Annotated in this window: 111 protein-coding genes, 1 tRNA gene and 3 pseudogenes (2 of these 115 running past the window's edge); 70 read left to right on the top strand and 45 right to left on the bottom strand. The window is 61.8% G+C overall.

Features of this window, described 5'->3' with window-relative positions:
- The 3 genes from gltB to pyk all read left to right on the top strand — a co-directional run.
- On the top strand, positions 1-3,510 hold the 3' portion of the coding sequence (gene gltB / locus ABIE00_RS14955; protein ID WP_354261541.1) for a glutamate synthase large subunit. Its footprint begins 1,107 nt before the window's first position; the window shows 3,510 of its 4,617 coding nt (coding positions 1,108-4,617); its start codon lies off the left edge, out of view; its stop codon occupies positions 3,508-3,510.
- On the top strand, positions 3,503-4,960 hold the full coding sequence (locus ABIE00_RS14950) for a glutamate synthase subunit beta (RefSeq protein WP_331574733.1): 1,458 nt from the start codon (positions 3,503-3,505) through the stop codon (positions 4,958-4,960). The genes gltB and ABIE00_RS14950 overlap by 8 nt, the downstream gene beginning before the upstream one ends.
- An 83-nt stretch (positions 4,961-5,043) precedes the next feature.
- The gene (pyk, locus tag ABIE00_RS14945; protein WP_354261539.1) at positions 5,044-6,558 is read left to right on the top strand and encodes a pyruvate kinase; all 1,515 of its coding nucleotides are present in this window, start codon (positions 5,044-5,046) and stop codon (positions 6,556-6,558) included.
- 167 nt (positions 6,559-6,725) lie between these two features.
- Here the strand turns inward: pyk and ABIE00_RS14940 are convergent, their stop codons facing one another.
- A complete protein-coding gene (locus ABIE00_RS14940; protein ID WP_003800911.1) occupies positions 6,726-7,331 on the bottom strand; it encodes an ANTAR domain-containing response regulator in 606 nt (201 codons plus the stop codon).
- A 205-nt stretch (positions 7,332-7,536) separates the two neighbouring features.
- On the opposite strand from ABIE00_RS14940, the gene ABIE00_RS14935 reads away from it, so the two are divergent.
- A tRNA-Leu gene (locus ABIE00_RS14935) sits at positions 7,537-7,618 on the top strand.
- Positions 7,619-7,620: 2 nt separating this feature from the next.
- A complete protein-coding gene (locus ABIE00_RS14930) occupies positions 7,621-8,835 on the top strand; it encodes a tyrosine-type recombinase/integrase (RefSeq protein WP_354261537.1) in 1,215 nt (404 codons plus the stop codon).
- Between the two features lie 357 nt (positions 8,836-9,192).
- On the opposite strand, the pseudogene ABIE00_RS14925 reads toward ABIE00_RS14930, so the two are convergent.
- Together ABIE00_RS14925 and ABIE00_RS14920 are read right to left on the bottom strand one after the other, a co-directional pair.
- Positions 9,193-9,342: pseudogene (locus ABIE00_RS14925) on the bottom strand (helix-turn-helix domain-containing protein); the annotation flags it as partial.
- Between the two features lie 110 nt (positions 9,343-9,452).
- Positions 9,453-9,713, bottom strand: coding sequence for an ArsR family transcriptional regulator (locus ABIE00_RS14920; protein WP_354261535.1), 261 nt, complete (start codon positions 9,711-9,713; stop codon positions 9,453-9,455).
- 180 nt (positions 9,714-9,893) lie between these two features.
- Here ABIE00_RS14920 and ABIE00_RS14915 point away from each other — a divergent pair, with 180 nt between their 5' ends.
- Complete coding sequence (locus ABIE00_RS14915; RefSeq protein WP_354261533.1) at positions 9,894-10,235, top strand: hypothetical protein; 342 nt, start codon at positions 9,894-9,896, stop codon at positions 10,233-10,235.
- 500 nt (positions 10,236-10,735) lie between these two features.
- Here ABIE00_RS14915 and ABIE00_RS14910 read toward each other — a convergent pair whose 3' ends face one another.
- A complete protein-coding gene (locus ABIE00_RS14910) occupies positions 10,736-11,059 on the bottom strand; it encodes an ArsR/SmtB family transcription factor (protein WP_354261531.1) in 324 nt (107 codons plus the stop codon).
- Positions 11,060-11,175: 116 nt separating this feature from the next.
- Here ABIE00_RS14910 and ABIE00_RS14905 point away from each other — a divergent pair, with 116 nt between their 5' ends.
- The 4 genes from ABIE00_RS14905 (at position 11,176) to ABIE00_RS14890 (ending at position 15,246) form a co-directional block, all read left to right on the top strand.
- On the top strand, positions 11,176-12,159 hold the full coding sequence (locus ABIE00_RS14905; RefSeq protein ID WP_354261529.1) for an RNA polymerase sigma factor: 984 nt from the start codon (positions 11,176-11,178) through the stop codon (positions 12,157-12,159).
- 291 nt (positions 12,160-12,450) lie between these two features.
- On the top strand, positions 12,451-12,933 hold the full coding sequence (locus tag ABIE00_RS14900) for a hypothetical protein (protein WP_354261527.1): 483 nt from the start codon (positions 12,451-12,453) through the stop codon (positions 12,931-12,933).
- Positions 12,933-14,027 (top strand): C40 family peptidase, encoded by a 1,095-nt coding sequence (locus tag ABIE00_RS14895; RefSeq protein WP_354261525.1) that lies wholly within the window; start codon positions 12,933-12,935, stop codon positions 14,025-14,027. The genes ABIE00_RS14900 and ABIE00_RS14895 overlap by 1 nt, the downstream gene beginning before the upstream one ends.
- 193 nt (positions 14,028-14,220) lie before the next feature.
- Positions 14,221-15,246: an AlbA family DNA-binding domain-containing protein gene (locus tag ABIE00_RS14890; protein ID WP_354261523.1), complete on the top strand. Its 1,026-nt coding sequence runs from the start codon at positions 14,221-14,223 to the stop codon at positions 15,244-15,246.
- A gap of 146 nt (positions 15,247-15,392) precedes the next feature.
- Here ABIE00_RS14890 and ABIE00_RS14885 read toward each other — a convergent pair whose 3' ends face one another.
- Positions 15,393-15,677, bottom strand: coding sequence for a hypothetical protein (locus tag ABIE00_RS14885; protein WP_354261521.1), 285 nt, complete (start codon positions 15,675-15,677; stop codon positions 15,393-15,395).
- Between the two features lie 195 nt (positions 15,678-15,872).
- Here ABIE00_RS14885 and ABIE00_RS14880 point away from each other — a divergent pair, with 195 nt between their 5' ends.
- The 10 genes from ABIE00_RS14880 to ABIE00_RS14835 all read left to right on the top strand — a co-directional run bounded on the left by ABIE00_RS14880 (position 15,873) and on the right by ABIE00_RS14835 (position 25,816).
- Positions 15,873-16,160, top strand: a complete 288-nt coding sequence (locus ABIE00_RS14880; protein ID WP_307027158.1) for a hypothetical protein — start codon at positions 15,873-15,875, stop codon at positions 16,158-16,160.
- A gap of 12 nt (positions 16,161-16,172) precedes the next feature.
- The gene (locus tag ABIE00_RS14875; RefSeq protein ID WP_354261519.1) at positions 16,173-17,576 is read left to right on the top strand and encodes a type IV secretion system protein; all 1,404 of its coding nucleotides are present in this window, start codon (positions 16,173-16,175) and stop codon (positions 17,574-17,576) included.
- The gene (locus ABIE00_RS14870) at positions 17,569-19,074 is read left to right on the top strand and encodes an SCO6880 family protein (RefSeq protein ID WP_354261517.1); all 1,506 of its coding nucleotides are present in this window, start codon (positions 17,569-17,571) and stop codon (positions 19,072-19,074) included. Before ABIE00_RS14875 ends, ABIE00_RS14870 begins: the two co-directional genes overlap by 8 nt.
- Positions 19,071-20,525 carry a putative type IV secretion/conjugal transfer ATPase gene (locus ABIE00_RS14865; protein ID WP_354261515.1) on the top strand — a complete coding sequence of 485 codons (1,455 nt, stop codon included), beginning with the start codon at positions 19,071-19,073 and terminating at the stop codon, positions 20,523-20,525. The genes ABIE00_RS14870 and ABIE00_RS14865 overlap by 4 nt, the downstream gene beginning before the upstream one ends.
- 8 nt (positions 20,526-20,533) lie before the next feature.
- Complete coding sequence (locus ABIE00_RS14860; protein ID WP_354261513.1) at positions 20,534-22,348, top strand: type IV secretory system conjugative DNA transfer family protein; 1,815 nt, start codon at positions 20,534-20,536, stop codon at positions 22,346-22,348.
- Positions 22,335-22,844, top strand: a complete 510-nt coding sequence (locus ABIE00_RS14855) for a hypothetical protein (protein WP_354261511.1) — start codon at positions 22,335-22,337, stop codon at positions 22,842-22,844. Before ABIE00_RS14860 ends, ABIE00_RS14855 begins: the two co-directional genes overlap by 14 nt.
- A gap of 120 nt (positions 22,845-22,964) precedes the next feature.
- Positions 22,965-24,089: an ArdC-like ssDNA-binding domain-containing protein gene (locus ABIE00_RS14850; RefSeq protein WP_354261509.1), complete on the top strand. Its 1,125-nt coding sequence runs from the start codon at positions 22,965-22,967 to the stop codon at positions 24,087-24,089.
- A gap of 60 nt (positions 24,090-24,149) precedes the next feature.
- Positions 24,150-24,659, top strand: a complete 510-nt coding sequence (locus ABIE00_RS14845) for a single-stranded DNA-binding protein (protein WP_354261508.1) — start codon at positions 24,150-24,152, stop codon at positions 24,657-24,659.
- Positions 24,660-25,001: 342 nt separating this feature from the next.
- Complete coding sequence (locus tag ABIE00_RS14840) at positions 25,002-25,415, top strand: hypothetical protein (protein WP_354261506.1); 414 nt, start codon at positions 25,002-25,004, stop codon at positions 25,413-25,415.
- On the top strand, positions 25,397-25,816 hold the full coding sequence (locus tag ABIE00_RS14835; RefSeq protein ID WP_354261504.1) for a hypothetical protein: 420 nt from the start codon (positions 25,397-25,399) through the stop codon (positions 25,814-25,816). Before ABIE00_RS14840 ends, ABIE00_RS14835 begins: the two co-directional genes overlap by 19 nt.
- Positions 25,817-25,980: 164 nt before the next feature.
- On the opposite strand, the gene ABIE00_RS14830 is transcribed toward ABIE00_RS14835, so the two are convergent.
- Positions 25,981-26,562: a hypothetical protein gene (locus ABIE00_RS14830; protein WP_354261502.1), complete on the bottom strand. Its 582-nt coding sequence runs from the start codon at positions 26,560-26,562 to the stop codon at positions 25,981-25,983.
- A gap of 19 nt (positions 26,563-26,581) precedes the next feature.
- Positions 26,582-30,151 (bottom strand): MobF family relaxase, encoded by a 3,570-nt coding sequence (gene mobF / locus ABIE00_RS14825; protein ID WP_354261500.1) that lies wholly within the window; start codon positions 30,149-30,151, stop codon positions 26,582-26,584.
- A 968-nt stretch (positions 30,152-31,119) separates the two neighbouring features.
- Between mobF and ABIE00_RS14820 the strand changes: the two genes are divergently transcribed.
- From ABIE00_RS14820 to ABIE00_RS14795, 6 genes and pseudogenes are all read left to right on the top strand, one after another.
- On the top strand, positions 31,120-31,650 hold the full coding sequence (locus ABIE00_RS14820) for a recombinase family protein (protein WP_354261498.1): 531 nt from the start codon (positions 31,120-31,122) through the stop codon (positions 31,648-31,650).
- Positions 31,622-31,945, top strand: a pseudogene (locus tag ABIE00_RS14815) (recombinase family protein); the annotation flags it as partial. The gene ABIE00_RS14820 and the pseudogene ABIE00_RS14815, both read left to right, overlap by 29 nt.
- Positions 31,946-32,208: 263 nt before the next feature.
- Entirely contained in the window at positions 32,209-32,391 is a 183-nt protein-coding gene (locus ABIE00_RS14810; RefSeq protein WP_354261496.1) for a hypothetical protein, read from the top strand.
- A 463-nt stretch (positions 32,392-32,854) separates the two neighbouring features.
- Positions 32,855-33,364: a hypothetical protein gene (locus ABIE00_RS14805; protein ID WP_354261494.1), complete on the top strand. Its 510-nt coding sequence runs from the start codon at positions 32,855-32,857 to the stop codon at positions 33,362-33,364.
- 145 nt (positions 33,365-33,509) lie between these two features.
- Complete coding sequence (locus ABIE00_RS14800) at positions 33,510-33,845, top strand: histone-like nucleoid-structuring protein Lsr2 (RefSeq protein WP_354261492.1); 336 nt, start codon at positions 33,510-33,512, stop codon at positions 33,843-33,845.
- Positions 33,846-33,999: 154 nt separating this feature from the next.
- A complete protein-coding gene (locus ABIE00_RS14795; RefSeq protein ID WP_354261490.1) occupies positions 34,000-34,995 on the top strand; it encodes a tyrosine-type recombinase/integrase in 996 nt (331 codons plus the stop codon).
- 140 nt (positions 34,996-35,135) lie between these two features.
- On the opposite strand, the gene ABIE00_RS14790 is transcribed toward ABIE00_RS14795, so the two are convergent.
- From ABIE00_RS14790 to ABIE00_RS14770, 5 genes are all read right to left on the bottom strand, one after another.
- Complete coding sequence (locus ABIE00_RS14790; protein WP_354263368.1) at positions 35,136-36,314, bottom strand: M20 metallopeptidase family protein; 1,179 nt, start codon at positions 36,312-36,314, stop codon at positions 35,136-35,138.
- A gap of 241 nt (positions 36,315-36,555) precedes the next feature.
- Positions 36,556-38,049 (bottom strand): aldehyde dehydrogenase family protein, encoded by a 1,494-nt coding sequence (locus ABIE00_RS14785; protein WP_354261488.1) that lies wholly within the window; start codon positions 38,047-38,049, stop codon positions 36,556-36,558.
- A gap of 176 nt (positions 38,050-38,225) precedes the next feature.
- Positions 38,226-39,332 (bottom strand): Zn-dependent alcohol dehydrogenase, encoded by a 1,107-nt coding sequence (locus ABIE00_RS14780; RefSeq protein WP_354261486.1) that lies wholly within the window; start codon positions 39,330-39,332, stop codon positions 38,226-38,228.
- Between the two features lie 154 nt (positions 39,333-39,486).
- A complete protein-coding gene (locus tag ABIE00_RS14775; RefSeq protein ID WP_354261484.1) occupies positions 39,487-40,821 on the bottom strand; it encodes an aminotransferase family protein in 1,335 nt (444 codons plus the stop codon).
- A gap of 330 nt (positions 40,822-41,151) precedes the next feature.
- Positions 41,152-42,567, bottom strand: a complete 1,416-nt coding sequence (locus ABIE00_RS14770; protein ID WP_354263367.1) for an APC family permease — start codon at positions 42,565-42,567, stop codon at positions 41,152-41,154.
- 486 nt (positions 42,568-43,053) lie between these two features.
- Here ABIE00_RS14770 and ABIE00_RS14765 point away from each other — a divergent pair, with 486 nt between their 5' ends.
- From ABIE00_RS14765 to ABIE00_RS14720, 10 genes are all read left to right on the top strand, one after another.
- The gene (locus tag ABIE00_RS14765; RefSeq protein WP_354261482.1) at positions 43,054-44,427 is read left to right on the top strand and encodes an aldehyde dehydrogenase family protein; all 1,374 of its coding nucleotides are present in this window, start codon (positions 43,054-43,056) and stop codon (positions 44,425-44,427) included.
- Positions 44,417-46,123: a diflavin oxidoreductase gene (locus ABIE00_RS14760; RefSeq protein ID WP_354261480.1), complete on the top strand. Its 1,707-nt coding sequence runs from the start codon at positions 44,417-44,419 to the stop codon at positions 46,121-46,123. The genes ABIE00_RS14765 and ABIE00_RS14760 overlap by 11 nt, the downstream gene beginning before the upstream one ends.
- Before the next feature lie 219 nt (positions 46,124-46,342).
- Positions 46,343-47,788 carry a glutamine synthetase family protein gene (locus ABIE00_RS14755; protein WP_354261478.1) on the top strand — a complete coding sequence of 482 codons (1,446 nt, stop codon included), beginning with the start codon at positions 46,343-46,345 and terminating at the stop codon, positions 47,786-47,788.
- Between the two features lie 66 nt (positions 47,789-47,854).
- Positions 47,855-48,628 (top strand): SDR family NAD(P)-dependent oxidoreductase, encoded by a 774-nt coding sequence (locus ABIE00_RS14750; protein ID WP_354261476.1) that lies wholly within the window; start codon positions 47,855-47,857, stop codon positions 48,626-48,628.
- Between the two features lies 1 nt (position 48,629).
- Complete coding sequence (locus ABIE00_RS14745; RefSeq protein WP_354261474.1) at positions 48,630-49,370, top strand: gamma-glutamyl-gamma-aminobutyrate hydrolase family protein; 741 nt, start codon at positions 48,630-48,632, stop codon at positions 49,368-49,370.
- On the top strand, positions 49,367-50,560 hold the full coding sequence (locus tag ABIE00_RS14740; protein ID WP_354261472.1) for a cytochrome P450: 1,194 nt from the start codon (positions 49,367-49,369) through the stop codon (positions 50,558-50,560). Before ABIE00_RS14745 ends, ABIE00_RS14740 begins: the two co-directional genes overlap by 4 nt.
- Positions 50,561-50,565: 5 nt before the next feature.
- Complete coding sequence (locus ABIE00_RS14735) at positions 50,566-50,802, top strand: ferredoxin (protein WP_354263366.1); 237 nt, start codon at positions 50,566-50,568, stop codon at positions 50,800-50,802.
- Positions 50,799-51,959 carry an NAD(P)/FAD-dependent oxidoreductase gene (locus ABIE00_RS14730; RefSeq protein WP_354261470.1) on the top strand — a complete coding sequence of 387 codons (1,161 nt, stop codon included), beginning with the start codon at positions 50,799-50,801 and terminating at the stop codon, positions 51,957-51,959. Before ABIE00_RS14735 ends, ABIE00_RS14730 begins: the two co-directional genes overlap by 4 nt.
- 4 nt (positions 51,960-51,963) lie before the next feature.
- The gene (locus ABIE00_RS14725) at positions 51,964-53,748 is read left to right on the top strand and encodes a helix-turn-helix domain-containing protein (RefSeq protein WP_354261468.1); all 1,785 of its coding nucleotides are present in this window, start codon (positions 51,964-51,966) and stop codon (positions 53,746-53,748) included.
- A gap of 252 nt (positions 53,749-54,000) precedes the next feature.
- Positions 54,001-54,765: a type 1 glutamine amidotransferase gene (locus ABIE00_RS14720; protein WP_354261466.1), complete on the top strand. Its 765-nt coding sequence runs from the start codon at positions 54,001-54,003 to the stop codon at positions 54,763-54,765.
- 227 nt (positions 54,766-54,992) lie between these two features.
- Here the strand turns inward: ABIE00_RS14720 and ABIE00_RS14715 are convergent, their stop codons facing one another.
- From ABIE00_RS14715 to ald, 3 genes are all read right to left on the bottom strand, one after another.
- Complete coding sequence (locus tag ABIE00_RS14715; protein ID WP_354261464.1) at positions 54,993-55,490, bottom strand: HtaA domain-containing protein; 498 nt, start codon at positions 55,488-55,490, stop codon at positions 54,993-54,995.
- A gap of 539 nt (positions 55,491-56,029) precedes the next feature.
- Positions 56,030-56,287, bottom strand: a complete 258-nt coding sequence (locus ABIE00_RS14710; RefSeq protein WP_354261462.1) for a hypothetical protein — start codon at positions 56,285-56,287, stop codon at positions 56,030-56,032.
- Positions 56,288-56,355: 68 nt separating this feature from the next.
- Positions 56,356-57,471: an alanine dehydrogenase gene (gene ald, locus ABIE00_RS14705; RefSeq protein WP_354261460.1), complete on the bottom strand. Its 1,116-nt coding sequence runs from the start codon at positions 57,469-57,471 to the stop codon at positions 56,356-56,358.
- A 136-nt stretch (positions 57,472-57,607) separates the two neighbouring features.
- Here ald and ABIE00_RS14700 point away from each other — a divergent pair, with 136 nt between their 5' ends.
- The 5 genes from ABIE00_RS14700 to ABIE00_RS14680 all read left to right on the top strand — a co-directional run bounded on the left by ABIE00_RS14700 (position 57,608) and on the right by ABIE00_RS14680 (position 62,791).
- Positions 57,608-58,090, top strand: coding sequence for an Lrp/AsnC family transcriptional regulator (locus ABIE00_RS14700; RefSeq protein ID WP_354261458.1), 483 nt, complete (start codon positions 57,608-57,610; stop codon positions 58,088-58,090).
- 148 nt (positions 58,091-58,238) lie between these two features.
- The gene (locus ABIE00_RS14695) at positions 58,239-58,661 is read left to right on the top strand and encodes a PAS domain S-box protein (RefSeq protein WP_354261456.1); all 423 of its coding nucleotides are present in this window, start codon (positions 58,239-58,241) and stop codon (positions 58,659-58,661) included.
- A gap of 47 nt (positions 58,662-58,708) precedes the next feature.
- A complete protein-coding gene (locus ABIE00_RS14690) occupies positions 58,709-59,488 on the top strand; it encodes an MBL fold metallo-hydrolase (RefSeq protein ID WP_354261454.1) in 780 nt (259 codons plus the stop codon).
- A 193-nt stretch (positions 59,489-59,681) separates the two neighbouring features.
- Positions 59,682-60,407 carry a winged helix-turn-helix transcriptional regulator gene (locus ABIE00_RS14685; RefSeq protein WP_354261452.1) on the top strand — a complete coding sequence of 242 codons (726 nt, stop codon included), beginning with the start codon at positions 59,682-59,684 and terminating at the stop codon, positions 60,405-60,407.
- Between the two features lie 227 nt (positions 60,408-60,634).
- On the top strand, positions 60,635-62,791 hold the full coding sequence (locus tag ABIE00_RS14680; RefSeq protein ID WP_354261450.1) for an amylo-alpha-1,6-glucosidase: 2,157 nt from the start codon (positions 60,635-60,637) through the stop codon (positions 62,789-62,791).
- A gap of 198 nt (positions 62,792-62,989) precedes the next feature.
- Here ABIE00_RS14680 and ABIE00_RS14675 read toward each other — a convergent pair whose 3' ends face one another.
- From ABIE00_RS14675 to ABIE00_RS14650, 6 genes are all read right to left on the bottom strand, one after another.
- On the bottom strand, positions 62,990-63,385 hold the full coding sequence (locus ABIE00_RS14675; RefSeq protein WP_056387777.1) for a cupin domain-containing protein: 396 nt from the start codon (positions 63,383-63,385) through the stop codon (positions 62,990-62,992).
- A 170-nt stretch (positions 63,386-63,555) separates the two neighbouring features.
- A complete protein-coding gene (locus ABIE00_RS14670; RefSeq protein ID WP_354261447.1) occupies positions 63,556-63,894 on the bottom strand; it encodes a DUF202 domain-containing protein in 339 nt (112 codons plus the stop codon).
- On the bottom strand, positions 63,891-64,256 hold the full coding sequence (locus tag ABIE00_RS14665) for a YidH family protein (RefSeq protein WP_354261445.1): 366 nt from the start codon (positions 64,254-64,256) through the stop codon (positions 63,891-63,893). Before ABIE00_RS14665 ends, ABIE00_RS14670 begins: the two co-directional genes overlap by 4 nt.
- Positions 64,249-64,692: a pyridoxamine 5'-phosphate oxidase family protein gene (locus ABIE00_RS14660; protein ID WP_354261443.1), complete on the bottom strand. Its 444-nt coding sequence runs from the start codon at positions 64,690-64,692 to the stop codon at positions 64,249-64,251. Before ABIE00_RS14660 ends, ABIE00_RS14665 begins: the two co-directional genes overlap by 8 nt.
- A 98-nt stretch (positions 64,693-64,790) precedes the next feature.
- On the bottom strand, positions 64,791-65,432 hold the full coding sequence (locus tag ABIE00_RS14655; protein WP_354261441.1) for a TetR/AcrR family transcriptional regulator: 642 nt from the start codon (positions 65,430-65,432) through the stop codon (positions 64,791-64,793).
- 3 nt (positions 65,433-65,435) lie between these two features.
- Positions 65,436-67,892 (bottom strand): glycoside hydrolase family 3 C-terminal domain-containing protein, encoded by a 2,457-nt coding sequence (locus ABIE00_RS14650; protein ID WP_354261439.1) that lies wholly within the window; start codon positions 67,890-67,892, stop codon positions 65,436-65,438.
- Positions 67,893-68,131: 239 nt separating this feature from the next.
- Between ABIE00_RS14650 and ABIE00_RS14645 the strand changes: the two genes are divergently transcribed.
- The 3 genes from ABIE00_RS14645 to ABIE00_RS14635 all read left to right on the top strand — a co-directional run bounded on the left by ABIE00_RS14645 (position 68,132) and on the right by ABIE00_RS14635 (position 71,882).
- On the top strand, positions 68,132-69,418 hold the full coding sequence (locus ABIE00_RS14645; RefSeq protein ID WP_354261437.1) for an MFS transporter: 1,287 nt from the start codon (positions 68,132-68,134) through the stop codon (positions 69,416-69,418).
- 458 nt (positions 69,419-69,876) lie between these two features.
- On the top strand, positions 69,877-70,188 hold the full coding sequence (locus ABIE00_RS14640; RefSeq protein WP_354261435.1) for a heavy-metal-associated domain-containing protein: 312 nt from the start codon (positions 69,877-69,879) through the stop codon (positions 70,186-70,188).
- 260 nt (positions 70,189-70,448) lie between these two features.
- Positions 70,449-71,882, top strand: coding sequence for an MFS transporter (locus tag ABIE00_RS14635; RefSeq protein WP_354261433.1), 1,434 nt, complete (start codon positions 70,449-70,451; stop codon positions 71,880-71,882).
- Positions 71,883-72,106: 224 nt separating this feature from the next.
- On the opposite strand, the gene ABIE00_RS14630 is transcribed toward ABIE00_RS14635, so the two are convergent.
- From ABIE00_RS14630 to ABIE00_RS14615, 4 genes are all read right to left on the bottom strand, one after another.
- On the bottom strand, positions 72,107-72,532 hold the full coding sequence (locus tag ABIE00_RS14630) for a GNAT family acetyltransferase (protein WP_354261431.1): 426 nt from the start codon (positions 72,530-72,532) through the stop codon (positions 72,107-72,109).
- A 403-nt stretch (positions 72,533-72,935) separates the two neighbouring features.
- A complete protein-coding gene (locus ABIE00_RS14625) occupies positions 72,936-73,364 on the bottom strand; it encodes a hypothetical protein (RefSeq protein ID WP_354261429.1) in 429 nt (142 codons plus the stop codon).
- On the bottom strand, positions 73,364-74,158 hold the full coding sequence (locus ABIE00_RS14620; RefSeq protein ID WP_354261427.1) for an HIRAN domain-containing protein: 795 nt from the start codon (positions 74,156-74,158) through the stop codon (positions 73,364-73,366). The genes ABIE00_RS14625 and ABIE00_RS14620 overlap by 1 nt, the downstream gene beginning before the upstream one ends.
- Before the next feature lie 166 nt (positions 74,159-74,324).
- A complete protein-coding gene (locus tag ABIE00_RS14615; RefSeq protein WP_354261425.1) occupies positions 74,325-75,335 on the bottom strand; it encodes a competence protein CoiA family protein in 1,011 nt (336 codons plus the stop codon).
- Between the two features lie 157 nt (positions 75,336-75,492).
- Here ABIE00_RS14615 and ABIE00_RS14610 point away from each other — a divergent pair, with 157 nt between their 5' ends.
- Both ABIE00_RS14610 and ABIE00_RS14605 read left to right on the top strand, forming a co-directional pair.
- A complete protein-coding gene (locus ABIE00_RS14610; RefSeq protein ID WP_354261389.1) occupies positions 75,493-75,792 on the top strand; it encodes a DUF4193 domain-containing protein in 300 nt (99 codons plus the stop codon).
- Positions 75,764-76,180: a hypothetical protein gene (locus ABIE00_RS14605; RefSeq protein WP_354261423.1), complete on the top strand. Its 417-nt coding sequence runs from the start codon at positions 75,764-75,766 to the stop codon at positions 76,178-76,180. The genes ABIE00_RS14610 and ABIE00_RS14605 overlap by 29 nt, the downstream gene beginning before the upstream one ends.
- 22 nt (positions 76,181-76,202) lie before the next feature.
- Here the strand turns inward: ABIE00_RS14605 and ABIE00_RS14600 are convergent, their stop codons facing one another.
- Positions 76,203-77,069 (bottom strand): DUF6994 family protein, encoded by an 867-nt coding sequence (locus ABIE00_RS14600; RefSeq protein ID WP_354261421.1) that lies wholly within the window; start codon positions 77,067-77,069, stop codon positions 76,203-76,205.
- 287 nt (positions 77,070-77,356) lie between these two features.
- Here ABIE00_RS14600 and ABIE00_RS14595 point away from each other — a divergent pair, with 287 nt between their 5' ends.
- Positions 77,357-77,947: a hypothetical protein gene (locus tag ABIE00_RS14595; RefSeq protein WP_354261419.1), complete on the top strand. Its 591-nt coding sequence runs from the start codon at positions 77,357-77,359 to the stop codon at positions 77,945-77,947.
- Positions 77,944-78,342 carry a hypothetical protein gene (locus ABIE00_RS14590; RefSeq protein ID WP_354261417.1) on the top strand — a complete coding sequence of 133 codons (399 nt, stop codon included), beginning with the start codon at positions 77,944-77,946 and terminating at the stop codon, positions 78,340-78,342. Before ABIE00_RS14595 ends, ABIE00_RS14590 begins: the two co-directional genes overlap by 4 nt.
- 43 nt (positions 78,343-78,385) lie before the next feature.
- Here ABIE00_RS14590 and ABIE00_RS14585 read toward each other — a convergent pair whose 3' ends face one another.
- On the bottom strand, positions 78,386-78,886 hold the full coding sequence (locus tag ABIE00_RS14585) for a hypothetical protein (protein ID WP_354261415.1): 501 nt from the start codon (positions 78,884-78,886) through the stop codon (positions 78,386-78,388).
- Between the two features lie 51 nt (positions 78,887-78,937).
- Here ABIE00_RS14585 and ABIE00_RS14580 point away from each other — a divergent pair, with 51 nt between their 5' ends.
- Positions 78,938-79,198: a helix-turn-helix domain-containing protein gene (locus tag ABIE00_RS14580; protein WP_354261413.1), complete on the top strand. Its 261-nt coding sequence runs from the start codon at positions 78,938-78,940 to the stop codon at positions 79,196-79,198.
- A gap of 58 nt (positions 79,199-79,256) precedes the next feature.
- Complete coding sequence (locus ABIE00_RS14575) at positions 79,257-79,547, top strand: hypothetical protein (RefSeq protein WP_354261411.1); 291 nt, start codon at positions 79,257-79,259, stop codon at positions 79,545-79,547.
- On the opposite strand, the gene ABIE00_RS14570 is transcribed toward ABIE00_RS14575, so the two are convergent.
- The 6 genes from ABIE00_RS14570 to ABIE00_RS14545 form a co-directional block, all read right to left on the bottom strand.
- Positions 79,525-79,941 carry a hypothetical protein gene (locus tag ABIE00_RS14570; RefSeq protein WP_354261409.1) on the bottom strand — a complete coding sequence of 139 codons (417 nt, stop codon included), beginning with the start codon at positions 79,939-79,941 and terminating at the stop codon, positions 79,525-79,527. The two genes, ABIE00_RS14575 and ABIE00_RS14570, sit on opposite strands and share 23 nt — an antisense overlap.
- Before the next feature lie 151 nt (positions 79,942-80,092).
- Entirely contained in the window at positions 80,093-83,317 is a 3,225-nt protein-coding gene (locus ABIE00_RS14565; RefSeq protein WP_354261407.1) for a type I restriction endonuclease subunit R, read from the bottom strand.
- Positions 83,314-84,420 (bottom strand): PDDEXK nuclease domain-containing protein, encoded by a 1,107-nt coding sequence (locus tag ABIE00_RS14560; protein ID WP_354261405.1) that lies wholly within the window; start codon positions 84,418-84,420, stop codon positions 83,314-83,316. The genes ABIE00_RS14565 and ABIE00_RS14560 overlap by 4 nt, the downstream gene beginning before the upstream one ends.
- On the bottom strand, positions 84,417-85,511 hold the full coding sequence (locus ABIE00_RS14555; RefSeq protein ID WP_354261403.1) for a restriction endonuclease subunit S: 1,095 nt from the start codon (positions 85,509-85,511) through the stop codon (positions 84,417-84,419). Before ABIE00_RS14555 ends, ABIE00_RS14560 begins: the two co-directional genes overlap by 4 nt.
- Positions 85,508-87,136, bottom strand: a complete 1,629-nt coding sequence (locus tag ABIE00_RS14550; protein WP_354261401.1) for a class I SAM-dependent DNA methyltransferase — start codon at positions 87,134-87,136, stop codon at positions 85,508-85,510. The genes ABIE00_RS14555 and ABIE00_RS14550 overlap by 4 nt, the downstream gene beginning before the upstream one ends.
- Positions 87,137-89,176: a hypothetical protein gene (locus tag ABIE00_RS14545; protein ID WP_354261399.1), complete on the bottom strand. Its 2,040-nt coding sequence runs from the start codon at positions 89,174-89,176 to the stop codon at positions 87,137-87,139. It abuts the gene before it with no gap.
- Positions 89,177-89,448: 272 nt separating this feature from the next.
- Here ABIE00_RS14545 and ABIE00_RS14540 point away from each other — a divergent pair, with 272 nt between their 5' ends.
- The 3 genes from ABIE00_RS14540 (at position 89,449) to ABIE00_RS14530 (ending at position 91,808) form a co-directional block, all read left to right on the top strand.
- The gene (locus ABIE00_RS14540) at positions 89,449-90,126 is read left to right on the top strand and encodes an Rv1352/Rv1906c domain-containing protein (protein WP_354261397.1); all 678 of its coding nucleotides are present in this window, start codon (positions 89,449-89,451) and stop codon (positions 90,124-90,126) included.
- A gap of 56 nt (positions 90,127-90,182) precedes the next feature.
- Positions 90,183-90,869, top strand: a complete 687-nt coding sequence (locus tag ABIE00_RS14535; RefSeq protein ID WP_354261395.1) for a DUF4352 domain-containing protein — start codon at positions 90,183-90,185, stop codon at positions 90,867-90,869.
- 216 nt (positions 90,870-91,085) lie between these two features.
- Positions 91,086-91,808, top strand: coding sequence for a hypothetical protein (locus ABIE00_RS14530; RefSeq protein ID WP_354261393.1), 723 nt, complete (start codon positions 91,086-91,088; stop codon positions 91,806-91,808).
- A gap of 508 nt (positions 91,809-92,316) precedes the next feature.
- On the opposite strand, the gene ABIE00_RS14525 is transcribed toward ABIE00_RS14530, so the two are convergent.
- Positions 92,317-92,814, bottom strand: coding sequence for a DUF2199 domain-containing protein (locus ABIE00_RS14525; RefSeq protein WP_354261391.1), 498 nt, complete (start codon positions 92,812-92,814; stop codon positions 92,317-92,319).
- Positions 92,815-93,057: 243 nt separating this feature from the next.
- Here ABIE00_RS14525 and ABIE00_RS14520 point away from each other — a divergent pair, with 243 nt between their 5' ends.
- From ABIE00_RS14520 to ABIE00_RS14500, 5 genes and pseudogenes are all read left to right on the top strand, one after another.
- Complete coding sequence (locus ABIE00_RS14520; protein ID WP_354261389.1) at positions 93,058-93,357, top strand: DUF4193 domain-containing protein; 300 nt, start codon at positions 93,058-93,060, stop codon at positions 93,355-93,357.
- 67 nt (positions 93,358-93,424) lie between these two features.
- Positions 93,425-93,757, top strand: a complete 333-nt coding sequence (locus tag ABIE00_RS14515; protein WP_354261387.1) for a hypothetical protein — start codon at positions 93,425-93,427, stop codon at positions 93,755-93,757.
- A 116-nt stretch (positions 93,758-93,873) separates the two neighbouring features.
- Positions 93,874-95,549, top strand: a pseudogene (gene istA / locus ABIE00_RS14510) (IS21 family transposase).
- Positions 95,546-96,364: an IS21-like element helper ATPase IstB gene (istB, locus tag ABIE00_RS14505; RefSeq protein ID WP_354261385.1), complete on the top strand. Its 819-nt coding sequence runs from the start codon at positions 95,546-95,548 to the stop codon at positions 96,362-96,364. The pseudogene istA and the gene istB overlap by 4 nt, the downstream one beginning before the upstream one ends.
- A 96-nt stretch (positions 96,365-96,460) precedes the next feature.
- Positions 96,461-96,790 (top strand): nuclear transport factor 2 family protein, encoded by a 330-nt coding sequence (locus tag ABIE00_RS14500; RefSeq protein WP_305940766.1) that lies wholly within the window; start codon positions 96,461-96,463, stop codon positions 96,788-96,790.
- A 132-nt stretch (positions 96,791-96,922) separates the two neighbouring features.
- Here the strand turns inward: ABIE00_RS14500 and ABIE00_RS14495 are convergent, their stop codons facing one another.
- Positions 96,923-97,579 (bottom strand): hypothetical protein, encoded by a 657-nt coding sequence (locus tag ABIE00_RS14495; protein WP_354261383.1) that lies wholly within the window; start codon positions 97,577-97,579, stop codon positions 96,923-96,925.
- 871 nt (positions 97,580-98,450) lie between these two features.
- On the opposite strand from ABIE00_RS14495, the gene ABIE00_RS14490 reads away from it, so the two are divergent.
- Positions 98,451-99,107: a hypothetical protein gene (locus ABIE00_RS14490; RefSeq protein WP_354261381.1), complete on the top strand. Its 657-nt coding sequence runs from the start codon at positions 98,451-98,453 to the stop codon at positions 99,105-99,107.
- Positions 99,108-99,110: 3 nt separating this feature from the next.
- Here the strand turns inward: ABIE00_RS14490 and ABIE00_RS14485 are convergent, their stop codons facing one another.
- The gene (locus ABIE00_RS14485; RefSeq protein ID WP_354261379.1) at positions 99,111-99,701 is read right to left on the bottom strand and encodes a DUF6804 family protein; all 591 of its coding nucleotides are present in this window, start codon (positions 99,699-99,701) and stop codon (positions 99,111-99,113) included.
- A 412-nt stretch (positions 99,702-100,113) separates the two neighbouring features.
- Between ABIE00_RS14485 and ABIE00_RS14480 the strand changes: the two genes are divergently transcribed.
- A complete protein-coding gene (locus tag ABIE00_RS14480) occupies positions 100,114-100,359 on the top strand; it encodes a hypothetical protein (RefSeq protein ID WP_354261377.1) in 246 nt (81 codons plus the stop codon).
- A gap of 268 nt (positions 100,360-100,627) precedes the next feature.
- Here ABIE00_RS14480 and ABIE00_RS14475 read toward each other — a convergent pair whose 3' ends face one another.
- Entirely contained in the window at positions 100,628-101,263 is a 636-nt protein-coding gene (locus tag ABIE00_RS14475) for an SHOCT domain-containing protein (RefSeq protein WP_354261375.1), read from the bottom strand.
- A gap of 150 nt (positions 101,264-101,413) precedes the next feature.
- Here ABIE00_RS14475 and ABIE00_RS14470 point away from each other — a divergent pair, with 150 nt between their 5' ends.
- The 4 genes from ABIE00_RS14470 to ABIE00_RS14455 all read left to right on the top strand — a co-directional run bounded on the left by ABIE00_RS14470 (position 101,414) and on the right by ABIE00_RS14455 (position 103,737).
- Positions 101,414-101,893, top strand: a complete 480-nt coding sequence (locus ABIE00_RS14470; protein WP_354261373.1) for a hypothetical protein — start codon at positions 101,414-101,416, stop codon at positions 101,891-101,893.
- Between the two features lie 17 nt (positions 101,894-101,910).
- Positions 101,911-102,129, top strand: coding sequence for a hypothetical protein (locus ABIE00_RS14465; protein ID WP_354261371.1), 219 nt, complete (start codon positions 101,911-101,913; stop codon positions 102,127-102,129).
- A 42-nt stretch (positions 102,130-102,171) separates the two neighbouring features.
- Positions 102,172-102,351, top strand: coding sequence for a hypothetical protein (locus ABIE00_RS14460; RefSeq protein WP_354261369.1), 180 nt, complete (start codon positions 102,172-102,174; stop codon positions 102,349-102,351).
- 450 nt (positions 102,352-102,801) lie between these two features.
- Entirely contained in the window at positions 102,802-103,737 is a 936-nt protein-coding gene (locus tag ABIE00_RS14455) for a YPYG domain-containing protein (RefSeq protein WP_354261367.1), read from the top strand.
- A 659-nt stretch (positions 103,738-104,396) separates the two neighbouring features.
- Here ABIE00_RS14455 and ABIE00_RS14450 read toward each other — a convergent pair.
- Positions 104,397-105,191: a hypothetical protein gene (locus ABIE00_RS14450; protein ID WP_354261365.1), complete on the bottom strand. Its 795-nt coding sequence runs from the start codon at positions 105,189-105,191 to the stop codon at positions 104,397-104,399.
- A 550-nt stretch (positions 105,192-105,741) separates the two neighbouring features.
- Positions 105,742-106,545 (bottom strand): SDR family NAD(P)-dependent oxidoreductase, encoded by an 804-nt coding sequence (locus tag ABIE00_RS14445; RefSeq protein ID WP_354261363.1) that lies wholly within the window; start codon positions 106,543-106,545, stop codon positions 105,742-105,744.
- Between the two features lie 79 nt (positions 106,546-106,624).
- Here ABIE00_RS14445 and ABIE00_RS14440 point away from each other — a divergent pair, with 79 nt between their 5' ends.
- The 3 genes from ABIE00_RS14440 (at position 106,625) to ABIE00_RS14430 (ending at position 108,242) form a co-directional block, all read left to right on the top strand.
- Positions 106,625-107,134, top strand: a complete 510-nt coding sequence (locus ABIE00_RS14440; protein ID WP_354261361.1) for a MarR family winged helix-turn-helix transcriptional regulator — start codon at positions 106,625-106,627, stop codon at positions 107,132-107,134.
- 377 nt (positions 107,135-107,511) lie between these two features.
- Entirely contained in the window at positions 107,512-107,724 is a 213-nt protein-coding gene (locus tag ABIE00_RS14435) for a DUF4177 domain-containing protein (RefSeq protein ID WP_306923111.1), read from the top strand.
- Between the two features lie 68 nt (positions 107,725-107,792).
- Positions 107,793-108,242 (top strand): nucleoside deaminase, encoded by a 450-nt coding sequence (locus ABIE00_RS14430; protein ID WP_354261359.1) that lies wholly within the window; start codon positions 107,793-107,795, stop codon positions 108,240-108,242.
- A gap of 140 nt (positions 108,243-108,382) precedes the next feature.
- On the opposite strand, the gene ABIE00_RS14425 is transcribed toward ABIE00_RS14430, so the two are convergent.
- The 3 genes from ABIE00_RS14425 to ABIE00_RS14415 all read right to left on the bottom strand — a co-directional run bounded on the left by ABIE00_RS14425 (position 108,383) and on the right by ABIE00_RS14415 (position 110,214).
- Positions 108,383-108,592, bottom strand: coding sequence for a hypothetical protein (locus ABIE00_RS14425; RefSeq protein WP_354261357.1), 210 nt, complete (start codon positions 108,590-108,592; stop codon positions 108,383-108,385).
- Positions 108,593-108,751: 159 nt separating this feature from the next.
- A complete protein-coding gene (locus ABIE00_RS14420) occupies positions 108,752-109,642 on the bottom strand; it encodes a DNA/RNA non-specific endonuclease (RefSeq protein WP_354261355.1) in 891 nt (296 codons plus the stop codon).
- 134 nt (positions 109,643-109,776) lie between these two features.
- Complete coding sequence (locus ABIE00_RS14415) at positions 109,777-110,214, bottom strand: DUF5956 family protein (RefSeq protein WP_502914218.1); 438 nt, start codon at positions 110,212-110,214, stop codon at positions 109,777-109,779.
- A gap of 515 nt (positions 110,215-110,729) precedes the next feature.
- On the opposite strand from ABIE00_RS14415, the gene ABIE00_RS14410 reads away from it, so the two are divergent.
- Positions 110,730-110,948: a hypothetical protein gene (locus ABIE00_RS14410; RefSeq protein WP_354261351.1), complete on the top strand. Its 219-nt coding sequence runs from the start codon at positions 110,730-110,732 to the stop codon at positions 110,946-110,948.
- 42 nt (positions 110,949-110,990) lie between these two features.
- Complete coding sequence (locus ABIE00_RS14405; RefSeq protein WP_354261349.1) at positions 110,991-111,266, top strand: hypothetical protein; 276 nt, start codon at positions 110,991-110,993, stop codon at positions 111,264-111,266.
- Between the two features lie 119 nt (positions 111,267-111,385).
- On the opposite strand, the gene ABIE00_RS14400 is transcribed toward ABIE00_RS14405, so the two are convergent.
- Positions 111,386-111,571: a hypothetical protein gene (locus ABIE00_RS14400; RefSeq protein WP_354261347.1), complete on the bottom strand. Its 186-nt coding sequence runs from the start codon at positions 111,569-111,571 to the stop codon at positions 111,386-111,388.
- 56 nt (positions 111,572-111,627) lie between these two features.
- Here ABIE00_RS14400 and ABIE00_RS14395 point away from each other — a divergent pair, with 56 nt between their 5' ends.
- Complete coding sequence (locus ABIE00_RS14395; RefSeq protein WP_354263365.1) at positions 111,628-112,314, top strand: helicase associated domain-containing protein; 687 nt, start codon at positions 111,628-111,630, stop codon at positions 112,312-112,314.
- Positions 112,315-112,632: 318 nt separating this feature from the next.
- On the opposite strand, the gene ABIE00_RS14390 is transcribed toward ABIE00_RS14395, so the two are convergent.
- Together ABIE00_RS14390 and ABIE00_RS14385 are read right to left on the bottom strand one after the other, a co-directional pair.
- On the bottom strand, positions 112,633-113,052 hold the full coding sequence (locus tag ABIE00_RS14390) for a hypothetical protein (protein WP_354261345.1): 420 nt from the start codon (positions 113,050-113,052) through the stop codon (positions 112,633-112,635).
- 335 nt (positions 113,053-113,387) lie between these two features.
- Positions 113,388-113,822, bottom strand: partial view of a hypothetical protein gene (locus tag ABIE00_RS14385; protein WP_354261343.1) — the 3' portion only. Its footprint extends 171 nt past the window's final position; only the last 435 of its 606 coding nucleotides appear in the window; its start codon lies beyond the right edge, outside the window; the stop codon is at positions 113,388-113,390.

Here is a 113,822-nt window from a genome sequence, read left to right as displayed (position 1 = left end):
GTATCGTTCACCGACGGCGCCCTCGTGGGCGCAACCCTGGACCGCAACGGCCTGCGCCCCGGCCGGTACTGGATCACCGAAGACGGCCTGGTCGTCTTCGCCTCCGAGGTGGGCGTCATCGACGTCGAACCATCCAAGGTGGTCAAGAAGGGCCGCGTCTCGCCCGGCAAGATGTTCCTGGTGGACACCGAGGCCGGCCGCATCATCGGCGACGACGAGGTTAAGGCCGAGGTCGCTGCCGCGAATCCGTGGGCCGACTGGGTCAAGGACAACCTGATCGACCTCAACGAGCTGCCGGAACGCGAGCACGTGGTGCACACGGCTGCGTCCGTGAACATCCGCCAGCGCACCTTCGGCTACACCACCGAAGAGCTGAAGATCCTGCTGGGTCCGATGGCCCGAACCGGCGCCGAGCCGCTGGGCGCCATGGGCTCCGACACCCCGGTGGCCGTGCTGTCCAAGCGGCCCCGGCTGCTGTTTGACTACTTTGTGCAGTCCTTCGCGCAGGTCACCAACCCGCCGCTGGACGCCATCCGTGAAGAGCTGGTCACGTCCCTGACCTGCGCCATCGGCCCCAACGGCAACCTCCTGGACACCAAGCAGGTGCGCCAGCCGCAGGTTTCGCTGCCGTTCCCGGTGATCAACAACGACCAGCTCGCCAAGATCGCCAACATCGAAGACGCCGAGGGCAACCGCGTGGCCATGAAGGTCCGCGGCCTCTACCGCCCCGAGGGCGGCGAGAACGCGCTGCGCGCCCGGCTCACCGAAATCTGCGAGCAGGTGTCCGGTGCCATCAACCGCGGCGTGCAGTACGTGGTCCTCTCGGACCGCGACTCCAACGCCCAGTGGGCGCCGATCCCGTCCCTGCTGCTGGTCAGTGCCGTTCACCACCATCTGCTGCGCAGCGCCAACCGCACCAAGACCGCCCTGGTGGTCGAGGCCGGCGACGTCCGCGAGACGCACCACGTGGCAGTCCTCGTGGGCTACGGCGCATCCGCCGTGAACCCGTACCTGGCCATGGAGTCCGTCGAGCAGCTCATCGCGGCCGGCGACGTGGTGGGCGTGACCCCGCAGGATGGCGTCTACAACCTGATCAAGGGCCTCGGCAAGGGCGTCCTGAAGATCATGTCCAAGATGGGCATCTCCACCGTGGCGTCCTACACCGGCGCCCAGACGTTCGAAGCGCTGGGCCTTGGCCAGGAGCTGGTGGACGAATTCTTCGCCGGCACGCATTCCCAGCTGGGCGGCGTTGGCCTGGACGTCATCGCGGCCGAGGTTTCCGCGCGGCACCAGATGGCTTACCCGGAGGGCGGCATCGAGCAGCCGCACCGTCCCCTGCTGGGCGGCGGCGAGTACCAGTGGCGCCGTGACGGCGAGCCGCACCTCTTCAACCCGGAGACCGTATTCCGGCTGCAGCACGCCACGCGTGAGCGCCGCTACGACATCTTCAAGGCCTACACCAAGGGCGTGGACGACCAGTCCGAGAACCTGATGACCCTGCGTGGCCTGCTCAAGTTCAAGGACGGCGTGCGCCCGGCCGTGCCGCTCGAGGAAGTCGAGCCGGTCTCCAGCATCGTCAAACGCTTCTCCACGGGTGCCATGAGCTACGGCTCCATCTCGAAGGAAGCTCACGAGACCCTCGCAATCGCCATGAACCGGCTGGGCGGCAAGTCCAACACCGGTGAGGGCGGCGAGGACGTGGACCGCCTGCTGGATCCGGAGCGCAGGTCCGCCGTCAAGCAGATTGCCTCGGGCCGTTTCGGCGTCACGAGCCTCTACCTGAGCAACGCGGACGACATCCAGATCAAGATGGCCCAGGGTGCCAAGCCCGGCGAAGGCGGCCAGCTGATGGCCCAGAAGGTCTACCCCTGGGTAGCCCGTACGCGCCACTCGACCCCCGGCGTCGGACTCATCTCCCCGCCCCCGCACCACGACATCTACTCGATCGAGGACCTCGCGCAGCTCATCTACGATGCCAAGCGCGCGAACCCGTCCGCCCGGGTGCACGTCAAGCTCGTCTCCGAGGTGGGCATCGGCACAGTTGCCGCCGGTGTGACCAAGGCCAAGGCCGACGTCGTGCTTGTGTCCGGTCACGACGGCGGTACCGGCGCCTCGCCGCTGAACTCGCTCAAGCATGCCGGCGTGCCGTGGGAGCTGGGTCTCGCAGAGACCCAGCAGACCCTCATGCTCAACGGCCTGCGCGACCGCGTGGTGGTACAGGTCGACGGCCAGCTCAAGACGGGACGCGACGTCGTTATTGCCGCGCTCCTCGGTGGTGAGGAATTCGGCTTCGCCACGGCACCGCTGGTGGTTGAGGGCTGCATCATGATGCGCGTCTGCCACCTGGACACCTGCCCGGTGGGCGTCGCCACCCAGAACCCCGAGCTGCGCGCCCGCTTTAGCGGCAAGCCGGAGTTCGTGGTGAACTTCTTCGAGTTCCTGGCCGAGGAAGTCCGCGAGATCCTCGCGGAGCTCGGCTTCCGGAGTATCGAGGAAGCGATCGGCCACGCCGAAATGCTGGACACCCAGGAGGCCATCAGCCACTGGAAGGCAGAGGGCCTGGACCTGGATCCGATTCTGCACGGCCTCGAGTTCGACGACGACGCACCGCTGCGGAACCTTACCGGCCAGAACCACGAGCTGGACAAGCACTTCGACCAGCGGCTCATCACCATGGCCGCCGAGGCGCTGACCGACCGTGCCCCGGTGAAGATCACGGTTGACGTCATCAATACCGACCGCTCGGTGGGCACCATGCTGGGCCACGTCGTGACCAAGACGTTCAGCACCGACGTGCTGGCCACGGACACCATCGACATCACCCTGAACGGCACCGCCGGTCAGTCGCTGGGCGCCTTCCTGCCTGCCGGCATCACGCTGCGCTTGTACGGCGACTCCAACGACTACGTCGGCAAGGGTCTGTCCGGTGGCCGGATCATCGTCCGCCCGGACCGCTCCAACGTGTTCCAGGCCGAACGCAACGTTGTTGCCGGCAACGTGATCGGTTACGGCGCGACGAGCGGCGAGCTGTTCCTGCGTGGCCAGGTGGGCGAGCGCTTCCTGGTCCGCAACTCGGGCGCCACCGCTGTTGTCGAAGGCATCGGCGACCATGGCTGCGAGTACATGACCGGCGGTCAGACGCTGATCATCGGGCGCACCGGCCGCAACTTCGGCGCCGGCATGTCCGGCGGCACGGCCTACGTGCTGGACCTGGACACCGCCCGGGTCAACAAGGAAGCGTTGCAGTCCGGCGAACTCCAGCTCCTTGAGCTGGACGCCGAGGACCGCGACATCGTCCACGGCCTGCTGGTCAAGCACGTGGAGGAAACCGAATCCCAGCTGGCGGCGCGTCTGCTCGACAACTTCGACGACACCGCTGCCCGCATTACCAAGGTGCTGCCGCGCGACTACGCTGCAGTGCTGCAAACCCGTCTTGACGCCATTGAAGAGGGCCTTGACCCCGACGGCGAAGAAGTTTGGTCTCGAATCCTGGAGGTGACCGGTGGCTGATCCACGCGGATTTCTGAAAGTACGTCAGCGTGAAACCCAGCCGCGCCGTCCCGTTCCCGTCCGCATCATGGACTGGAAGGAAGTGTACGAGGCCCAGGAAAAGGGTGTCCTGAAGAGCCAGGCCGGCCGCTGCATGGACTGCGGCGTGCCGTTCTGCCACCAGGGCTGCCCGCTGGGGAACCTGATTCCCGAGTGGAACGACCTCGTGTGGCGGGACAAGGGCGAGGAAGCGATTGAGCGGCTGCACGCCACCAACAACTTCCCCGAATGGACCGGCCGGCTTTGCCCCGCCCCGTGCGAGGCGTCGTGTGTGCTGGGCATCAACCAACCTGCCGTGACCATCAAACAGGTCGAGGTGTCCATCATCGATGAGGCCTTCGACAACGGCTGGGTCAACCCGCTGCCGCCGCACCGCCTCACCGGCAAGACGGTCGCCGTCGTCGGTTCCGGCCCTGCAGGGCTGGCGGCTGCCCAGCAGCTGACCCGCGTCGGCCACACCGTGGCCGTGTATGAACGGGACGACAAGATCGGCGGCCTGCTGCGGTACGGCATCCCCGACTTCAAGATGGAAAAAGAGCAGGTGGACCGCCGGCTCGAGCAGATGAAGGCCGAAGGCACCCGCTTCCGCACCGGCGTCGCCGTCGGTACGGACGTCACCTGGGAGCAGCTGCGCCGCCGCTACGACGCCGTGGTCATCGCCACCGGCGCCACCGTGCCGCGCGACCTGCCCATCCCGGGCCGCGACCTCGACGGCGTGCACTTCGCCATGGATTACCTGGTGCCGTCCAACCGCGTGGTGGCGGGGGAGTCTCCGGAGAACCACATCGACGCCCGCGGCAAGCACGTTGTCATCCTCGGCGGCGGCGACACCGGTGCGGACTGCATCGGCACGGCGCACCGCCACCAGGCAGCATCGGTTACCACCCTTGCGATCGGCAAGCAGCCGCCGCTGGAGCGTGCCGGCCACCAGCCGTGGCCGACGTTCCCCACCCTCTTCGAGGTGGCCAGCGCCCACGAGGAAGGCGGTGAGCGCACGTACCTCGCCTCCACCGTTGAGTTCGTTGGCGAGGACGGCAAGCTGACCGGCGTCAAGGTTGCGGAGACCGAATTCGTTGACGGCAAGCGTCTCCCCAAGGCTGGCACCGAGCGGATCATCCCGGCCGACCTGGTGTTCCTGTCCCTGGGCTTCACCGGCGCGGAACCGGCCGGCATCACCGAGCAGGTCAACGCCGAGTTCGACGGCCGCGGCAACGTGGCGCGTGACGGCTACTACATGACCAGCACCGAGGGTGTTTTCGTGGCGGGCGACGCCGGCCGCGGACAGTCCCTGATCGTGTGGGCCATCGCCGAAGGCCGTGCCGCAGCTGCGGCCGTGGACAAGTACCTGATGGGCAGCACCATCCTTCCTGCACCCGTGGCTCCGACGGACCGCGCCATCGCCGTCCTGTAAAGCGCCACCGTTCGTGGCGGCCGACCCGGGGAATTCATCTCCGCGACAACTTAACCAATGCAAGTGACAAATAGGGTAGGTATATGAGACGCGCAAAGATTGTGGCCACCTTCGGACCGGCCATTGCCAGCTACGAAAACACCCTCGCGGTGCTGGAAGCCGGCGTTGATGTAGCCCGCATGAACATGAGCCACGGCGACTACGCCGTGCATGACAACACCTATGAGAACGTCCGAAAGGCCGCTTCCGACCTGGGTAAGGCTGTGGCGATCATGGCCGACCTGCAGGGCCCCAAGATCCGCCTGGGCCGCTTCGTGGATGGTCCGCACCTGTTGGCTGTGGGGGACATCTTCACGATCACCACTGAGGACGTCCCCGGCACCAAGGACATCTGCTCCACTACCCTGAAAAGCCTCACCGAGGACGTAAACCCGGGTGACGCCCTGCTGATCGACGACGGCAAGGTGGCGCTGCGCGCCATCGAGGTGGACGACGTCAAGGTTGTCGCCAAGGTGACCGTGGGCGGGTTCGTGTCCAACAACAAGGGCATCAACCTCCCCGGCGTCGCCGTGAACGTCCCCGCCTTGAGCGAAAAGGACGAGGACGACCTGCGTTGGGCCATTCGCCGCGGCGTGGACCTGGTTGCCCTGTCCTTCGTCCGTGACGCTTCCGACATCAAGCGCGTCCACGAGATCATGGACGAAGAAGGCCGCAGGGTTCCGGTGATCGCCAAGATTGAGAAGCCGCAGGCCGTGGACCAGCTCCACGAGATCATCGACGCATTCGACGCGATCATGGTGGCCCGTGGAGACCTGGGCGTGGAGCTTCCGCTGGAGGAAGTGCCGATCGTGCAGAAGCGCGCCATCGAACTGGCACGCCGCTGGGCGAAGCCGGTCATCGTGGCAACCCAGGTGCTGGAGTCGATGATCGACAACCCGCGCCCGACCCGTGCAGAGGCTTCCGACTGCGCCAACGCAGTGCTTGATGGTGCCGACGCGGTCATGCTGTCCGGTGAAACCAGCGTGGGCAAGTACCCGATCGAGACCGTCAAGACCATGGCCCGGATCATCGAGTCCACCGAGGAGCACGGGCTGGAGCGCGTCCCCCCGCTGGGGACCAAGCCCAAGACCCGTGGTGGCGCGATCACGCGGGCCGCCGTCGAAATCGCCGACCAGCTGGACGCCAAGTACATCTGTACGTTCACGCAGTCCGGTGACTCGGCACGCCGCCTGTCCCGCCTCCGCCCGATCAAGCCGGTCTTCGCGTTCACCCCCGTGGAGCACGTGTGGAACCAGCTGGCGCTGACCTGGGGCATTCAGCCGCAGCTGGTCGCCATGGTGGGGCACACGGATGAAATGACCGCACAGGTGGACCAGAGCCTGCTGGACATGGGACTCGTGGAAGACGGCGACCTCGTGGTCATCGCTGCCGGTTCCCCTCCCGGAAAAGCAGGTTCGACCAACTCGCTGAAGGTCCACAAGGTGGGCGACCTCGCCGACACCCCGCGCGCTGGCGAAGCCGCCGAGAAGAAGGAAAAGCTCGGCCCCTGGCCGGAAAAGAAGAAGAAGAACAAGGCTCCGGCCGCTCCCGTTGAGTAGGTTGGCCTGAAGCGAGACCCCCGTCACCGTTGGTGGCGGGGGTCCTTCTTTTTCTCTTGGCGTTCTCCTGGCACGGATTCTCCTGGAACGGATTCTCTTGGGACGGAAAAGCGGAAGGACCCCGGCACGGTGTGCCGCGGTCCTTCCGCTTTGGTGTGGCTTCTTGGCTAGTTGACCTGGTTGATGATGGTCTCGGCCACTTCGCGCATGCTGAGGCGGCGGTCCATCGAGGTCTTCTGGATCCAGCGGAAGGCCTCCGGCTCCGTCAGGCCCATCTTGGTGGTCAGCAGGCTCTTGGCGCGTTCCACGAGCTTGCGGGTGGCGAACTGCTCCTGCAGGTCGGTGACCTCACTCTCGAGGGCCTTGATCTCCTCGTGGCGGGACAGCGCGATCTCCAGGGCGGGGATCAAGTCGGCCGGGGTGAAGGGCTTCACCACGTAGGCCATGGCGCCGGCGTCGCGGGCGCGCTCCACGAGTTCCTTCTGGCTGAAGGCCGTCAGCAGCACCACGGGGGCGATGCGTGCCTTGACGATCTTCTCGGCTGCGGAAATGCCGTCCATGACGGGCATCTTGACGTCCATGAGGACCAGGTCCGGCTTGAGCTCCTCGGCCAGCTGCACGGCCTTCTCGCCGTTGTCGGCCTCGCCGATGACGTCGTAGCCTTCGCCCCGCAGGATTTCGATGATGTCCAGGCGGATAAGGGTTTCGTCTTCGGCCACAACTACGCGGCGCGCCGGCTGGGACGTTTTGTTTGACTCCGTCGGTTCTGACACGGGATCTCCTTGAAAAGGTACGGCGGGACTATGACTATCTTAGTTGGACCCCGCGCTGGTACTTGGATCGGCATGGCTTGTTGCGACGGCGGTGGCGCGATTCTCGTTTTAGCCTATCTGCATGTAGAGTAAATCCGCGCACTGGTAGTGGCTGCGTTGATCACACTTCGCTGTGAGCCTACGATTGTTACTCCGTGTACTCCGCGCCCGAGTGGCGGAATTGGCAGACGCGCCGCACTCAAAATGCGGTATCGAAAGGTGTGTGGGTTCGAGTCCCACCTCGGGCACAGTGTTTTCGCAGGTCAGCGGCTTTGTCGCCGCTGACTGTGGACAAATCTACGAAAAGTGTGGACAGCGGCGTACCCTTTTGCCCATGGCCAGCATTAAAAGGCGCACCAAAAAGGACGGCTCCACCTCGTTCATGGTCTGCTGGCGTGACCCTGCAACGCGCAAGGAGCACGGCATCACTTTCGCTACTGAAGCAGAAGCGACCACCCTGAAGCGTCTCCTCGACGCCAATAACCAGTCGTTCGAAATCGCGCAGCATGCGATGGTTCAGAACCAGACCAAGGCGCCGACGGTCGCCGCCGTCATCCAGGAGCACATCGATCTGCTGGTGCGCCCGTCTGTGGGAACTGTCCAGACGTACCAAACGATGTTGAAGCTGCACATTGCCGACGTCATAGGGCACATTCCGGTCGACAAGCTGGATTACCGGCACATGACCTACTGGATCAAATCGATGCAGGCGAAGGGCCGGTCGCCCAAAACCATCAAAAACAATCACGGTTTGATCTACGCCGCCATGGAAACCGCCGTGATGCTGCGCTACCGGAAAGACAATCCGTGCCGCGGGGTCCAGCTTCCGTCCGGCGAGAAGGCAGAGGACGAAGCCCGGTTCCTGACGCATGCGGAGTTCGGGCTCATCCTCGAGGGTATGGGGGAGAGGTACAAGGCTTTCACTGAGTTCCTGGTCATGACCGGAACGAGATTCGGCGAGGCAACTGCTGTAACCGTGGCCGACGTCGACCTCATGTCCAAGCCGCCGACGATCCGGATCAACAAAGCGTGGAAGCGGGGGAAAGATTCGGAGTACTACATCGGCGCGACAAAGACGGGTGCCGGGAAGAGGACAGTCTCACTCAACCCACATCTGGTGGACGTTCTTGTTCCCCTGGTAGCCAGCCGTCCTGGTAAGGACCTTCTGTTTACCACGCCCAAGGGTGAACGGATTATTCACAAGCTCTACTGGCATCACTACTGGGTTCCTGCTGTGAAGGCGGCCCGGGCCAGGGGGCTCACCAAGGAACCCCGCATCCACGATCTGCGCCACACGCATGCGTCCTGGCTGATTCAAGATGGCGTTTCATTGTTCACAGTGTCCCGGCGGCTCGGGCATGCATCCACTCGAACAACGGAACAGGTGTACGGGCACCTGATGCCGCAGGCCCTCCAGGACGCCGCCGATGCAGTGGAACGCTCCGCCGCCATCTGGCGCAGCTAAGTGGACCCCGGCAGCTAGGAGGTTTTCTGCCGTGCCTGCGCCCGGGTTCCAATTACCCTGACGGACGTTGGCGATTGCGCGGTCCTCCGGACTTCACGCAACAGCGCAATCTCTTTCAAGTGCACTGACGTAAACACGATCTTCCCCTTGCCCCAAACAGAGTGGGGGAACTCGCCCTTTGCAGCCCCGTCCCGGAGCCAGGCCTCTGAACACTTTAGAACCGAAGCAGCCTCGGCTGGTTCGAAGAATTCGAGTTTCATGCCGTCTTCGATCCCCTCGTCATCGTGGAGCGGCGCCCGTTGTGGGTCCTGCTCTAGCTCATGGACGGGGTGGCCGCCGACTGCATGACCGGGCACGTTATTCCTCGGCGTGCAGGGCGAGCCAGGCGGCAAAGTCGCTGCGGCTGATTCGAAGATGGCGGCCAATGCGATACGCCCGCGGTCCCACATGCTTGGTGCGCCACTGGTAGAAGGTCTGCTCAGGGATCTGCAGCAGCGCACAGATTTCTTTTGGCGTTAGTCATGTTTCGTCTGCGGTGTCGATGCTTCGACTGCGTTTTGGAAGTGAGGACATCTGGGTCTCCGTCGTGCTTGCCAGCACGATGGCCAGCTCGGTTCTTAGTTCATCGGCGACGAGCCGACGGTCGGCATGATCTGGGCGCTGAAGCTATCCGCGAGGGCCTCCACCTGTCGCTGGACTTCCTCGGCCGAGGCGTCGAATTGATTGGACGACCGCTGTACGAGGCCGGCATGTCCCAGGAGCGTGAGCTGCCGGCGAATCGTGGACGGGGAAGCGCGGAGTCCCGTTCCGATTTGGCCACAGGTCGACGGGCCGTTCCTCAGAAGGAAGCGGATGATTTGGCTTCGCGTTCGGTTCATCAGGATGTTCGACATGGAGAGACCACAACCCAAGAAGTATGTGAGACCTGCTGCCGTAGACGGGTCTACAGCAGCAGGTTACTCTCGCCCTGATCATGTTGGAAGAGGCTCGCCGGGGAAATGATGCATCGGAACCGCCAGCTGATGGGCTGATGGTGCCTTCCGAGCAAGGAGGATGTCATGGATGACCATCCACAGATAAAGGCCTTCCTGGAGGCGGCAGCAATAGTCCGTGCCGAGCGCTACTGGGGCTGCGACTCAAAGGAAGAACAAACGGAGCTTCTGCGTGCGCTGAAAGACGTGCTGACGGAGGTCTGCTTCCATCTGGATGCCCATGGGGTGTTGCCGCAGGCTGTTCTCAGGATGTGGCAGGATCTGGCTTCTCCAGAGATTCGGGGCTTACCCTTGCGGCCATCGTCTGGTCTCGTGTTGATCTCTTACCTCGACGGGCGGATCGAGCAGTTGATTGCCGAGTCAAACGACTCAGGGAATACTGGGGCGGAGGGGAGTCTCAGGCCTTGACCAAGCCAACTGGCCCCCGTCCGCTGAACGAGGAGTGTGGGCAATGCGGGGTGCCGAGTCTGGGCGCGGCGATGCGTTGTCCCCTCAAGCTCAGCTGGCGCGGCGGCTAAACCTTTTGCTGGACGCGGCGGTCGCCGAGCGGGGGAAGCCGGTGACGTTTAGGGAAGTTCAGGCCGAGCTTGCGGCTAGGGGGATCAAGCTCTCCCGAGCGCGGTGGTTCTATATGAAAGAGGGGACTGGCCGTCTGGTTAGCGACCCGGTTCTGCTCTCCGGGCTATGCAGCATTTTCAAGGTCAATCCCTCGTATCTGATCGACGACGATACTGAACTGCCCGAGCGCATCGACTCGCAGCTTGAATTTGTTAAATCGCTCCGGGCGGCCCGCGTAAAGTCCTTCGCCGCCCGAACCTTGGGGGACGTATCACCCGAGACTTTGAGGGCCATCTCTGAGTACTTGAATAGAGACATTGGGCGGCATCCCGAAGGTGAGCAGGCGGCCGCTAGTCCTCCAGAAGATACTCAAGATGGGCAGCCAACAGTTCCCTGATTCGTGCGGGATTTGTTGAATACCGTGGTGAGCGGCCATGCCGCCGGCCTGGTTCCACATCAACGACGACGGCACCGGACTCCTCCAGCGCAAGCAAATGCTTCGCAACGCTGGGTTCGCCAGCACTGACTGACGCCACAATGTCACCTCGGGTGGCGGGGCCGTGGGCGGAAAGGTAGCGGAGTATTTCGTTGCGAGCCCTGTTGCCGAACGTTGCCACAGCAGCCTCGACGTCGGCAGACCATGCTTCGTCGTGCGGCTGGGTAATCCTAGGCATACGACCATTCTTATCGAAGGCCGCACAAAAAGTAAGTCTCGGAGTCTTGACGTTACTTTAAGTATCTTTGACAATAGTTTCCATAGTCTTTTCGTAGTTGTGGTTGGCCTTGGTTCTTGACCGCCGCACCCGAGGCGCCTGACTTGATAATTGCGCCGGACTCATTGGATTGTCTACTCGAAGCGGTGAAGACCATGAGAGTCGAAACCAGGGCAGATCAAGCCCAGAACGAACAAGCAACCAAGATTTACGTTGATGTCTCCCTGCGCAGGGCTCCGGAGCCCGACGCGCTCGCAGTTCCAGTGGATCAGATCATGGTCGCAGTCGACAGCGTACGCGGATACGTGATGTCGCACCTCTCTCGCATTGGCAGGGCGTCCGACGCTGACGACGTATTGCAAGACATTCGAGTCGCCGTGTGGGACGGAGTAACGCGGGGCCGATACCGCCAGCTTCCCGGCGTTCCATTCGCCGCCTGGGTGCAGGGCGTTTGTTGCAATGTGTGCGCCGCGTACGTCCGCCGCGAACTGACCCATCAAACGCTTCCTCTCCTCATGGAACCTGACGGCGCTGATGGGTCGGCGTCGGTGGCTGCTGCGGCCTTTCTCGGTTTTGACCGGGGCAGGGACCGAAGTGCAGAGAAATATGTTGATCAGGACTGGGCTCGGACGATCATCGAGCTGACGCGTTCGAGCGTTCCTCCGGGAGTGTGGGAACTTGCCGTGGGTAGTCTCGCTGGACCTCGTCAGTATGGTCTACCGTCGAACCAGGACCGCCGCCGGTGGCGTGCAGTGACGGTGGTCCGTCAGACGGCGAGGACCGTCGAGCACGCACTGGAGGTTGAACAAACGGCCGTCTTCACCATCAGCGACGTGTGCGAGCAGGCCGCAGCATGCCTGCCAACCCCTGTGCTTCGACGAACTGCCGCCACCATTGTTCGTCCAGGACTCCGAGGGCCAGAACGGGCCCGGGCATTGGCAGCATTGGCCACAGAGCTTGACGTGACCGAACGGTATGTGGCCGTTCAAATCGGATTCGCCCGACGGCTGTATCAAGCCTCGTGGCGGATTATTCGTGCTGGCATGCAACGCGTGCGCTGATCATGTCGGTGGCCAGTCATCTTGCGATGAGCAGGTGAGGAGGCTGATATGTGGTTGCCGCGACTTTACTCGTTCTCTGGTTCTAGCAGCAGGCGTCGGTGGTGGTTCATCGTCATCGTCCTGGCGGCCTTAGCCACGGTCGTCTTCGTCCTATCGGGTCCTACACAAATGCCTGTCGCGGAACCGGATCCGCAACGGCCGACGGAGTTGGCTCCAGACGTCGCGACGAGCACCTCGAGCGCGACGACGGCGGTAGCTCCGTCGTCGACTCCCACCATCAAAGGCAGCGATATGTCAGCCTCACCCCGGACCACCGACTATCGCAAGCTCGCCTCCGCGGCAGCCAAGACGATCTACACGTGGGACACCCGCACCTCCTCGTACTCAGACGTCTACTCACAGCTTCGCAACTGGTGGAATGTGCTGCCGGACGGATCCAATCCTCTTACGGTGTTGGTGCAAGAGTTCGAAGCCACGGGGATAAACGCCGGCACTTATGCTTCCCTTGTCGGACAGCAGGCCCACCGAACCGCGGCGGTCCAATCGCTGCGGTGCGACTTCGAGTTGGCGAAGGTGCGGGAGCGGCCGGCGCCCTGGGCGGGACTACACGTGTGCACTGTCTCCCTTCGCGTTCTGGACCAAACGAGCTCTTCCCGGAACATTTACACAGCGCCCGTGAGCGTCATGATGAACTGTCCGCCGGCCGACACAGCCCCTCAGGATCATTGCGTTATGGTCGGGTTCTACGCTGCGGCAAATAGGATCGTCTACTGATGGCGGCACCTGCCATTGTTGCGGCCCTGGCCAAGCGCCGTCTGATTTTTCGGGCGTCGGCGGCAGCTGCCACAGGGCTGGTTGTGGCTGGTGCTCTGGCATTTTCCGCCTGCGTGGCAGCGCTCGGGATCATTCCTGGGGGCGACTCGCCTATATGTCCTTCCGACGGGCCGGGGACCGATCCACTGAGCGTTGATTCTGACAGCCAAGGTCCAGCGAGTCTGTCTGCCCGGCAATCTGTCGTTGCAGGGCAGTACATCTCAGTCGGAAAACAATTGAGCGTACCTCGCGATGGCCAGATCATCGCGATCATGATGGCTTTGCAGGAATCCAGTCTCAGAGTGCTGGCGAACTCGAACGTTCCTGCCTCGCTACGATTCCCACATGACGGCGTCGGCAGCGACCATGATTCTCTTGGCACCGCCCAACAACGTCCGGCGGCCGGCTGGGGAACTATCGAGCAGCTGATGGATCCCGCGTATAACGTCCGAGCGTTCTATGGCGGTCCAAGCGGACCAAATCACGGCAGCCCTCGCGGGTTGCTGGACATCCCGGGCTGGCATTCCATGAGCAAAGGGCAGGCTGCACAGGCCGTCCAAGTGTCGGCGTTTCCAGAACTATATGCCCGATGGGAGCCCGAGGCATCCGCCATAGTAGATGCACTCGACGGCGGTGCTGCCGTAACTACCTGCATCGAAACGGCGAGCGCGCCACAGCCAAAACTCCAGCACACGAATCTCAGCCAGATCCGAAAGGATATTCTGCGGTTCACACGAGAAGGTGTGGGCGGCAAATACGTGTGGGGCGGCACAGCGTTCAAGGCGTGGGACTGCTCAGGCTATGTCCAGTGGATATATCGCCAGGCAGGAATCAATCTGCCACGCGTGGAGCAGTGGAGGGTGGGCGTAAGGACTCGCGCGCCGCAGCCGGGAGACCTAGTGGTCCAGAATGCGCAGGGGCCGACCAACTGGGGACACGTAGGTATTTACGCCGGCGACGGCAAGATGTACAGCGCGCTCAATCCTGCGGTCGGCACGTTGCTGCACCCGATCACCTGGAATTCGGATACGGCGTACTTTGATCTGCTGACGTGACTGTCCTGCGGAAATCAACTCCACGCGAGGACGCGGTCCGCTGCTATCGGCCCTGTCTCGCATCGGGCCTGCGTCGCCCCTGGGCGCACCCCGGCATTCTGTTTCTGGATGAGTCGTCAAAATACCAAGGAATCACTAGTGCACGGTCAGCGCTAGGACCGAAATCGTCGGCGCTGTTCGGTAGCGTTGGTACATGCGCGCAATTGACCTTGAAGCCAGAGTAATCTCCGCCGTAGATCGAATCCGGGCTGGCCAACAGGTTGAAAACGATCACATCGAGTGCAAGCGCACCTGGCCGCAGGATAGTAAGGCGCGGCAGTTAGCCGGAAGCCTCAACCGTGCTGGAGGAGATCCGGTAGTCTACATCATCGGCATCGATGAAAACACTGCACAAATTCACGACGTTTCGGGGACCGACATTCACGACTGGTGGTCGCAGATCACGCCCAAGTTCGACCAGATTCCTCCGGAAATGGTCCGTCATATCTCGGTCCCCGTCGGTGAAGATGGTGAGCACGTTGTTGCCGTCGCATTTGCATCAGATCGTGCCCCGTACGTAGTGAAGACCGGCAGCCCAAACCCAAGCTTGGAAGTTCCGATGCGGGAAGGCACGGGTACAAGGACTGCGCGACGTGACGAGCTACTACGCCTGCTGATCCCGGCGGTTCGTCTACCGCAAATCGTTGTTTTGGAAGCACGACTTCATGGCGAGTACTTCCCTCCAGCACAGCTTGGTAAGAGCACTGAAGAGTTGACGTGCTCAGGCCAGATCAAGATCTACGTGGAGCACAACGGCCATGACATCGTCACGCTCCCCGCACACGGAATGCGGGGAAAGGTCACAATTGAGGGCGAGAAGTACGACTTGGACATCAAACCGCCGAGCGAGCATGCGACTGTCCCCACAGGTACACAAACCTTTGGCTATCAGCGACCCAGCGATGGCGTCACCCTGACCGGGCCTCGGGCTGTCCCGCTTCAGTTGAACGTCCGCGGCCTCACGCCCCAGCAGACCCAGTCACTCGTGCAGGCGGACGCACTGGAACTAGATATTGCGCTTGAAGTGTTGCATTCGATATCGCCGCTCAAGATACACGCCGTCTTGGATCGGGACGGTGCGAGCAACGTCGGTGTATCAGAACTGGATGGCATCTACAGCCAGAGCTGGACACCGGGGAGTTGGTGTGTTGCGCACCCGGGACTGCCATTCGATGACTGATCTTTCCGGACTCCGATAAGGGCGGAGTGACCAGTATTGGCAAGGGCGTTTGACTGCCAGAGGAGAAAATGACGCCTGGAAGTCCCGAGCCCGATTGGGACACTCCTTTTGCTCTCGTGCACTTGCGTGATCTGAAGGGGTAGCCGCTACAGGCCGCTCTTACCTTTCCACTCCTCAGGAGTGACCCTCTTGATGCTCGACGAGTGCGCCCAGCCCATGTGGTACTTGCCGGACGGATCCAGCCACTCGATCAGGCCATAGGTGTGCGTCCACGCCACAGCCTTACCGTAGATGCCGCTCACATAGACCAGCGGGCGGCCATACTTGGGGAAGTCTCTGACCGGAGCAGGGTCATCAATCGGCCGGCTCTTGTTGGCGTCCAAGCGGGCCATCATCCGCTCGATGTCGTCAGGGGAACCACTCTTGATCACAAGACCAATCTTAGAACATATATTCGAACACGGTCAGCTTGCGGCCCGTCCGAGGTTGCAGGGTCAGTGCTGGGAGAGACCGTTAGGTCTAGATCTGCAGAAATTACGACTAGTCATGTAGCCCACTGTCACCGCCTCCATGAACTCGTGAGCCAATCTGCTCATTCCCATGGAAAACGACAGACGGAGTGCCCGATGTTTCTCGCAGCGGTGGATCCTGGCATCACCCCAAACGCAGATTTCCCATTTCTTGATTCGCTCAAACAGATCGGTGGCGGCATCCTGGTCGGCGCCTTCATAGTGATCGCCATCGTGGCGATAATCGGAGCCGCGATGCTCCTGGCGGGCAAGCTGAGCCAGTCCTCGCGATTGGCGTCAGGCGGCGGCATGATCTTGCTCTGGACCGGACCTGTGGCTGCCATTCTGGGCGGCATCAACGGCTACATCCTGTGGTCCCAGACGGCGTTCCCGCTCGGGTTCTAGGTCGCATCGATAATGCCGGTTCAGTGTGATCTGAATGGATGGTGGCCGCCCGGCTGTGGTCTCGTCTCCCAAGCGAACGACGGTGTCCAGAGCTCCATCACCTCGTTCTTTGCGAGCGTTCTCGAGAACGTCGCTTCGTGGATCTGGTCCTTCATCACTGGTGCATTTGGTGTCTCGGACGTCGATGATTCCCAGTGGGATTCCGTGGTGGGACTGACGAACTGTTGGGTCGTCGTCATGATGACACCGCTCGTCATTGCCATGATCCTCCAGCTATTGTCGGGCCTGATCAGCCAGCAGCCGCGCCGTTTGGTGCGGGCTTTGGTTGGTGGTGCCGTCGCCGTTCCCATGGTCGCCGGTGCTGTTTACCTGGTTCGCCAGCTCACCAAGGTCGGTGATGACGCCGCCACCGCGCTCTTGGACACCCTGGATACGGATCCCTATGTCCTGTTTATGCGGCTGTTCGGCTTCGAGAAAGCACCCAAAGACTCTGGGAGGGACTGGAACGTCGTCTCGTTGGCCCCCGGATCGAGTGGCGGCGCTGGGGGAGCAGCCGTCGTCACGGCTATGGCCGTCATCGTCGTCTGGATTCTCGCGTTCATCCTGATGTGCTCGATGATCTTTCGGTCCTTCGCGCTCATCCTGCTCGCGGCCGTAGCCCCTGTCGCTCTCATGCTCATGCCCTGGGAGAAGACGCATTCATGGGCACGAAGGTGGGGCGAGATCGTCGTCGCCCTGCTCATAGCCAAGCCTCTCGCCGCAACCGTGTTGGCCGTGGCCATCAAGCTCTTCGCCGAGTCGAAGTCATTCGCCGGACTTAGCGCTGGTGTCGTAGGCATGGCCTTGGCCTGCGGCGCACCGCTGATGGCCTTGCGCCTAGTTAGTTTCGCCGGCGGTGAGCTGGCCGCCGCCGCACAAACAGCTGGCGGCGGCCACGTACTTTCCCGGAGTTCCGGTTTTGCCGCCCGGCAGATCAGCCGACAGACCGGCGGCCGCTTCACCCTCGCGGCATTGGCCAGCCGCTCTGCCATGAGTCGCCCGATCCAGTCGAGCAAGACACAGTTCCCCACGCGCGCTCTGCCGCCAAGAGTGCCGTTGCCGGGTCAAATAACGGGCTCTTCGCCGACGGGGGCTTCCGGCGGGAACGCGACTGCCTTAATGCTCGACGGCGGTACGCCGCCTCAGGGGGCGCCGCTTCCGCGAGCCCGAAGTGACGTGAGGGAGTCTTCTGAGGTAACCCCAGGACCGTTGCTGGGCAGCTCGCCAACTGCTCGAAAAGGCGAGCGCAGCGAGTCACATCCGACGCCGACGCCGTCGGCCGCCAGCGCTGTTTCCCCAACGGTGACTGCACCGTCCGCTCCTCTTCGTCCCCAAACCACCGCCAAGCCTCCGATTGACAGGGATGACCATGCCTGAAAACTCACGGGCCCTCGAGGCCGTCAAATTCCCCCGGTACGAGCGACGCGGGCTATTCATGGGTCTGAAGTGGTACCAACTGCTCCTGCTCGCGGCCGGTGTTCTCGTGGCCAGCGTGGCTTCGGCAGTCCACGGACCCGTAGGCATATTCAGCTCGGGACCGTTGTGGCTGGCCCTCATACTTCTTGGACTCCTGCAGTACTCAAGGATTCCCTACCCGGTGTGGGTCAGCCATGGCGTGCTGTTCTTTTACAGGGTTGCCCTCAAGCAGACACGCTTCCTACTTCGGCCGGAGCGACCTGTCCTGGCTGGGCGGCTGGCGCTTCCCGGTGGATTGGGGAACCTGGAGCTGCGCCGCACTTCCAGAGGGGAATCGTTTATCTGGGACTCCCGTGGCGGGGAGGCAATAGCTGTGCTGCGCTGTAGCACCAAGTCATTCGCGCTGATGGACGGCGAAGATAAAGCCTGGGCGGTGCAGGCGTGGTCCAGAGTGCAGGCAGGGCTCGCCCAGCGGAGCAGCGTGGCCAGAATTGCCGTCCAGGACTGCACGGTCCCATATCCCGCCACCGCCCTGCGCGACTTTTATGAGCACGCCGTCGGGCGGCAACCCGACAATACCGAAGAACTCACATGGGGTGAACGCTCGTACGAGGATCTGATCGCTGCGGCCGGCTCTGCGATGAGTCACGAACTATTGCTCGCCATCGTTCTGGACACTTCCAAGGCCCGACGCCGGATCAGGGAGGCGGGAGGAGGGCTCGTCGGTCTCGAACGGGTGCTGCGTCTAGAGGTCGAGGCGATCACCACGGCCCTGGGAACGCATAGCGTCAGCGTCGAAGAGTGGCTGCCCGAGGGCAGCATTCTCGACGTCGTTCGTGCTGCCTTCGATCCTGCAGCTGTAGCGAAGGCTGACAAGCACCCGGTCGTCGCCGCAACACTGACAGGGCACGACAGTGAGCCAGATTCCCTGGCTCCCACCGTCCTCGCGGCGCCCATGGCGGTTGAGGAGCACTGGACCTACGTGCGGACCGATACCGGCTTCCATCAAACGTTCTGGATCGCCGAATGGCCGCGGCAGAAGGTTTTTCCGGGCTTTCTTCACCCGCTTATTTACGTCGGTGAGTTCCGCCATACGGTGACTGAGGTAATTCGCGCCGTGCCGACTACTGAAGCACTCCGAGACATCCGCTCTGCCCAGGAAGCCCATGAGACCCGGCGACGGATCAACACGCGCTTCGACAGGCCTCTTACCCGCGAGCAAAAGGCTGAGGAAGAAGAAGTCGCACAGCGGGAGGAAGAGATCATCGCCGGCCACGGCGATGTTCGGCCTGCTGCGTACGTGACGATCACTGGGACAACCCTTGAAGATCTTGCCCGCCACCGTCAAGAGCTGGAGTCGGCCGCGGCGGGCGCCTTTGTCGAATTGCGCCTACTGGCCGGCCAACAATGGGCGGCGTTCGTGGCAGGGGCTCTCCCGTTCGGAAGGGGGCTGCGATGAGGCGCTCCATGCATGCCGTTCAGTACCTGCCTTCAGGCACCAAGCGAAGAGGACCGAAGGAACGACCCCGGCTCGAGGCGCACGCCGAAAACCGCTCCGCCCTGTTTAGGACCTTGGGGGAGAAGTTCGGCGCCCGGCTGGATGACAGCGAGCGCGGCGGCGACTGGGGGAGCCGGGAACGGAACTCCCTGCGGGGTCCGCACCGCCTGCGCCCGGCACCACACCGCGCATCCACCATGACTTTTGCGGCAGCCTACCCGTTCATCACGGAGTCCGGACTGGGCCACGAAGGAACCTACATCGGCACAGACGTCTTCGGTTCGGGGGCTTTCTCCTACGACCCATGGATCCTTTACGACAAAGGCGTCATCAGTGGCCCGTCCATCGTTGTCATCGGCACGGTGGGGACCGGGAAGTCCATGTGCGGAAAATCCCTGGTGGCCAGGTCGATAACGCTTGGGCGGAAGGCCGCCGTTGCTTCCGATCCCAAAGGTGAATGGGTCGCCGTCGCCAACGCGGTTGGCGGCAAGGTCATTTCTGTCGGCCCCGGTCGCCCAGCGCGTGTTAACCCACTCGACGCCGGACCGCGGTCCAGTGCCCTGACCGAGGCACAGTGGCAGGCAGTGGTTCGTCAACGCCGTCGTTACCTTCTGGTGGCGTTGGTCTCCCTAATGCGGCAGGGTACGCCCCTGCGCCCCGTGGAGCATACCGCCTTGGACATGGCGCTGACCGAGACGGTCGCAGAGAACTCGAATCCCACATTGCCGATGGTCCTGGATCACCTGCTTAATCCCTCCAAGGAAACGATTGGGCTGGTTGGCAAGGATGGCGGCCTGGCAGTCAGCCACTCGCTGCGGCGCACAGTCTCTGGCGATTTGGAAGGCATGTTCGATGCTCCCTCCACCGTTGCCTTCGACGCCGACGCACCCATGATGGTCATGGACACTTCAGCACTAATCGGTGCCTCCGAACAAGCGCTGGCGCTCGCAGCCGCGTGCGGAGCTACCTGGCTGGAGGCGGCCGTCACCAATCCCGACGGCGGCAAACGGCTTGTCGTATACGACGAAGGCTGGCGCATGCTGGCCGACCCATACATGCTCGCCAAAATGAGTGAACAGTGGCGGCTGGCGCGTACATACGGGATCGCGAACCTGCTCATCATGCACAAGGTGGCTGACCTGAACGAAATCGGCGACAGCACCAGCGGCCATCGGCAAAAAGCCCTTGGCCTGCTCACCGAAGCTGATACCAGGATCATCTACCGGCAGAAGCACGACGCCATGCGCCTGACTAAGGAAGCACTCGGTCTGTCGGAGGCCGAGTGCGAGCACGTCGAGAACCTCCCGAAGGGCGTTGGACTCTGGAAAGTTGGCAACCGGTCCTTCATCGTGGCGAACCGCGTGACGACCGATGAGTTGGAAGTCTTCGGCACCGATGCCCGAATGATCTGAGGCAACCCATGACTTCCCGTCGAGGTACCGAAAACCCCTTGGTCACTGCTGGCCTTGTAGCGACCGCCGGTTATATTTGCCTCTGCTTTCTGGTTCAGGCGGCTGCAAATCTTCTCGTGACTTGGCACTGTGGCAGCAGTACACCGTCGCCATTCAACCCTGCAGCCGCCGTCGGGCTCTTCGCTGGCCGAATCGATTGGATCGTTCGGGAACCACAGAAGTGCGACGTCGGAACAAACGACGTCTGGTGGGTCGTTGGTCCCGTGCTGCTGATACTGGCTGCGCTCGCAGCCGGGTCTGTCTTGCTCTGGCGGAGATGGAAGCAATCCGGCGCATGGTTGCGGCAGGACATCCTGAACCGCGAGGGCATCGCCCGGCGGGCTGAGATTCAGCAGGATTTTGGAAGCAGGGCTGTCCGAAGACGAGGGAAGGTGACTAGGCCCGGACTGACCAAGCCCCGGATCCAGGATGTGGCTTGGACGCTGGGCCGTTCCCGTGGCGTCACGATCCATGTCTCCACGGAAGAGTCGATGGTCATCCAGGGTGCTCCTCGCTCAGGCAAGGGCCTTTACGTAGTCATCAACGCCATCCTCGATGCGCCGGGCGCTGTGGTGACGACCTCCACACGGGCTGACAACCTGGCCGTCACCATGAAAGCCCGTGCTACTGGCGGCGGCCGGCCGGTCACTGTGTTCGATCCACAAGGAATGTCCGGATTGCCGTCCACCCTCCGCTGGTCACCGGTGCGCGGATGTGAAAACCCCGACATCGCGACCCGCCGCGCGCTGGTTATCACCGCGGACACCGAGATGAAGGGTGAAAACGCCGCGTGGCAAAAGCGCTCTTTGATCATCCTGCAGTGCCTTCTCCACGCCGCTGCCTTGTCTGGTGAAGGAGTCCGCGCGTTTCGCCGCTGGTCGTCCAGCCCTGTCTTGGCGCGAGAGGCGCTCGAAATCCTTAGCCGAAAGGAAGCAGCTTTGGGATGGCAGGCGGATTTGATGGGCATCCTGGAGGACGATCCAAGAAATACCTCCAACTCGTGGATTGGTGTCTCGGCTGCCGTGGCCCCGCTGTCCTCGCCGAAGGTGCTTTCCGCCTTAGATCCCCAGGATGAATCCGAGGAATTTGATCCCAAGAGGTTCATCCGGGACTGCGGCACACTTTATCTGATCGGCACCCGGGCAGGCGCCGCTGCGGCTGGGCCTTATCTGTCGGCTTTGATTGACGACATCGACAACGCCGCCCGTGAGATGGCGTTTGTTGCTCCAGGCGGCAGGTTGGACCCGCCCTTGTCCCTGATCCTGGACGAGATCGCCAACCTGGCCCCATGGCCGGGGCTTCCCATTGTTCTCTCCGACGGCGGTGGTATCGGCATCTCCACTCTTGTTGTCCTGCAGTCCCTCTCGCAGGCGCGCACCGGCTGGTCCGTCGACGAGGCAGCTACGATCTGGGACTCAGCAATCATCAAGGTGATTTTCGGCGGCGGCTCCGACGAACGTGATTTGCGCTCGCTGGCCGGGCTCCTGGGGGAGCGGAGCATCACGCTCAACACTCGGTCCTGGTCCGCGCAGGGGCGTCAGACCGGCGAACAAATACGAGAAAGCCCGGTCCTGCCGCTCCACGAGATCCGGCGTCTGCCAGCAGGCACCGCCCTGATGCTAGGGCGGCGCAGCCGCCCAATCCTCCTCGACCTGCGCGAATGGCACAAGCGAAAAGACGCGGCCGAGCTTGGGCGGTCTAAACGGGAGGTCGAACAGGCCCTGGCGGACGGCCATGTTATGCGACAACAAGCAACAGGTGAGGTGAGCGATGACCAGCCGTGACGACGTCGAACGCTTTGAGATCCCATCAGCCGGAGCGGAAGACGATGAACTGACGGCGGAGCTCTTCCGCTCCGCGTTCCGGCCGCCCAGCCGGCCAGCCGGCGTAACGCATCGCTGGCGGGAGCTGACCGCAGAGCATTCCCCGAACGCGTGGGCTGCTCTGGCGGCCTGGGTCCGGTGGCTCGTGGGCACCTATCAGCTGACAACATCCGTGGTTCCGGATTGCTGGTGGCGTCACTCCGAGATCGTTGCCGAGCTCTACGCACTACAACGGGCGGAACTGGCCTCTTACGGCGGCGACGATTCTGGGTTCGGACCCCTGGCCTTCCACGAACGGCTGCCTCACGCTGTCGAACGTCTACGGTCACATACAAGGACAGCTGGCTGTGTCGGCTTGCAGGCCCACAAGGACCCAACGCCGAGAACTTTGCCCACGGACGCACCAGAATTCATCGAGTGGCAGACCGCTCCCCATCAGCTCGGGGTCGAGTTCTAAAGTCAGGCCGTTGCCGGCACTGAGGACATGAATAGATATCCGCCGGATCGCCCCGGCGGAACCCAAGAAGCACGGAAGGCGGCTGTCATGGCCCCTGAACCAGATAACGCATGGAGTGACATGGCGGCAGATGTGCAGCCAGTCACCAGCGAATCCGGTGCGCGGATGACGCCGGAAGAGCGCATCTTCACTTTGACCGAAGGGCTCCACAGAATCCTGGAGAAGGCTGTGGAGTCCCCCTCGCACTGGCAGGTCCTGCTCGACGCCTCAGCAACGCTCTGGCGGTACTCGGGCGGCAATGTTGCCCTGCTCATGATGCAGATGGCCCAACGCGGCACCGAGGAACCGACCCTGGTCGCCGGGTACAAGGAATGGGCCCGCCACGGACGGACCGTGTCCAGGGGGGAACACGCGCTCTGGGTGATCGCGCCTCGCACCGCCCGAGTCCAGCAGGTGACCCTGCCCGACGGGACCCTGCAGCGCATCCCTGCGGGCGGGCAGCTGCCCCAGGGCGCCGTCGACCAGGGCAAGAAGACTCTCATCACCGGCTGGCGGGGCCAGGCTGTCTTCGATGTCTCCCAGACAGAGGGAGACCCGCTGCTGGTGCCACGCGGCGGTGCTGATTCGGTGGTAGACGCTGCTGAGCTGTGGAGCTCGCTCCAGACTGTGGCGAGCAGCCACGGTTTCAAGGTTGATGTCACCGCGGCGCAGTACGGGCTAACGAGTGGCTTTACGGATTTCGCCGAGCACCGGGTCCAGGTTGGTGCCTGGCTCAGCCCTGAAGAGCGAACAGCAGTCCTCGCACACGAGATCGGACATGTGCTCCTCCACGGACCAGATGACGGGCTGGGGCGACTCTACGGCAGCAGCGCCGACCACCGCGGGCTGGCTGAGGTAGAGGCTGAATCCGTGGCCTATACAGTGCTGAAGGCACACGGGATCGACCGCGGCCCCCAATCTGCAACATATCTGGCCGGTTGGGCTGACGCCGTCCTCGATGCGGAACGGGATGTGATGTCCCAAGAAGGGGCCGGCAAGCGTCCGGTTTCACGCGTGGACATCGCAAAATCGGTGCTGGGCCGTGTCACTGCCGCCAGCAAAGGAATTCTCGAAATCGCCCACCCGCCGGGGTTCGGCGGGAAGATCACGGCCATCGACGCGGATCCTCGGTTGAGTCCAACGGCGGCATACGTCGGGTTGGGAGGACCCGCGACCCCGGACGGGCCGGTGATGGCAGGCCCTTAAGTTCGACGGCATCTATCTGTCCGGCGGGAAAGTCCCACCGGCTCGTGGAAGGACAAGGAAATGAGTACCAAGATCCCGATCAATATTGCGGGCAACCTCGTTGCCGACCCTGAATTGAGCGTAGGCGAAAGCGGTGTGGCTCACGCCAAGCTGCGCGTCGCCGTCAACCAGCGAGTCCAGGGCGCGGACGGCACCTGGCAGGACGGTGAACCCGTCTTCCACAATGTGTCGGCGTTCCGGGCGCTGGCGGAGAACGCTGCGACCTCGCTGAAGAAGGGTGACCCGGTCACAGTGGCAGGTGAGCTGGAGTTCCGCTCCTACGAGAAGGACGGCGAACGCCGCGAAGCCCGCCGTATCGTGGCCGACACCATCGGTCCGGATCTGCGTTTCGGCACCGCGGCGTACCAGCGGTCGTCGCATGCTGCAGTGACGGCGCCCGCCCCTCAGGTTCAGGCCGGACGCGAGGCGGCCCCGGTAGAACCTGAGGTACCGGCCTACAACGTCTCACTGAAGGGTCCGGTGTTCTTGCCGCACAGAGGCCAAGCGGCGGGGAATCAGATCAGCTTCTAGGCGCTGAATTGGGCCGTGATATTTCGTGGCCTGACTGGAGGGAAGAGTCGGAAGGCAAGCTTGGCTGCCTTCCGACTCTCCTTTTAACACCACCCACGCGTTAACACCACCCACGCGGCAGCGGAACCTTGGATCTGCGGACTCTCACCCACCCATGAGGCGGTCCGCCGCCTATAAGCGGGCCCCAGAGGACGTCGACTTCAAGCATGTTCTAGAAGGCTGGCTTTCGGGGCCGTGCTCAGATGCCTTCTATATCATGCGGGAAGGATTTGGTGCGTTGGTCTAGAGTTTAGTAATTGTGCAGTTGCACTTGGGGTGCAGGGGATCGCGGGGGAAGTTGGTTTGGCAAAGCATGACAAGGTGACGCGTGGGCAGTTTCGCGTCCATGACGACGGCGTCAAGGAATGCGCTGACTGTTACAAGCCGCCGGCTGTGAAGATGTTCGTCGATGACGCAGACCGCGTTCGGGGTATTACTCGTACGTCCTTCTGCGCAGATAAACCGGTCGGCTTCAGCATCGGCCTAATGACCTACTCATCGGTCCGAAAGCAGGACGTCGATGTCATACGGGCCTGCTCGTCGCATGCCAACTACCACGTCCACCACTGGCACCACCTCCGAGTGTCGGAGACAAAAGTCGTCGAAAAGTACCCCTTGGACTCGCCTGATGATGTAATGAGAGCCTACGGAAGTGCTACAGCGAACATCTACCCGCGCTACGAGGAGTGGATCACTGAATGGAGCAGGAAGGTATGAATTCATCCCGCGCTGATGCGGCACGCCGTGTCTCTATGCTTATGCTGAACCCCCAATTCCATAGAGATATGGAAGCGCAGAATGTTCTTGACCAGGACGGGGAAATTCCGATGGTCGTTACAGGCTCCGATGAGTCTGCCATTATTGCTATTCACCGGATGGAGCGTGTCAAAGCCTCTCGAATAGTGCTGGCAACAGCATTCGACGGTCGCGTTCATGTGGTTTATGTAACCCACGAAGATTCGTCCTCCGATGCCTCTCATGACGTCGCTGACGTTGTGGGTGGAATGACCGTTCGCGATTGGTTCGAAATGATGCGGATAAACCCGGGTCGCACATATCATTGTTCTGGATCTGACATCATGTCTGCTGCCGCTGCCTCTGAATATGCCGTGGCTTAGAATGGCGCTGTTGTCTCTTTAGATCAAAAAGAAATAGCCCCGTCACTTCAATCGTGACGGGGCTATTTCTTTTTAGATATGGTGCGCATAGATCGGGAATGTCCCAAAGGGCCCCGAAGGCTACGATAGCCGATAGCTTACAGACGGTCAGGAAATCAGAAGCCTTAGAGCCTGGGAAGCCGGAGTCGATCAGAAGCGTGATATCGGGTATCTGCCAACGATTCTCTGGCCGCCTCCGGAGCCCATGCAAGACAATCTGAAGCAACTACATAGTACGTCGCGGGCCACGGTGCACCCGGCATGATTTGGGCAGCATCCGGCGATATTAGTAGCACGGAGCCTGGCCAAATGGGTTCACTTAGTGCCTCGAGCCAGGCTGCCTGGATGTGGTCAAAGCGATTCCACTTGATGGTGATCCACGATCCTGTGGGCTCAAGAGCGTCAACGCTTAAAACGGAGATCTCTGCCGTCGTGCCGTGAATGCGCTTTGCCTCATCAAAGTTCTTCCACTGTTCCTTTGCCTTCTCCATCCAAGTATGGAGATGGCGTACCCGGGTCAACCAGATTTGACTCACAGTGGTGGCAGTGAGAAGGAACGCAGCTCCCAGCACCAGTAATACCCACGACGGTTGCATGTTCGCTGCAACGGCCGCTGCAAGACAAGCTAGGCCGACGAGTATGGCCACACTGGGCAGGACCAGTGCGGGTGTCGCAAGCTTCGGCTTCAGGACTGGGTTCGCAATCATGGGTTCCTTCGCGCCCAGTCTAGAGTTGCCATCCGACATTGATAAGGCGGTCCTCCAAATTAACCGGTGCATAGGCGCATGCCGGGGCCTCACCACGTCTGGCTGGTGGGTTAAAGTCTTCACTGATGATCCGGCCAATGCGTGCATATTGTTCCGATTGCTCCCACTCGAAGCTTGCCGGTCCGGGTCCCAGCGGCAGCGGCGAATCGTTAAGGCCCCAGCGGTCCCGATAAATCGCTGTCTGGCGTATCGCGTTGTGTGCGGCCTCGTGATCGATGTCCGGCCCCATGCGCTCTAGAAGGTTCCGCTTCCATTCGGTGTCGCACATGACTGCCTCTCTGACGACGTCGTCCATCCTGCTCCTCATCCGGGCCTGCACCTGCTGGAGCAAGTCAGTCAGCTCGCGCCTTGAGGAGTTCACCGGTGCCAATGGATCGTTTTCAACGGCCGGCATCCCGGCCAAGAATTCCTGGAACCTGGCGTGTATGACGGCAGCCACGTCTTTGGCGGAGTCGGTGGTGGTGAGGGCGCTCGTCACGACGCGCTCGGCACTTGGCCGACTAACATCAACGGAGCGACGCCATGCTGTAACCGTTGTGCCCCAAGCAGCTGAGCGCTGCAGGTGTGACGCTAGCCCGGGGGAGTGTCGCTCGAGGAGTGCCGCCAGGTCCTCAGCGGCTGCAATTTGTGCGAGGTAATCGTACTCTGCACTTAGGCGCTCTAAGCTATCTGCTTTCAACTTCTCCGAGTCGCGGACTTCGTGCGCCGTCCTTTCTGCGCCTTCGGCAGCAAGGACCTCGCCTAGGATCTGTTGCCAGGACGGCTGCAGAGCCGGATCCAGGGGCTCGTCATCCGCGGGGTCGGTCTCGCTGACGTAGGCGTGATTCCCGGTGCGTCCGCGGGTCATGCTCACATACAGCAGCTCTCGTGTGAGACGCCCCTGCGTGACGACGGTGTGTCCGGTATCCACGGTGAGCCCCTGCGAACGGTGGGCAGTTGTCGCATATCCCAGCTCGACTGAGGTACCAACGTAATCGCGGTTCAAGTAGAGTGTCGCACCCGTGTCCCGGCGAACGGCGGTGAGAGAGCCGTCGCGCTTGTCCGCACGTACGACGTCGAGCATGGTTCCGTTCCGGATGAAGTCTCCGCTGCTGTCCACGACGGCGCGGTCATTCCGGCGGGCGATGACAGTATCACCCCGGCCGGCTCGTGATCCGCCGCTGACCGCGACCGAGTCTTCCGCGTCTACGTCACCCTGGATCACCCGGTCGGCCTGGGCCCGCTGGTTGAGCATGGACACCGTGTCATTGTCGGCCGCGATGAGGATGGAGGCCTTGCCGGCTTTAGTATCCGCCTGCCAGCTGAGATAGGCCTGATCGACCGTGGCCAGGTACGTGCCGTGGTTCAGGCGCCCGTGCGAGTTGTACTCGGCGACGGCGGAGAAGTCACCCGAACGGAGCATCATTGATGCGTCTTGCTCCCAGGCCTGCTCGAACCGCCAGATCGTGCTCAGGCGCGCCGTCTTGCCTTGGCGGTCCAACCAGCCAAGGACGCCGCCGGCATCGATGGCATCCAATTGTCCCGGGTCGCCCACGAGCAGCACCTTCGCCCCGGCGTCCCGCGCCTGGTGTACGAGGGCTGCCAGCTGGAGCGTGGACACCATCGAGGCTTCGTCGACGACGACCAGCTGGTTTTCATGAAAGCGCCACCTGTCCTGCTCGGCAGTGAGCCATGAGGCCTGCTGTGCCAGCCGGACGGCCTGAGAGACATGACTCCCCACGTTCCTGGCGAGGCGTTGCTCCACATCGAAGTACTTTGCAGCCCTGTGGCCGGCTCCTTGGCCGACGGACTCATAAAGCCACTTGGCGACGTTCTCGGTGGCCAGCGCGAGGTCGCGTCCCAATACCTCCGCACTAGCAGCGGACGGGGCCAGCCCAACCACTGTGCCGGGCCCAAACGCCGTTTCCCAGGCTGCCCTGACCGCCCCGAGGGTTGTGGTCTTGCCAGTTCCGGCAGGACCCACGATCGCGTCGAGTCGGTTGCCGCTGAGCAGAACGTTGGCCGCAGCCGCACGCTGATCAGCGTGCAATTCAAGCTGTCCGCGGTGTTTATAGCTGGAGAGTGAATCCATGGTGACCGTCGCGCTTACGGCCGGGCCGCCGTCGTCGTTCCTTGCTTCCATGACGACGTCTTCATTCGCGAGAGTTCCCACGTCCGTGTAGACGAGGGTGCCGTGGAAATCGAAGACGCACTGATTGTTGAAGCGGATATCGGCTTGCGCCTCGACCGGCGCCGTGTAGCGGCGCTCGTTGAGCGGAACAGACTGGCTTTCCGCTGCGGTGGCCACGGCGTCGATCATGATGCTGCGGTCCTCGGCAGTCTGGCAGCGGATCTCGGCGCAGACGCGTTCGGCCTCAGCGAGGAGGTTCCACCGGTTCCAGGTGGAGCGTTTCATTGCCACACGCTCTCGTGCCAGCGACCCTACGGCGTCGATCCAGGACGGCGCGAAGTCAGCGGCGCGGAAGGGGGCTCTGCGCGAGCGTCGTACCGTGGCAGCGAGCACGTGCTCTGGCTCGAAGCCCTTGGCCATTGCACGAGTGCGCCACTGAGCTGAGAGCTGGTGCAGTGGTGTGACTGACTCGGCCTTAGCCGTGCGAGTTGAAAGGGTGGCCTGCTGCCGAAGCTTGATGACGGTTGTCGCGGACGGGGGAGCGCCATGCCCAGCGGTCCATTCAGCCACGAGCCGGTCGGTTTCGAGATCGATGAGGCGGGAACGGTTGGAGAACTCACGAATCAGCGCATCGTCGACGCCCGTGAGTTGTTGGCTGGGGTTGTGCGTGTTCGCCGTACGTGTGCGGAAGTCTGCTTCTGTACCGAGGTGCCGGTGAAGGGCGTCGAAGAGGAGACCGTTGTAGTGCTCGCTGGCGGCGACTGCAGCTTTGTAAAGCGTCCGTGAGTCCAGGGTGACCCATGCATCGTCAGTGATGCGCTGAACTCGGTTGGCGATGACGAGGTGAGTGTGTAGCTGCGGATCCCCGGCGCGAGATTCCCAGTGGTCGAAGGCAGCCGCTATTGCTCCGCGAGTTCCGATGTGGGCGACGCCGTTGCGGCCTGCCCTCGTGTGGATGACCGATGCTTCGAGCCATTGCAGGGTGGCAGTAACGGCGCTGTGGTGGCATTGGAGGATTTCGTTTTGGAGCGCGCGAGGACTCAGGGCCCAGAGGACGGAGACGGACTTGGGGACGCTGAAGGTGAGGTCAAATCCGACGACAGCGTGCCGTGTTTCGGTTTGTCCATGCTTGGTCTGGACGACCGTTGGTTGGCCATGTGGACGGCCCAGGGGAGTTCCGTGATCGGGGTGGGTGGCATGATCGAAGACGGCTTTGGCATCCGATTCAGTGACCATTTCTCCTGCTGAGCGGTTGATGCCCTGCAGGCCGGAGCCGATCCACCGTCCCTGAGGTGTTCCGGACTTCATGTAATACGAGGTGGCGTCGGCGGGTGTGATCAGTCGATCGTCCATCATGGTGGTCTTGAACAGGTACTTCAGCCCGGACTGCGCCGAGAGCCGGGCGATGGACATGGTCATGACTGCTGTTGTCCTCGGCGTGCGGAGCTGCTCCATCCCCTGCGCCGGAATAGCTCCTTCGTGCTGGGATCAAGCTCGGCGCCGGCGGCCCGACTGAGTGCCAGTAACCTGCCGGCCAGGTGGACTAAGTCCTGCGCATCACGATTCTGGGTTGTCTGGAACCCTGCCAGGTCGGCGCGAAGCTTCTTCAGGGTGACGTGCTGCTCGGCGTTCTCGGCTTTGAGGTCGTCGACGTTCGCAGATTGCAGTCGGAGTTGGGCACGGAGTGAATCCAGCAGCCGACTGTTGGGGATCTCGATTGCTGCCTGTGTGGCATCCCTTCCGGTATGGCGCGCTCGCGGTGCCTTCGCCGCGATGACGCATTCGTTACTTGGCTCCCCGGATGGAGGCGATGCTGACCCCGCGATGCGTTGCCGCCGTCGACGATCTCGCTGCCTGTCGGCACAGCGAGCGGAACAGAAGCGTTGTGTACTACGCCTCGCCTCGAAGGGCGCCTTACACTCGGCGCATGCTCTCCGGATCACGATGGTTCATCGGCGCGGATTCACCGTGCGACATGATCCCGCCGTGAGGTGACCTCACGGCGACCGCCTTGGATGCCAGAGGTGTGAGGCAGTTGATTGGCTAGCAAATAGCGCCCGTCTGGTGGCCCAGGCAGAATTCGACCGGGTTCGGATCTCTGGGAACCGATGCGGGGAAGACATTGGCTTCGGTAGATCGGCCGCGGAACGGCGTGCAGACGCCGTGCTGGCAGCAGCGCAGAACTGACCCACAGGCGCCCGCCGCCTTAGGCCGCGGTTGCCGCGCCTTCCGCCTGGCTTGCCCCTGATGCCCGCGGTCTGCTTCCCGGCATGGTCACGGGCGACATAGGAGGGCTCAGCGAGGAACTGGAAGCGGTCATGAAGACGGTGGGTCCGCCGCACCTAACGGCCGTGTCCGGGGACAAAGTTATCAAGTAGGGCGGGTCCATGGATCCGAAGAATCTCCTCATCCGAGAGTATCTGCGCGTATCGAAGGACCGTTCGGGCAGGGGCAAGAGTCCGGATCAGCAGCACGACGAGAACGCTGCCGCCCTTGCGCAACGCGGATGGGATATTCACCCTCGGCCATACCGGGACAATTACCGAAGCGCCAGCCGGTATTCCAAGCAGGCGCGTGAGGGCTTTGCACAACTGATGAGTGATCTGGAAGAAGACGCCTTTGGTGCCGGTGCGCTGGGGTTGTGGGAGTCCGGCCGTGGATCACGCCGGACGGGGGAATGGGTTGACCTCATCGAACCGTGCGAGGAGCGCGGGATCCGCATCTGGGTGACGACGCCGGGCGGCTCTATGACCCGGCCAACGCCCGCGGTCGCCGAACTCTGTTGGAAGACGCCGTCGACTCTGAATACGAGAGCGCCAAGACGAGCAAACGCCTGCAACGTGACATGCGCTCCAACGCCGAGAAGGGCCGGCCGCACGGCAAGAAAATATACGCTACCGACGCATCAAGGATTCTGAAACGGGCGCCCTGCTCCGGGTTGAACCCCATGAGGATGAGGCTCCAGTTGTGCAAGAGGCAGCACGGCGCATCCTTGCCGGCGAGACCTTTTATGCCATCGCCAAGGACTTCAACGAACGTGGAATTCCGCCACGGCGTGAAACTTTCAAAGCCCATCGTCAGGGTCTTGGCTGGACGCCTCCGGCGATCAAACAGATGCTGATGATGCCCGCATACGCATCCAAACGTCAGCACCAAGGGGAGATCATCGGTCACGCTATGTGGCCGACCCTCATTGAGCTGGACACCTGGCAGAAACTTCAGATCGTGATAAGCCCTCCGGAACACAGGCGAACGAACGACTGGCCCGCCCGACACCTGCTCACCGCTATCGCTACGTGCGGGGCGTGCGGAGCTCCGATGCGAATCGGCAAGCAGAACGCTGGACGGCGCAAGGACAAGGTCACCGGGGAACCATTGCCGAGGCCGGTTGACGAGCATGGCAGTGAGTTGCCTACCCGTTCTACAACACGTACATCTGCACCGGAGTGCCCGGGAAGACGGGTTTCCACGTCGCAATGCGTGATTCGCACTTGGACGCCGTCGTTACCGAACTATTGTTGGCCCGACTCGAGCGGCCCGACTTCCTTGCAATGCTCGGAGAGCGTGGCAAGGGCACTGACGACGAGCGCCAGGCACTTTTGGCCGAGATTGGGAAGTACCAGGAGTACCTGGAGAAGGTGCGCAATGAGGCAGCCTAGAATCTCAGGTTTGATTTGCTGATTGATCAGTAGGCCAGAATCGAGCCGAAAATCAAAACGGCACGAAGCGGCTCGAGAAGCTCTCCGAGATAGACCCGTTCGTCCTGCAACTAATGGCTACAGGATCTGTTCGCGAGACATGGGAGGGACTGGGCCTGCCGGACAAGCGGCGCGTCGTCCGTGCCGTTATGACGCCGAGGGTCAATCGCGTTGAACCGGGCGCAAAGGGACAGAGAGACATCAACCACGAGCGTGGCGACGTTGTGTGGCGCTGAGAATCAGGTTGACTTTGAGTACCGCTGAGAGCAGGAACCAGCTGTAGCGTAGCGGCACAAAAGGAAGACGTTCCGGCCGCACTGCACCCGCCCATGCCACTGGCCTGGCCAAGGCGGTGGAATTAGTGCCGGCGGAGGGGCTCCATCTGGAGGTCGGCCGCGTTCACCTAGCCACCGAAAAGGAACACATGAAAAGCGGCCTGATTGCAGTCCTCTGTGCAGTGGTCTTGGTACCAACTCTGATCTCCTGCGCGCCAGGACAGCGTACCGACCAGAGCGAAACCCTGAGGGAGGTCAAACCCATGATCCGCTCCGCGGTGGATGACATCGGGGCAATGTTTCCAGAAGCCTCGGTCCGTACCTCGGCTAACCTTGACGAGCTATCAAGCTGTGCGCGGCCCAAGGACGACAGTCACGACGGGGAGTGGCGGTTGAGCGAGATGAGATGGATCGACCTCAGCGGCAGGCAGGACCAGGCTCGACTTCTTGATGACATCAAGAACCACATGGCAGCCGAGGGATGGGCACCTGGTGATAACCATTTCACCAATGGTGTTGATCGGCTTGAGCTTGCCCATGCGGACGGTGCGTATATTTTCCTGTCCTTTGATGAGAGCTCACCAAACACGCTTGAAATGCACTCGATGTCTGACTGCTATTACCTTCCCGACTATGAATATGCTTCGGATTTCCAGTAATGGGTGAGGAATCCTAATTCCTCCGGCCGGATGGTGAGTTCGGGTTTGAGTTCACATTTCCGGTGAACCCGCGCTTCGGTGTATCAGATTTTCCTGTTAGTTATCCGGTGGCAGGCAATAGCCTCATAACTGATAGCCTTTCTTCATGGCTAAAAAGACAGTTGTGCTGCTTGAAGATGATATTGATGGTTCGGAAGCGAGCCAGACAGTATTTTTCGCTCTTGACGGCACCGAATATGAGATTGATCTGAACGATGGTCACGCCAATGAACTGCGCGAGGCCCTGGAGAGATTCACCAACGCCGGCCGCAAGGTGACAGGTGGCCGCCGCGGCCGGCAGGCCTCGTCGGCTCGCAGGGCCGGGCAGAGCGGCGTCGACGCCAAGGCCGTGCGGCAGTGGGCCATTGAGAATGGCATCCAGGTCAACGCCCGGGGCCGCATCCAGGCAGAGGTCGTCGAGCGGTACCTGGCATCTCACTAGGCCGAAGTCCACAGACGTCGGGCAAGGCCGCCGCGTTATTAAACGAAGAAGCCGGAAAGCACCAGACTTTCCGGCTTCTTTTTTCTTGCTCTGCGAGGGCCTAAACGAAGTGTGCAACCCACGTCAAGCGAAAACGGGCCGACTCCGATGTTTTTTGAAGAAATCCCAACACGCCAAAAAAGCACACCATAATACCGGTTATGGTGTGGCTCTTGTGAAAGACTCAGGTGTGGACCTCGCTTATAACACCGTGATTGCCGGAAACTCGGAAAGACACGCCCGCATTATTGCTGCGTGGCAGTTGGCGTTGGTTTCCCGTCACACACTGGCTGCTTATACCCGAAATCTCACTGACTACTGTTTGTGGCTGGACAGCCACAACCTGGATCTGTTCGAGGTGCGCCGGGTGCATGTGGACGGCTACCGGCACACGCTGGCCGGGGCGCCTTCGACGGTGGCCAGGACCCTGGCCGCGCTGTCGAGCTTCTATAGGTACGCGATGGCCGAGGATGTCACCCATCTCAATCCTGTGCAGACAGTCACACGCCCGAGGGTGGATGCAGACCACAGTTCGACGCAGGGACTCACCCGCGATCAGGCAAAAGAACTGCTGCGGGTGGCGAAAGCAGACAACCTTCGCTCCAATGCTCTGGTCAACGTGCTGTTGTTTACCGGCGTCCGGATCAGCGAAGCCCTGGGTGCGACCACAGCCAATTACAGTCACGACGCCGGCCACCGGACGCTGAGCATCCAGCGCAAGGGCGGCAAGGTTGCAAAAGTCGCAGTTCCTGCTCCAGCTGTCGAGGCGCTGAACCTTTACCTGGGCACGTCGGGTGCTGATGTTGTTCCCATCCTGGGGCACGCACAGAGCCGGCCGTTGTTCACCACCAAAACGGGCAGAGCGTGGAACCGCTCAGAGGCATTCAGGACAATCCAGCGGCTGGCCCGCAAAGCCGGCGTGGAGGGACAGATCAGTCCGCACAGCCTGCGGCACACGTTCGCCACGATCGCCCTGGACAACGGGGTGGCACTGCACGATTTGCAGGACAGCCTCGGGCAAGCCGATCCGCGGACCACCAGACGCTACGACCGCTCACGGCACAAGCTGGCAAAGTCAGCTGGCTACGACGTCGCTCGGGCACTGGCGTAGAGCGGTTTTTACTCCTTATATATAGGGATACATAAGGAGTAAATCCACAGACAAGGACATGGTGCTCGCTCCTGCGGTCGTGGCACTGCATTCAGGGGCACGACCGGGCTCCCGTACAAGGGTCCAAGCTGCGCCCGGCGCTACCCCATGACCTCGAGCCCCTGGAGCTTTCCAAGCGCCACCCCGGCAAGGAACTGTGCCTGGTCGACGAGGACACCGTCGTCAAACACTGCCCGGGGCGAGTGCATGGGTGCCCACTCCGTGGGGTCGATATCCGGAGACCCTGCTCCGAGGTGCCCGTATGCGCCGGGAACCTCCACGAGGACTCGGGAGAAATCGTCAGAGCCGGTCCTCGGGGACGGGCTCTGTACAAACCGATGCTCTCCGAAAAACCTGCGTGCAATATTGCCCCAGAGTTCGGCGTCACTGTCGTGATTGACGGTCGCCGGCATTATCGGAGTGAACGTTGCCTCGGCTGTCAATTGATGAGCGGTCGCAAGTTGCCGGATAAGATCCGGCAACTCCTGTGCGAGCCGCGCTTCCACGCTGGGGCTGAAAGACCTGACACTGGCCCTGAATTCCGCCGAATCAGGTATGACATTAGAGGCTGAACCGCCGTGGAATTGACCCACGGACAGTACGACGGGATCAAAAACGTTGAATCGCCGCGTGATGTATGTCTGTAGCGCGCCCAGCATTTCGGCAGCAACCTGTATGGGATCCAGAGCTTGGAAGGGCCGGGAACCGTGCCCGCCACGCCCGATAACCTTGACGGACAGATCCCCGAAGGCAGCCATGTAGGAGCCGGAACGGGTTGTGAACAAGCCTGACGGCACGTCCGAAACGACATGCAGGGCGTAGGCAGCATCCGGTCGCCTGCCTGCTGCGCTAAGAACGCCTTCCTCCAGCATGATGCGCGCCCCGTCATGCCCTTCTTCCCCCGGTTGGAACATGAAGATGACGTCACCCGTCAGGCTCTCACGTACGGACGAGAGCAAGCGGGCAGCACCGATCAAGCCTGCTGTATGCAGGTCATGGCCGCAGGCATGCATCGCTCCATTGGTCGAGGCAAAGGGCAATCCCGTCTTTTCTGCGACGGGAAGTGCGTCCATGTCACCTCTGAGCAGTACAGTTGGGCGGGCCCCGAGGGGGGCCTCGGTGGCACCTCCCCGTAGTACCGCAACCACGGACGAGGCTGCTTCTCCGAGGGTTACTTCGAGGTCGAGAGCCCTGAGTGCTTCAAGGACCCGGGCCTGGGTGCGGGGCAGGTGCAGGCTAACTTCAGGGTCTGCATGCATTTCCCTGCGGAAATCAACCAGGTCGCTTCCGAAGGACGGGATCGCCGCTGAAGCGCCCTCAAGGAAACTCAGCGATGAAAAGCGCCCCGCATCTGTCGTTGAAGTATCTGTCATTGAAGGACTCTCTCGTGTTGACCGTCCCCGACTCGCTCACATTCCTGGAGTCTGGGGGGAACCCGCTTCTTGGCTGCGGGTCGCGGTTCCGGATTCTTTATTAGAAGCCCCGCCGTGGCTGGCTTTTGCTTGCTGGAGTCGGAAGCCTTTAGAGCGGGAGATCCGACCTGTCCATGCCAATCACGCGGTCGCCGGTGAAGAAGCGCACACCGTACTGGGGACCGTGGCCTCCAATACCGCTGGTACCCCAGAAGCTCTGGCGCGAATTGCCTGCCAGGTCGCTCATGAATGTGCCGTTGATGCGGACCTCACCAGCACGAATACGGGAGGCCACTTCGATGGTCCTTGCTTCGTTGCCACCGAATACGTAGGCATCCAGGCCGGTTGCCGGACCGTTTGCTTGGCTAAGGGCCTCCTCCACCGAGTGCACGGGATGTACCGTGACCAGGGGCCCGAATAGCTCCTCCGTTGCGGCCTCGGCGGCGCACCCGACGATCATCCCCGGTGCCATGAACCATCCGTCAAGATCAGGCAGGTCCCCGCAAGTGATTAGCTTCCCTCCAAGCTCGAGGAGCCGACTCACTGAGGCCTTCAGGCCATCGCGCTGCCGCTCAAACGCCAGTGGACCCACTTGCGTCGACTCATCCAGGGCATTTCCGACCCGGAGCTTGCCCAGCTCAAACTTCATCGCTTCAATGAACCGGTCGTGAATTGACGCGTCAATCAGTACCTTGCCGGGCGCCTCACACCACTGCCCATTCAGGCGCGTCATGCCCTGCACAATGGACCGCGCCGCCGAGCTGACGTCGGCGTCATCCAGAATGATCACGGGATTGTTGGATCCGAGCTCCATCTGCATGACCGCCAGATTGTACGCCGCAGCTTGCGCGACCGTCCGGCCTGCGGAATCGCCACCGGTGAACGAAAGGGCTTCGATCCTGGGGTCCGATGTCAGCAGTGCTCCTGTCTCCGAATTCCCATGAACGAGCTGAAACGCGGCGCTCGGGTAGTCCAGTTCGGTCATGGCAGACACGATAGCCTCGGCGAAGAGCTGGCAACCGCTGGGGGCGTTCTCGGAGGGTTTGAGGATGACGGGGCAACCGGCGGCCATGCCTGCCGCCACCTTGCCGACCACGGTGAACGTTGGGGCATTCCAGGGGCCAACAATGAGGGCCGGGCCGAGGGGCTTGCGCAGGATGACCACAGACCTGTCATGATCAAGGGTCTCCAATTCACCAAGCTGCTCCGCTTCACTGATAGTTCCGCGGATTCTGTCACCAAGCGCGCCGGCAATCAGGCGTGTGGTCCGGATAGGAACCCCGGTGTTGATGCTGTCCTGGACTGCGATTTCTTCGCTCTGGGCATCAAGAGCTGCGGCTACCTTCATCAGGAGCTCAAGGCGGTCCCGGAGTTTGATGTCTTCGAGTTTCCCGGACCTGTGCAGTGTCGCCGCTGCGGCGAGGGTGCGCTCGACATCATCTTTGGCGGTCTTGCGCATCGGCTGCCGGGGTTCGCCGGTATTCGGGTTGGTGAGGTAGCGGCCGTTTTCCTCGAGCTGCAGCCAAGTGCCATCGACAAAGGAGCGTTGCTCGACAAGGTCGGGGGCAATATCGGTCAGTTGTGCTAGTCCTTCAGCAGTCATTTTTGTAGGCTCCTCTGGTTTTCGTTTGTTGTGACCTTCGGCGGTTGATGGCGGGAGGATCTACAGCGCCACATTGCGCAGCTTTCGTTCCGGTCCTCGCGGGACGGCAAAGTCATGTCGTGATTGCCGGACCGGGCTGCCACCGCGAGGATCCACGAGTTGTCCGGGTCAAGGTTTTAGTCGGTCATGGTCAGCACAATGCGGATGGTTGACGCTTCCGCCATCGCTTCGAATCCCTCGTTGATGCGTTCGAAGGGGAGTTGCTTTGTAACCATTGCATCAAGGTCCAGCCGGTTGTTCAGGTAGTGGTCTGTGAACATGTCGACATCGCTGAGGAACCGGTTCGCCCCCATGTAGGCACCTTGAAGGTGCCGGTCACCGTAGACGAGAGCATCCGCGGGGATTCGCAGTTCGGACCCTGTGGGCATGAGACCGAGGATGGTGGCGGTTCCGGTCGGGCTCAGAAGCGAAAAGGCGAGTTCCGCTGTCTGGCTGCGGCCGACCGCCTCGATTGCATGGCTAACACCCTGGGGAAGAAGTGACCGGACCTGGATGAGTGTCTCTGTCGGGTCGAGTGATGAGACAACAGTGTCCGTGGCACCGAAGTTGCGGGCGAGCTCCAGCTTCGCCGGCACTGCGTCAATGGCGATAATTCGTCGTGCCCCAGCCAACCTCGCACCCTGAATGGCCGCTATTCCGACACCGCCGCAACCGATTACGGCGACAGTATCCTCTGGCCCTACCTTTGCGCCGTGAATAACCGCGCCGACCCCTGTACTGATGCAGCAACCGAGAAGACATGCCACCTGGGGCGGCAGGTCCGAGCCGACCACCGCAGCGGATGCCTCTTTCACCAGGAAGGCCTCTGCAAATGCGCCGATACCGCCGAGCGACTCAACGCTTGATCCATCAGATGAGAGGAGCCTTGGCCGATGCCGCTCACGCATCGAGTCGACCCGTTCACACTGGGTCGGGCGCCCACTGATGCAGTTCCGGCATGCGCCACAGGACGGGGTGACGGTTGCGACTACGCGGTCACCGGTCTTAATTCTTGTGACCGCCGAGCCAACACGTTCGACAATGCCTGCGACTTCATGTCCGAGGACAGCCGGCAGCGAGATGTCCAGGGAGCCTTTCAGGTAGTGCAGATCGCTATGGCAAAGGCCCACGCGCTCGGTCCGGATGAGGACCTCATGGTCCTCCGGATCATCCAGCAGCAGTTCGCGGATCTGGAGAGGGGCTCCAGGTTTTTCCAGTACGGCGGCAAGAATCGGTGTAGTCACTTGGCTTCCTTGATGGTTGAGGCGCTTGCAGATGGTCGCTTCGACCATCTTCAGCCCTGGCGGAGTTTCAAAAGTGTGTGGAGGGAACAGCCTTCACGGCCACTATGTGCAAGGTGACCAGCGTCGGCACATGGTGGACTGGCCGGGATTAAAGTCAGCTTCCGCTTCCAACTCGGGATCCGCTCCGGCTGTCATCCACAGCGGCCCACCGCTCAACATGGTGTTCCATAGCGCGAAGGGCTTCCTCCAGCTTCGCCAGCAATGCCCGGGTCTCCTCTTCGCTGATCACCAAGGGCGGGGACAGGATCACCGCGTTGTTCAGCGGAGCAATGCCGGCCGGATAGACAATGAGCCCCTGGGCGAGGCAATCCTGCACGAAGGTGTTGGCCGCTCCGAGCGCAGGATCGGGCGCCTGCTTGCTTTCCTGGTCCGTAACGAACTCGAAGCCCCACAGCAGGCCCCGGCCACGGACATCGGCCATGCAGCGGTACCTGGCTGCCAGGGAGAGCAGTCCTTCTTCGAGCTGCTTACCCCGCTGCCGGACGTTTGCAAGGACGTTCCGGCGTTCCATGAAGTCCAGGACCGCCAGGCAGGTGGCCGCCCCCAGGGGGTTCCCCGAAAAGGTGTGCCCGAACGGAGCGATACCGCTGCCTTCCCTGAGCGCCTCGACAACATGGCTTCGCAGCAGGACGCCGGCAACAGGGGAATAACCGGCACTTAATCCTTTACCGATAAGAAGAAGGTCCGGCACGACGTTCTCGTAGGAACTCGCAAACCAATCTCCCGTCCGCCCGACGCCCGTGATGACCTCATCAATGATCAGCAGCACATCCAACCGGTCACAGATTTCGCGCAACCGGGAGAGGTAGCCGGCCGGAGGCGTCAGGACCCCGCCGGCGGCTCCAACGATCGGTTCCACGATCACTGCTGCGACCGTGCCAGGGTCCTCGTTCCGAATGGCAAGTTCGAAGGCTTTCGCAGCCCGCAGCGCGTATGCTTCTTCGTTCTCGCCCGGCTGCGCGAAGCGATATGCGTAGGCCGGCGGGGCGAAGGAGAACGCATGCAACAACGGCCCGTAGTCGGGGCGGCGTGCTGCGTGTCCGGACATCGACAGGGCTCCCATGGTCATGCCGTGATAGCTGATGTTCCGGCCGAGAACTTTGACTTTGCCCGGGACGCCCCTTTCGCGCCAGTAACTAACTGCGGTACGGATGGCGAACTCGGACGCCTCTGATCCGCTGTTTACAAAGAATGCCCAGTCAAGGTCTCCCGGTGCCAGATCGGTGAGCCGCCGTGCCAAGGCCTCGGCGGGCACATTCGTGAATTGGGTGCGGTAAGTAAAAGCCACGCGGCATGACTGCTCCTTCATCGCCTCTGCAACTTCTTCAACGCCATGGCCGATGTTTGCAGTCATGGCGCCGCTGCACCCGTCCAGGTACTGCCGACCGGCTGAGTCATAAAGGTAGACCCCCCGGCCATGGGTGACCACCGGGTATGTCTTATCAATAGTCTGCTTCAACAGAGCGCTCTCAGAAATGGAATACTCCTTTACTGTCCTGGCGAGCCTTCTGAGGCGTTTGTACCAGGGCCGATAGATGGCCGCTTGCCTCAGTGGAGGTCCGGCGGTGTGCACAGGCCTCAGAAGATGCAGGCTGGGCCATCGAGTTGACCCCGTCAGGCATGACCAGAAGTGGGGTGATTAGAGATCAACGGGTTCGGCACTGCTGTGGTGACGTCGTTCTGGAGGTCACCACAGCAGTGCCGGCCTGCCTAGTTGTGTCATCATCGGGCCCGGCACGAATCCGGGGATCCGGGTGGGTTAGCTCTTGTTTTCCGCCGTCGCGCAGTTCTCGCTTTTGGCCGGTTCGTGCTCCGGGCTGGATACCGGGGGCAGCAGCGCGGCGTACGCTTCGGGCCGTTTTGAGCGCATCACCAGGGCGGTCACCAAACCGCAGACAAACAGGGCTCCCATGACCGTCAGCAGGATGCCTGCAGCCAGGTCACCGCCGACAAGGAGTCCAAAGTTCTGCACGACCAGGAAGACAATCGCGCCGAGACCGATCACCGCAAGAGCGGGAGCCAAGAGCGTGGCCCACAGCTTTCCTGTTGCCTTTCTCCGGAAGAACACGAGCACAGAGAACGAGGTGAGGGCCATCAGAACTACCACGCCGAGTGTTGCTGATCCCGAAAACCATGTGTACGCCTGCGTCACGGGGTCAAGCCCGAGGAGCGCCTCGACCCCAAGCAGGGCAATTGCCACAACCGACACAGTCAACGAGGCCCTGGAAGGAGCCCGGTGCCGGGGATGGACCGTGCCGAGCCCGGAGGGGAGCACGCCCTGCGTTCCGAGGGTGAACAGGTAGCGCGTCAGCACGTTCTGGAACGTAAGAATGCAGGCGAAGAGGCTGCTGATCAGGAAGACCTGAAGGAGAGTCGCCAGGACAGGGGAGACGTACTTCGCGGCCAAACCAACCACGATGCTGGTGGGATCATTCGTAGCCACTTCAACGATGTTGCTGTCGCCGATACCGGCCTGCATGGCCCAAGCGGTGAACGTGTAAAAGATGCCGACAGCGAGAACGGCGATGTACGTTGCACGCGGTATTGTGCGGTCGGGGTCGCGCGCTTCGTTGCGGAAAACAGCGGTGGCCTCAAAACCAATGAATGAGAAGAAGGCAAACATGACGCCCAGCGGGGGGACACCCTCACCCAGACGGGCGGGGGACAGTGAGTCACCGCTCAAACCTTCCGCACCGCCGTGGACAACCACCCCGATATTTACGGCCAGCAGAACAACCGTTTCAATGACCAGGACCACACCCAGCACCTTGGCGGAAAGCTCGACGTCCCGGTACGCAAGAGCACCGCAGATCGCCATCAGCACCAGACTGCACAGCCACCAAGGCAGATCCGGGCCGCCCAGATCGTGAACAGTGGTCTGGGCCGCTGACCCCAGGTATGAACACAGCGCAAGAAACAGGAGCAGGTAAGTACCAAGTGCAAAGGTTGAAGCCCCTAGCCCCATGCCCCGGCCGAGGCCAGTCTGTATGTAGGAGTAAAAGGCCCCCGCATTTTTCACGAACGGCGTCATACGCGTGAAGCCAATCGCGAACAGAAACAGGATCGCCGTGGCGATGAGGAAGAACAGTGGACCGCCCGTGCTTTCCGAGGCAGATACCACCACGGGCCAGCCGGCCACGACAGCTGTCATCGGTGCGGCACCAGCCACAACCATGAACACGATTGATCCGACACCTAGCCCGCGGCCGAGTAACTTGTCGGGGGTCAGGAGTCCGTTGGGTCCGGCATCCACCGGCTCAAATTGAACATTATTAGTTGCCATTCGTCCCTCCCGGACGTTTGAAGCCTAGTCACTTCACGATGCTTTCGACAGGGCGAAAATGAGTAGCACCGCTGAAATCCAACTGCAGTCGTGGCCCCCTTGCCACGCCTTCTGTGAACTGGGTTACAGCCTAAAGTCGCTCGTTACACGCCGGGGTGTCAGCTCTGCACACTATCCCCACCACTCATGGTCGCAATGCACAGTTTTGACGCAGATCACCCCGGTGTGCAGGTTGCACATGCCTGCGATCGATGTGGTGCCCGTCGCACTCGCTCCCTGGCCGGAGCCCGGGCATGCTCGATACAACGGAGCTTCCCAGACTCCACATGGGACTAGGAATCTTTGACGAAGACCACTCTCCTGAAGGAGCACCCGAGTATGAGCAGCATTATTTCCGTCTACAACCCCGCTACAGAGGAACTGATCGGTGAAGTCCCTTCGTACGACCTGGCTGAGGTTGACGCGGCCGTCGAGCGTGCCCGGAAGGCGCAGAACATCTGGGCGCGGAAGCCTATCGCAGAACGCCGTGACGCCCTCTGGGCCATTGCGGACGCTGTCATCGCGCACAGCGACGAGTTGGCTTTGCTCGAATCAACCGACGTCGGCAAACCGCTGGCCGCCGCCCGGCAGGAAGTGCTCGGAGTAGCAGAATGCTTCAAGTACTACGCGGGCATTATCGACAAGATCCTCGGCGACACCATTCCCGTCGACGGTGGCATCAGCATGACCTTCCGCGAGCCGATGGGGGTCGTAGCCGTGATCTCTCCGTGGAACTTCCCTCTGCCGATCGCGTCATGGGGTATCGCGCCTGCCCTCGCCTGCGGCAACGCCGTGATCGTTAAGCCAGCGGCCCTCACCCCGCTGTCCACTGTCCGTCTCGGCCAAATCGTGAACGAACTGGGTGTTGTCGGCGACGCGCTGCAGGTCCTCACCGGTTCCGGGGCACGCGTGGGTAACGCCCTTGCCGAACACCCCGGCGTTAATAAAGTCAGTTTCACGGGTTCCACCGAAACCGGCCGGTCGATTATCCAGGCCGCGTCGAAGACGATGAAGCGAGTCACGCTTGAACTCGGGGGCAAGTCTGCCAGCATCGTCTACAACGACGTTGACCTTGCCAAGTGCGTCCAGGCGGCGCCTATGTCCGTCTTCGACAACACCGGGCAGGACTGCTGCGCCCGCAGCCGTTTTCTCGTGCAGCGGGGGGTCTTCGACGAGTTCGTTGAAGGGTTTATCGAAACGACCCGCGCCCTGAAGATCGGTAACCCGCTCGATGCCACAACCAATCTCGGCCCCCTGGTGTCGGCCGGCCACCGCGAATCCGTGTCCAGCTTCCTGGGTGAAGGACTGAACGTTGTCACCGCGGGCGAGGTTCCGGAGGGTCCCGGCTTCTGGATGGCACCGCGGATCGTCATTGCGCCGGACCCCAAGAGCCGGGTGGCAACTGATGAGATCTTCGGCCCCATTGCCTCGGTCATTCCCTTTGACACCGAAGAAGAAGCCATCGCCCTGGCAAACAGCTCCATCTACGGACTCAGCGGTTCTATCTGGACCAACGATGTGGGCCAGGCGCTGAGGACCGCACGGGGAGTGGAGTCCGGGGCCCTGTCAGTCAACTCCAACTCTTCGATCCGGATGCAAACGCCCTTCGGCGGCTTCAAGCAGTCCGGCATTGGCCGTGGACTGGGCCAGGCAGCCATCGAGGCCTACACCGAACTCAAAACCGTTTTTGTAAGGACTGATCGTGACAGCTGAGACAGGGGAACTGGTCCGCACCGACCAGGGCATCTCTTCCGAAGTTTCCGGTGCAACAGACACCGCCGTCCAGACCCTCAGCGTGCTTTACGGGAGCCAGACCGGGAACGCAGAATTCCTGGCGTCCAAGATCGTGGACAAGGCAAACACCCAGGGCTATGCAGCCGAGCTGATGAGCCTGGACATGCTGACCCCGGAAGATGCGGCGCGCAAGGATCGTCTGTTGATCGTTACCGCCACCCACGACAACGGCCATATGCCGGACAACGCGCAACCGTTTTGGGACCAGCTTCAAAGCGCCGGTGCAGACCTCTTCGAGGAGGTTCCCTTCGCGGTCCTCGCCATTGGTGACTCGATGTACGAAGACTTCTGCAAGGCCGGCATCGACCTTGACGAACGTCTTGGCGAACTCGGCGGCAAGCGGATCCTTGACCGCCTTGACTGCGATGTCGACTATGACCTGACGTCGGGCAAGTGGATCAAGGGCATGCTTGAGACCTTCAAGACAGTTGTTCCCAAGAAGCGAGGCAAAAACCCGGAAGGCTCCTCAGCCCCGGGAACAAGGCCCGCTGACCAGCCCAAAGCCACCCGCCGGGAACCTGACACGGCCACCGTCGTTGAAGCCCGCCTCCTGAGCGCTCCAGAGTCCGAAAAAGAGGTCTGGCACTATGAGCTGCAGGTCAGCGGCGACAGCCGCAACTATCGGCCGGGTGACTCACTCGCCGTAATCCCCGCCAACTCCAGCGAGCTCGTCGATGACCTCCTCGCATTCCTGGGTCTCGCGGGAAGCGAGGTGTTCGGTGACGACGGCAAGACGGTACGCGAGTCCCTTCAAAACGACTATGAGCTGCGGCTGCCCCATCTGGGCATCGTAGCCTGGCTTGTTGAAGACCTCGCGCCCGAGCATCCCGTACGGAACCTGGTCGAGTCCGGTGACCGGAACGCGCTAGAGGACTGGCTGTGGGGACGGGACATGCTGGACGTGCTGCAGGAAACCCGTTCAAGGGACGTCGACCCCCAAGAATTCCTGTCGATGCTGAGGCCCCTGCAGCACCGGTCGTACTCCATCGCATCCAGTCCTCTCGCTGACGACAACCGCGTCCACCTGACGGTCTCCTCTGTTCGATACGAGACTGCCGGCAGACGGCATACGGGTGCCTGCAGTGGTTTCCTCCAGTCCGCCGCACAGACCCGGACAGCCATGAAAGTGTTCCCGCTGCCGGCCCACGAATTCCATCTGCCCCATGACAGCGAAACTGACGTGATCATGATCGGTCCAGGTGTCGGAATTGCCCCATTCCGCGGCTTTCTCCGCGACCGGGAAGTCTCACAAGCCCGGGGACGAAACTGGCTGCTCTTCGGGGACCGCCATGAGAAGCCGTCCTGGCTCTATCAGGCAGAAATGGAAGAACTCCAGAGCAACGGCGTGCTGGACCGCCTCAGCCTGGCTTTCTCCCGGGATCAACAGGGCAAGGTCTACGTCCAGGACCGGATCCGCGAAGAAGGTAAAGACGTTTTTGCCTGGCTGTCGGGCGGGGCTTCGGTCTACGTGTGCGGCGGCAAACAGATAGCACCTGACATCGACGAAGCCCTGCTGGCGGTGCTCATCAGCCACGGTGCAATGACGCCCGAAAGGGCTCACGACTACCTGCAATCCATGAAAAGCGAAGGACGTTACGTCAAGGACGTCTACTAGCCCGCCCGCCCTGGCCTGTTTCGGGGATTTTCCCGCCCCTGGAACCGGGCAGGAAACAAAAAAGCATTGGCCTGAGTGCAGGGACGCGGCCCGGAATGTGACGTGGCTTACCGGATGCATGTAGCCAGCAATCATGATGTGCACCCTGCACATACGCCCGCCAAGCTCCGCTTTTAGTGTCTTCAGTAACCAATATCAATGAGGATAAAGAGGTACACAGTGAATCCGATCACACAGGTCCCGGAGGACCTCCAAGAACTCGAGGCTATCGACATGCAGGATAAGATCGCGACGGCGTCAGCCCACGACGAACTGAAAAAGTTCGTCTCCGAAAACGACATCAAAACCTTCAAAGTGGGCGTCGTGGACCTGGACGGTGTGTGGCGCGGTAAGCGCATCCCCGCCCGGTACTTCCTGGAAAGTGTCGCAGAGCGCGGCACAAACATCTGCAACATCATCTTCGGCTGGGACATTCAGGATGAGATCATTTCTGATCTCAGCTACACGGGGTGGGATTCGGGCTACCCCGACGTGACGCTCCTTCCGGATCTAAGTACCCTCAAGGTCGTTTCCGGGGAACCTGGCGTCGCTTCCGTCATTTGCGATGCCTACGAGATGTCGGGCGAGCCTGCGGCAATCTGCCCCCGGAGCATTCTCAAGCGGGTCGTGAAGAAGGCCGAAGACCTCGGTTACTCGCCCGTCTGCGCCTACGAGTTCGAGTTCTACCTGTTCAAGGGGACTCCGACCGAGCTTGCCGCCAATGGCTGGCGCGACCTGACCCCCATCACGGCGGGCAGCCACACCTACAGCCTTGTCAGGGACACAGGCACCGAGTTCCTCATCGGCGAAATCCGCCGCCGCCTGTCCGAGCAGGACATCTTCATCGAGGCCAGCAACAGCGAAAACGGCCCGGGCCAGTTCGAGATGAACATCCACTATTCCGATGCTCTCGCGGCAGCGGACAACGCCCTCCGGCTCAAGGCCACCGTCAAGGAGGTTGCAGCTGAGGCCGGCTACACGGCATCGTTCATGGCCAAGATCAACCCGGAGTGGGCCGGCTCCTCCGGGCACATGCACCAGAGTCTCTGGGATCCGGAATCCGGCAAGTCGGCTTTCGCCAATGCCGAGGAGCCCGGCGAGCTGAGCGCCATCGGATACAACTACCTGGCGGGGGTCGTCGAGACGGCGCCGGAGCTGACGGCCCTCTACCTGCCCACCATCAACTCCTACAAGCGGACCGAAGGCGGGCAGTGGGCCGGATCCAGCGCCACCTGGGGCCTGGACAACCGTACGGTCGCCATCAGGTCCATCCCGTCGAAGAGCAGCGCTGCGCGCATCGAAAACCGGGTACCGGGCGCTGACGCCAATCCTTACCTGGTCATCGCCGCAAGCATCGCCGCCGGCCTGCACGGCGTGGAGACAAAAATGGCCGCACCCAAGCGGGTAGTCGGCAACGCTTACGCCCTGGAGGAGGGACACCTGGTAAAGCAGCTGCCCGGGACACTGGACCAGGCCGTCGAACAGTTCGAGAAGAGCGAGGTCGCCAAGGCGTACTTCGGTGAAACCTTCGTTACCCATTACGTCCAGACGAGGCGCTGGGAGCTCCGCAAGCTTCAAACCAGTGTCACCGACTTCGAAATCGCACGTTACCTGGAACGAATCTAGCGCCCAGTGCAGCGCTGAGAAGCGTCGAATCCGCCATTTTCCTTACCAAGAAAGAAGAAACACCCAATGACTACTCACCCTGGAAAGATCGCTGCAGTTACCGGAGCCGCGTCCGGAAACGGCCTTGCCATCGCAGAAAAGCTGCTCAAGGAGGGCGCCACGGTCGTAGCCCTCGACCGTGACGAGGCCGCGCTCGAGCGCCTGGTTGGCCAGCACCCGGAAATGGTTCCTGTTGTTATGGACGTCGCCAACGAAGCCTCGGTCCGCAGCGGCATGGCCGAGATCGACGCCAAGTTCGGCCGGCTCGACACCCTCGTCAACAACGCAGGCATCGTCAAGGGCAGCAACTTCGATGACCTCGGCGTTGCCGAATGGGACCAGGTCTTCGCAGTGAACTCCACAGGCCCGTTCCTGGTCAGCCAGGCTGCACGGCCGCTGCTGGAGAAGGGCGCCGCCGCCCGGGGCGACGATTCAACCAGCGCCATCGTCAACATCACCTCTGTTGAGGCCCACATCGTCATCGCCAGCAGCGGGCACCCCCAGGTGCACTACAACGCTTCCAAGGGTGCGCTCCTGATGTTCACGAAGGCTTTGGCCATCGAAACCGCGGCTTCCAAGATCCGCGTCAACGCTGTTGCCCCGGGCTTCATCGAGACCCCATTCACCAAGTCCGTGCTGGAAAACCAGGAGGCCGTGAAGTTCCTCCTCGACCGTACGCCGCTGGGACGAATCGGCCGGCCATCCGACGTTGCCAACGCCGTCGCGTTCCTGGCCAGTGACGAGGCCAGCTGGGTCACCGGTACCACCATCCACGTCGACGGTGGTTGGCTGGTTTACTGACATGAGGTCGCCCCTTATTGCCATTTCAGCGGCCCGGCAAACCGTCGATACCGCCTTTGGCCCGATGCCTTCAACGGTCCAGAACATGGCCTACGCCAACGGCGTGCTTGCCGCGGGCGGCCGTCCTGCCATTCTTCCGTCCACGGCAACAATCCCCGATACGGCGCTCGAAGGGTTCGACGGGTTGATCCTCACCGGGGGCGGCGACATCAGTCCCCGCCTTTACGGCGAGGACCCGATCGACACGGTCTACGACGTGTGTGACATCAGGGACGATTTCGAGATCGAGCTTTACAACGAGGCCATGATGCGTGGCATACCCGTCCTGGCGACCTGCCGGGGGATGCAGCTTGTCAACGTCATTCGCGGCGGAAACCTGGTCCAGGAAGTAAGCCCGGACAGAGGGCATTGGCAGGACAACCCTTCACACGAACCATGGCACAGGGTGCAACTGGAGCCGGATTCCGAACTTGCCCGGATCGCCAAAGGCCTGAGCATCCCGGTGAACAGCTACCACCACCAAGGCCTGGGAAGGCTCGGTAAAGGCCTTCGTGTCGTGGGACGGGAAGGCGACGTCATCGAGGCCATCGAAGCCGATGATGCCAGCCTGATCGGGGTCCAGTGGCATCCCGAACACATGGTCGATTATGACGAAGCCCAGAAGGCTCTCTTCGTGGATCTCGTGGAGAAGGCCGCGGCGCACGCACAGTCAGAGCAACTACTTCAGGAGCAATTCTCATGAGCACAGAAACCGAGCGCGGGCTCAGCCACAACAAGTCAGACTTTGACTTCCACGGACGGGCCCTCGATAACATTTTCGACGATTACCAGGACATGCTCGCCAATGGTCCTGTCGGTCACAGCGACAAGTACGGCGGCTTTTGGTACATCACCAAGAGCGAAGACATCTTCAATGCCGAGCAGGACCCGGACACTTTCGCTGTCGGACCTTCAATGCTCCTTCCCGCCTTCGGCACCGATGTCCCCCTCATTCCGATCGATATCGATCCGCCGACCCACGCTGACTTCCGCAAGATCCTGCTCCCGATGTTCACTCCCATGAATGTTTCGAAGCTGGGACCCGGCATGCGGGAGACCGCCAGGCAGCTGTGCCAGGAAGTCCTCGCGGCCGGAGACGTCGTTGATGTTTCGGCGAAGCTTGCCCGCCCGATGCCGACGATTATCTTTAGCCGGCTCGCCGGATATCCGGAGCAGGACTGGCCCATTTTCGACCGGTGGATCGACGAGATCATCTATGAGCGAACCGCGCATCCGGAAACGGCCTACGCGGCCGGACGTGAGCTGAACGACTACTTCGACCGCCTTCTCGACGAACGGGAAAAGGCCGGACCGGAGGCAGATGCCAGCAATGATCTGATCACCCAGCTTCTGAAGGCGGAAGTGAAGGGCCGGAAGCTCACTCGCGAAGAGCTGCTGTCGTACTGCTACCTGCTCTTCCTGGCCGGGCTGGACACTACCGCCTGGGCGATCCGTTCCGCCCTTTGGTACCTGGCCGGCAACCCGCAGGCCCAGCAGCAGTTGCGTGAAGACCCGGACCTGATCCCCACCGCTGCCGAGGAGTTCCTGCGGACGCTTTCTCCGGTCCAGGCCATGGCCCGCACTGCAAAAGCAGACACAGTTGTCCGTGGCCAGGAGATCAAGGCCGGGGAACGCGTCGTGCTCGTCTTTGGCGCGGGCAACCGCGACCCAGAGGTCTACGAAGAACCGAATGAAATCAAGATTGACCGTGAAGACAACCGCCACCTGGCCTTCGGCGGAGGTATCCACCGGTGCCTTGGCTCAAACCTTGGACGCGCCGAGATGGTCATTGCCATGGAGGAATTCCTGAAAGCCGTGCCTCACTTCGAACGGGCGAATAACGACGAGCCGTGGCACGGCGTCGGCCCGCTTACCCTCAAGATTGGAGCTTGATCACTATGGGAGAACTTTGGGTTGACGGAGGGCGTTGCCAAGGCCACGCCCGGTGCTGGGCTCTGGCACCTGAAACTTTCGAGATTGACGAGGAAGGCTACGCCCACGTCATTCCTGGCCGTGAAAACAGCGGCGACGAACCCAACGTCCGAAAGGCCATCCGGAACTGCCCTGAACGGGCAATCCTGGAACGGGAAACGGACGACGCCGGCGAGAAGGCCGAAGAGGTTTCGACGTCGTGACACATCTGCCAGACCGGGTGGTGATCATTGGCGCTTCGGTTGCATCGGCGATGCTGATTGAACGCAGTCGTGAGCTGGGCTTTGCGGGCGAATTCATCGTCATGGATTCAGACCCGAATGCGCCCTACGACCGGCCCCCGCTGTCGAAGCAGTTTCTTCTTGCTACCGGTCCCGTCGAACCGGCTGAGTGGTGGCCGGAGGCTACTCCGATCCTCAATGCAAAAGCGATCGGGCTGCTCACCGACAAGCGGACCGTCCTGACGGACAAGCTCGGAGAAGTGGTGGCTGATGCGGTCGTCATCGCAACAGGGGCCGGTTCAATCAGGCTGCCAAATGAGCCAGCGGGCGTTCTCAGCCTGAGAACCGCCGAGGACGCCCTGGCCCTGCGCAATGCCGTGGATGCAGGAGCTGCCAGTGCGATCATCATCGGCGCCGGAACCATCGGTGCGGAGCTCGCATCCACACTGGCCCAGCGTGGGCTTGCCGTCACGGTAGTGGATTTTGCTCCACAACCTATGCAGCGCTTTTTTTCGGGACATCTGGGGGAGGAAGCGAAGGCATGGATGCACCAGGCCGGTGTTGTAACTCACTTTGGGGTTGCTGTGAAATCCATTCAGAAAACGGATGCCCAATGGACAGTCCAGGTCAGTGGCCTGGACCTGCACGCCGACCTTGTTATCAGCGCTGTCGGCGCCCGGCCCAACACGGGATGGCTGACCTACAGCGATCTGGACATTTCCAACGGCGTCTGCTGCACTGCCGACGGGAAGGCGCTGCTGACGACCGGTGAAATCGCGAACGGGATCTTCGCTATCGGAGACGTTTCGGCGCGGCAGGCAGAGGACGGAACGTTTCGGCGGTTCGAGAGTTGGACCCAGGCCCAACGGCACGGTGCAGCCCTGGCTGAATACTTCGCCGGCTTCGAATCCATGGAACTGGAACAGGCTCCGTACGGATGGACGGAGCAGTTCGGTCGAAAGGTCCAGGTACACGGCATGCTTCCGCCGGCAGGCGAACTTGTGCAGGTCTACGCTGCCGAGGAACGCAACGCCGCCTTGTACCGGGTCGGATCCGCGGAGGAGGACGCGGCCTGGATCGGTGTCAATGCGCCAAGGCAGTTCAGCCGGGCCTCCATGGGCATGAGCCTTCTAAGCTGAAAAGATGAAACCCCCTGCTGAGCCTGCGGCCCCGCAACCGAATGAGGTCCTGCCCGCTGGCTATCGCCACAAACTCCAAATAGCAGAGCTTCGCGCAGACACCCTGTCCGAGCTCACGCAACTCATGATGGAAGGACCCGATCCACTCGCGCTTGCTCAAAGAGCAGTGGACTTGGTAGCCAGGGCAACAAACTCAGCAGGGGTTTTCGTCTACCTGTGGGATGAACAGGAACAAGTCCTTGTCATGCGCGCAGGCACCCCTGGAGTGCAAAGCCAGCAAGTGGGACGAATCACCCTTCGCCTCGGCGAAGGTATAACTGGCTGGGCAGGGCTCACCAGACAGTCGGTTGTCCTAAACAAGAACATTCAGCAGGACCCAAGGTTCGCCAGCATCAGCGAACTGCAGGAAGAAGATTTCAATTCGATGCTGGTTGTCCCGATCGTGGCACCGACCGGGACCCTCCTTGGCGTGTTCAGCCTCTGGTCATATGAGGAGGAAACCTTCACCTGGGAGTCAAAGCTGATTGCTGACGAGGTGGGAGTGCTGCTTGCCAGCGGCCTGTTGCAGGCTGAGACAGTTGATGACTTGCGGCGCCAATCCGCAGCAGCGCACTTCCTTGTCGATTTCCCGATCAACTCCGCCACGTCCGTCCTGCAATGCGCCCAAGTGGCCACCCAGGCGATTCTTAAGCACATGAGCTCCGACGGGTGCGTCATTGAATATTTCGGGCGAGGTCCAGCCACATCGCCGCCCACCGCTATCGCAATGGACAAGGGCGAGCGAAGCGGAATTGTAGTTCGAACCACTCACTCACGAACAGCAACGTCCGAATTCATTGAATCCAACTTCGCCGGACACGAGCGGATATCTGTCTCCTTTGGCCTGACGAGCACCCGGGGCATCGTCACGTGCTATCGTCCACGCCGTTATTCCACCAGAGAGCTCGATCGGCTCAGCGCCATTTGCTCTCAGCTGGCCGCCCTCTTCGAAGCAGTAGAACTGGAGTCCGTCGGCTCATCCCATGCTTCACGCCTGCTCCGAAGCGTCGGCACGAGCACATTCGCCCGCATTCTCGAGGAGTCAGGCTGGTCCAAGGGCCGCACTCTGCCGGTCCTGGTGCGAGTGAAACGGCTGAAATTCGACTCTGACGCGGTGTCCAGGCGCATCGCCCCCTACCTTCAGGAGCTGGCCGGCCCCCGATCCCTGGTCTTCACGGAAGGCCCCCTCAGCCTGCTCTTTATCGATACCCCTTCCGGCTCCGGAGAAGAGATCAAGGCGAAGCTGGAAACGACTCTTTCTGACCTTGACGAACACCGTGGCGTCTCAGCTTTCGCCGGCGTAGGTCCGCTGGCGCGGGACGTCGCCTCTCTGCAGCCAGCGCTCTCAGACGCCGAAACCGCACTGGCATGGACAGAACTGGTCGGCAAGACATCCGGGAGACGGGTCACCTCTTTTAGCGACATAGAACACCTGCAGGAACTGCCCCTTGTTGGGGAGGGGATGTCTGCGGAGATCAGGGACGTGCTCGCGGAACTCAGGTCCCTCATGCACTACGACGCGGAAAATGGAACCCAGCTGGCCGAAACGGTCGCCATGCTCCTTTCCAATAAAGGATCCATTGCCGACACGGTCTCCAAACTGCACATCCACCGCAACACACTCCGGCAACGGCTCCAGCGCGTGGAGCAGCTCATCGGTCATTCATTCGAAGAAGCCGGCGACTGGCTGCCCACGGGCATTGCTGCGCGACTGGCGATGCGCGAAGGCCACCGCACGGTTCTTCAATGACGGCAACAGCGGCCGGGATCCGCTGAGGAATATTCGGGTGATCCCAAGATCACCAGGCTGTCTATGGCACACACATTCGGATCTTAATGTGCAACCGGCACTGCGACCGCGGCCGTGCCGTTCGCTACGTTGAAGTTGTCCGCCTGGGTCCGGGGACCAAAGGCCATGGGGCTTCGGTGTCCGGGTTAACCGCACAGGATGCCACCGTCCCTTCACAACCCGGGGCCCGACCGCCCGATAAGGAATTCGAAAATGACCAATCAGCCAAACCTGCCCCGAGGTACCGGTACCCTGCAGGCACTCGTCATACAGCCAGATTTCCACTGCCCGCTGGACCGTCTCGGTGTTTGGCTGCACGATGAGGGAATAGCCACCAGAATTATCCAGCCTTTCAGTGGCGACGTGATCCCGGACGTGATCCAGGAGGACGCCCTGGTGGTTCTTGGCGGAGACATGAGCTCCTTGGACGACCATGCCTATCACTGGCTTACCGACATCCGGCGCCTCATGGCGGCCGCCGCCAGCCAGAGGAAACCCACGCTAGGGATCTGCCTTGGAGCTCAGCTGATGGCACAGACGTTCGGCGGGACCGTGGCCAGGGGAGACCAAGGCCTCGAGGCGGGGGTCGTAGAGGTGGCATTACGGCCCGATGCTGCAGAGGATCCCTTGATGGCCGGATTGCCGGGTCCCTTCTTCGCAGGCGCCATGCATGGGGACATGATCGACCAACTCCCGCCGTCAGCGGTATGGCTCGGGATGACGGCCCAGTATTCGCATCAGGCTTTTCGAGTAGGCGAGATGTCATGGGGAGTTCAGTTTCACCCGGAGATCTCGCCGGTGGTCTACCGCCAGTGGTTGTCCCTGGTCAAGGAGAATGACACGGTTGCCGTAGAGCGTGCCGGCCGCGGAATGAAAGCATTCGAGAATCAAGACCAGATCGTGAGGGAGCATACCGAGGCGATGGCGCGACGCTTCGCCCACCTGGTCCGAACGACCGCAACCGTGGCTACTCAGTAACCAACAGCGCGTGGTGGCGCTGCGGCCGCGGGGCGGACGTTGGACACTAGCCGATGCAGCGATTCCTGCCCCTGGACCCATTGAGTCTGCGGGCAGGAACAGGTCCTTGCCAGTTCCTCGTGCCCGGATCCACCGAGTACGTCCGGAGCGGGGCAAAGCACGGCACCTTCATGCCTGGCCCAGCACCGTGTCCCAAGTGGTACCGCCAGTTCCTCCGCAGAACGCGGTCAGGATACTTCCACAAAGGATGGTGCTCTCACGGTCAGCGGAGCCAGTGTTTCTCCGGCTGAGTAGCTATCTGCGAAAACAGCCGCTCCTGCGCTGGTCAGAGCTACCGGGACATTTGCCCACATATTGACGCCGTCTTCCACCGACACCGCCGGCAAGTCGAGATGGGCGAGGTGCACGATCTCGTTTCCTTGTTCGATGGACAGGCATGCCCCGTCGGGCCCGACTATTATTTTTGGGTTGCAAATCGAGACCGACATTAGCCCGTGATGGGCGAGGAAGCGGGCCTCTCCACCGAACTGGAGCACAAAGTTGTCCCCGTCGGCCCGGTCCAGGCTTCTGAACGGGAAATAGAACTGTCGGGTATTTGTCACGGCAGCGCCTTCGCGCAGGAGTATGCGTCCATCGCGCATAGACTGCACGTACTGTACAAAGCTCTCCTTCACCGCCCAGGCCATGCCGAGATCTGCTCTTTCCACAGTAAGTTCGGACATCATGGGTTCCTTCTCGTTGCCAGGTTGCACACGGCCGGTGGTGCTCCCGCTCCCGACACACCAGAAATGGGAGTGGCTTACCGGCTCTTCATATTCGACCATTTTCGTGCCGGCTCAAGCGATCGACATGTACTGCGGGCACAGCGTTCGCATCCGCCGTGTGCCTGGTGCCCATCCGTTAGGGGCGGTGGACCCCGCGGCCGGCTCGTCATTGAGGTCGACAGCCTGCTGGAGGGGCGCCGCCGGCGCGCCACCGTTGGGGGAGGGGCGCTGATGGGCTCGACCAGTCAGAACTGTGGTCCTGAATCAGTGTGAGAAGTTCACTTGTTCAGGGGCGACGCACTCGTAGACGAGTCCAGGAGGAATCTGGTGGCTGAGCTCAAGGGTGTAGGACCAAGGGCCGTGCCAGGTGACAAGAACGCCTGACGCTTCATCCTGGACTGTTTCGGTGCGCAGCCGAGTAATGGCTCTTGCTAACTCACTATCATCAAGCAGCTGTTCTAGAAGCTGTACGTGTCCAGGCGCAGCGGAGTGTTCGTACCTCATCGTGCAGCAGCATGCTGGAAGCCTGGGCAGAGGCTGGACCTGTCGGTTTCCCATCTATAGTCGACCCACACCTTGAAACCGTCTGCCCGGTGAAAGAGACGGCGGGGCTCGGCGCCGTCACTGTCGAGCCATAGGATTTGATCATCATCGGTTACTGCATCGACAACTCCGCGGCGGATCTCCTTATCCAGAAGTTTCACGATGACCAGTTGGCCAACCAGCGGCTGCCATTTGGGTTGCAGGTGAAATGCCATTTGATGCCGTGCCCCTTCCTTTGGAGCGGGCTGTGCCTGCCTTCTATCGGGCAGGCACAGCCGATGTCCTAAACCGTTACGAGGTCCTGCCAGTCGGCGAGGTCATGTCCATGGGCATCGCTGACAGACTTGTGGGTGACCTTTCCCGCCGCCACGTTCAGACCGCCGGCCAGAGCGGGGAGCCGGTCGAAAGCACCCTTGACGCCGTAGTTGGCCAAAGCCATCGCGTAGCGGAGCGTGACGTTGGTCAGCGCGTAGGTGGAGGTGTTGGGGACAGCGCCGGGCATGTTGGCCACGCAGTAGAAGATCGTATCGTGAACCTTGTACGTGGGTTCCTGATGCGTGGTGGGGTGCGTGTCTTCGAAGCAGCCGCCCTGGTCCACCGCGATGTCCACCAGGACCGAGCCGGGCTTCATCCGGGCCACGAGGTCGTTGGTGACGAGCTTGGGGGCCTTCGCTCCCGGAATCAGAACGGAGCCGATGACGAGATCTGCATCGATAACTGACTTTTCGATCTCGTACGAGTTCGACGCCACGGTTTTGAGCCGGCCCTGGTACTGGGCGTCGAGTTCGCGCAGGCGGTTGATGTTGATGTCCAGAATGGTGACGTCGGCACCGAGGCCGAGGGCCATGGCGGCGGCGTTGGTGCCTGCGACACCGGCACCCAGGACCACGACCTTGGCGGGACGGACGCCCGGAACGCCGCCGAGGAGCACGCCCTTGCCGCCGGCGGGAGCCATCAGGGAGGTCGCGCCGACCTGGACGGAGAGCCGGCCGGCCACCTCGGACATGGGGGCGAGCAGCGGCAGCGCTCGGCCTTCCTGGACGGTCTCGTAGGCGATGGCGGTGACGCCGGAGTCGACAAGCGCCTGGGTCAGTGCGGGTTCCGCGGCAAGGTGAAGGTAGGTGAAAAGGAGCAATCCCTCGCGGAAATGGCGGTATTCGGATGCCACGGGTTCCTTAACCTTCATCACCATGTCGGCTCGGGCCCAGGCCTCTTCTGCAGTCTCAACGATCTCAGCTCCGGCGAGTGCGTACTCCTGATCGCTGATGCCGGAACCAGCGCCGGCACCGGTTTCCACGAGCACGTCGTGGCCGTTTGCTTTGAATTCATGCACGCCCGCGGCCGTGATGGCGACGCGGAACTCGTTGTTCTTGATTTCCTTGGGGACGGAGATGATCATGCTCATACTTTCTGGGGGGATTGATGCTTGTGGGCAAAAGAATGACAGAAACTGCGGTAACTTGAACTCTGCATGCAGAATCTGCGGCAGAATAAGAGCAACTGGTCAATTCCTGCATTGTGAGGAGCGTTACACGGTGTCCGACCCGCAGAAACTGCAACATGTGACTCTGGACGAAGTCGACCAGAAGCTTCTGGGCCTGCTGTCCAAGAATTCAAGGCGCACCAATCAATCGTTGTCGGAAGCCCTCGGGCTTGCGCCCTCAACCTGTCTTGCCCGCCTCAAGGCGCTCAAAGAGTCGGGGGTGATCAAGCGGTTCACCGTCGAAGTCGCCCCCGAAGCGATGGGCCTGCCCCTCCAGGCCCTGGTTAGCGTGCGACTTAGGCCTGGAGCCCGTCACCTGATGAACGCCTTCGGAAACGAGTTACGGGACCTTCCCGAAATCAAGCAGTTCTTCGTACTTGGCGGTGCAGACGATTTCTTGATCCACATCACGGCCAAAAACACCGAGCACATCCGTCAATTCGTACTGGACCACTTGTCATCCAATCCTGCCGTCGCAGGCACCCAGACCAACCTCGTGTTCGAACACGGTCACGGAACCGCCTTCGGACTCTAGGTGGCCTAAGGCGAACTGCCGCAGCCGCCCGGGCCGGGAAGGATGCTAGCAGTTCCGGTCCATGTATTGCACTAGTGGGGTACGGCCCCACCTGCTGCAATGGCAATACGAGACGCGAAAGAGTCGCTCATCAGGGAAAGGAGTCGAAGTGTCATCCTCAGATGCACGTAACCCCGACTTTCAGAAAATCTTCGAAAGTCTGCCGAACCAATACATCATCGTCACCCCCGACAGAACGATCGTCGCTGCCACTGACTCGTTCCTTGCATCTACCGGAAAGAGTCGCGAGGGAATCGTCGGCATGGACATCCTCGACGCTTTTCCGGACAACCCTGACAACCCTGACGCCAAGGGAACAGAGATTCTGCGCAGCTCCATCGAGCGTGTTGTCGAAACCGGCAAGATCGATATTCTTCCGCCTGTTCGGTATGACATCGAGAACTCAGACGGGATTTTCGAGCCCCGGTGGTTCCAGCCTCTGAACGCTCCGGCTTTCGATGGTGACGGCAAGCTCGTCTATGTCCTGCACGGAGCGGAAGACATCACGGCTCAAATGACGAGCAAGAGCTGAACCCTTGACGGAATCAGCCGACCACCGACCCGATAAGGACTGAAATTATGGACGACGTCAAAGTAACCCTCATTGGAGGACCGACCCTGCTCCTCGAGATCGCCGGCTACCGGATGATCACTGACCCCACCTTCGATTCCCCCCAGGTCTACCACCACCCAATCGCCGGACCCGTCATCAAGAAGCTCGCCCCCAGCGCCACCCCCGAGGAGCTTGGCCACGTTGACCTGGCACTCGCCTCCCACGAGCACATCGACAATCTGGACGTGGCCGGCCGCGGTTTTCTCACGATGGTGCCGCTTGCCCTCACCACGACGGAGGCTGCGAAGAACTTCGGCCCCAACGTCCGCGGGACCAGCGACTACGAGACCCATACCGTTACGCTTCCCGATGGCAGGCAGATGAAAATCACGGCAGTGCCGGCGCATCATGGCCCGGAGGGCGTGTGGGACGCACTCGGGCCCGTTATTGGCTTTGTCCTCGAAGCAGAGGGCATGCCGACGGTTTACATCAGCGGTGATAACTCCGAGCTGGATATCGTGCGCGAAATTGCGGATCGTTTTCCAGCCATTGATATCGCTGTGCTCTTCGTCGGCGGCGCAAAATTCGATGTGATCGCAGACGGCGCGTACATCACCCTCAGCAATGACCGGGCCCTGGAGGCGGCCAAGATCATGGGTGTCAAGAAGGTCGTTCCAGTGCACGAGGATTCGTGGGAACATTTCAGCCAGAATGCTGACCAGATCAGCAAGCTTTTCGCGGATGCCGGGCTCAGCGAACTCCTCATCGCCTTGAAGCCGGGGGAGTCTGCGGACATCCGGCTCTAGCAAACGGACCGTAAGAATCGAAGGTTGGACGGTTATCGGCCAACCTTCGATTCTTGCTTTAAAGGCAGAACCGGTGAAGGCCCGCGAACGACAGCGTGGCATCAACTTATGTGCATGGCGCACACACAGTACCCCGACGGGTCGGGAAGAATGGCGGCAGCACAACTCACAGATCGCTTGGAGCTCACGGACGATGACAATCATTGCAGAGCAGTTCACCCGGGAACACGACGACCTGGCGAATTCAGCAGGACGCCTTAGTGCCGATTATTGGTCCGTATCGCAAGGGCTGCGGCTGCTGGGTGACCGCTGGTCCCTATTGATCGTGCGAGAACTCCTCGGCGGTGAAATGGGGTTCAACGACATGTCCAGGGCGCTGCCTGATCTCTCACGGACGCTGCTCTCCCAGCGGCTCAAGCGACTGGCCCAGCTGGAGCTTGTCATCCGCAACGATGAAACCGGCCCCCGCGGCTCACGCCGCTACAGACTGACGCCGGTCGGCTACGGGCTGCGGCAGACCCTGGAGTCGCTTGGCCTCTGGGCGAGTCAATGGCAGGCGCCCTTCGAGAATGACCTGCGGGCAGGACTTGGCACACTGCTCGAACACATGGGCCGCAGCCTTGTGACAGGTTCCCTGCCCCGGAAGTCGATTGTCCTGGGGTTCGAGTTCGACAACGTCAGGGGAGCTCCCTTTCAAGGTTGGATCTGCAGTGAGAACAGCAAGACAACCGCGAGCATCGGCCGCTCAGAACGTGTCCCGGATCTTCAGGTTCATGTCGCCCCGCGGGTGCTCTACGACCTCTGGTGGGGTCTCCGTCGCTGCGAGGAGGCGCGGCAGCTGGGCTCCATCGGGTTCGTTGGCCCGGAAGAGTGGGCTGAGGACTTCTCCGGTTGGTTCACCCCTCGGGCAGCTTTCTAAGGTTCAGCGCCCACCAGTGCCTCCGCGGATTGTCTGGCTGTGCCTTTTTCCAGCTTCCTGCCATAGAGGGGCGCGGCGCCTGTTCCTGCTTCTGGAGGCAACGGAGGGGCGCCAAACAAGGACTACACCCCTTAGCCAGGGGAGAGTAGGGTCAAAGAAACACAGGCGCCTTACCTAGGGTGGTTAAGAGACCACGGTGCCGGCGCTGCTTTCTTGGAGGAACCAGGATGGCTGGATGGAATGCTGACACGGCTGCCGGCCCAGTGGGGGCAGGGACAGTCACCCTGGTCGAGGAAACCTCATTCTGTATTTCCTTGCCCAACGGGGACATCCATCCCGAGCACCCACATGGCCTGTTTGTGCAGGACACCCGTTTCCTGTCCCGCTGGAACCTGACAGTCAACAGTCACCCGCTCGAGTCCCTGGCTGCCGAGACGCGCGAGCCATTCCGGGCCCTGTTTGCAGGTCGCGTTCCCCGTTCCGACGGATATGCCGACAGCCCGCTGATCGTAGAGCGCCTGCGGGAAGTCGGTGCGGGTATTCAAGAGCAACTTACCGTCCGCAATTACTCAACCAACCCCGTCGAATGCGCGATTTCCCTCGAGGTTGAAGCGGACTTCGCGGACCTTTTCGAAGTGAAGGAAGCCCGGATCCAGCGTGCGTGGGACGCAACCCGGTACGTCGATGGGGACCAGCTGACCATTTCCGGCGTCTGGCAAGGCATGGAGAAAAGGGTGATCATTCAGGCTCCAGGAGCAGAGGTGAAGCCGGACGCGGTCACTTACCTGGTATCCGTCCCGCCGCAAGGGGACTGGAGCACTGTCGTCAGTGCCACAGTTGAGGTTAAAGGCTCTGGCCGGAGCGCCACCCTTGTCCACCCTGACGGGGAGGGATTGTCCCCCAGTGACCGGCGCCGCAAGGAATGGGTTGCCAGGATTCCGGTCGTTCGCATGGGTAACCGATCCATTGAGCGGACGTTACGGCGGAGCTACGACGACTTGGGTGCCCTCCGGATCGAGGATCCGAATCATCCCGAACGCGTTGTGGTGGCGGCAGGTGCGCCGTGGTTCATGACGCTCTTCGGCCGGGATTCCCTGTGGGCCTCGGAAATGGCGTTACCAGTGGATCCCTCACTGGCTCTGGGGACGCTGCAGACGCTGGCGGACCGGCAAGGAACCGTCGTGGACCCGCTGACCGAGGAGGAACCCGGCAAGATCCTGCACGAAGTAAGGCTTAGCCTCAATGCCGGTTTGGCCCTTGGAGGCAAGTCGGCCTATTACGGAAGCGTCGACGCGACTCCGCTGTTTGTTGATGTGCTCGGAGCCGTCAGCCGGTGGGGATTCGGAGCAGATATCATCGCCAATCTGCTACCTCACGCGGACCGCGCCTTGGAATGGACAAGTCATTACGGGGACAAGGACGGCGACGGTTTCGTCGAGTATGAACGCCTCAACGACCAAGGCCTGATAAACCAGGGCTGGAAAGACTCCTGGGACGGCATCAATTTTGCCGATGGAATGCTTGCCGAGCCTCCAATCGCGCTCTGTGAGGTCCAGGCCTATGTCTATGCCGCGTATACCGCGCGTGCCTGGATGGCATACGACGCGGGGGACACGGCACGGGGAGATGAACTCGCCGATCGGGCGGCGGAACTGAAGCGGAGATTTAACGAGCAGTTCTGGATGCCGGACCGGGGGTACTATGCAATCGCACTCGACGGCAGGAAGCGCCAGGTGGACGCGTGTGCTTCCAACATGGGCCACTGTCTGGTTTACGGCCTCGTAGACGAGGACAAGGCTCCCCTGGTCGCCGAGCGGCTTATGTCTCCGGAGATGTTCAGCGGCTGGGGTGTGAGGACGTTGGCCAGCAACATGGGTGCATATAACCCGGCCAGCTATCACAACGGTTCGGTATGGCCGCACGACAATGCAATCATCGCGGCCGGTCTGTTGCGTTACGGCTTCGTGGCGGAAGCACAGCGCATTACTACTGCGATATTGGAAGCCGCCGAATGCTCTGGCGGGCGCTTGCCCGAGCTGTTTTGCGGCTTTAGCCGTGATCAATTCGCCGAACCCGTACCGTATCCAACAGCGTGTTCGCCCCAGGCTTGGGCAGCGACCGCCCCGATCCTCCTGGTAACGAACCTGATGCGGTACGACGTTCATGTCTCCCGTCGGGGACTGTGGATGGATCCTGTGCTTCCGGAAGCCTATGGTGATCTGCACATCACTAACGCACCTGTTGGTGGCGGCCGGATCACCATCGACATCGATAGGTCCGGCCCCTCTATTCGGGGCCTGCCTGAGTGGATGGAATTTCGACGCGGACATCGGCCATGGATTACGGAACTGGTCGAACAGGCAGACCGCCGGCGACGGAAGTAGGCAGCCCGGCTGTCGTCAACACCCTCGATGTTACAGGGCCGCCATCCCCTCTGGGACGAAGCCGGCGAACAGTTAGATGATGACTTCTGGCACGCCTCCCGTTAGGCGCGGCGACTTGCCCAACGGGAGACGTGGCATGATGAGCGCTATCTTCAGCGCTCATCGTGCCCGCACTTCACATGGCGCCTACGCGCCCGCTCAGTGCTCCGGCCAGTAGTCGTAGACGTCACTGGTCCCGCGCATGAATTCGATAAAGACGCAGTCCCTGTCCCCGACGGTCCATGCTTCATGCTCCGGCGGCAGCATCATAAGATCTCCGGCTGAGAATTCCTCCTCGGATCCGGTACGCTGGCGCACCCCCAAACTGCCTTCCAGAATGTAGGCGACATGCGGCATAGGACACATATCCGTGTCGAGAATTCCGGTCTTGACCGCATCCTCCGTCACTGATGCCCCCACCGGAAAGCGGACGAGAACGGCGCTGGCCCCGTCAAGGGTCACCATCCTCTTCGTGATCCGCCCGATAGTGATGAGTTCGTAATTGTCCTCGTCGACAAAATTGGCCTTCTGCATGCGCGAGAGGTCTGTAGTCATAGTTCTTCGTCTACTCCTTCGTGGTTTAAGGCGTCAGCGGTGACGCCTTGCTTCAATTCAGCGACCTGCCCCGTAGACCGGACAAGTACGAAAGCTGTACCGCCCCCGATACTGAACACACTGTTCCACGCAGTTGCCCTCTCTCCAGGGCGGAATATCCGACGACGTCCCTAAAGCCGGATTGTCAGGACCAGAGCCAGCGAAACAAACCCTGCAACCAATGTCGAGGCGCCAAGAGCGGCCGGAAGGAAGCCGTCGGCGGCCCGGGCAGGTGGCCCGTCCGGGGCTGTGAGAATTTGATGGTGCCGGAGGTATCGCCGACGGACCACAAACAGTAAGAGCACGGACTCCAGAACGCCCGCCACACCCAACAGCAGTGACCAGGGCCCCAGGATGGGCGGAAGGACCTTCATGGCGACGAGGGAGCCTGCGAGGAACGCAAGACAGGTCCGTTGCCAGGCCAGACCCGTGCGCTCCGGTTGGAGACCGGGATCGAAGAGCCCGGTCACTTCAGAACGACTCCAATCAGAACCAGGACCGCAACCGCTACCAGCAGAACAGTCAGGGGGAGCGAGAGGGGCGTCGGGGGAAGGGGTGAACTCTTCCGCAGGGCCTGTTCCGTCCTCGTCCACCCGCTCCAGGCCTGGATGGCCGACATGATCCCGCTGAGGATCAGCAGGATGGACGCAGAGAGCCGGTACCCGGGATGGAGGCCGAGGCCCAGTGCCTCGAGAGCGACCCCGCCGGCGAGTAAAGCCAGTGCGGTGCGGATCCACGCCAGGAAGGTGCGTTCATTAGCGAGGCTGAACCGTGGATCCGGTTCATCTCCCTGGCTGAAGACTGTTTTGGGAAAGCGATTGAGCTCAGCCAACTGTCTCGCCTTCTCCGGCTTTGTTGACGCGGAACATCGCGTTGGAGTGTTCGGTCCATTCGTCGACGCGGACCCGGACTGCCGTGCGCGGGTTGCGGATCGCGTAGGGCGCACCGAAGTAGTGGGTGGTCATGGCATCGATGATCTGGAGGTCCTTGTCGTCGAAGAATTCAACGGCGGTTCCCAGAACGGTGACTGCCTCTGTCCAGTCATCATTCGTCAGGACGGTGAGTGACACTCGCGGGTCCTCGCGAAGGTGTTGGAGCCGGCCCCCGCGGGAATTGCCCGAAGCAATGCTCAGAAGGATGTGCCCGGCGTCTTCAACGAGATACACAATCTGGACGCTGACAGGGCGCCCGTCGGAGGCGACCGTGGACATGACTGCAGGATTGGGTTGGGAGATGAAGTCGTACACGTGCTGGGGGAGAGCGGGCATGAGGGCGCGCCTTTCAGGGGTGGGAACGGGTACGCCAGAATGCCCCGCACGCTCGACTGGTACGCGCGCCGGGCAACTGGGCCTGGCAGGTGCTGTGGTTACTGTTGGGGGTTTCCCCAGGTAGCACGAAGCTGGTCAAGGTACACCCGGAGCTCCGCGACCATTGACATGCTGTGCGGTTCGGCCACCCATTGCTGCTGGAGCCCGTCCAGCACAGCGATGGTGTTGCGGACGATGGCTTCAACGGGGGCGTCCGGGAGGATTTCGCCCGTTCGCTTGCCGTCCGCGATGGCTTGGGTGAGCCATTCCCGGGTGCTGCGGTAGTGATCGAGCATCCATTGGTTTGCCGGGTGGTTGGCTTCGGTGGCTTCTGCCGAGATCCGGACGAACAGGCCGATCCATTCCGGCCGGGTGGAGTTGCGGGCGACGAGGGCGACGAGCGAGTCGAAGGCGGCCCATCCCATGGGTGCCGCGCCTTCTCCGAAGAGGAATTCGCTGTCTTCCTTTTCCCGCTGTTCGAGCACGGCAGTGAGCAGGGCGGTCTTGTTGGGGAAATGGTGGAGGAGGCCTGACTGGGACAGCCCAGTCCGGAGGGCTACCTCGGCGATGGAGGACTTGTTGTACCCGCTGGTGGAGAACAGCTCAATCGCCGCCTGAATGGCCTTGGCCCGGGCGATGTCGCCGGCCTTTTCCGTGCGGTTCCGCTCGCGTTCAATGCGGTAGCCGGGTGGGTAAGACATGCCTTAGGACTCCTGTCCGTTTTCGAGCGGAACCGTGATTCGGGGATCGCCGAGGCCACGCGCAATCACGATTGAACCGCCGGAGAGCGGCAGCCATCCGTGTTCTTCCACGTCCCAGATCCGCTGGGTTCGGAGATCACACTCAACCTGAACAGTAGCGCTCTGCCCGGGATCGAGGGAAACCTGTGCCCATCCGATAAGACGTGCAGGCTGATCCTCGCCGGTGGGGATGCGATAGACCTGCACGGTTTCCCTGCCGGAACGCTGGCCTGTGTTGGTCAGGGCCACGGCAACGGCTTTAACCCCCGTCCCGTCCTGCCCAGTGATGTGCGCTGAGGTGTAGTTCCAGGAGGTGTAGCCGAGGCCGTGGCCGAACCAGAACAAGGGCTGTGTCCCGGATTGGTGCCATCCTCGGTAGCCTACCCGCGGCCCTTCCGCGTACTCGAGGCGCCCGTCGGTGGGCATGGTCCCCCAGGCCGGCCCTTCGCCGTCACGGACGGGGAAGGTGGTAACGAGTCGCCCCGACGGTTCGATGTCACCGGTCAGCGCTGCAGCGACTGCGTCTCCTGCTTCCTGGCCGGGGAGCCCGGCGAAGAGCACGGCGTCGACATTATCGAGCCAGGGCATGAGGACCGGTGTGGCGGCGTTCACGATGACGACAGTACGCCGTGCGACGGCGGCGACGGCGGCGACGAGGGCGTCCTGGTCGCCGGGCAATGCCAGCGTTTTCTTGTCCTGGCCTTCGGTTTCCTGTTCCTGGGTGTTGCCGACGACGACAATGGCGGTGTCAGCCGATGCTGCTGCCACCACGGCCTCACGGATCGCGGCGGCGGCGGGGCGGGCGGCCGCTGTGATGACGAGCCCGATGATCCTCATTTCGAAGTGGGGCCCGGTGGTGGCGGTAATCCTGGCGCCGGATTCCAAGGGCACCACTGCAACGTGGCTCTTGGGCCGGTGAAGGCCGCCGCCGGGACCATCATGCGGGGTTACGGTGAAGGCCTCGTGGTGGCCGGGTGCCGTCACGGTCCATTGGCCGGGTCCGATCACGCCGACGCGCATCCGGGCCGGCGACGGCATGGCGACGTCGGCCGAGAGCTCGATCCTGGCCGCATTTGCGAGCCAACCATCATCAGCTACTTCAAGTTCGGCTACGTCAAAGTGGCGGGACTCAATGACGTTGCCCTGCTCGTCGAGAGCCCGGACCCGCATCCCGGGAGTGCCGTTTTCGGGATCGCGCACAGTCGAGGCCGGCGCGGCCACCATTCGCGTCCTGGTTTCCACCCCGTCCACGATCGTGACCCCCGGGCCGAGCGCGGACGTGAGGCCATCTGCGATGCTCACAATGTGCGGCGGGCGGACCCGGGCGGAGCCGCCGCCCTGGGCGACGGTGTCAGTAGCATGGCGACCAATGACGGCCACGGTCCCGGTTCCTTTGGCAAGCGGGAGCGTGGCGTTGGTGTTCTTGAGCACTGCCATACCCTGGGCAGCGATCCTTCGCAGCTGCTCGCGGCGCAAGTTGCTGTCCGGACGGGGGATGTCAGTGGGCCACTTGCGCGGTTCCCCGAAAGCTCCCACGCGGGCGGCAAGGGCCAGCAGCCGGCGGACATGCTCATCAATAGTTTCTTCCGAAACATCGCCGGAGCGGACGGCTTTCTCCAGGGATGTGCTCCAGACCGTCTCAGGCCCGGGCATCACCAGGTCCAGGCCGGCGTTCGCGCTTTCCGCGGCTCTCTTTGTGGCGAACCAGTCGGACATGACAAGCCCGTCAAAGCCCCATTCCTTTTTCAGGATGTCATTGAGGAGCTCATCGTGCTCTGTGGCGGTGACGCCGTTAACGCCGTTGTAGGAGGCCATCACCGTCCACGGTTGCGCGTCGTGATTCACGATTTCGAACGGCAGCAGGTAAAGCTCCCGCAGGGTCTGATCGTCAACGAGGCAGTCAACAGTAGTGCGCTGTATTTCGGATTCGTTGGCGAGGAAATGTTTCGGGGACGCTCCGATGCCCCGGCTCTGGAGGGAGCGGACATAGGCGGCCGCGAGGACACCGGTGAGGTACGGGTCCTCACTGAAGCACTCGAAGAGGCGACCCCCCAGGGGAGTGCGGTGGAGGTTGATGGTGGGGCCCAGGACGATGTGAGTCTGCTGGTCCATGGCTTCCTCTGCCAGAAGTGCGCCGACCTCGCCGAGTACGTCAGAGTTCCACGTCTGCGCCAGCAGTGTGGCGTTCGGCAACAGGCAGCTCTCGCGACCACCGACAACTTCTTCACCACGCACACCGGTCGGGCCATCAGACATGACAATCTCGTCCAAGCCAATGGAAGCATCACCCCAGAGGCTGAACATCTTTGCGCCGGAGAGCAGCCGGATCTTTCCTGCCAGGTCAAGGGACTGCACCGCCTTATCTATGAAGTCCGACTGCACACCGGATACGAAGGGAAGATCAGTGGCACGAACGCTCATCGGAAGACTCCTTCGTCAGGAAAGTGGTGAATTTCGGGCCCGGTGCCCTTTTGTTGTGCTTCGAATCACAAGGATAGCATACCGACCGACTACACGGTCGGTGGGGAACTCGGCGAGGAGGGAAAAAGTAACTATTTGATAAACCGACCGCGCACTCGGTCGGCTTACTGTACCGTGGTTCCTATCACACGGGCTACGTCTGGCCCGCATCCCTCTTCCAATAGAAAGCAATGAGACCCATGGTTGTGTCTGATTCTGCTGCAGGACCCGAAGCGCCCAACTCGTTGTCCTACGCTCCCGTCCCCGTCGAAAAGGCCAAGGCCAGTGTCATCGCAACGATGGTGCTCGCGCGGCTGGGACTGATGATTGCCCTCTTTATGCCCATCGTCGCCGGCATGACACTCAAGGTGCAGTCTCTGGTTCCGGGGCCGGACGTTGCCGCCACACTGGGCAGTGTCATCTCCATGGGCGCGTTCGCAGCCCTCCTCTTCGACCCCATTTTTGGCCGCCTTAGCGACCGCACGGTCGGACGTTTCGGCCGCCGCCGTCCCTGGCTCGTTGCCGGAGCTCTGGGACTCCTGGCATGCCTGGCCGTCATCGCCACGGCCCCGAATGCCGTAGTGCTGGGCATCGGCTGGTTCTTCGCGCAGGCCCTCGGCAACGCGGCGGTCGCTGCACATACGGCGACCCTGGCGGACCAGGTGCCCCAGTGGCAGCGAGGCAAAGTAAGCGGCATGATCGGCATTGCTTCCCAGGCAGCCTCCCTCGGCGCAGCCTATTCGGCAAGCCTTTTCGGGCAGAACATGCTCCTGCTCTTCCTGGTCCCCGGCGTCCTCGCTCTGGTGCTGGTCCTTGTCTTCGCCTTCGTACTGCCGGACCGGCCAATGGAGCGCCGCCCTGCCTCAGAAGGCGGGCTGCGGACCGCCCTGAAGACCTTCTGGGTAAACCCCCGCAAAAACCCCGACTTCGCGTTCGCCTGGGTCTCCCGCTTCCTCGTCGTCCTGGCGATGTTTATGTTCGTCACGTTCCGCCTCCTGTACCTACAGCAGGATCTGGGCCTGTCCAAACAGGATGCGGCCGCCGCACTGGCAACCGGTGTTCTCATCTACACGCTCGCCTTGGTTACGGCCGGCCAGATTGCCGGATGGATCTCCGACAGGCTAGGGCGGCGGAAAGTCTTCATTTGGACCTCGGCCATAATCTTTGGCATCGGCACCTGGATGCTCACTGCGGCCAACTCCACCAGTGGGTTCTACTGGGCGGAACTGGTCATCGGCATTGGCTTTGGCATCTACATCGCTGTTGACCTCGCCCTCGTCATCGATGTCCTTCCGAATCCTGAGGACACAGCGAAGGACCTCGGCGTATTCAACATCGCCATGACAGGTCCGCAGACACTCGCCCCGGCGGTCTCGGCAGCCCTGGTTACCATGGGTGGCGGCCGTTACGACCTCCTGCTCGCCGTAGCGGCCGGGATCGCCCTCCTGGGCGCCCTGACGATCCTCCCCGTGAAGAAAGTGCGGTGACCTGCCATCCTGGCTGCCCCCCGCATCGGGCCAGATGTGCCGAAGCAGGGGAACTGACTTCGATGAACTAAGGAATGGGCAAGCGCCCGGCTGGGAAATCCAGCCGGGCGCTTCGTCATAACCGGTGTGTTGAGGAATCGTGCCGGCATCCGAAAGATCCGTCAAACCATCTCTCATCGAGGCCTGGAACCGGCGGACCATCCGAAGGTTTTCCATCGTGCACACGGAGGGCCATGACACAAGGCGAAGAATGCGGCTGTGGCGACGCTGACTGAGCCTCTGTTGGCGTGGTTAAGGAGGGCTTTCCAGCCGGGCCGCACTTTGCTTCCTATACCCCTGGGGGGTATACTTTCAACTGTTGTCAGTGACATGGTATGTCCCGGCGAGTGCCCTGCACCGCCCCTCACAGCCCGTCAACCCCAGCGCCATTGATGCTTCGTCAAGGAATGGAAACTGGCATGTTTGAATCTGCAAACCGCACTCAGCTGCTCCTGGCTCCATCGGCCGCGGCGTGCAGCTGCTGCTCATCGGAACCCTTTTCGCCATCCGCCTTCACCCCGGCTGCTGCTGAGCTCACTCTCGAGGGCCTGACCTGCGGGCACTGCGCCCGGACTGTTGAGAAGGCCGTCTCAGCCCTTGAGGGCGTGGAGTCTGTGGCTGTTGAGCTCGTTCCCGGCGGCCGTTCCCGCCTCCTTGTAGGCGGTAAGGCCGCCGGAGCCGCTGTGCGTCAGGCCGTCATGTCCGCCGGTTACACGGTTGTAGGCGACTGAGCCCCTGCAACTTCGCGCGCCCCTGCTGGTTGCACTCAAATCCGCCGCCCCTCCCGAAAGGGAGACGCGAGGAAGGGCACGCGCAGCCAGCAGCGAACGATTCCCTCCGGCAGGTCACCACAAACGGACTGAACCGGCAACGGGGAGGATTCGACTTTCGCGGGTCCTGTCGGCGACGCCCCAATTCAACAAAGTGATACCCCACCGGGGTTTTCCTAAGCTTCTGCGGGCCGCTGCCCGCCAACCTAAGAGGAGATGTTATGACCGGAAAGCCAGGCCAGCAGCGCGGATTGGTACCGCTGCTGGTGATCGCGACCTCGCAGCTGATGCTGGTGCTCGATGACTCCATTGTGAACATCGCGTTGCCAAGCATCCAGCAGGAACTCGGGGTGAGCGCCGTGCATCTGCCTTGGATTGTGAATGCCTATATCCTCGCATTTGGCGCTCTGCTGCTCCTGGGCGGCCGGCTTGGCGACCTCTACGGCCGCCGCCGCGTCCTGCAGGCAGGGCTCACCCTCTTTGTTGTCGCTTCCCTGGCCGGTGGCCTCAGTCCCAACAGCGATACGCTCATCGCTGCCCGCGCGATTCAGGGACTGGGGGCAGCACTGGTTGCTCCCAACGCGCTGGCCCTGATCGCCACGACCTTCTCCGAACGCAAAACCCGTGATGCGGCACTGTCGTTGTACGGCGCGATGTCCGCTCTGGGAATTGTCGTGGGACTCCTCCTTGGAGGTGTTCTGACGGGTACCCTCGGCTGGCGGTGGGTCTTTTTCATCAATATACCCATTGGCGTCCTCGTGCTCCTGGGCAGCCGGACATTGGTGAGCGCCCGCAGACACGCTGGGAGTCTCGACGTCAGGGGCGCAGTGCTGGGAACCGGCGGGATGGTCGCCCTGGTGTACGCGATTACCCGCTTCGGCGAGGACGGCTTCACTGACTCGCTGGGCCTTGGCCTGGTAGGCGCTGCGGCCCTGCTGCTGGCTGCCTTCATCGCCCTGCAATCGCGCAGCAGCATGCCGCTGGTTCCCTTGGGACTGTTCCGGGACCGCGGCCGCGCCGGCGCATACGCGTCCATGCTGCTGCTGGCCATTGGCCCCATGGGCAGCTTTTACGTGATCACTCTTTACCTCCAGCAGGTTCAGCATTACAGCCCTCTGCAGACCGGCGCCAGCTGGCTGCCATTCGCGGCAGGGCTGGTGCTCGGGGCAGGGGCCGCACCAAAGCTGCTCGTGAAGCTGGCGCCTCGCATCATCGCGGCAGCGGGTGCATTGCTCAGCGCCGGGGCTGCTTTCTGGTTCTCATTCATCCAGGTAAACACGAACTACTGGCTGCACCTGGCACCGGCCATGTTCATTCTGGCCCTTGGGTTCGGCCTCGGCATTATCGCCTTGACCCAGGCCGCCGTTTATCACACGAAGGAAACCGAGGCCGGAATTGCCTCTGCACTGCTGAACTCCGCACAACAGATCGGTGTTGCCCTCGGTCTGGCTGTTCTGGCTGGCGTTGCTGCAACGGTCAGCAACGCCAGCCAGCACGCGGCCCTGGCCGGGGAAGCCCAACTGGTCACGGGGTACGGCAGCGCCCTGGTCGTCGCGGCCGGGCTGCTGGTAGCTGCAGGAATACTGGCCGCAGCTACGTTGCCCTCCCGAAGCACTGCGGAAGCAGATGCCACCGCCGCGGCTGAAGTGCACTAATCAGACCCTGACAGGTTTCCGCAGCGACGAGAAAGCAAAGCATGCCCGCCCCAGTACTGGGGCGGGCATGCCCCTGTTATCCGAGGCCGATCGACCTGGGACTCACTCACGATGTAGACCGCAAGCCCACTCTCATCCGCTTATCGATACGCCTAGAGGCGCCCCTCACAGCCCACGAGCAGGGAGTAGTACAGAAACCTGTCGAGGCACTCCCGTTGGGAGGCTCAATCGGCAACGAGGCGCCTGGCGAACGTTAGGGAGTCGCTGGGTTCAAACCCGACGGCGCGCCAAAAATCGGCCGCGGCTGCATTCGTACTGCGGACGTTGAGGTGGATCTTGGGACAACCCAAGGCATCGAGTCGCTGCTCCACATCCTGGACAAGGCCGCGGCCCAGCCCGCGACCTTGCTGGTCGGGATGGACAGCAAAGTAGTGGATCCAGCCCCGGTGCCCGTCATAACCAGCCATGGCCGTACCGACCACACGCTGCCCGTCATGTGCCACTACGAAAAGCTCGGGCTGCACCCGAAGCTTCCGCTCTATATCCTTTCGAGGATCGTTCCACGGGCGCACAAGGCCACAAATGCTCCAAAGCTCCAGCACGGAATCCTCGTCCCCAGTGATGAAGCTGCGAAAGGTAGCTGCCGTCATTATCTGTTTCCTCGGGACTGGCGTGGGTGGAGAGGCCTTTAAAGGGCACGGAGGTGCAGCAACAGAATACCGGCCTCAAAGTACGCCCTCCGACGAGGACTTCTTGATCCACGTGCGGCGGCCAAAGTTGGTCTTTGAAGCGCCATCCCGCGGGCATCACGGTAGCTGTTTTATATCCACCCAGAGTGAGGCTGCGTCAGTGCATCAGTTGCTTAGCAGTAGATTTGCAGTAGCGCGGACGGTGCTCGGGCCTCGGATAATCGTTTCGCAAAGACGAGCGTGGCTTTTAGCGAAAGTCCCTGGTGAACGTGGAGTCCGGTCGAGGTGCCCAAAGTGACGGCTGATAGTGACCTACTTCGGTACGTGCTCGTAGAGCGCGCCGTGTTTGCCGGCCATCGTGGACTCAACCGACCTGCGAGGGCGGAATCCTGAAGGCGGAATCCTGAACCAGAAGGCCGAACTCGACGTTGCGGTTCTCGGTGCTGAAGGAGAAGTTGGCGCTGGTCAGCAGCAGCATTTCACGGTCGATGACGAACTTCGCGTGATTGATGACGGGCTTGCCGGTCGGCAGAACAGCTGATCTGTAGACCGTCTCACGGCCGAGATGGGCTTTGACGTTCACGACATCGGCTTTGTCCCCGTCGACGTAGACGGTAGCACTGACCACATCTTCGAAGTCTTCTTGAAGTTGTACGTAGTCTTCGGCGCTGAGGCAGTTAATGACGCCGCAATGGACGCAACGCATCCTGAAACTGCTGCAGAAGTTAACTGGACGATCAATCAGCCTGCGCTGGCACTCGGAAGGCTCCGTTAAGGATTCCGCGGACGGCATCACTTCGCCTCGAGCTCAGCGAGGCGTTCGCCGATGCTGCTGCCGGGGCGGTGAGCCTTGGGGCAGCGTGCCAGCCATCGTTTCAGCACCGCGATCTCCTCGTCCTTCTGGCCGAGCTTCCGGTGGACGATCGCGGCCTGTTCGGTGTACCAGGGTGCGGGTTCCCGGCCTCCGGTATTTCCTTCGGCGGCTTCGATGGCCTTGTAGCAGAGGACGAGGGCTTCTTCGAGCCGGCCTTCGCGCTTGAGCTGTTTGACCGGCTCGACGAGCTCAAGGTAGTGGACGCCGTCGACCATGCCACTCTTGAACTGTGGCGCCCGTTCACCGCCGCCCTGCAGCGCTTCGCGGACCATCGCTGTCTTTTCCGTGTGGGAGCTGGTGATTCTCTCCCTGGACGTTAGGCCCGGCGGGTTCTGCGCTGTGAACTGCCACTCGGGCTCGCCGTCGCCCAACCAGACATAAGCCTTGGCCAGCTGTTTTTTATCCCGGAGCACGTGCAGCTGGTAGCGCACCGGCTCGCTGGCGCCGGCGGGCAGTGCGAGGTCCTTGGCAACATAGGAGGGGAGGCATCCGACCTTCTCGCCGTCTACCAGTACGGCCACGGCCTCCGGATCAACAGGGTTCTCCGGCTCCCGCTGCAGCTGGGCCTGTCCCTCGAAGTAGCCACGCTCACCCAGGCCCCTGCGGTCAGCCAGAGCAGCGACGGCGTCCTTGGCGAACGTGGTTGTCCCGGCTACTTCCAAACATCCCGCAAGGCGCGAAGATACGGTGAGAATGACTGACGACTGGTCCATCGGCGGCTTCTGGGAAGCCCTTATGTGCTGGCCCGTGCCGCCCTTTCCCCTTTGCAGCAACCAGTCGACAATGCCCATCGATTCCCCCTAGAAAAGTGCGGCTCCTGCCACGGCCATGACTCTATCAAGGCAGCGGGTTCTTGAGTCTGCCGGGGAGCAGATCGGTCTAGCGTTTGCGGCCCATGATGCGTTCGATGGCCTCTGCCTCACGTTCCGCGTCCCGTTCAGGGTCGATACGCGCCGCACTTGCGCTGGCTCCCAGTACCTGGCTGTAACTGGTGCGGCTCCTGTACTGCCTGAGGGCGTCCGTCCGCCGCTCAACCGGCGTCGCCGGCTGTCTGGACGTCCGCCGGGCCAGCGCTTCCCGATGGGCCTTGAGTTGTGCCAGCCGCGCCGGTTCCGGCTTGTCCCCAATGAATTCAGCCATCCCGGGTGGAGGCACGAGGGATCCTGCCCCCGACAGCCTCCACTCGGACAGCGGGGCGGAGGCGTAGTGGGTGGGAGACACGAGGTACTGCTCAGCCGTGGGGTGGCGGTAACTGCCCCCGTACATTGCCACGAGGACACCGAGGGACTCGTACTCCATATCCAGGACGACACTGTTCAGCGGCAGGTCGAGGACCAGGTCAGGAACGTCCGGAGACCACAGCCACACGTCATGGATACCTGCCGTCTGATAGCCGCCGTGGCGGCGGTCCCACTCTTTGCTGTCCATTGGCTTGCGCTGGACCTCGAACGCCAGGTGCCGGCCGGAGGTTGCTGTTGCTCTGACGTCGCTGCGCAGCCGGATGCCGGGGATCCAGACCTCATCTTCGACGGACCAAGGAAGGATGTGGTGCTGGTCTCTCGCCCAGTCCATGATGAAGCGCTTGCCGTGCAGGTGCTCAGCGGTCTCGCCGTGGCGGCGTAAGCCATCGGGGGCCTCGCCAGCCTGATGGCGGAAGTGCTTGCATCGCGTTTTGGCGTCGACGCGCTGCACCGGGACTTCGCGGCCGTCTTCCTTGCAGTCGATGCAGACGATCTCCTTGGAGCCCTGGTAACCGTAGCGGTCGTAGTAGGAGTTGTTTCCGCGGTGCATGGCCGCCGCCATGACAATCTGCCCGTCTGCGTTGTTGTAGGCGACGAGGGGATCTGACGGTTCCCATTTGCGGGGAAAGAGCCGACGTATCTCGATCATGGGCAGAGTATGAGCTGAAGGACTGACATTTTGTTGCCGGCCAATAGGTGCGGCCTCTCTGCTGAGGCGGCCTAACAGATGATTTAGGGAATTCCTGCCGCATCTAGTACGTTGCAGTCGCCGACAAACCCATCAAACAGAGGAGAGATACACCTTCGTGGCAACCGATTACGATGAACTGCGCACCGACGTCAAGGAATCCCAGGAAAAATCACTGGAGGCCCTGAAGTCTGCCAAAGCCCCGGACGCGAAGTCCGTGGTTCAGGAGCTCGACGAGGCTGACACCCTGGACGGCCTGACCCCTGGTGGCGAGTTTATTGCCGAAGAGCTCGTCGTCCAGGTCATTCCCCAGGCCGACGACGAATTCACCTGTTATTCCTGCTTCCTGGTCCGCCACCGTTCGCAGAAGGCGCGCGAGAAGGACGGCCATGCCTACTGCGTCGAATGTGAGGGCTGAGAGGTTCTGGCCGGCTGTCCCGGAGCGGATCTGGGACAGCATCCGCGAAGAATTCACCCTGCCAACCGCGTCGGACCTGGAAAGACACTTCCAGTCACTGGGCGAGCCCGAAGCCATGCGCCGTGCAGTCCGCGTCTTCATCGGTGAGGGAACCTTCTGCCCGGGCTTCCAACTCAAGGACAGACTCTTGCACGAACCGGTAGCGCGGCTCTTCGAGCACGCCATGGCGCTGAAGGTCCCGCACAACGTGTTCAGTGCATGGAAGGTCAGCCCGCTGCCTGATCATCCAAGGTCCAGACCAGTGGACATGCTGGGCTCCGTAACCTCGCTCGAGGGTGCTTTGGCTGCCTTCGGTGACAGGTGCCGGCCGCTCGAAAAGCGCCAGTGATGCCTGGGGCTGTTTCCCTGGCTCAGCGGCAGGGTTGCCACCAAGGGTTACGAACCTCAATCTCGGGGTGGTGCTCCGTGACCCACTCGGCCATCCGACGCCCCCGTCCCGCGATGAACTGGAGCGTGGCCTCCCTGTACGTCACGTAGTCCGCCGGTATCCCAGAAGGCTCAAAGCCCTCAAAGAGCACGAAGAACCGAATGTCTTTGTAGTCGGGTGTCACGAGGTCTTGCAGGTGGAAGAAGTTTACGAACTCCACGAACCCATCGAAGAGGTCGAAGAAGTCTTTGTAGGCCCTGATGACATTCGCGAGCGGGCTATCTGGCTCTCCTGTGTAGTGACGCCGGATGCACTCAAGGGTGAGGTCCATGCGGTCAGCGATCTGATGACCTTCAGAACCGAACCCCCGGGCCTGGTTCATCGTGGGTTTGTCCTTGGTCCTGACGGGCCAGATCATCGCACTGCCGATGGTGTACGGCGGGTTGAGGTAGCGGGCCCGCTGCTCCTCGCTAAGACCGGCCATCGCGTCAACCAGGGATTTCGGGCCCGATCGGCCGGTGTAGGAACTGGTGATGGCATCGCTCCCGTAACAATGCCGCGTGTCGGACTCGTCGGTATAAATGAGATATTCGTTCCAGCGGGCTGCTGATGCGCCCGGGGCGAAAAGGGCGCCAGAGTTCAGCTTCTTGGTCCACAGCAGCTCATGGTCCGCTCGGAGCCTCACGCTGTTCGCGTCCGGGTCACCTAACTCTGGGGCCTTCGAGTGGGAGTCCGGCGGGAAGACGACGGCGCCGCCCCGTTTGGTCTTCCGAGACTTGTCGGTCTTGTAGTCGATCGACGTATCGAAGACGCGAGGCTGTTCCTGCTGCGGGTGTTCCGGATTGCTCAAAGTTCCCCCAAAACCGAGTGAGCAGACGCGTTCATCGTACGGGAGACAGGATTACAAAGGGGAAGGGGCCCACACGATGCGGTCGGAACTGAATCCTCTCCATCGATCGTGCGTCAACGGCGGCCCCTTCTCACCGGAAGAGTACACCCGGCCACCGGTCTCGTGAACCCCTCGGTCTTTCTCCTTATCACTCGAGCACTTGAGGCGCTTTAGGGATGCAGTAGAGAAGCAGCTGCTATCCCCCTGAGCGCTAGGCTGAATCGATGACATGGGGGACGTGGAGGCGCATGAAGTGGCGTGAGGTGTGGGGTGCTGTCCTTTTGGGCACTGCCGCTCCGGTGGCAGGATGCGGTTTGGCGTTGGAGTCGGCGGACCGCGCAGCTGCCAACCAGGGGCTTCTCCTCTTTGTCGGGGTGCGGGCTTCCAACCTGGTTTACGGGCTGATGATCCTGGCATCCTTCATCGCGGCCGCGGGCCTGATCTTCCTCATCCCGGCAGTAATCCGCCGGATTCCCCGCAAGGCGCTGAGGCTCGGCGTTGGCTGGACGGCTGGGCTGGCAGTCGCGGCGGCCGTGCCCTACCTGGGCATCATCCTGATCTTCGCGTTCCTGGGTGCTGTGGGGATCGGCGACGATGTGAGGATCACGGCCGGGGATGGATCATCCGTCCTTATTTCCCAGGACGGGTTCGATGGCGACCGTGTCATCATCTATGCACAGCACGATGAGTACCACTACAAACGGGTCCGTAACGCACCGGAGATCGCCGGATGGCCGAGGGTCAAAGACCAGGACTGCCGGCTGGAGACCGGCGAGGCAACAACACTGACCTGCGGAGGCGTAGCGCTCACCGTCGACCAGCAGACACCCGGTACATGATGGAAGTGTCACCAGCAGGCCGCCGATGGGTTTGGACCCTTGCCTGGGTCCTGCTCGTGCTCACCTCGATGATTCTGATCAGTTACGGGATCATCCGCTCCGATTGGCATATCGAGCTCCCGAATCCGGCCGGGCAGGAAGAGATCTGGATCGGCAGCCGCTACATCTTCGCCGGAAGCGCGCTGACCTTCGCGGCCGCCACCTGGTCACACGTCCGCGGCAACCCGGTGTGGGTGAGCGTCTGCGTTGGGCTGCCGGGGATTCTGGTGGGCTGGGCGGCTCTGGAAAATCCGTACAACCTGATGCGCCACTTGGCCGCCGTTGTGTCATTTCCCCTGGCCCTGGGAGGCATTGCTGAGGTCATCTGGGCGCGCGGCCGCCGGCAGCGGCGATAGGACCACCCAGCGAGTCGCTATCAGCGCATTGGCTGCCTGGCATCTATTTCCGGGCAACAACCCTGAGCGTGATCGGGGGAGTAGTGAGCGCTCCGCCGCACTGTTCCGACCCGCCCACTCTGGTCCACACGAGATCGTTCTCCTGTTCGGCCAGGACTGACTTGTCCAGCGCCAGCGCCCGGACGGTCACGTGCTCCGGCAACCCTGGCTGGGAGATGCTGAATGACCAGGTATCCGCGTCCGTACGCGTGCCAAGAAAGGCAGCCGGGGGAGTGGCCGGGGTGATTGGGCCAGGCGTGCTGGTATCCGGGAAAGTTGGTTGTACAGACTTTATGGGAACGGGTGGACCGTAATCAGGCAGTCGCCGGGAGCACCCATGATCACTGCATAGCTGCACTTCATCCATGGCGGCGGTGTTGCCTTCAACGTTGACGGTGATGATGTTGGCGTACCCGATTGCCGGGCAGACGGCGGTGCAGCCGGTCGTGGGCAGCAGGGATGCAAGGAGCACCGTTACTCGCAGGATCCCCCACCCCGTCTTCATGGACCGAGTCTACGACCCGTAGCAGCCACCAACCCCGCATAGGATGACCGGGTGACTGACCAACCGAACCAGCCCCGTTTCCTGACTCTGGCGCAGGTCGCTGAAGAATTGAACGTGAAGCAAAGCCTCGTGCAAGGGCTCATCAGGACAGGTGAGCTGCGCGCATTTCAGGTCGGTGGACGGGGCATGTGGCGCATTGGCCGCCAGGACGTCGAGGACTACATCGATCACGCCTACCGGCGGACCGCCGAGCGCATCGCGGCCGGCGAGCTCACGGACGACGCTGAGGCAGACACCGCCGCGGGGGAGTAGCCAGGACACGCCCGCGATCGTCCGCAATCCTGTCAGTGCCCGGGAGCACGATGGAGGCATGACAGCTCCAACAGTGGAAGCGGCCATCCATGAGTTGATGGATCTCGCCTGGAATCTTGTCTACGACCTGCTCGATAAGCGCGGCCTGCTCGGGGACGGATTGTTCGTCGAAGAGTACACCGGCATCCACTCCTGGCTCGACGGGCCGGTCCGGTACACGGTGGTTCACTCGTGCGAGGTTGCTGTGCTCTTTGTGGACACCCGGCCGGTGGACGTTATTACCTTCCACCATGACTTGCTGGGGGCTGATGATCCGGACAACTTCTTCAGGCTTCCTGATGGTCGCTGAGGCCGTTACTCTCCGAGACTCCGTGACGCCTGTTATAGCGGAAGTAGGCGACGTCTTTTCCTATCGCGAACCCTATGGCGGACACCGGAATGCATACCAGGGCGAGCCCGCGCCAAGGGGCTGGGAATAGGAGCAACAGGCCGAGTTCAGCCAGGATCAGACCGTAAATCAGCCACATGGGTCCACGGATACCCGAGAAGAACCCTACGGCGCCACTTGTCAGGAGTCCCACTGCCACGACCACGATAGACGGCACAAGCGCTTCGCGCGGCACGACCCCGGCGATCACGATCAACAACAGCACCAGAAGTACCGCTGGGATGAGCAATTGCAGCCAGAAGTCGCGGGACTCACCAGAGCCACGCCGTCGAGCGGATTCATGCTTGTTCATCATTTTTCCCCGTGACTCATTTTCCGGTAAGCAAGAACCTGGCTACATCCAGTCCATGGCCCCATGACTACGCGAGACACAGTGTCTCATTGCGGGCACGATGCTGTACCAGGCCCATTGGAGTTCAACGCGAGGTAAACGGCGACTCTGCTGCCTACAGTCGCGCCTCCGCGTACCGGGGCGCCATGGACTCCATCTGCTCCATGACCAACTTGATCGCCTCGGGCTGCTTGTCCGGCGGGTACCCGAAGCGGACAAGGAGTCGCTTGATCGAGGACCGCAGCTTGGCCCTGACGTCATCGCGTACCGTCCAGTCCGTCCGGACGTCCCGGCGCATCACGGACACCAGTTCCCGGGCAATGTCAGCGAGTATCCCTTCGCCCTGAACCTCAACCGCTGACTCGTTCGAGGCCACGGCATCGTAGAACGCAAGCTCGTCCGAGTTCAGAGGGGGTGTGAAGTGCGCTCCGCGGTTGCCTTCAGCTGCGACCTCGCGCGCCAACTCCACCAGCTCGGCAATGACTTCCGCCGACGTCAGCTGCTGGTTGGTGTACTTCCTCATCAGCTCGGTGATGCGCTCGGAGAACGCCCGCTGGCGGATTACGTTGTTTCGTGTTGCCACAGCCGACTCGTCGGCGATGAGCTTCCTCAACGCTTCAATGGCCAGCTGAGGATTGCGCGCCTGCTGCGTCTTCGCGATGAACTCCGGCGTCAGATCATCCAATGAGGGCTTCGGCATGCCGGCTGCCTCGTAGATGTCCAGCACTTCGCCGGAAGACGTTGCCGACGCTATCAGGTTGCCGAGCAGCCGCTGGATCTCCTCGGGCACCGGCTCGCCGCTGGCCTGCCGGTCTGCGGCGTCGAACTTGGCCATGTACACCCGGGTCTCCTCGTAGACCTGGATCTCCGGCCGGAGCTCGGCCAAGGTGTCCGAGCCAGAACACAGCGCCCACGCCCGCGACAACTGGCCCGAGTGCCGCCGGTATTTGGAGGCCAGCGTCTCCTCGCCGTCAGCCGGGCGGTTGCCTGGGGTTTCAGGGCTTCGCAGGTAGTTGGCTGCGCCTGTGGCGGCGCTGACGAAGGCTTTGGGGCCGCCTCGCATAAGTACAGATTTCCAGTCGTAACCGGCGAGCAGGCCGCGCAGCGTTTCCACCAGCGTCACCGTCAGTCCAATGGCCTCGTCCACGTTCCGGCCGACGGGCTTGTTCGCCTGATCATCCTTCGTGTATTCGCCCAGGGCCTTGGCCAGGTTCTCGGCCAGCGGCGCATACGCGACCAGCAATCCGTCCTTCTTGCCGCGGAAGGTGCGATTCACCCGGGCCAGTGTCTGCATCAGCAGCGCGCCCTTCAGCGGCCGGTCCAGGTAAAGCGTGTGCAGCGGCGGGGAATCGTAGCCGGTGAGCATCATGTCCTTGACGATCACGAGCTCCAGCTCATCGTCGACGTCCTTCAGCCGTTCTTTGACCGTGGCATTGGCGGAGTCGCGGCGCACATGGTCGGACACGGGCGGGACATCGGTGGCGTCACCCGAGTAGACCACCTTGATCTTGCCCTTCGAGAGGTCGTCTGAATGCCAGTCGGGCCGCAACTCCACGATCGCCGTGTACAGCTTCGCGCAGATCTCCCGCGTCCCGCCGACGATCATTGCTTTGCCCGGCGCCTCGATGAACTTGCCCATCTGGGCGCGCCGGTTCTCCCAGTGCGCCACCAGGTCTTTTGCCAGTGCGGCTATGCGCTGCGGTGCGCCGTACACAGCGTTTACGACGGCGACACTCGCTTCAAGGCGCGCCCGCTCTGTGTCGTCCAGGCCCAGGGTGGCTTCGTCGGCCGCCTGGTCCAGGATCTCCTCCGTGACCTCGGACGCCAGGCCGACCTTGATCAGCCGCGGCTCGAAGTACACCGGCACCGTGGCGCCGTCCTCCACTGCCCGGGATAGGTCGTAGATGTCGATGTACTCACCGAACACCTCCCGCGTGTTCCGGTCGTCGAACGAAATGGGCGTGCCTGTGAACGCGATCAGCGTCGCGTGGGGCAGGGCGTCCCGCAGGTGCCGGGCGTAACCGTCAAGGTCGTCATAGTGGGACCGGTGTGCCTCGTCCACGACCACGATGATGTTCCGCCGGTCGGACAGCAACGGGTGCTCTGAGCCGGCATCCTTTTCTGCCTTGCTGCGGCCGAATTTCTGCAGGGTGGTGAAGTAGATACCGCCGGTCGTGCGGTTGCTCAGTTCTTCCCGCAGCTCGGCGCGCTTCCGGATCTGCTTGGGTGATTCGGCCAGCAGCAGGCTCCGATCGAAGCCCTCGAACAGCTGGCCGTCGAGCTCGTTGCGGTCCGTGATCACCACGACGGTCGGGTTCTTAAGTTTGGGATGCCGGGCGACCAGGTTGGCGTAGAGCTCCATCTCCATGGACTTGCCGGAGCCCTGGGTGTGCCAGACAACGCCGGCCTTGCCGTTGCTTTCGACTGCCTCGACGGTGCTGCCCACGGCCTTGGTTACGGCGAAGTACTGGTGCGGCTTGGCGATGCGCTTCATGAGCCCGTCGGAGCCGCCGTCGAACGCGGTGAAGTTGCGGGTCAGCTGAAGGAAACGCTCCTGGTTGTACAGGCCGTTGAGGGCGGTCTCCATTGACGTGACGGCGACGCCGTCCTCCATGTAACCGGGAGCGACCGGCAGGCCGTCGTCGTCGACGTTCCAGGGCGAGAAGTGGTTGAGGGGTGTGAACGGCGTGCCGTACTTAGCATGGATTCCGTCCGAGGCCAGCGTGAAGACACAGAAGCGAAACGCCATGGGGAATTCACGCAGGTACGTCTGCAACTGGGCGTGCGCCGAGGCCACATCAGCCGTAGCGCTGCCGGCCTTTTTCAGCTCGATGACACTCACCGGCATGCCGTTGCAGTACAGCACGACGTCGAAGCGACGCTTGTAGTCGCCCTGCACCAGGGTGACCTGGTTGACGGCGAGCCAGTCGTTCTGGTCCGGATCCTGGTTAAGCAGGTGGATGGTGGGATTGGCCTCATTGCCGTCCACGTCGATGTAACTGAGCCGGTAGCCGTCCACGAGGTAGTTGTGAATGCGGTGGTTTTCGGTGATGGCGTCGTTGGACTTGGGCGAGGCGATCTCGGCGAGGGCCTGCTGCAGGTACTGCGCGGGAACCGTTGGGTTGTACCGCTGCAGGGCAGCGAGCAGCCGGGGACGGATCAGAAGCTCGTCCCAGGTGTCCCGCTCGCCCGTGCCGGGGGCGATGGCCTGCCCGGACAGCGGCCTCCACCCGAGCGGCTCGGCCAGGAGCTCAAGGGCCATGCCCTCCCATTCGGCTTCGGAAAAGGCTACGGCTGGTGCTGATGTCACGATGGATCCCCCTTTTGGACCGGACGTCATTCTGGAATGTCCTGCGATAGCTCGGCTTCGAGCTCGCGGATGCTGGGCAGGCTGGCGCTGAATTCCTCGGGCAGCGACTTGACCACGGTGTCTGTCCATTCGGCGACCCCGATCGGTGTTTTGTACCCCCGGAGCGCATATTCGGCGACCACGTTGTTCTTCTCCTTGCAGAGCAGGAGGCCGATAGTGGGTTTGTCATCGGCGTGGGCCAAGAGGTCATCAACGGCGGCCATATACATGCCCAGCTGTCCGAGAAAACCGGGTTCAAACTTGGTCGCTTTGAGTTCAATGACCACGTAGCAGCGAAGCTTGAGGTGGTAAAACAGCAGGTCAGCGAAGAATTCCTCGCCATTGATTTCAAGCCGAACCTGCTCGCCGACAAAGGCGAAGCCCTGCCCCAGCTCCAACAGGAACTTCTCGACATGCTGGATCAGCTGGTGTTCAAGTTCCCGTTCGTTGCGGCGGTCGGTCAGCGACAGAAAGTCGAAGACGTACGGATCCTTTAGAGACTGCTGGGCAAGGTCGGAGTCCGACTCCGGCATGGTCGCCGAAAAGTTGGTGACTGCCTGGCCTGAGCGCTCGTGGAGTTTCGTCCCGATCTGGTGGACCAGGACGTTGCGTGACCAGCCGTGTTCGACGGCGGCAGTGGCGTACCAGAGGCGGGACTCGGGGTCGTCGAGCTTCTGGATGAGCGCCAGGTGGTGGTACCAGGGCAATTGTGCAAGCGGCGCTTGCACAATTGCCTCGGCCGGCCACGTCTCGGCGAACGCACGCATGTACTTCAGGTTTCGCGGCGAGAACCCGGAAGCACCCGGGAACTGGCTCTTCAGATCAGCTGAAAGCCGATCGATAATCCGGGCACCCCAGCCGTGGAGGCTCTGCCGGTCCAGGATGTCCTGCCCGATGGCGAAATAGCTGGCCAGCAGCTCCTGGTTGGCAGCGCTGATGGCTTTGGACCGCCCGGTGCTGACCTGCCGGGTGACGGAGGCGAGCAGCTCGGGATACCACGCCGGCATGGAACTGACTGCCGGTGTGGTCGGAAACGACGCGTCTGTGGCATGCTTTCGCCGTCCTGGCTGGATCTCGCCCCCGTTCCCGCTCATACGCCAGCCTCCTCCAAGACCTTCTCGGCGTCCCTGACTTGCAGCTTGCCGGAGATCAGCTGGGGGAGGAGGGTGTCCCGCATAGCCGCGAGGTTGGTGCTTTCCACCTCGGCAGCCAACGCCCGGCGCCACAGCCCAGCCATCAACTCGTTGTTCAAGAGAATCACGTCAGGGGCCGGTGCAGCTACGAGCTCATCTAGATGCTTGCGCTGGATGTGTCCCATAGTGGTTGCCTTGTCAGCAGCAATCGCTTTGAACTCTTCCAGCTTGTGACGGAGCAGCTCATGAACAAGCCAGACAGGATAACCAGTCTTGGGTATGACCTTGAAGATGTGCTGGTTGATGATCCCTTCGGGGCGGAACCAACGATGGAGAGTCAATGAGCCAGACCAAGCGAAGAGTAGGTCGCCTGGCCGTGCAAGGTGCTGATCATCTACATCAATGTCGTTGTAAACGGTTGAGCCACTGATCCCGGAGTTGAGTTCTGCGATGCGGATAACAACCCGACCCGTGCCGTTCGCGTTTTTCGTGAATGCTTTGCCGTTAACGAACTCCGCGGTCTCCGATAAGGGAATCATTTGACCACTCGTCTGGCTCATAGATCTGAAAATAGCGTGTGATAACTGGTCAGCGGTGCTAAGGAGTTTGGTGTTGGCGGCGATCTTGTCGTCAAGCGCCCCCAGCACCTCTGCTATCGCCTGGCGATCGGTTAATTCCGGTGGATCAAAGTGGATCGAGCCGAGGATCCCTTGGTTAAGGAGTGGCTGCCCTGATCCAGAACTTCTTCCATTGAGGGCCAATGTCAACAAGGCGTAGTACCAATAGCGAACGTCACTGGACTCTTTGGAAGAACAAATGATGGCGTTATCCGTCACCCAAGCGTCCGATTCAGAGTAGAAAAGACTCCCGCAGTACGATCCCACACGGCCGATGACGATTAGTGGCCCTTGGCCGTTCACTGATTCTGACCGGCCGATCTCTCCGTTGGAACCGAAAACGGCAAAACTTCCATCGTCATTTCGGCTCGGAGACGTCTTGCCATTTTTGAATTCGAGAAACTGGCTTAGCGTGCGCGAGCTGCCGTGTGTCATGAAACCCTCCCCAGTTGCTCGCGTACAACAGCCGAAAGCCGCTCGGACTCGTCGAACTGCCCGAGCAGCTCGGTCGAAAGCCGGGCGATCTTGTCCTCTATGGGCTCGCCGTCGTCTTCGACATCGGCGGCACCTACATACCGCCCCGGTGTCAGCGCGTAGTCTGCTGCCTTGATTTCAGCAAGAGTGGCGGAATAGCAGAAGCCCGCTTCGTTGGTGTACGTCAGGCCTGCGTCGACTGCCGAAGACGTACCCCGCCAGGCGTGGTAAGTGTTGGCAATCTTGGCGATGTCCTCATTGGACAACGCGCGCTCGGCGCGGTCCACCATGTGGCCGAGATTCCGGGCGTCGATGAAAAGCACCTGCCCGGTGCGGTCTACGGAGCCGTTCTTGCCGGCGGTCTTGTCCTTCGCGAAGAACCACGTGCACACGGGGATGCCGGTGCTGCGGAAAAGCTGCGTGGGCAGCGCCACCATGCAGGAGACCAGGTCCGCTTCGACAAGCTGGGCGCGGATCTCGCCCTCGCCCCCGGAGTTGGAGGACATGGAGCCGTTGGCCATGACCACGCCTGCGCTCCCGCCCGGCGCGAGCTTGGAGATGATGTGCTGGATCCAGGCGTAGTTGGCGTTGCCGGCCGGGGGCACGCCGTACTTCCAACGCGGGTCGGACTCGGAGCGGGCCCAGTCTTTGATGTTGAAGGGCGGGTTGGCCATGATGAAGTCCGCGCCGTTGTTCCCGGTCAGCTCGGGGTGCTGGTCGCGGGCGAAGGTGTCGCCCCAGCGTGACGCCAGATTGGCGTTGAGGCCATGGATGGCGAGGTTCATCTTGGCCATCCGCCAGGTGCGCTCGTTGAGCTCCTGGCCGTAGACGGAGATGTCCGAGCCTTCCATGTTGTGGGCCTCAAGGAACTTTTCGGCCTGGACGAACATGCCCCCGGATCCGCAGCAGGGGTCGTAGACACGGCCGCTGTGCGGTTCCAGTACCTCTACCAGTACGCGAACAACGCCGGCGGGGGTGTAGAACTCGCCGCCGCGCTTGCCCTCGGCTTTGGCGAACTTCTCCAGGAAGTATTCATAGACCTCCCCGAGCAGGTCGCGGGCCTTGCTGGCGCCCTGCCCCGTGAACCGCGCGGAGTTGAACAGGTCCAGCAGTTCGCCGAGGCGGCGCTGGTCCACGTTGTCCCGGTTGTAGATGCGGGGGAGCGTGGCCGCCAGTGACTTGTTGTCCGTCATAATGAGATCCATGGCCTCATCGATGAGCAGCCCGATTGATTTGGGGGCGGCGCCGTCCATCGCACGCAGGCCCTTCGCGTTCTCCGCCAGGTAGTTCCATCTGGCCTTCTCGGAGACCCAGAAGACGCCGCGGCCGGTGTATTCGTCGACGTCGTCGATCAGCTGGGCGATCTGCTCCTCGTTGAGCCCGTCAGCCTCCAGCTCGGCCTGGATCTGCTCACGGCGCTCATCGAACGCGTCCGAGACGTACTTCAGGAACACAAGCCCGAGGATCACGTCCTTGTACTGTGAGGCATCCATGGAGCCGCGCAGTTTGTCCGCGGCCTTCCAGAGTGTGTCCTTGAGTTCCTTCATGGTGGACGGGGCGAGGTCCACCTTTGATTTCGGGGGCATCTATTCAGTTCCTTCTATTGGTGCGGCGTTTGGAGATGGGTGTGTCAGGGTGAGGCTTCCGCCCGCTACGCCGTCCGTAAACAGGGTAGCGAGTTCTTCTAATCGTTCGAGGCGCTGGCGGGCCTGGTGCTGTTCGTGTTGCAGCCCGGCAAGGACCTGCACGAGCGGCTGCCGTTGAGCGTCCGGCGTGCGGCGCAGCCGCCAGCTGCGCCATGCTTTGTCGACTGCGGGGAGGCTGTTGATGTCAGCGGCCACGACGTCGGGCACGAGACCGCCGGGATCGCCGTCATCGATCCTTAGGATGCGGGCAGGAAAGACGACGACGTTGCCGCCCTCATGGTCGACTCTGGCGGCGGGCCGCGGACTGGTGCAGAAGACGACGTCACCGGGCTCGGTGAGGCGTCCAGTGGGGCACGCGGCGGCGAAGTCCAGGAGGCTGATGAACCGTGGTTCCGCGCTGTGGGGATCGCGCAGCTCCTGGCCGCCGAGGATCCTGCTGCCTTCCCTGGGGTTGAAGCTGCTGTCGTCAAGCCGGTTGCCATTGACGTACCGGAGATTTCCGGCAGCGATCAGTTCCTGGACAGATGCTGTGCCTGGCCGGTTGTCGTGTGCGCTGGGCTGAATCGCGGGGAGTGCCGTGGGCCCGGACTGCTCCTGCGATAGGAGACGGATGAGTTCCTCGATCCGCAGCGCTGCCTCGGCTCCCCCTGCTGACGTTGGGCGCCTCTTGACCGGCGGAACCTCGACGAGGGAGCCTTTGCCGGCGAGAAGGACGCGGGTCTGCACCAGCCGGGCAAATCGGAAGGAATGCGCACGAATGGTGGCACGGGTACCCATCGAGGCGACGATGTCGCTGATCAGGTCCTGCCTGACATCCGGGGTCAGCGGTGTTGTGCTCAGGTCGGCGACCATGGTCCAGCGCTCTCCGATGGGCACCTCCGCGTAGGACGGTCCTAACACCCAGAGGGCCTGGGGTTCCCGCGGTTTCGCGGGAAGGAGGCCCGCTTGGAGCCTGACCACGGCACGGATCCTTCCGGAGCGCAGGAGGTCCGAGCGGAGCCGGCCCGAATCGCCACTAAGTGGGTCGCACAGCAACCGGGCCGGGGCGATCACCACGGCGCGCTGGCTGTCATCCATCTGAAGCACGGTGTTCTCGATGGCTTCAAGGATTTCCGTGGTGCCAAGTCCTGGATCGCCGGGGGAGGGGTACTGTGCCACATGGACGGCTGCCCCGTTGACCGAGAAGGCTCCCTGGGCGTCGATTTCCACGTGTTCGCTGTCGGCCCCGTGCACCGTCAGGCGGCGGCGGGCAAGGCGTGACGGGCCCCCGTCGTGGTCACCAGTGAGCAGGGTTAGCGGAGAGGACTCGCCGAACTGCAGGACGATGCGGAGCATCACGTCGCTGCCGCCCGGCGTCGCATCGACAAACGGTGGGGCGCCGTCCAGTGTGGATTTCAGTTCCATGGCAGCCGATGCCACAAGATCCAGCGCCGTGTCCGTCAGAGCTGTGTCGGATTGTTCGCGCAGGCCCTCCCGGAACCGTCCGGACAGAAGCTTCTCGAAAGCAGCCGGCGCGCTGAAGGCACTGTCCGCGAGCCTGTCGGCGAAGCTGGCCAGCCCGTGGAGGTCGGTGCCCAAGGCCTCAAGCTCGGCGTAGAGGAAGAGATCGTCCGGGTCCGCTTCATCGGCGGCGTCAAGCAATTCGTCCGTGGTGCTTCGACTGAGTTCTTCGCCGGTGATTACCTTCAGGGCGAGCAGCGAGGTCAGGCCGTCAAATATTTGGCGGCCGCTCTGTGCTTCCGCACTGGCGGATGCCGTCATTCTGGCGAAAGCCGCGACGTCGTTCCGCGCCTCGGGGTTGTTGCCACGGCCTGTTGCCTCGAGCCAGGCGGTGACGTCGCCGGCATCGAACAGCTCGACGCCTTTGATGTGGCCGGCTGCTGCAGGGAACGGCAGCTGGCCGCCGCTGCTCCGCTTGCGCCACATGGAGACCACCGGCCGCTGGACCTTCGCGAGGGCAGCAACATCGGAGAGGGTCATGCGCAAAGATCCCGTGGATGTGTCCATGCCTGCCCCCCAATCGGTCGTGGTCGTTTGCTCAGCTTAGTGGGCTGGCTGGATTGTGATACCGATCTGTTGATAAGGGGGGGTTATCAGTCCTCGCTGGTCGCTGTGCTAGCTCAGCGCCCTAAATTCATTTCTGCAGCCCAGGAAGGAACCTTTCGAAGCTGTGGCGGCGGCGGGGAACCACGCATTGGGGGATCGGTATCCCGCCGCCAGTCCTAGTTCGATTGAGACCTTGGGGAGAAACCATGAAGACCGAAAACAGCCAGCCAGTGTTGCCCGGCACCGATCACGCCGGAACAGTCCTGGCTCCGGAGACTGAGCCGGCCAGAGCGGGCATATCACCGCGGCGTCCTGGTCGCGGGAAGCAGGTTCTCGGTGTGCTCTTGGCCGGCGTCCTGCTGGCTGGTGGAACTGCATTTGGCACCACGCTTCCCGATCCCAAATCCAGCGACGTGTACCGGGCAGTTTCCGACGCCAAGGCGGGTGCCGAATCCGAGCGGGAATCGCTCCGGACCGATTACGACTCACTCAAATCCGACTACGAGACCCTTCAGGCCGCCATCGCCGACAAGGAAGCGAAGGTCCAGGCCCGGGAGTCCGAAGTCGGGAAGGCAGAGGCTGCCGTGAAATCCGCCGAGGCAGCAGTCAAGAAACGCGAAGAGGCAGTGACAGCTGCCGAAAAGCAGAAGGCTGCCAACTCGGTGTCCGACGGTACATGGACTGTAGGCAAGGACATCGCTGCCGGAACCTACCGGGCCACGGCCGACGTCGGGTCCAGCTGTTACTGGGGCATCTACGAGACCGGCAGCAACGGCGGAAACATCATCGAAAACGACCTCCCGGGCGGCGGCCGCCCATCGGTGGCGCTCTCCGCCGGCCAAGACTTCAAGTCCAGCCGGTGCGGCACCTGGACCAGGCAGTAACGCCGGTTGTCTGGCCTCGCACACCCTCACAATTCATCACACACGAAAGGCACCCCATGACGCACCAGAATTTCGAACCCATCCCGCCGGCTGCGGCAGCACCCACTGCAGCCAAGCGCCCCTTCTACAAGAAGAAGCGCTTCGTGATTCCCACAGGGCTTGTCCTGCTGAGCATCGTTCTTGGCTCCTGCGGCGGCGGAGGCAAGTCAGCCACTGACGCTCCGGCGTCGGCACCCGCTGCCTCCAGTTCGTCGTCGCCGGTCACAGCCGCCCCAATGGAGTCCGCCAAGTCCCAGCCCACAGAGGCGGCAGCGGCAAGCCCTGCGCCCGCAGCAGAGGCGCCCAAGGCACCCGCCGCTCCCACCGTAGGCAAGCCCTTCACCATGGATCTGGGCAACGGGGACGTCGCCAGGATCACGATCATCTCGGCCGTCCGCAAGACATCTGTAAATACACAGTTCTCATCGCCCGCGAAGAACGGGTCGTACCTGCTCCTGGACGTGCTCTGGGAGACGACGTCGGGGGAGACCAGCTCCAACCCGTTCTATTTCTCCGCCAAGGATGCCAACGGCCGCAAGGCCGACCAGAACCTGTTCGTGGATGACCAGCTTGGGTCCGGCAAGATCCTGCCCGGCGACAAGTCCCGCGGCTTCATCGCCTTCGACGTGGCACCCGGACCGGTGACTGTCATGATCTCCGACCCGCTGATGCAGGAGGCTGCGCGGATGCAGATCGCGGGGTAGCAGTAACGCGTCTACGGCTTGCGCATGAAACGGAAGTTGGATTCATATGGCTGTTAGCGGGATGACCGTTTGAATGTGTCACGCTACATACCGAAAATAGAAGGCAAAGGAAGACCCCCGCACGGCAATGGCCGTGCGGGGGTCTTCTTTCTTTTTAGGCCCGACAACCGGCGGGAAGCCTGCATCCATTGCCAACACTTCCAGGAAGGAAGAACCATGAAAGATCAGCTGTCACAGACCTGCGTTCAGTGGGCGCACCAGTATTTCCTCAGGAGCGCAAAACTCAATGGCGGTGCATCCACGGTCACGGCAAGTTGGGTGTGGTCCTTCGGCAAGGTTGCCGGCCAGGTCCAGAACTACCTGGAGTCCGGTCACCTCGTGGCCCATACCCTTCCGACTGCCCTGGTTCAGGAGATCCTGGAGTTGGCGCAGTCTTCGTACGCCCGGTTTCCGGTGGGAGATGCCCGCCGCGTCCTCATTGATACATGGCGCGGGCTTGCCCACGTGTACGGCGCAGTGAGCAGTTCAGAGAACCTGGAGATGGACCGCTTGGAGATGCTGACCGACTGGCTCGTAGCCATCGACGAGTTGCAATACAGCGGCTTCCCGGGTTTGCCCAGGATGGCGGCGGCTTATCGGGCCGAACGCCGCCGCCTGGACCTCACAAAGCTCCGCCACGACGTCCATGATTTCAGGTACGTGGGCGCCCTTCTGGATCTGTTGAAGCTGTACGAACCACGACCCAGTCACACCCGAAGTGCCACAGCGTCGAAATCACGTGGAGTGGACACTAGGAAGCCAGCCGTCCGCCACTCGGGGCACAGTGATGCCGTCCGCCGGCATGTCGGAGTATCGAAACGCTCGATAGAGACGCTGGCGGAGGAGCTCTACGGCAATTGGAGGGACCACTGGCGGAACACATTGCCTGAGCTGGCCTGAGGCCGGATGATTTCCGGCCGCTACTCCTCAGAACTGTGCAACATATCCGGCTTGCCGCAGCCGCCGCGTAATTGCAGAGCCTGCAACGGTCAGCAGCGCACAAACGACGCCTGCGAGGCCACCGATCCAGGACCCAAGGATGAAGCCGACCCCTCGGAGGTCCAGTCCTCGACCCCCTGCCAGGCTGGGGACGTACGGAGGCGGGAATAGTTTGGCAACCACGATGCCAGCAAACGCCGGGTAAAGAAGACAGCCAAGGATGCCGAGGATCAGGTATCGAGGCACTCACGCATTGCACCATCTGGTGTGAGCAATGATTCCCGTAGTCAACAGAAGAACGCCTGGGGTAGCCGCCAGCACCCAGAACGCGACAAGCTCGAAGTCGTTGTAGTCCACAGTTCTTAGTTCTGCCCTTCCGGCGCTGCTTGTTTCCCCTTGTTCATGAGCCCGCCCGCCGGATGTGCTGGCCGCAAACCTGTCGGTCTGCCTGCACTCAGCAGGCCTCATCTCATGGCAGCGAGGCAAGAATCTCGTGGGGCCACTCTTTAGTGAGCACGTCGTTCAGCTCCTCGTTGGGGCTGCTCACGCAATAGGGTGTGTGGTCCGTATTCAACACAGCCAGGTTCACCGGAACAGCGAACAGGCCCCATGGTTCGATCTTGTTGGCCAGATATCCAGTGAGTTTCAGGTCGCTGTACTCGGGGGCGTTCCAGACACGGCAGGCCAGCTGTAAGTCGTCGGGGTGGATGGCGATCCAGACACCGAAGCGGAATTCGTGGCCGCCTTGGAGCTTAACCGGAAGCAGAGCCCGGACGAATGGGCTGATGTTGGGGATCTGCATGAGAGTGGCCTTGTTGGGGTCCGGGTCGCTCAGCCAGCTGTCTTCGGCGCGGTGCTGGTCAGGGCTGTCCAGTAGAGGATCCGGGAGGCGGAACCGGACATCCCTGTCGTGGGCTGCTGTCGCCCGCCCACACATTTCGCACGTGTGCTTGTTCGTAGAGATCATCCGTCCCCCAGTTCTTTGATCTTTGTGCGATTCTACGCGGGCGCAGGGGCGTCGGAGCTTGCATCGGCAACGGTCCGGCACATCCTCATTCCAAAGGCATCTGATGGCCGTCGAGGAAGGGCTCGGGCTCCTCGACCGGAGCGGCTGCATTGAGATGACAGCACCGTTCTTTTAGGGAATTCTTGCTGGATCCTGTACGTTGCAGTCGCCGACAAACCCTCAACAGAGAAGAGATGCACCTTCGTGGCAACCGATTACGATGAACTGCGCACCGACGTCAAGGAATCCCAGGAAAAATCACTGGAGGCCCTGAAGTCTGCCAAAGCCCCGGACGCGAAGTCCGTGGTTCAGGAGCTCGACGAGGCTGACACCCTGGACGGCCTGACCCCTGGTGGCGAGTTTATTGCCGAAGAGCTCGTCGTCCAGGTCATTCCCCAGGCCGACGACGAATTCACCTGTTATTCCTGCTTCCTGGTCCGCCACCGTTCGCAGAAGGCGCGCGAGAAGGACGGCCATGCCTACTGCGTCGAATGTGAGGGCTGAGAGGTTCTGGCCGGCTGTCCCGGAGCGGATCTGAGACAGCATCCGCGAAGAATTCACCCTGCCGCCTGTGTCCGAACTGGAGGCTCACTTCCGATCCTTTGAGGATCCCGAGGCCATGCGCCGTGCAGTCCGGGTGTTCACCGGTGAGGGAACCTTCTGCCCGGGCTTCCAGCTCAAAGACGGGCGCTTTCATGAACCGGTGCTGCGCCTCTTTGACCAGGCGATGGCCCTGAAGATTCCACATAACGTGTTCGCCGCCTGGATGGTCAGCCCACTGCCCGGTCAGGCCGGATCCCATTCCAGGCCCGTGGACATATTGGGCAGCACGCTGCTCCAAAGCTTCCTGGTCGCCTTCGGCGAAGGTACCGGTGGCTGTGACAGATTTGGATGGCCCCGGTAGGACGGATATATCTGGCCCCACTTCATGACTCGCCGGGCACCTTGTGACGGTTATTTGTGGCCCCACCTTCAACGTTGGATTCATCAGTGGATGGATGCGGCGGAAGGTTGGTCTGGATGGAGTCGAGAGTGGAGTTGTTCGCGCGGATCCGAAGGGACGCCCGGGTTGAGGGCCTGTCGGTTCGTGCGTTGGCCGCCTGGTACGGAGTCCACAGAAGAACTGTGAGGCAGGCACTGGATTCAGCTGCCCCTCCGGAGCGCAAACAGAGGCAAGGGGTGTCCTGGAGGCTGGAGCCGTTCAAGGGCGCGATCGACGCGATGCTGATCGAGGATACAACGGCTCCGCGGAAGCAGCGTCATACCGCACGAAGGATTTTGGCCCGGCTCATCGAAGAGCACGGTGCGCAGGAGCTCTCGTATTCCACGGTGCGTGATTACGTAAGGGTCCGTCGGGCCCAGATTGATGTGGAGGCCGGACGCCGCGTTGAGGTGTTTGTTCCTCAGGAACACGCGCCGGGCGCCGAAGCCGAGTGGACTTCGGCGAGGTCTATGTCGTGCTGAACGGGGTGAAGACGAAGTGCCACATGTTCATCTTCCGGCTGTCGCATTCGGGCAGAGCCATTCACCGGATTTACCCGACTCAGGCCCAGGAAGCCTTTCTCGAGGGCCACATCGAGGCCTTCAACGTTCTTGGCGGCATCCCGACTAAACACATCCGATACGACAATCTCACCAGCGCGGTCACCGCTGTGGTGTTCGGGCAAGGCCGGCAGCGCCATGAGAACGACCGGTGGGTGTCGTTCCGTTCGTTCTACGGCTTCGATCCCTTTTATTGCCAGCCTGGCATCGCAGGCGCCCATGAAAAGGGCGGAGTTGAAGGCGAGGTGGGCTGGTTCCGGCGCAACAGACTCTCGCCCATGCCAGTCGTTGGTTCCCTGGATGAGCTCAATGACCGCATCCGGGGATGGGAAGCCCAGGACGATCACCGGCGGATCAATGACAGGATCCGCACCATCGGTCAGGACTTCGAGATTGAACGGCCGTTCTTGGCCTCGTTGCCGGCGGGGGAATTTGATCCAGGTCTGGTGCTAACACCCCGAGTTGATAGGTCTTCGATGGTCACGGTCCGGATGGTGAAGTACTCCGTCCCGGCCCGGCTCATCGGCCGGAGGGTCCGGGTCTCGTTGCGGGCGTCCGAGCTCGTGGTCTTCGACGGCCGCACCGTGGCCGCCAGGCATCAGCGGGTCGCTGCCCGGTCCGGGCAATCGGTCCAGTTGGATCACTATCTCGAAGTACTCAAGACCAAACCCGGCGCCCTTCCCGGCTCCACTGCTTTGGCCAAGGCGCGGGAGTCTGGTGCGTTCACCAGCGCGCATGAGGCCTTCTGGGCTGCCTCTCGCCGGGTCAACGGTGACGCCGAGGGGACCCGTGAACTCATCGACGTCCTGCTGCTGCACCGCTCGATGGACGCAGGAGACATCCATGCAGGCATCACTGCGGCGCTGGGGGTGGGTGCTGTCAGTGCCGACGTCGTCGCGGTCGAAGCCCGCAGACACGCCCCGGCATCTTCATGGGGTGGGGCCAGTTCCGACTGTCATCCCGGTGCTCACGGCGAATTGAAAGTGCAACGGGTTGTCAGTCTCACCCAGCGCCGGCTGATGCACCCCGCCGCCGTCATTGCCGGGCTCCCGCCTGACGCCCGGCCCCTGCCCTCGGTCAGTGCCTATGACGAGCTGCTGGCCAAACGTTCCGAACACCCTGCAGGAACCGCGTCGAAGGAGAACATCTCATGAGCCCCACCGCACCGACGACCACCATCACCCCGACTCTGCGCCGGCGCCGCGGCCTGACCGAACAGGCAGCGGTTGCCGCCGTGGACCAGGCCTGCCGCCGGCTGCGCTTGCCCACCATTCGTGGGGTTCTGGACGAAGCCCTCACCGTCGCCGGGAAGGAACAACTCTCCTACCAGGGATTTCTGGCCGAGCTGTTGCTGGCGGAGTGCGACGACCGGGACCGGCGCTCGTCCATCCGCCGTGTGAAAGCTGCGAGCTTTCCCCGGGATAAGTGGCTCGGGGACTTTGATTTCGATGCAAACCCGAACATCAACCCCGCCACCATCCACACTTTGGCCACCGGGGAATGGATCCGCAAAGGACAACCCCTCTGCCTAATTGGGGACTCCGGAACCGGCAAATCCCACCTGCTCATCGGACTCGGTACTGCCGCCGCGGAGAAGGGTTATCGGGTTAAGTACACCCTCGCTACCCGGCTCGTAAACGAACTCGTCGAAGCCGCCGATGAAAAGGTCCTGGCCAAGACCATCGCCCGCTACGGCCGCGTGGACCTGCTTTGCATCGACGAGCTTGGCTACATGGAACTGGACCGCCGGGGCGCCGAACTCCTGTTCCAGGTCCTGACCGAACGAGAGGAGAAGAATTCCATCGCAATCGCATCGAACGAGTCATTCTCCGGCTGGACCAAAACTTTCAGCGACCCACGCCTGTGCGCCGCGATCGTGGACCGGCTGACCTTCAATGGCACGATCATCGAAACCGGCACGGACTCCTACCGGCTCGCCCACACCATCGCCCAACAGAGCGCGAGCTAATCGGTCGATCATGGGTACGACCGTCCTGGGGAAAGTATGGGCACTCGACACTGCGGCAGATGTTCAGCGTTTAGCAATAACTGACAGACTGGACCAATGACCGATCACGAAGTGTTGAGTGCTGCACTAAAGCGCGCAGATGCCCTGGCGCGACGTGACGGAGAAACGTTAAGTCGGCTTTTGCACCCCAAGTTTTGCTGGACATCCCATAAAGGAGACCAGTTCAATCGGGAGACGTACCTTCGGTCCAACATAGAAGGCCAGAACACGTGGCACGCCCAAACCCTTGAGCAGGCGGATATCACGGTGATCGGGGACATGGCAGTTCTTACGTGCCTCGTCACCGACGACGTAACAACGATGGGCAGCCAAAAACCAATAGTGCATGTCGGGGTTGGTGCACTGGGTCTCACTGGACAACTGTAGCGGCCCCACCTACGTGCTCTGGAGCTTGGCCGACCGGCTGCTCGTGCGCCGAACCGCCATGGACACAGCCGGAAACCAACGAACCCCCGAAAACGCTCACTGACGGCCTACGACCACTGAACCGAATAGGACTTAATTATCCAGAGGAGATGCAGATTGATGCAGCCGAGCAGTGGGCGGTAGCCGAGGAAAGGGCGGTATTGATATCTTTGCGGCGTGGGTGGCGGTGGCGCGCTCGACGGCGTTGCGAACCTGCTCGGTCGGGCAAGGAAAGCCGTTGAGGTCATCCCTTAGGGACGCCTCGAATGGGATCGCCTGCTGGAGTAGGCCACGGACCCTCTGGATGCTCGACAGGGCACCTTGGAGCATGGAGAAGTCGCTCGACTCGTCAACCAGAGAGAGGTTCGCCAGATTGAATTGGTAAACGCAGATGAGAGCGTAAAGGTAATTATCGACTAGCCGAAATTCCAAGGTGGCCTCGGGATGCGTTATCCACTGCCGCTGGTAGTCGAGGAGTTCCTCCTCGGCGGGAGCCCAACTTCGGAACGCCGTGGCGCAGATGTGGAAGGGCAACAGACCGTTCGGCTCGACCTGACGCGAGTCCAGGAGGCTAAGCGAACTATCGTTCGTGATCCGGTATCTATCAAGTTCCGAAGGGATTGCCGGATTAGCTATTTCAGGGGGCGCGTCCGCGACGGCACTTCGCAAGCGTGAGTTGAAGTCTGTGCCCCAGGGGATCACTATTGTTCGCCTAGATCGGTCCTGGAAAAGAAAGCTCGACGCGGTCATGACGTTAGCTTACGGGTTCGGCTCAATTCCGGTAGTTCGTGGTCCGGAGAATGGAAGCGGCGTTGTTGACGCGAGGAGATCTAGGACTGATTTTAGTAACGCTTTGCCCACTTGCTGCGGACTGCGCCGCCCAGAGAAGGCACGCCTCCGGTACACCCTTCGACCGATTCATGCGTCGAATCGATCACCAATAGCGCTGCATTTGATACACCTTGGAAATACCGATCCGCGCCCGATATCGGTCTGGTTCTTACGCCCTCGCCGCCTGATCAGGCCCCGGCCTGCGCTTCCAAGTCAATGAGCTGCCGACGAGGTCCGGCTCCACCGATAAGCCGGCGCACCTCGTCCCTGGTGGCGCGGGCTTGGGCCACTGCCCTACCGCATGCCTATGACGCAAGTATGGGTTCATGAAGAAGAGGGCTGGCTTCTTGTCGCCGGACATGCAGGTCCGCTTCTCTAACCAACACGTGTCGGGGATCCGCTACCTGCATCTCCTATGGCTCAGTGACTCCGCTGGCTCGTCCAGGAACAGAGCTTGAGGACTTTTGGTGGGGCCAGACATAACCGTCCTGCCGGGGCCAAAAAGGATTGACATAGTCATACCGGCCCGTCGAAAAGCACCGGTCATTGTTTTTGTGCCGGTGAACACCCTTGAGGCGCTTACTCTCTGTGATCGCAACGATAATTGGCAGCATTTTCGCAGGGCTACATGTCATCTCTGGTACCCGTAAGCCGAACGTACACGGGCACACTGCAGGGGTCGTTTCTTCTGCAGAATTGGTTCAGGGCCTCGCCGATAGCCGCAAACAGCCTGTAACCTCCGGTGAAGGGGCGGAACCAATCACCAGAGTCAATGATCCAAGGGGGAATCGTGTCAGGTCTCACTGCTTATGAGACATCCATGGTGCACTACTTCGCACAGGTTTTGTCATCAAAGTCGGATATGCCTTTGGATGATGCGACCGAGGCGGTCCGTGACTGCATCCTTGATGAGCTGCAGACGTCATCATCTCGAGGATTGCACCTGATTAACGTGCCGATGGGAAAGATGATGCTCGGTTTAGAGAAGCCTCCTAACGAGCACATCGCCCGTTACGTTGCTTCCATCAGGTCGACTGAAGCATCCAGGTGGGCGCGCGAAGGAGTGCGGGAAAAGGACATCGTGGATTGGTGGGACATGGGAGGCGTCATGCACGGTGCTTACGTTGCTTTCGACAATCTGTTCAACGGTGCGCAGTTCCTTGAAGCGATGCGTCATGAGCGAGGCAGCGAAACGGTCAAGGAGCAAGCCGATTACGCCAACTACTGGTTACGAAAGCACTTCGCCCTGTATGGCCTTGGCAATGATTCGACGGATGAAACTCGACCTCCCGAGGATAGGAGGCTCCCCAACGAGTTGCGGGCTCGCGTCGAGACCTGGACACTAAAGGCCCGTAAGGAGCATCCGGCGCAGTTGGCTGAAGCAATTCAGAATCACGCCACGTACAACTCTTTGTGCAGATATCTCGTGAGAGAACGCTATCTCTGACGGTTAGAGATGCGGCGAGTGTTCTTTCGCGTTTTGGCGGACGATAGCGAAGGCTGCCAGGGCAAGGACGGCTGCGCCGCCTAGGTCATACGGAATCCAAGCGGATCTGCTCATGGTGATCTGACCAAACGGATTCCAAACGACTGCTACTGGAATGAGCGCGACGAGCCATATAGAAGCGTTGTTCTTGACCGTCAATACGCAAAGGTAAATCGATACAGCTGTAACGATGACACGGAGCCAGGAATAGTACCCGATGCTCAGATCGAATATTGCCATCACGAGCATGATTGCTCCGATTAACCCAGGCACGAGAGCCGGCCGCTGACGGCGCTCCTGGTAAGCCCGGCGACCTACCTCCATCCGGTTAGATCTATCCAACGAAACCATTCCCTGCGGCATCCTTGGGAGGGATATCACAGATTCCATGGTTTGCATTCGCGCTATAAGGCGATGCGCAATGACGGACGGCGCGAGGCCAAGCGACCCAAGGACGAATGAGGACTTGGGACTGTCCCGTGAAACGTCCGCTGCCGACACGGCGTAATTGCCGCCATCGACATAGACCCAATACATGTAGGAATCGGTGCTCAAGACAAGGATCGGAGTTGGGGACGCCCGTAATCTCGGTCATGGCAATTCCGCCTGCAGGCTCCGGGCGGCTCCTCAAGACTTCCAGGTGAACCTCCTGCAAAAGCTCACGGTGAGCATGAGACGCATTCATGAATTTCCCCCGGGCCTGGCTTCGGACTTGACTTACTCCCAGCCCTAGTATGCGGCCTCCCGCTTCCAAGCGGTATAACATCCGGTTGGCTCCACTACTCGCCCCGCGCTGGCTGATCGTCGTTCTCGTCCTCAGCAAACGATCGCTTTTGCGAACGGCCAGACGCCACCCCTTGCATGGCCCGGTATGCTCGTGCTGATTCGATCATCTGAGGGGGAGCGTATGGCAGGTAGGGACCGGTTCGATACGAGGATTGAGCTTGAGGAACCCAAGAGCCGTTCAGTGACACCGGCCAAGCATCATGCGTTTTACGCAGCAGGATTGATTGCCATCTTGATAGTGGTCAACATCCTTTTCACGATTTCATCCGCCGAGACCAAGGAAACTTGGGTCTGCTTGGGCTCGCCCTTCGAATGCCTAACTACTGAGGTCTCCGGTCTGGGCTCGATTTGCGGATTCGCTGGAGTGGTTCTCGTGCTGTTCGGTCTTGCTTGGGTCTTCGCCTGGGTAACAACCAAGCCCCGCTGATTCCGGGTGTGCTGAACCGCGAGCTATGCCTGGGGTGGGTGGGGTGACCGCCAAGTCATGTGAGCCTCTACCCGGTGGTCATAGCGCCTCCAGTCGCCAACGGATTGACGACTTCGGAAACTGACACATCCTCCGCGCACGGAAACCGCCGTAATGCAACCGAACGCCTCGGTGCGGCACGACGGGTTCGAGCGGACGAGATAGAGCTAACTGTCTTCAGACGTCATCAGTAGAACGGCCGCCCCGTCCTCGAACTAACTCTTGGGGGTCAAAGCCGCTCCAGCAGCTCAGCCTTCTTCGCGCTGAACTCATCGTCGGTGAGAATGCCCGCCTCACGCAGTGCGGCGAGCTTGGAGATCATCTCCGTGACGTCGGGTGTGGTGACCGGCGCTTGGTCCGCCGGCGGAGTCTTGGTTGGAGTGGGGAGTCGATCCTTGATGATTCCCGAAACGAGCGAAAACGCTTGTTCCGTTGCTGTGGGCTTCTCCATCGGAGCTGGAACAACCTGACCCAGCGGTGGTTCAGTGGGGAGCGCACGCTGATTCTCAAGCACGAGTTCTAAGTGCTTGAACATTCCGTTAGGCAACTTGATCAGTGACCGCTTACCATCGGCCCAATCGACGCGCACGACGTGAGAGGACCCCATGGCATCGAACGTCGCGCCGATCGCCACTGAGGCTGCCTTTCCGATCTGCCCTGGAAGGACAGCTCCGGCTACTGCCTTGCTTACGGCGCCTACCGGGTTTCCCTTCCCGTCGGTGACAACTTCGTCCCATTCGGCGACGTTTTGAGGGGTCAACTTTCGAAACTTGAGCCCGGCCTGCACAACGAGTGTGCTGCCCACCGGGGTCGACACAGTCGCACCTTTGTAATCTCCGCCGACAACACGCCCGTAACCCACCATGGCCACAGTCTAACTGCGACTGGAGGCAGATCATGACGCGTTCGATTCACGAGCGTGCGCGGGCGCTGATTGGCCCGGTACTGCCTGAAGGTCACGCTTATAAAGTTAGGTATAACGGTGATAACGTTGGTTATATAACGAGGTGTGGACATGACAATCACCAGCCCCGAGAGCGCCATTGCCAATGCCCGTCGTGCTCGTGCTCGCCGCGAGCTAGGCGCTCTGGACTACATCAGGAACGTCCGGGCCGCCGTCGAAGCGGCGGACCAGCGCGTTGTCGCCCGTGCCCTTGGCGTCAGTCAGCCGGCCATTAGCCGGCTGCTTTCGCAGGCCGACGCCAGGGGAGTGAAGCCCGTTCCCGAGGGTTTCAGCGGTGCCAGCCCCTACGAGATCGCAGAGCGCTACGCGGCCGACGACATCGACCGTGACACAGTGATCCGCGAGCTGTCCGCATGGCCCTACGTGACAAACGAGGGAGCTGCCGCAGCGGCTGCCGAGTGGGAGTCCACGCCGTACCTGGACACCGCGGGATCATTCGCGGAAGTCGGCAGGGCATTCGATGAGGGACTTATCGACGGCGACGCCTACGACCAGATTCTGGACGCCTCAGACGAGGCCCCCGAAGCCTGATTACTGCGCTGTAAAGCGTGACTACCGAAGACCAGACAGCAGCCCACGGCGCCACCTTGGAGCTCATGGGCGCAGGCGGGGGACCGCTGACCGCCCAGAGCAAGACCGCTACCGCCCAGAACCCCGAGCGGTTCAACGTCCGACGCGGTGAACCGCGACAGGAGCGCCGCGCGTCGTGCCCTATGGATCGAACGTGCGGTCGCCCCTTTGACCTCTTCCGCGGGATTGACATGTAATGATTCGCCCCGTGGTTCGGCCCTGAGTGCATCACTGGCGGAATGTCCAGTTCCAAACCGCAGACCAGTGAGAAGCTGCTGTTCGGAATTGGGAAGCACAACAGGATCCTCTGCTACGCCAACACTCTCGTGGTGAGCGGCAGCAGGAGCCGGAATGCTGTCTGCTCTTGGGGAAAGCGACTTGGGCTGGACACGGGCATTGGCGCGGCCTCGGTCTTCTAGGGCGCGCGCCGTTTCCTTGCGCGTAGTGCCCAAAAATTATGTAAATCCTGTGTCAATACTCACCGAAACCCTGTGGCTGCCGGGGCATCCTAGATAAGGCGGAACACCGTACACGGGCTTGTGGGGGAACTGAACGACATTCAGGCATGCCAGCGTTGGAGCCAATCCCTTCGCGCCGCGCACACGGAACGCCGACGAACAGCAATCGGCAACCTCCCGCACCCACCACGCACGCACGGACGCCAAGCTTCAAGGCACCGTTTTGAAAGGAATCCAATGAGCTCAGCCGACCACTACCGCGTGCCGCAGCAGCCGCAGCAGGGCCCCTACGGGCAGGTACCGCCGTATCCCACAACGCCGGTGGCCGCACACCCTTACCCCGGCGCCCCTAGCCACTATCCTGGAGCCCCGACACCATATCCCGGTGGCAGGGGTTTGGATGGGCGCGGCGTGAGCAACAAGTCTTTCCTTGTGACCTGGCTGCTTTCCCTGCTCGGCGGCGTACTCGGCGTCGACCGCTTCTACCTGGGAAAGGTCGGTACCGGCCTGCTCAAGCTCTTCACCTTGGGAGGCATGGGTATCTGGGCTCTCGTTGACCTTATTCTCGTTCTGACGAACAAACAGCGCGACAAGCAAGGCCTCGCACTGGAGGGCTACGACAAGCACAGGAAGGTCGCCCTCATTGTGACCGGCGTGGTCATTCTCCTGGGCGTCATCTTCAACCCCACCCGGAGTGCATCAGCTCCGCTCCCTGCATCTGGGGCTCCTGCAGACCAAGCTCCAGCCGCGCCAGCTCCCGCTTCGACGCCTAACTCTGCGCAGCCGGCCCCGGCTGTGCAGAAGGCTGTAGGGCTAACGCTCCCGGACTATAAGGGGAAAACGCTTGATGTTGCCGTCGACGAGCTCACTGAAGCCGGCGTCATATATGAGGCCAATGATGCTGTGAATGGCAAGGTTGTGATCTTGCCCAAGAACTGGACCATCGATTCCTACACTCCCGCCGCTGGTACCGAGGTTAGGGCTGGAGACAAGGTCACCTTCCAAGTCCACAAACCACAAAAGGTGTCCACGCCTGCTGCCGCGCCGGCTACCTCGACACCGGCTGCCGACCCGACCTCGGAGGCCGAAGAAGCGACATCAACAGGACTTCAGGCTGTCTCCGCACAAGTAGCATGCGACATGTATGGGAAAAACGAGTTCCGCTATGGCTACAAGCCGCACTGGATCGTGGGGAGACTCGCCACCCGGATAGAAAACGACAAGTGGTTCCTCAAAGTAGAGGCCGACGTGACGAACGCGTACAACGCAGAAGCTGCGGTCAACATTGAGTGCGTTGTCGGCGGAACGGATGATCTGCCTGTCGTGGAGTCCTTTATCTCCTACTGACAGATGCCGGGCCCTGTGTCTCGTCGGGGCATCACCGCACCCAGGACTATCTGCTTCCTCTCGTGTACACGCATCGGATCAAAGAAGCTTGAATGCGCCTTCACGGCAATCGGCACAGCAGTACTCGTTCTCAGCACGGCGGCGTGCTCCGGCGCAAGAAGCCTTTCATCGAAGACATCTGAGCCACCACCCATACTAGAAACCTCAAATGAGCATGTTGGAACAAGGGCGCGAGGCCGACAGCGTGGAGGCCGTCACCAGCGAGGTGGGCTACGGCGTCAAGTTTCAGCTTCCCCGCGTGTGAGTACTATGCGACCCTCGACTTCGACACCGTCGGCGGCATCCCCTACAAGCTCAGATGACGCTCCGCTACCCAAAAACGCTTGTAGGGGATCCCGGGCCAGGTCCAGTCCGCGTAATCCAGGATGTCCAAAGGCGTCTTCACCGAGTTTGGGCCCGTGCACAAATATGGGGCCACACTACCGGCGGTCTTTCCGCGCAGACTAACGGCCCAGGCGCTGATGTCCCAAGGGGTGGGGGGTTCCTTTGTCCCGCTTTCGAAACCATCGCCGGGCATAAGTGCGGGGCGCCTTGACTACCAGAGCCATCGCTCACGGCTGCCAGTTACGCTCGATGCTGCGCAATAGGCCCTACCAGGACTACCGGAAATTGGCTTCAAGAACTACGTGGCGGTGGCGGCCCTCGTTGTTCAATGCCCAGCATGTCATGTCAGGTGAGCCTTCGTTCCGCTCAACGTAACTGGCTTCGTAGCATTCGTGGTCGGCAGTCACTTGGCTGCGTGCACCCAGGGGGCGGCCCGTGTCCAACACTGTTTGGAGGATGGACTTCGCTTCTTCGCAGGTGATGCCCACAAGATTCTGGTACGTGAATCGGACGCCAACGCAGCTGATGGTCAGCTCACCTGGGGCAGGAGGTGGGGATGCGGTCAGTGATTGGATGATAGGGAGGATTTCGTTGCGGAACCGGGGACTGGCAGCGAATTGCTCTGCTTCAGCTTTCAGATCGACTTGGGTGTTGGGCCCCAGCTCGCGCCCGCCCGAGAAGGACAGCAGGTAGTCGTTACCCCAGCGAAGATCGAAGAGCGTCGTATCCGCTCCCGTTCCTGCGGCCATGCCGTAATGCAAGCCGCCATTGGCGTCCAGGTCCTGACCCGGGGAAGCCGCGACAACTGCCTGGGAGGGCATACCGAGTCCATCCACCACGCCAGGGATTGGGCCTTGTGGCAATATCGTGGTGAGCGGCGCAGTCCCCAAAGGGGCCTCCCAGCTGCGCACATGCAGCCCGAGTACGGCCTGGCCCTCGGAGTCGGTGAGTGTCCAAGCCTTGCGGATAGTGTCTCTGTATCCCTCGTCCAATGTGGGTGTAACAGTCCATCCGGTTGGATAGCGGAAGCTCAGCATGCCATCCGGGGTGGTGAACATTTCGTTCAGCACGGCATTATTTTGGCGCAAGGGGATGGTGGTAGGGGTCGCGGCCAGGCTGGTCGTGGGCTTGGCGGGGCGGCCAGAAGCAGCCTTCGTGGCGGGACTGGATGCAGGCTGTGCGGCAGTTGGAACAGCTGACGCGGGATCTACGTTCACAGTCGCGGTGGATTCGGCGTTGGAGCTGCCGTCTGAGCAGCCTGTCGTCAGCAACAAACCCGCCATCGCCAGAGACGTCAAAAGGCTGCCACGAGACCTCACCATGGTCACAGTGTCACACATTAGAGCGCAAGAGTCTTGGGGGTGGAAGTGGCTCATTTGAGGCAGGTCATGGAGTGTCTTGGGCGGTGGTGCCTGTCGTGGTGTTGATTGTGCCTGCGCGATGGCTTCCCCCATGGACTCATCCATCGCCCAGCGCCGCCGGTGCAGCTACGGCCCATATCCGGGCTGATCGCGACCACTTTTGGCCATCTCCGTATTTAGGGTGGTAGTTGACGTCGGGGCTGGCAGGGGCCCGGTAGTCGGCGACTTCCAGGTTTTGGCGGAGTACGTCGTCCGCCGGTCAAAGCATTGCGGTCAGCACTCCGCCGTCAGCGCGCACGGCAGCTCCGTTCGTCGCAGAGGAAAGCGGGCTCGATAGATAAACGGTGAGGTTGGCGATTTCTTCAGGCTCGATGAAACGCTCGAGGAGAGAGGTCTGGTTCCCGCCAATGATCGCGGCTTTCAGATCTTCCGTCGAGAGTCGTTGTGCCTCGGCGATGTCGCTGATGGTACTGGCCACGCCGTCTGAGTAGGTCGGTCCGCCCAGGATTGTGTTGACGGTTACGCCGGTTCCGCGCGTGAGCTTGGCGAGGCCGTTACTCAAAGCGAGCATCCCTGCCTTGGTCACGCCGTAGTGCGTCATGTCAGCGGGTATGTTTACCCCGGATTCGCTCCCTACGAAGATGACCCGGCCCCATCCTGCATCGAGCATCCCGGGCAGCAGCTTACGCGACAGGCGGACTCCGCTCATCACGTTGACGTCAAAATAGCGCGCCCAGTCCTCGTCGGGTATTTCACCGAAAGGCTTGAGCTCGAAGAGGCCGACGTTGTTGACGAGGATGTCGACGCCGCCGAGCGCATCGAGCAAGCGCTGCACCTGGCCGGCGTCCGCGAAGTCCGTCGCAATACCCGTCACGCTCCCGCCAGGCACCTCGGCTTCGAGATCCTTCACCGACTGCTTGACCCGGCTGTCCTCACGGCCATTGATAACCACCGCGACACCCTCCCGGAGAAGAGCCTTCGCGATCGAATACCCGATCCCCTGCGTTGAGCCGCTGATGAAGGCGCGTTTGTTTGTCAGCTGCAAATCCATCGTCGTTTCCACCTTTTAGTTCTACTTGCTCAGTCAAGTAAAACTGACCATATTTTGCTTGCTCAGTCAAGCAACCTAGTAGTCTGTAAGGATGACTGATTCCCGCGCCCTCAACCATCTCGCAGAAGATGACCTCACGACGTGGGCGGCCCTTGCGACGGTATTGGAGTGGTTGCCGTCCGCCCTCGACGCCCCGCTGGTCCGCGATTTCGATCTCACACACTTCGAGTACGGCATCCTTTTCGCACTGGCTAACGCGCCGGACCATACGCTTAGGATGACCGTTCTGGCCAGCTATGCAAACAGCTCGCTCTCACGGCTGTCCCGAGCCGTGTCGCGGATTGAGAGCCGGGGTTTGGTCCAGCGCACTCGAGACCCCTTGGACGGGCGGTCGACCCTGGCCACCCTGACCGAGGCCGGGCTGTGCGTGTTCGAAAAAGCCACTCCCGTGCAAACTCACACAGTCACAGAATTAGTCCTCGAGCCGCTCACAAAAGCCCAACGAGGTCAGTTGCGTGAGATAAGTCTGCGGATACAGCGGGCCATCCGGGAGCAGGAGGGATGGCAGCCGCCACGACCCTTCTCCTCCGACACTGACTAGCGAGTTGAGCGTGACTCAGGCCGCGGGGTCTCTGCTGGACGAGTCTGCCGGCTGGGTGGTACAACGCGGAGATGCCCGACCATGTTGACCAGCACTGGACGGTTTCCGGGGAATCATGTTTTGCGCCCACAAGCCGGTCGATCACTGTGCCGAGGGAGCCGGCTGACGCAGTCCCCGCCGTTGCTGGCCGAGACCATGTGCGTAATACCCGCACAATCAAAGGCACGATGACGGGGGGATTACTGCAACCATGTCCTCATGATGACTGGATCGCTGCGATTCATACCTCCGCTCACGCCCCGAGGAGCCCCGGGGAGCGTCCGGACCCATCGCGTAGCATTGCTGCCAGTTGACCGGCAACGGAAGGGAGCAGCGCCATGCAGCAGTACGTCGTCATACAGGTAATCCTCAAAGAGAAACTGTGGGGAACAGGTTCGGGCAACCTGACCTCCCTGGAGAAGGCCATTAACGATCAGGCCGCGAAAGGCTACCGGCTCCACACCATCACCACCGCGAGTAGTGGGAGCAAGGGAATGATTGGCGGCGGTGATCGCATCCAGGCAACGATGGTGTTCGAGCGCCTCGGATAATTGCCGAGGCGAAACGATCTCCGGGTGGCGAAGCTGGCGTAAATCGACCAATATCCTAGTCTTTAGCTATGACAGACCACGGATTCGAAGCGGCTTACCGGGCCGCGCAGAAAAGTCTCGGCGAAGGCGGCATTCCGATTGGCGCCTCCTTGGTACGGGCGGGCCAGGTCATAGCCACCGGGCATAATGAGCGAGTGCAACAAGGCGACCCGATTGCGCACGGGGAGATGTCTGCGCTCAGGGCAGCCGGACGCCAGGGCAGCTACCGCGACACGGTGCTCTATACAACGCTCGCACCGTGCGCCATGTGCACAGGAACCATTATCCAGTTCAAGATCCCGAAGGTTGTTGTGGGGGAAGCCCGGACGTTTCCCGGCGAATTCGATCTCCTCCGATCCCGTGGAGTGGAAGTGGTTGTGCTGGATGACCAACGTTGCGTCGACATGATGCGCAGCTTCCAACGTGATCACGCAGAACTTTGGGCCGAGGACATCGCCGAGCACGATGAGGCCACTTAGGAAAGCGTCCCACCACGCGGTGGTCCTTCCCGGGCTGTCCGCCCAGGCTCGTTGCAAGTACATGGCTCGTGACCCAGCTGGGTGGACGTTCCGGGCATGAAGGGCGTGAGGGCTGTTGGACGGTCAAACGGCCGCAACAGCTATTCGTCGCGCCGGGCCCATGTGTAGGGGTTTGGCTTGCGTCCTCCACGCCGGCCCTGCTCGTACCCCTGCTGCCATGCCTTCCCGACAGCGGACACCAGGTCAGCGAGCAAGGGATAGTAGGGATGGTCCGGACCGATATAGATCATTTCTTCGGCAGCCCGGTCCACAGTGGCGCGGACCTGGTCCTCACTTGCAGGACCGGTCATGGTTCCGCCCTTCTTCAATGGAGCTTTTGCTCCACCTCGAAATTAACGTGGGCCCGCGGGAAGTGTCCATGGTTGCCAGCCAAGGACCGAACTTGGACCCACAAGGACCCGTGTTCAACGCGCAACAGGCACGATCTCAACGGCTTGCAGCGTAGCGGGTCATTCTCCGAGGTCGAAGTCCAGGTCCAGGTCTTCGGGGGCGTGGATTTCACGCCAGGTCGACCCCACGCGGGCTGCACCGAGAGTTGCGGCGATGGGCATCCGGTCCACCTCCATCAGCTGGTCCAGGTCCAGGCCGGTCAGCTCAGCGATGTCCCTGATGGGTGTCTGGAAGGTCCTGAACGGACCCAGCGGAGGGACGTCCTCCGTAACCCCAGGGCGCGGCACATCAGGAAGCTGGGCCAGCTGCGGGGTCTGGTCCACGACGTACCCGGTGGCCGCCAGCTCGCCCTCGTGAATGAACGCGGCGACCTTGAAGTAGCGCAGCGGGATGTCCACGCCCCGGTACACCGGATCGAGAGCGTTGAAGATCGGACCGGTGAAAACAACAATCCGGCTGCGGTACTGGGCAGCGTGTTCCTGAAGGTGGTCCTCGATACCCAGCCACAGTTCCATACCCTGGTTGAACTTGGCCTGCGGCGCGGCGTTCGTGTAGTGGAAGGTGTCCTCGTTGGCCAGCTCGGCTTCGGCCACGGTGTCGCCCCATACCGCCGAGGACCTGCGCACCAGGTGGCCGCGGTCGATGTCATTCCGGGCGTAGACCCGCTCACCCGTCTGCTGGTCCGCAGGCAGCCGGGGATCCAGCTTCCAGGGGATTCCGGCGCGGTCCAGGTCCATGAGCGTGCCGCCGTCGATGCCCACCCCGGTGACGGCGGCCAGGCGCTTGTCCAGGCGCATCAGCACTGAGAAGTGCGTGTACGGCAGCAGGACGGTCTTCACTCCTGCAAGCCCAGGCAACGGAACGTGCTGGCCCAGGAAGCCCTCGTCGAAGCCTTTCCGGACCACGTAGTCTTTCGCAGCCACCGTCATGTCCTGCAGCAGTTCGTCCATGGCCGGACACTACCAGTGACAGGTGACAGACCGATGAAGGGTTGGTGGACACCGGCTACCGCAGGGCCGCGCGCGCAGCCCTTTCTGAGTGGCGCATTGGACAGTAAAGCCCAGATCTGAGCCGCTCCGGCTGCTCAGTTCCCCTTGGAGTAGAAGTCGCGGAGAACTGCAGCAAAAATGGGCCGCAGATGTTTTGGGTCGACGGTACCGTCTGCAGCCCGAAGAACGGCAGCGTCGACATCCTCCAGGAAGGTTTCGGGTGATGCATGGCTGTCCGGAACGCGAATCATCCAGACGTAGCCCCTGGGCCGCGGTGGGAGGTCGGCTTCCCTGAGATACATGTCGAAGTCATCGTCGACACCTTGCCGGTCGGCAGAGGTGAAGGGTTCCTCGAAAGGCGTCCGCTCACCCGCCCCCTCGGTGTAGCCGGTCACCGTTCTGCCGGCGTCAGAAGAAGGGTGACGACGCAAGTTATCTTCGCCGGCTGCCCAGGCCATCAAGGCTCCCCAGCCGTTCTCTGCCAGTTTCACCCATGATGCTGACGGCCCGGCCTCCGGGACGTCACTCCACATGGTCACTCCTTGCCGGCCGCGTTGCGCGTGCCCTGACACCACAATTGCAGGGCCACGCAGGGTCACGCTAGGGACCCAATCCCTTTGTGCGGGCGTTGAAGTGGGCTTGGCCGGCACAAACAGCCGGGCTCAGCCCCCAGGGCACGGTCCGGGGGGTGGCTCCGGCACCCGGATGCCGATACGCTGCGGGCATGGGGTTCCGTGGGGGGAAACGCGTCCGCGGCATTGCACTGTTACTGGTCCTTGCCAGCTCGGCTGGTGCCTTGGGCGCCTGCGCTTACACGGATGACGAGGCAGGAATTGCGACCGCTTCACCGCCCGTCACGTCCCGGCCGGCCCCACCTCCTCCGCCCACAGCTGATCCCGCCCTTGGCAAGGAACAGGCAGGCAACCAGTCGCAACTGGACCAAATCCTCGGCCCGAGACCTTCCAGCCTCGTTCTGGGCGGTTCGGGTTCACTTGGCGGCGACGGGCACCGCACCTCGCTGCCCGGCATATCTAAGGGACGCTACAGGGTGACCTCTGCATGCGTCGGCGTTACGGATGCAGCTCTGCTCATCGCGCAGCCCGACCGCAGAGGAGGATCAAGCCGCGAACTCGCCCTCAAGTGCGGAACAGCCAGGAGCATGACCGTGAACCTCGAGGTCGGCCGGGTCTTCGCTCATCTGGTACCCATGACGACCGAGCGGGGCAGCGCGGCCGTCGCCGGCTTCTGGATGGTCCCGGCACCATAGACGAGTCACATCCGCCAAGGCACTATCAGAAGGGAGACAAGCGTGCACCTCAAACATCTTTTTCACTGTAAGACCAAAGGCTCAGGCAGTTCCGCACCCGAAATTCCCGGCCGGTGCGAGGCGAACGCCCCGCCGGCGCAGACCGAGGACCTGCAGAAGGCCTGGGCTGAACTGACCGAAGCCGCCCAGGGCTCCAAGGTGATGAGCTTCCACGCCTGCACCCGCACGGGGACCCCATGGGCCCAGGATCCGGCGTCCGTCCGCGCCGTGGCCGAGATACTCCGTGAATACCCTGCGAACGGCCAGCAGACTAACTAGAAGACTTCGCGACTCATGGCCGGGCGCACACAGTGGGAGCCGTCGCGGGACCACGGTCCCATCGGACACTTGACAGCCTGGCGGGCAACACCGAGTGGGCCGCAGTCCCCAGACGTCTCCTAGCTGGCGTTCTTGGCGCCCTGCCTGCTCGTGGCCAGGAAGGTAGCCACTCCGAGAACCAATGACGTAGCTAGAACAGCTGGCAACGGGATGTTTCCATTCACCCACGATGCAAGCAGCGAAACTGCCGTCACCGAAAGGCCCGCGAAAACGGCGAAGGTCCTGCTTTTGATTGTTTTCCCCATGATGGGAGCCTAGCGGCATTCGCGTTCATCGGCATGGCAGGATGGTTGCCGTGACCATGAAGAAGCGGGGGAGGGCGCCGAATCAGGAGTGGGTGCTGATGTACCGGAAAGGGCTCAGCCGGGACCGGATCGCCAGCCTTGTCGAGGCCGCACCGTCGACGGTGAATTACCACCTGAGGGTAGCCCTTGCTCTTGAACCGAAGCTGCAGGCCGAGCATGAGGCGGCCACCGGAACGAAACTGGCCCACATCACTGCTCAGGGCGTGGAGCGCATGCAGCAGTTGGTTTTCCTGGTCCAGGAAACAGGTTTGTATCCATCCCGGTACTCCTCAAGCGACAATGAACGAACACTTGCGGCGTGGCTGCAGCGGAGGCGGGAGGACGCCCGGGCCGGAACCCTCGCCTCCGAGTACCGGGACGGCCTTGCCGTCCTGCCGGGCTGGGAAACTCCGCCGCGTGCGGAGGCTGACGAAGCGAGGTGGCATCAGCGGCTCGCGGATCTGGCCGCATACCGGGCCGCCGGCAATGACTGGCCGCGGCACAAGGCAATCATCACTGGCGAAGAGCACGACCTGGGCGTCTGGCTGCATTCCCAGCGGTACAAGGCCCGCCGCGGAGAGCTGGCCGCTGACAAGGCCGAGGCCCTGGACGGAACCGTCCCCGGCTGGCGGGCCGGCCGACGGCGCGGCAGAAGACCAAGGCCAACTCACGAACCACCCACAGGAGCCGGTTCAGGAGCCTGACCGCGGGGCTGTTCGCTTTAGGCTCGCCGCCGTTTCCGTCTGCGATCCGGGCCTGTTCTCATAGTGCAGGAAGCTGTGACGGTTCCAAGTCCAACCCGCACTTCGCCTTATGCCGGCGACGTAAAATTGGAACCGGCCGGCGGCGGACCGTCGCGCTGGTGTCCCCCATGCCAGCCGACGCCCAGCTCCGTCGTCGGTCCCATGCCTCCCGCCGCTGTCTGTCCTTCTACCGCAGCACTGTCATCAGGAGAACGCCTGGGGCGCTCGACAGCACCCAGAACGTGACAAGCTCAAAGTCGTCGTGGTCCACTTCAGTCCCTAGTCACGCTGCATCTGAATGGTGATCTCGTAGGAGTCTGATCCCTCTGCGGACTCTTCGATGCAGAGTGACTCTCTGCTTGCTCCGTCAGACTCGGTACTGATGCAGCCCATATACCGTCCCAGTGCCGGGCCGTCCGAATTGGACTTCATGCCGAATCGGTCTGCTGCCTCTTCCAGGCTGACCTTGTGATCCACGGACCACCGGGCGGACAAACGCAGGCATGATGTGTCGATGGAGAGACATCCTGGATCGACCTTGGGGTCGTGGCGGAATACCTCGACCCAGTCATCCTCCGGTAGGTTGTCAGCCCGGGCGATCATTTCGCTGGCCTTCTCCGCCTGGGTGCCTCCGCCGCCATTGATCTCCTGGGCGAGGGCGGAGCATCCCACGAATCCAAGAATGCAGAGCAGGGTCACCGCCAGTGCGATTCCACCGAGTATCCAGCCAAGCTTGCTCTTCTTCTGCGGCGGAGGCCCCTGCCACCCTGGCTGTGGTGGTCCGTGGTAGGGCTGTTGCGGATACTGACCCTGGCGAGTGTGGGGCGGTTGAGGTGGGTAAGGTGGCTGGTGCTGTTGGTACGGGTCCATTCCGTATCCTCTCTGGTTTGAATTACTTGCGCCTCGTGCTGGCGGCAAACCTGTCAGGCTGCCGTCACCCAGCAGCGGGAATCGCAGGACAGTGTGGCCGAGTATCGTGCGGCCGCCCTTTTGGTGAAGCACGTTGTTCAGGTGATGCTTCGGGTCACTCCCGGTCAGGCGGGGCTGACATGCACAATGATGACCTGGACGTCCTTGGCGCCGTCGTAGCGAAGGTCGTAGGTGATGTCGAGCCCCGTCGATGTGCCAGGTCCGAGGGCGAAGTCGCCCTTGTCCTCTGGTCGGCTGGACATGGACTCGATCCAGCGCTCTGCTGATTCACTGGAGATGCCGTAGCGGTCCACGCCGTCACGAATCAGCGCGGTGAAGTCCTCCAACGACTTTGCCGTGAGGAAGTACGTGACCTCACTGAACTCGGATCTGTTGTTCATGCCGTTGAGCCGCAGCCGGTCGGTGGTGGCGCTGATGCTCCCACGGGGCCCTTCGATATTCAGCTCCATGACGCCATCACGCATCAGGACGTCCGGCGCCTGGCTTGTATCGTTCTCCAGGCCGACGCTCTCCTTCGTGAGCCGTCCCGAGGTCATATT

Source organism: Arthrobacter sp. OAP107 (genome assembly GCF_040546765.1).
Lineage (GTDB): Bacteria > Actinomycetota > Actinomycetes > Actinomycetales > Micrococcaceae > Arthrobacter.
The sequence above is the reverse complement of the archived record's forward strand: the minus strand, read 5'-3'. Positions and strand labels throughout refer to the sequence as shown.

Coding starts and splice junctions, on each gene's coding strand:
- ABIE00_RS14595 (WP_354261419.1), top strand. CDS start 77,357: ATGAAGTGGCGTGAGGTGTGGGGTGCTGTCCTTTTGGGCACTGCCGCT.
- ABIE00_RS14415 (WP_502914218.1), bottom strand. CDS start 110,214: ATGTGGAGTGACGTCCCGGAGGCCGGGCCGTCAGCATCATGGGTGAAA.
- ABIE00_RS14575 (WP_354261411.1), top strand. CDS start 79,257: ATGACAGCTCCAACAGTGGAAGCGGCCATCCATGAGTTGATGGATCTC.
- ABIE00_RS14525 (WP_354261391.1), bottom strand. CDS start 92,814: ATGATCTCTACGAACAAGCACACGTGCGAAATGTGTGGGCGGGCGACA.
- ABIE00_RS14620 (WP_354261427.1), bottom strand. CDS start 74,158: ATGGACCAGTCGTCAGTCATTCTCACCGTATCTTCGCGCCTTGCGGGA.
- ABIE00_RS14625 (WP_354261429.1), bottom strand. CDS start 73,364: ATGCCGTCCGCGGAATCCTTAACGGAGCCTTCCGAGTGCCAGCGCAGG.
- ABIE00_RS14555 (WP_354261403.1), bottom strand. CDS start 85,511: ATGACACACGGCAGCTCGCGCACGCTAAGCCAGTTTCTCGAATTCAAA.
- ABIE00_RS14440 (WP_354261361.1), top strand. CDS start 106,625: ATGACTGATTCCCGCGCCCTCAACCATCTCGCAGAAGATGACCTCACG.
- ABIE00_RS14830 (WP_354261502.1), bottom strand. CDS start 26,562: ATGATTGCGAACCCAGTCCTGAAGCCGAAGCTTGCGACACCCGCACTG.
- mobF (WP_354261500.1), bottom strand. CDS start 30,151: ATGACCATGTCCATCGCCCGGCTCTCGGCGCAGTCCGGGCTGAAGTAC.
- ABIE00_RS14845 (WP_354261508.1), top strand. CDS start 24,150: ATGAGTACCAAGATCCCGATCAATATTGCGGGCAACCTCGTTGCCGAC.
- ABIE00_RS14850 (WP_354261509.1), top strand. CDS start 22,965: ATGGCGGCAGATGTGCAGCCAGTCACCAGCGAATCCGGTGCGCGGATG.
- ABIE00_RS14745 (WP_354261474.1), top strand. CDS start 48,630: ATGAGGTCGCCCCTTATTGCCATTTCAGCGGCCCGGCAAACCGTCGAT.
- ABIE00_RS14425 (WP_354261357.1), bottom strand. CDS start 108,592: ATGACCGGTCCTGCAAGTGAGGACCAGGTCCGCGCCACTGTGGACCGG.
- ABIE00_RS14535 (WP_354261395.1), top strand. CDS start 90,183: ATGACGCACCAGAATTTCGAACCCATCCCGCCGGCTGCGGCAGCACCC.
- ABIE00_RS14770 (WP_354263367.1), bottom strand. CDS start 42,567: ATGGTTGTGGCTGGTGCCGCACCGATGACAGCTGTCGTGGCCGGCTGG.
- ABIE00_RS14560 (WP_354261405.1), bottom strand. CDS start 84,420: ATGAGCGGGAACGGGGGCGAGATCCAGCCAGGACGGCGAAAGCATGCC.
- ABIE00_RS14720 (WP_354261466.1), top strand. CDS start 54,001: ATGACCAATCAGCCAAACCTGCCCCGAGGTACCGGTACCCTGCAGGCA.
- ald (WP_354261460.1), bottom strand. CDS start 57,471: ATGATCATCTCCGTCCCCAAGGAAATCAAGAACAACGAGTTCCGCGTC.
- ABIE00_RS14920 (WP_354261535.1), bottom strand. CDS start 9,713: ATGAACCGAACGCGAAGCCAAATCATCCGCTTCCTTCTGAGGAACGGC.
- ABIE00_RS14435 (WP_306923111.1), top strand. CDS start 107,512: ATGCAGCAGTACGTCGTCATACAGGTAATCCTCAAAGAGAAACTGTGG.
- ABIE00_RS14820 (WP_354261498.1), top strand. CDS start 31,120: ATGGATCCGAAGAATCTCCTCATCCGAGAGTATCTGCGCGTATCGAAG.
- ABIE00_RS14875 (WP_354261519.1), top strand. CDS start 16,173: ATGCCGGTTCAGTGTGATCTGAATGGATGGTGGCCGCCCGGCTGTGGT.
- ABIE00_RS14660 (WP_354261443.1), bottom strand. CDS start 64,692: ATGCCCGCTCTCCCCCAGCACGTGTACGACTTCATCTCCCAACCCAAT.
- ABIE00_RS14895 (WP_354261525.1), top strand. CDS start 12,933: ATGGCGGCACCTGCCATTGTTGCGGCCCTGGCCAAGCGCCGTCTGATT.
- ABIE00_RS14550 (WP_354261401.1), bottom strand. CDS start 87,136: ATGCCCCCGAAATCAAAGGTGGACCTCGCCCCGTCCACCATGAAGGAA.
- ABIE00_RS14470 (WP_354261373.1), top strand. CDS start 101,414: ATGACAATCACCAGCCCCGAGAGCGCCATTGCCAATGCCCGTCGTGCT.
- ABIE00_RS14680 (WP_354261450.1), top strand. CDS start 60,635: ATGGCTGGATGGAATGCTGACACGGCTGCCGGCCCAGTGGGGGCAGGG.
- ABIE00_RS14900 (WP_354261527.1), top strand. CDS start 12,451: ATGTCAGCCTCACCCCGGACCACCGACTATCGCAAGCTCGCCTCCGCG.
- ABIE00_RS14635 (WP_354261433.1), top strand. CDS start 70,449: ATGACCGGAAAGCCAGGCCAGCAGCGCGGATTGGTACCGCTGCTGGTG.
- ABIE00_RS14540 (WP_354261397.1), top strand. CDS start 89,449: ATGAAGACCGAAAACAGCCAGCCAGTGTTGCCCGGCACCGATCACGCC.
- pyk (WP_354261539.1), top strand. CDS start 5,044: ATGAGACGCGCAAAGATTGTGGCCACCTTCGGACCGGCCATTGCCAGC.
- ABIE00_RS14810 (WP_354261496.1), top strand. CDS start 32,209: ATGCGTGATTCGCACTTGGACGCCGTCGTTACCGAACTATTGTTGGCC.
- ABIE00_RS14710 (WP_354261462.1), bottom strand. CDS start 56,287: ATGGCATTTCACCTGCAACCCAAATGGCAGCCGCTGGTTGGCCAACTG.
- ABIE00_RS14890 (WP_354261523.1), top strand. CDS start 14,221: ATGCGCGCAATTGACCTTGAAGCCAGAGTAATCTCCGCCGTAGATCGA.
- ABIE00_RS14585 (WP_354261415.1), bottom strand. CDS start 78,886: ATGAAGACGGGGTGGGGGATCCTGCGAGTAACGGTGCTCCTTGCATCC.
- ABIE00_RS14650 (WP_354261439.1), bottom strand. CDS start 67,892: ATGAGCGTTCGTGCCACTGATCTTCCCTTCGTATCCGGTGTGCAGTCG.
- ABIE00_RS14865 (WP_354261515.1), top strand. CDS start 19,071: ATGAGGCGCTCCATGCATGCCGTTCAGTACCTGCCTTCAGGCACCAAG.
- ABIE00_RS14685 (WP_354261452.1), top strand. CDS start 59,682: ATGACAATCATTGCAGAGCAGTTCACCCGGGAACACGACGACCTGGCG.
- ABIE00_RS14675 (WP_056387777.1), bottom strand. CDS start 63,385: ATGACTACAGACCTCTCGCGCATGCAGAAGGCCAATTTTGTCGACGAG.
- ABIE00_RS14565 (WP_354261407.1), bottom strand. CDS start 83,317: ATGACGTCCGGTCCAAAAGGGGGATCCATCGTGACATCAGCACCAGCC.
- ABIE00_RS14615 (WP_354261425.1), bottom strand. CDS start 75,335: ATGATCGAGATACGTCGGCTCTTTCCCCGCAAATGGGAACCGTCAGAT.
- ABIE00_RS14860 (WP_354261513.1), top strand. CDS start 20,534: ATGACTTCCCGTCGAGGTACCGAAAACCCCTTGGTCACTGCTGGCCTT.
- ABIE00_RS14430 (WP_354261359.1), top strand. CDS start 107,793: ATGACAGACCACGGATTCGAAGCGGCTTACCGGGCCGCGCAGAAAAGT.
- istB (WP_354261385.1), top strand. CDS start 95,546: ATGAGCCCCACCGCACCGACGACCACCATCACCCCGACTCTGCGCCGG.
- ABIE00_RS14870 (WP_354261517.1), top strand. CDS start 17,569: ATGCCTGAAAACTCACGGGCCCTCGAGGCCGTCAAATTCCCCCGGTAC.
- ABIE00_RS14460 (WP_354261369.1), top strand. CDS start 102,172: ATGTCCAGTTCCAAACCGCAGACCAGTGAGAAGCTGCTGTTCGGAATT.
- ABIE00_RS14400 (WP_354261347.1), bottom strand. CDS start 111,571: ATGGGGAAAACAATCAAAAGCAGGACCTTCGCCGTTTTCGCGGGCCTT.
- ABIE00_RS14880 (WP_307027158.1), top strand. CDS start 15,873: ATGTTTCTCGCAGCGGTGGATCCTGGCATCACCCCAAACGCAGATTTC.
- ABIE00_RS14725 (WP_354261468.1), top strand. CDS start 51,964: ATGAAACCCCCTGCTGAGCCTGCGGCCCCGCAACCGAATGAGGTCCTG.
- ABIE00_RS14785 (WP_354261488.1), bottom strand. CDS start 38,049: ATGACTGCTGAAGGACTAGCACAACTGACCGATATTGCCCCCGACCTT.
- ABIE00_RS14715 (WP_354261464.1), bottom strand. CDS start 55,490: ATGATGTCCGAACTTACTGTGGAAAGAGCAGATCTCGGCATGGCCTGG.
- ABIE00_RS14805 (WP_354261494.1), top strand. CDS start 32,855: ATGAAAAGCGGCCTGATTGCAGTCCTCTGTGCAGTGGTCTTGGTACCA.
- ABIE00_RS14765 (WP_354261482.1), top strand. CDS start 43,054: ATGAGCAGCATTATTTCCGTCTACAACCCCGCTACAGAGGAACTGATC.
- ABIE00_RS14835 (WP_354261504.1), top strand. CDS start 25,397: ATGGAGCAGGAAGGTATGAATTCATCCCGCGCTGATGCGGCACGCCGT.
- ABIE00_RS14590 (WP_354261417.1), top strand. CDS start 77,944: ATGATGGAAGTGTCACCAGCAGGCCGCCGATGGGTTTGGACCCTTGCC.
- ABIE00_RS14530 (WP_354261393.1), top strand. CDS start 91,086: ATGAAAGATCAGCTGTCACAGACCTGCGTTCAGTGGGCGCACCAGTAT.
- ABIE00_RS14500 (WP_305940766.1), top strand. CDS start 96,461: ATGACCGATCACGAAGTGTTGAGTGCTGCACTAAAGCGCGCAGATGCC.
- ABIE00_RS14545 (WP_354261399.1), bottom strand. CDS start 89,176: ATGACCCTCTCCGATGTTGCTGCCCTCGCGAAGGTCCAGCGGCCGGTG.
- ABIE00_RS14570 (WP_354261409.1), bottom strand. CDS start 79,941: ATGATGAACAAGCATGAATCCGCTCGACGGCGTGGCTCTGGTGAGTCC.
- ABIE00_RS14630 (WP_354261431.1), bottom strand. CDS start 72,532: ATGACGGCAGCTACCTTTCGCAGCTTCATCACTGGGGACGAGGATTCC.
- ABIE00_RS14495 (WP_354261383.1), bottom strand. CDS start 97,579: ATGACCGCGTCGAGCTTTCTTTTCCAGGACCGATCTAGGCGAACAATA.
- ABIE00_RS14645 (WP_354261437.1), top strand. CDS start 68,132: ATGGTTGTGTCTGATTCTGCTGCAGGACCCGAAGCGCCCAACTCGTTG.
- ABIE00_RS14690 (WP_354261454.1), top strand. CDS start 58,709: ATGGACGACGTCAAAGTAACCCTCATTGGAGGACCGACCCTGCTCCTC.
- ABIE00_RS14475 (WP_354261375.1), bottom strand. CDS start 101,263: ATGGTGGGTTACGGGCGTGTTGTCGGCGGAGATTACAAAGGTGCGACT.
- ABIE00_RS14910 (WP_354261531.1), bottom strand. CDS start 11,059: ATGCCTAGGATTACCCAGCCGCACGACGAAGCATGGTCTGCCGACGTC.
- ABIE00_RS14750 (WP_354261476.1), top strand. CDS start 47,855: ATGACTACTCACCCTGGAAAGATCGCTGCAGTTACCGGAGCCGCGTCC.
- ABIE00_RS14915 (WP_354261533.1), top strand. CDS start 9,894: ATGGATGACCATCCACAGATAAAGGCCTTCCTGGAGGCGGCAGCAATA.
- ABIE00_RS14735 (WP_354263366.1), top strand. CDS start 50,566: ATGGGAGAACTTTGGGTTGACGGAGGGCGTTGCCAAGGCCACGCCCGG.
- ABIE00_RS14640 (WP_354261435.1), top strand. CDS start 69,877: ATGTTTGAATCTGCAAACCGCACTCAGCTGCTCCTGGCTCCATCGGCC.
- ABIE00_RS14655 (WP_354261441.1), bottom strand. CDS start 65,432: ATGTCTTACCCACCCGGCTACCGCATTGAACGCGAGCGGAACCGCACG.
- ABIE00_RS14855 (WP_354261511.1), top strand. CDS start 22,335: ATGACCAGCCGTGACGACGTCGAACGCTTTGAGATCCCATCAGCCGGA.
- ABIE00_RS14605 (WP_354261423.1), top strand. CDS start 75,764: ATGCCTACTGCGTCGAATGTGAGGGCTGAGAGGTTCTGGCCGGCTGTC.
- ABIE00_RS14395 (WP_354263365.1), top strand. CDS start 111,628: ATGAAGAAGCGGGGGAGGGCGCCGAATCAGGAGTGGGTGCTGATGTAC.
- ABIE00_RS14740 (WP_354261472.1), top strand. CDS start 49,367: ATGAGCACAGAAACCGAGCGCGGGCTCAGCCACAACAAGTCAGACTTT.
- ABIE00_RS14800 (WP_354261492.1), top strand. CDS start 33,510: ATGGCTAAAAAGACAGTTGTGCTGCTTGAAGATGATATTGATGGTTCG.
- ABIE00_RS14420 (WP_354261355.1), bottom strand. CDS start 109,642: ATGGACGAACTGCTGCAGGACATGACGGTGGCTGCGAAAGACTACGTG.